This is a genomic window from Desulfoluna sp. HI9BLuna (genome assembly GCF_056829775.1).
Map to the genome: position 1 here is coordinate 6,165,242 of NZ_CP186555.1, position 115,343 is coordinate 6,280,584.

The window sequence follows — 115,343 nt, forward strand, 5'->3', positions numbered from 1 at the left end:
CATCTATAGTGACACATATAAATCGATTATCCGGCGAGCGCCTCGGCGTATCCATGATACTTGCATTCATGTCAGTAAAAATCTGTTCCTTGGAGAGCACGCGGCGTAAATCAGTCCCGTCGGTTTTCACACTCCAAATCGTATCGTTCTTGTATGTTTCAGGATTCATATGAAGAAACTGAATCCTCGGGCTATCAAAAATATCCGGGTCGCCGTAGACCTCTTCTTTGATCTCAAATGATCCGTTGGGCGCTACCTCATATAAGGACGGTGGTTGGACAGACTCTTTTTTCGCAACGGTTTTGGTGTTGCTCGCCTCTGCCCGCCGTTGGTCGTCCTCGTCCCCTCCGGAAAGCAAAAAGACAAGGCATGCGACAACAAGGGCCACCATCGCGATTTTCTTCAGGACATCCACCTTGCCATTTTCCATGTTTTTCTCCTCTCTCAATCAAGTCGATTCAACGCAGTATAATTATACAGGCTACATTCAATGTTAAATCAATTAGGTTTTCGTGACGTTCGATGGGCACGGCGCAAAAGGTGTCGCCACCCCGGTGGATGCGGCTTGGCCTTTGCCCATCCTACAGGGTTTCGGGTTATCGCCGCGGGCAATGGGTGGCGGACCGTAGGATGGGCAAAGCGGAGCGTGCCCATCTTTGTTGCGAGGGCCCATGGGCACGGCGCAAAAGATGTCGCCACTCCAATGGATACGGCTTGGCCTTTGCCCATCCTACAGGGTTTCGGGTTATCACCGCGGGCGATGGGTGGCGGACCGTAGGATGGGCAAAGCGGAGCGTACCCATCTTTGTTGCGAGGGCCCATGGGCACGGCGCAAAAGGTGTCGCCCCCCGATGGATGCGGCTTGGCCTTTGCCCATCCTACGGGTTTCGGGTTATCGCCGCGGGGCGTTGGGTGGCGGACCGTAGGATGGGCAAAGCGGAGCGTGCCCATCTTGGCTGCTAGGGCCGATGGGCACGGCGCCAAGGGTGTCACCACCCCAATGGATGAGGCTTGCCTTTGCCCATCCTACAGGGTCTCGGGTTATCGCCGCCGGGCGTTGGGTGGCGGCAAAACGTAATAATGTCTTTTATGGAGACCACCCATGCAGAGGATATCTTATTGTCGCAAGTAAAGTATGGCCCTGTTTCGCAGCAATTCATGACGATTTTCAATCGCGAATCATTGCTCAGATAACTACAAGCAAACTTGAATGTCAAGAATTATAGCAGCAAGATATTATGACACAAAAAGGAGTCGGCAATTTAGGCGGTTATGCCGACATGCACGCACAGACAAAAGAGCAATAGGCTATAAACCAACGGGGCATGACACGTGGCGGAGTGCTTCAGGATAGGCGCAATCAAAAAAGCCGCCCCCGACATAATCGGGAGCGGCTGAGAAGCAAAGAATACTGGTTATGGAGGTCGGACGCATTCTTTCTGAGCGATCCGGGTCAACACACCTGCATGACGGGCACCTCATCGGGGATGATCAGGTCGGCATCGGTGTGTGCCACCACGTCGTCTACGGTGAGGCCCGGGGCAACCTCTTTCAGGACCAGCCCCGCATCGGTCACCTCCATCACTGCCATGTCCGTAACGATAAGGTTTGCCTGGCCCACTGCGGTGAGTGGAAGGGTGCAGCGCTTGAGGATCTTGGACGATCCGTTTTTGTTCACATGGTCGGTGGCAATGATCACGCGCTTGGCACCGGTGCAGAGGTCCATGGCGCCCCCCATGCCCGGAACCATCTTGCCGGGGATGATGTAGTTGGCGATGTTGCCCTCCTGGTCCACCTCAAGGGTTCCCAGGACCGTGGCGTCCACGTGGCCGCCGCGGATGATGCCGAAGGAGGTGGCGCTGTCGAAAAAGCAGCCGCCCTGCTTGATGGTCACCGGCTTGTTCCCGGCGTTGATGAGGTCGGGATCCTCCTGGCCTTCGGGCGGACAGGGGCCCATGCCGATGAAACCGTTTTCGGACTGGAGAAAAATCTCCACATCGGCGGGGACGTGGTCGGCCACCATGGTGGGCATGCCGATGCCCAGGTTCACCACGTCGCCGTCCTTGAACTCCCTTGCGATTCGCTTGACGATCATCTCGCGCTTGCTGATTTTCTCTGCCATGTTGTCTACCCTCCTACCACTGCGTCGACAAAAATACCCGGCAGCATCACGTGGTCCGGGTCAATGGCCCCCACGTCCTCCAGGAATTCCGCTTCCACAATCACATAATCACAGGCCATGGCCATGAGCGGGTTGAAGTTCTGGGCCGATTTGCGGAACACAAGGTTGCCCTGCCTGTCCGCTTTAAATGCCTTGATGAGGGCCACATCTCCCTTGATGGGCGGCTCCAGGAGAAATTCGCGGCCGTCCACGGTGATCTTTTCTTTGCCCTCTTCCACGTGGGTTCCCACCCCGGTGGGGGTAAGGATTCCGCCGAGCCCCACGCCTGCGGCACGGATCCGTTCGGCCAGGGTGCCCTGGGGAACCAGGACCGCGTCGATTTTCTCCTCGGACATCAGCTTGCCGAACTCGGGATTGAGCCCCACATGGGACGCATAAAAACAGGAAGCCATGTCGTTTCGGATCAGCTTTCCGGCACCTTTGCCCGGGACCCCGGCATCGTTGCAGACCACGGTGAGGTCCGTCACCCCTTTTTCGACAACGGCATCCACCAGAGCTTCGGGGGTGCCCACCGTCATAAACCCGCCGATCATTACGGTCATCCCGCTTTCGATCCGCGCCACAGCGTCCTTCATTGTCGTGATTTTGTTCATCCTGCCAAATCCTTAATAGTCGCGACCGCGTCATGGTATACGCCCCGGAAACCCAGGAACATGCCGGCTGTCACCCTTGGGAGCCTGCCGGGCTTGAGAAGGATGGTTTCGTGATCAGGGCTGCATCAAACGGATTTCGGATCTCCTTGAAAACCGATAGAAGATCCCGGGCAAAACCACCGGGGATACCCCGCACATGGCCTGCCACGTTTACCTAACAAGCGTTAGGTAGATGGATATATAATCTCGCCACAACAATATTGTCAAGAGTCTTAAAATGATAGAGCCATAGCGTCACAGAAGAAACAACACAGTAGTTACGAGCTATACTTCGCAAGATCCCAATCCCGACCTAACCCGTTCAAGACAAGGCCACGCCAGGCCATCATTTTAAACGGTCGTAAAAACTGTGTAATCACAAGCTAAAAACATGCCAAAACAACCATTTTTCGAGCAATAATATATTTCGTAATTCCCTGCTCTTTTTTCCTTGACTTTGGCCGATCCATGAAACTAACCTAACAAACGTTAGGTTTTGTATCGGCAACTCGCCGCCCGTATGATCTGCAACCAGAAGAACAAGGATCGCCGGCCATGAGCACCACGACCATCTCCACACGCAAGACCATCATCTTCCGCGAAGCCGCCCATCTCTTCCGAGAAAAAGGCTACAGCGGTTCCACCCTCCGGGAACTGGCCAAGCGTGCCGGCGTCAAGGGCGGCAGCATCTACCACCACTTCAATTCCAAGCAAGAGATCCTCTTCATGATCATGGAGTACACCATGACCAACCTCATCACCAAAGTCTCCAGTGAGATCGAAGGTGTGGAGAGCCCCCTTGCCAAGCTGCGCAAAGCCATCCGCGTTCACGTGGAATACCACACCGTGGATTCCGACGAGACCTACGTGGCAGATGCCGAGCTCCGCAGCCTGGAAGTCCCCAACTACAAGAAAATCGTCAAAATGCGAGACCGCTACGAGCGGCTGTACAAAGATATGCTTCAGGAAGGAATAGATAAGGGGGAGCTGGCCATGGACAACGTCACCATCTCCTCCCGGGCCCTGCTCCAGATGTGTACCGGCATCTCATACTGGTACAACCCGGAAGGCCCCCTCTCCATCAAGGAGATTGCCGACAGCTATGTGGACCTCTTTTTTCACGGGGTCTGCGGCAATGTGGCCAACTGAGCGGCCACCGACACCGGCTCAAACTGTCGTACCCCATATTCTGGGGACCATACCGCAGCTATTCAATAATGTAAGGAGTGTGTTACCATGTCTTTGGAAGTGATCAAGAACGGCAACCCCTTCGGCGCCCACAGGGTGGTGGAACCCAAGGGTGTCCTTCCCCAGCCCGCCCGGAAAATCGACAACAATTTAAACCGCATCTGGGACAACGAACTCCTCATCGACGTCCAGTTCCTCAACATCGACTCTGCCAGCTTTACCCAGATCAAAACCGAGGTGGGGGCCGACGACGACAAGATCAAGGCAAAAATCCTTGAAATCGTGGGTGATCGAGGCAAGATGCACAACCCCGTCACCGGCTCCGGCGGCATGCTCATCGGCACTGTCCAGGCCGTCGGAGGAAAGCTCAAAGAGACCTGCCCCCTTAAAGAAGGAGACCGCATTGTCAGCCTCGTCTCCCTGTCCCTGACGCCCCTTGCCATCGAGGAGATCCTGGAGGTGAAGAAAGAGACCGACCAGGTCAAGGTAAAGGCCAAGGCCGTCCTCTTTGAAAACTCCCTCTACGCCAAGCTACCCGAAGACATGCCCGAGACCCTGGCCCTGGCCGTTCTCGATGTCTGCGGCGCCCCCGCCCAGACCGCCCGCCTCGTCAAGCAGGGCGACACCACCGTCATCATCGGTGCCGGCGGAAAATCCGGCATCCTCTGCGCCTGGGAAGCCAAGCGCCGTGCAGGCGTCACCGGCCGTATCATCGGTGTGGAATACTCCGATGCAGGGGTGGCCTCACTTGAAGCCCTGGGCATCTGCGACGACGTCGTCAAACTCGACGCCTCGGACGCCCTCACCTGCTACGACACCATCAGCACCCTCACCGACGGCAAACTGGCCGACGTCATCATCAACTGCGTCAACATAGAAAACACCGAACTGGCCTCCATCATGATGTGCCGGGACAAGGGCGTGGTCTACTTTTTCAGCATGGCCACCTCCTTTACCAAGGCCGCCCTCGGCGCCGAAGGCATCGGCAAAGACGTGGACATGATCATTGGCAACGGCTACACCGCAGGCCACGCTGAGATCGCCTTGAATGTCGTTAGAGAATCAAGCGATATCAGAGAGATGTACGAAAAGCTTTACGTATAAGACAAATTAAAACACGCCAAGGGACCCGCTCTTCTTCCTGCTGCTTCTCCTCCCACTCTCCTTCTCCCTCACGCACTCCCCTCCGGCGTCGGCATAGAATCGTCACTGTCAGCTCAACAGCACACAAGAGGGTTTTCACCGCATGAAAGAGTACAAGCGTCACGACTACAGGGAAATCGAACTTTACAAGGACGTTCCCGAAGAGGATTGGACCAACTGGAAGTGGCAGCTACGAAACGTTGTCACCGACATCCCCACCCTGAAAAAGATCATGCCCATCGACAAATCCATGGAGCAGGATCTCGAAAAGTGCCTTGAAAAATTCACCATGGCCATCACCCCCTACTATGCCTCCATCATGGAGAAGGACTACCACCGCGGCGTCATCCGCCTTCAGGCCGTCCCCTCCATCAACGAACTCCACGTGGCCCCCGATGACCAGGACGACCCCCTGCACGAAGATGTGGACTCCCCGGTTCCCGGCCTCACCCACCGCTACCCCGACCGCGTGCTGCTGCTGGTCACCCACATCTGCTCCATGAACTGCCGCCACTGCACCCGGCGCCGCATGGTGGGCGACCACGACACCCACCTCTCCCGAGCCTCCATCGACAAATGCATCGACTACATCCGCGAGCACAAAGAGGTTCGTGACGTGCTCATCTCCGGCGGGGATCCCTTTACCCTCACGGACGACTCCCTGGAATACGTCCTTAAAAAGGTCCGCGCCATCGACCACGTGGAGATCATCCGCATCGGATCCCGCACCCCGGTGGTCATGCCCCAGCGCATCACCGACGACCTGTGCAACATGCTGAAAAAGTACCACCCCCTCTACGTGAACACCCACTTCAACCACCCGGACGAGATCACCGCAGACTCCAAGGAGGCCTGTGAGCGCCTGGCCAACGCCGGGATCCAGATGGGCAACCAGACCGTGCTCTTAAGGGACGTCAACGACTGCCCCAACATCATGAAAAAACTCATGCACGAGCTGCTTCGCATCCGCGTAAAGCCCTACTACATCTACCAATGCGATCTCTCCATGGGCATTTCCCACTTCCGCACCTCCATCACCAAGGGCATGGAGATCATCGAAAACCTGCGCGGCCACACATCCGGCATGGCGGTGCCCACCTTTGTTGTGGATGCCCCCGGGGGCGGCGGCAAGATCCCTGTGATGCCCAACTACCTGCTCTCCCAGTCCGACCGGCGCTTTGCCCTGCGGAACTACGAAGGGGTCATCACCACCTACACCCAGCCCGAAGAGGTCTTCTCTAACTGCGGGCGCTGCAACATCTGCAAGGAAAACGAGAAGCAGTACAAACCCCTGGACGGCGTGGCCAAGCTCCTCTCAGGCGAGAAACTCTACCTGGAGCCCGCCAACCTCCAACGCCGCAAACGGGACTGATCGTTAAAAAAACGCCTCCGGCGGCCCTGCCGGGGGCCAACCTTTTAAAAAGGTTGCCAAACAGGATTTTGATTGTTTCAGCGATTAACTTCGCGCTTGCTCTTGCCCCGAGGAACGAGGGGCAAGAGTAAGCGCAACCTGGGGTCTAGGGGATCATCCCCTGGCCGCCGGAGGCATCGTCCCTTCATGAAAACGTACTGTTTCATCGGAACCGATAAAAACGCCGGAAAGACCACGGCTTTCAACGCCGTGTATGCCGAACGGGTGCGCAGGGGGCAGACCCTGCTCCTCACCTCCATCGGCATCAACGGCGAGACCACCGATGAATTCGACGGGGGGATCAAGCCCGGTATCCGGGTGATGCCCGGTTCTTTTTTCGTGACGGCCGGAGAGCACCTCACCGGCCACACCGGCAAATACGACACCTGGGCCACCTTTGTGCCACCGCGTTTTGCAAAGCCCCTGGTGCTGGGTCGGTGCACCCTGGCCTTTGACATCCTTCTGGAAGGACCCAACACTGGAACGGAGCTGTCCCTATTAAAAGGTGAACTCGCAAGACTCATCCCTTCGGAGTCCATCCTCCTTGTGGACGGTTCCATCGACCGGCAGTTCCTGGCGAGCCCCGAGCTCTGCGACGCCTTTTACTTCTCGGTGCTTTTTTCCAAGAGGGAGCCCCAGAGGCGCAAGGCCGAGGCCTTTCTCTCCGCTCTCTCCTTCCAGGGCTGCAGCGGCAACGTGGCCCGGATGATAGACGAAGAGAAAGAAGAATCCACCCGCGCCATTCTTTTTGATGAAGACGGCTCGGTCATTCATCACGGAGAGCTTATGCCCTTTGCGGACAAAGCCCTCCACGACAAACTGGGCAAGCTGGGGACGCGGCCTGCCGTGCTCTACTTAAACGGCGCCCTCACCCTGACCCTGGCCGAGTACCTGGCGCCCCTTAAGGGGCTCACCCTGGTCCTCGACAACATGACCCTCTACCAGAACGTCTCCGCAGGCCCGAGAAAAGCCCTTCTCTTCAAGCCGGAAGTTCGCCTCCTTCACACGGTGAAGGTCAAGCGGATCTTCATCCGGGAAGAGGCCCCCTTTGATCGCAGCCTGCTTCCGGCTAACGCAGAAGTTTACAACCTCTTCAGGGACGGTACCCATGGCATTGGAATTTAGACAGGACCTCATACCCCGCGCTCTTAACGAGGAGCTGGCCTTTGACGCCTACCTTGCCCTCTTCGATCTGGGCCTGCCCCTGATCCCTGCAACCATCCTGGAGCCCATGGGAAAAACAGAAGGGGCGGCGCACTTTGAGGCCCTCGGAAGGATCGAGTCAGCCTTCTCCCCGGAGACCCTTTCCGAACTCATCAAGATAAGCGCAAGGCTTCCCCGCCTGGAGTCTCTGCTCCCCCATTTTGAGGGGGCGGGCCTCCAGCAGTTCCATCTCTTTGAGTTGAACAGGTTCCTCTCCGTCACGGCAGAGCTCACCGCCCTTGAGCACACCCTGCCCACGGCGTTGGAATCCCACGGGGCCTTGAATGGCATGCGCGAGGTCCTCTCCCGCCATACGGAGCGGGAAGGCGCAGCCCTTTCCGTCAACGAGGCCACGGCACGAATCAGAAAAAAACTGGAAGAGGTTGAAAAAAGCCTGACCGAAGAGATCATCGCCCACGAAGAGGCGGTGGAAAAGGCCATGGGCCTTCGCATGATCTACCCCTTTCCCCGGGAGATTGAAGGGAGCGATCCGCTCCTTGAAAAGGCCCTGAGCTGCCCGCTTCTGCAGGTCACCGAAACCGGGGAGACCCTCCGCCTGGACCATCGCCCCGGGGCCTCCCTCTTGGAAAAAGTCGCGGCCAAAGAGGCCCTCACCGCAGAGCTGGAAGTCTGCACCGAAGGTCTTCTGGCGGAGATCAACGTTGAGATGGTCCCTTTTTTCAACGCGTTTTACACCCTGTACGAAGAACGGAAAAAACGCTGCCTTCTCTACACCCTCGTGTTTGTAAAGCAGCGGGAGGGGCTTGCCTTCCCCAAATTTGTGGACGGGTGCCGGTTTCACCTTGAAGAGGGGCTCTCCTTTGCCCTTGCCCTAAAGAAAGGCAGGGGCTGCGTTCCCCTCTCCATCGATCTGGCTCCGGGCTCCAATGTGCTCTACGGAGCCAACATGAGCGGCAAGACCACGGTCCTCAAGACTCTCTACTTCCTGCTCACCGCCATCCGCACGGGCCTTCCGGTACCGGCTGATGCCATCACCCTACACTACCCGGAGTCGGTGCGGCTGCTCCTCAAATCGTCCGGGGACATGGGCAAGGACCTCTCCTCCTTCGGGGAAGAGCTCCAGTTCTTCGCCCGGGAGCCCGAAGAGGGAGCCTTTATCCTGGCCGATGAGCTCTTTCTCTCCACCGACCCGGTAAACGGTGCGGAGCTCTCCCGCATCTTCATCGACAATTACGGCAAGCGCCCCTTGATCTTCTTCTGCACCACCCACTACCCCAGGGTGCTGGAGATGAACACCCCCCGTCTTTTCCGCATGCTCGACGTGGAGTTTGCAGATGAGGCAGGGCAAGCCATGGATCTCTCCAACCTGGCGTCCCTGATGCCCTACAGGCTGGAGCACATCTCGTCTGAACATGCCGCGTCTGCGGTGCGCGCCAACCGCAAGCCCCTGGAGCTTGCCCTCTGCTTTCCCCTGCCCGAAAGCATCAAGGCGCGCATCAGGGAAACGGTTGAAGGCACGAAATAACCCGAAGCCGGGGATGTCACACACGCACCTCTCCGGCGGACCCATGAATCAGGATATGCACTATGGCAACAATTGATTTAAATCACGAGCAGATCGACCGACTGAAGTCCAAGGCAAAAACCATTGCCGATCAGGTCCAATCCATGATCGACCGCTACTCCTCGGTCTCTGTTGAACGTGCCGTGCTGAGGTTGTACGGCGTGGACGGCGTCAACGAAGAGGGCACGCCCCTTCCCAACCGGCTGGTGGAGATCCTCCAGGAAAAGGGCCGCCTTGACGACGGCGTCTCCGGTCACTTTGCAGCCGCCGTCCTGGACTCCGGCCGGGATCCGGTCACCACCGCCGAGCTCATCGAACAGGGCCGCATCGACTTCGGGAACCTCACCCGGTTCTCCCAGGACGAGGTGGCCCTTAAAGAGAAGCAGCTCTGCGCCGCCGCCATCAGCCGCCTGGATGCCACCCGCAGGGCCAAGGCCGAAAAGCTGAAGAAATACCCCGAGGGGCCCCAGCCCTGGAAGTACCTTATCGTGGCCACGGGCAACATCTACGAAGACCGCCTCCAGGCCAAGGCAGCTGCGGGCTCAGGCGCCGACATCATCGCGGTGATCCGCTCCACGGCCCAGTCCCTTCTGGACTACGTGCCGTACGGCCCCACCACCGAAGGGTTCGGCGGCACCTTTGCCACCCAGGCCAACTTCAAGATCATGCGCGAAGCCCTGGACGAGGCCTGCCAAGAGAACGACCGCTACATCCGCCTGGTGAACTACGCCTCGGGCCTATGCATGGCCGAGATCGCCGCCTGCGCAGCCATGGAAGACCTCGACATGCTCTTGAACGACTCCATGTACGGCATCCTCTTTCGGGACATCAACTTAAAGCGTACCTTCATCGACCAGCACTTCTCGCGGCTCATCTGCTCCCGGGCCAAGATCATCATCAACACCGGCGAGGACAACTACCTCACCACCTCCGATGCCGTGGAGAACGCCTACACCGTCACCGCCTCCCAGCTCATCAACGAGGCCATGGGCAAGAATTCCCTTTTGACCGACGACCTGCTGGGGTTGGGACATGCCTTTGAGATCAACCCTTCCATTGAAAACGGCTTTCTCTATGAGCTGGCCCACGCCCAGATCGCGCGGCAGCTCTTTCCCAACGCACCTTTAAAGTACATGCCGCCCACCAAGTACAAGAGCACCGACATCTTCTTCTCCCACTGCATGGACACCATGTTCAACCTGGCCTCGGTCACCACCGGCCAGGGCATCCACCTGGCGGGCATCCTCACCGAGGCCATCCACACACCGCTCCTGCAGGACCGCTACCAGGCCATCGACTCCATCAACTACGTCTTCAACAACGCCCGGGGCCTGGGGGACGAAATCGAGTTCAAAAAAGACGGCATCATCGCCAGGCGGGCCCAGGAGGTCCTCGACCAGGTGGAGCACTTCCTCACCGAGGTGTGCCAGAAGGGCCTCACCGTTGCCATCAACGAAGGCCGGTTTGCCGACATCAAACGTGCCGACGACGGCGGAAAAGGGCTTGAAGGGGTCTTTGCCAAGGGTCCCTCCTACAAGAACCCCATCCTGGAACAGCTTGAGAAAGAAGGAGTCATCAATGAGTAAGGAGATGATCAAGCCCTATGGCGACACACTGAACGACGGCATTGTCCAGCTGGCCTTCACCCTTCCGGTCAAAGACGGGGCCCGGGCCAAAAAAGCCGCGGAGCTCTACGCCGGAAAACTCGGTCTCACCGATGTCTCCGTCTCCTTTTCCAAGGAGATAGCCGAGGGCTTTACCTATTTCGTGATCTTCGGCAAGGCCCAGCCCGAGCTGGACTTCTCCCAGGTCCACGCCTCCGAGGCCAAGGTGGAGCGCCTGGATTTCTACGAGATCAACAACCTCATCAAAACCAGCCTCAACCGCAAAGTGGCCGTGGTGGGGGCTTCCATCGGCACCGATGCCCACACCGTGGGCATCGACGCCATCATGAATATGAAGGGCTACAACCAGGACTACGGCCTGGAACGTTACCCGGAGATGGACGCCTGCAACTTAGGAGCCCAGGTCCCCTGCGAAGAGCTCCTCAAAAAAGCCGTTGAGATGGACGCCGACGCCATCCTCGTCAGCCAGACCGTCACCCAGAAGGACGCCCACATCCGGAACTTCACCGAGATGATCGAGCTTCTCGAAGCGGAGAACATGCGGGACCGGTTTGTCCTGCTGGCAGGGGGCCCCCGGGTCACCAACGACCTGGCCGTGGAACTGGGCTACGACGCGGGCTTCGGTCCGGGCACCGTGCCCTCCCACGTGGGATCCTACATCGCCACCCAGCTGGTGAAACGCAAAGGCAGAAGCTAATGCTTCGTGAAAGCAGAAAAAATCAGATGCACGAAACACACCCGGTTCATCTATTGCGATGACGACGTTAATTCAGGAGACAACATGAACACACTGGTAGAATCACTGATCCGAATCAGAATAAGCGCACACGACGCACATTACGCGGGGTCGCTTGTGGACGGAGCGCGCATGCTCAATCTCTTCGGAGACGTGGCAACAGAGCTGCTCATCAAGTACGACGGCGACGAGGGGCTCTTCCGCGCCTACGACAGCGTGGAGTTCCTCGCCCCGGTGCGGGCTGGGGATTACATCGAGGCCAAGGGCCGCATCGTCAAGGTGGGGGGCACCAGCAGGCGCATGGAATTCGAAGCCTGGAAGGTCATCGCCCCCACCCCCGAACACGGAGAGACCGCAGCGGAGCTGCTTGCCGAGCCTGTTCTTGTGTGCAGGGCAAGCGGCACCTGTGTCACCCCCAAAGAAGCCCAGAGGATTCGCCATGAGTAACACGCCCCTGATCATCTCGGTAGCCATTGTGGGAGCGGAGCTTACCCGGGACACCTACCCCAACCTGCCCCTGACCCCCGACGAGATTGCGGAGGCCGCAGAAAAGGCGGTAGCCGCCGGTGCCAGCATCATCCACCTCCACGTACGCGATGAAAACGGGCTTCCCACCCAGCGCGTCGACGTGTTTGAAGCTGTCACCGAAAAGATCCGCAACCGCTGCGACTGCATCCTGCAGTACTCCACCGGCGGTGCCGTGGGCACCCCCGTTGAGCTGCGCTGCGATCCGGTGTCCTTAAAGCCTGACATGGCCACCCTGTCCATGGGCACCATGAACTTCGGCTCCGAGATCTACGAAAACACCGAGGAGACCATCACCACCATTGCCAGGGCCATCACCGACAACGACGTCATGGCCGAACTGGAGGTGTTTGACTTCGGTCAACTCGAAACCGTCACGCGCATGGTCAGAAAAGGCCTGGTCCCGGAAAGGCACCACATGGATTTTGTCCTGGGGGTCCCGGGGGGCATGGCAGCCACCATCTCCAACCTCGTGATGCTGGTGGACCGCCTCCAAGAGGGCCAGACCTGGGCCGTTGCGGGCTTAGGACGCGGCCAGCTTCCCATGGCCATGCACAGCATCGCCATGGGCGGCCATGTGCGCGTGGGCATCGAGGACAACATCTATTACCGCAAAGGCGAGCTTGCCGTCTCCAACGCCCAGCTCGTGGAACGCGTGGTGAGAATCGCCCGGGAATACGATCGCCCGGCAGCCACCGTGGACCAGGCCCGACAGATCCTCGGGCTGAACGGATAGCAAAAGAACAATGCATCACCCCGCTCTTTGACAAAACACAGGACACAACGCTGCCCAATACATCTGGTCTGTTTCTCTGCGCTGAAGCGGCAGCTCCCACGGATGGTCAATCCATTTCAGGCCGAACGTGCCGTGAAATGAGACGATAGCCCCCCCCAACCACCCAAAGGAAAGAGAAGGAGAAGAAGGTAAAAAAATGAAAGACCGCCCCGTCTGACGCAGTCGTTTTGCAAGGGTCTCCCTTGAAACAACAACACCACGAACCTGAACATGAAGTGACAAACACGCCGGACAACGAGGTTCGGCAGAAACAAAAAACTCCAAGCACAGGTAAGGATGAGATTTATGTTTTCCGGTTTGTTGAAATTAAGTCCTGTTTTTGTCATGGCAGGCCTGATGATATCAGGCTTTGACGCATTGCTCGCAGCCCCCCTTGCGACCATTTACGCAGCCATCGTGGCCTTTGTTACAGAAAAGATGAAGTTCCAGAAAATTGTCGACGCCGCCATCGACAACGTCAAAGAGATGCAGCTTGTCTTTTTTATCCTCATGCTCGCCTATGCCATGGCAGAGGCCTTCATGGCAACGGGTGTCGGCGCATCCATCATCACCATTTCCCTCAACCTCGGCCTCACCGCCAAGACCGTTGCCGTCACCGGGCTGGTGGTCACCGCCATCCTCTCCGTGGCCACAGGCACCTCCTGGGGAACCTTTGCCGCGTGCGCGCCGGTGTTCCTCTGGCTCAACCACATCGTGGGCGGCGACATCGTCCTCACCACCGCAGCCATCGCCGGTGGCGCCTGCTTCGGCGACAACATCGGCCTCATCTCGGACACCACCGTGGTGAGCTCCGGTATCCAGAAGGTGGAGGTCATCGACCGGATCCGCCACCAGGGCATCTGGTCCGTGCTCTGCCTCATGGCCACGGCCGTGGTCTTTTATATGGTCAGCGCCATGATGGGCCTGCCCAGTGAAGTGGGCAACGCCACCGAGGCCATCAGCCAGATTCCCGACACGGTCTGGAGCGCCCTGGCCGAGAAGCGAGCCTCCGCCGTGACCCTGCTTGAGCAGGTACAAAACGGTGTGCCCCTTTACATGTGCATCCCCCTTCTTCTCGTCCTGGTGGTGGCCATCATGGGCCTTCCCACCCTGGTCTGCCTGGGCATCGGCCTGATCTCTTCCCTGCTCTTCGGCCTTGTGGCCGGTACCGTGGAGTCCATCCAGAGCTACCTCGACCTTATGTACAGCGGCTTTGAAGGGGCCGGGTCCTGGGTCATCGTCATGATGATGTGGGTGGGTGCCTTCGGCGGCATCATGGGCAAAATGCATGCCTTCGAGCCCGTCTCCAGGCTCATCACCACCCTTGCGGGCAGCGTGCGCCAGCTCCTCTTCTACAACGGTGTCCTCTCCATCCTGGGCAACGCAGCCCTGGCCGACGAGATGGCCCAGATCGTCACCATCGGTCCCATCATCCGAAACCTCACCGACGAAAACGTGGAAGCACCGGAAGAAGAGATGTACAAACTGCGCCTGCGGAACGCCACCTTCGGCGACGCCCTGGGTGTCTTCGGGTCCCAGCTCATTCCCTGGCATGTCTATGTCGGGTTCTACGTGGGCATTGCAACGGCCGTGTACCCCCTGCACACCTTCGTTCCCATGGACATCATCAAGTTCAACTTCATGGCCATGATCGCCGTGGGTTCCATCCTGATCCTGACCCTCACAGGCCTCGACCGTCTGATCCCCCTCTTCGGGCTTCCTTCAGAGCCCGACGTCAGCCTCAAGGACAAAGAGAAGTATGCCGGTAACCTCGCCCCTGAAAAACTGTAGCGAGCCCGACCCTGCCTTACCGGGAGCCTGAACCCAAAACGCCCCTTCCACGCATGTGAAAGGGGCGTTTTGCCGGGCGGGCCCCATGGAAAGGGCCCTGGCTACAGATGGATCACCTGTATTCCGTGTATTTTTTCGCCTTCCCCCGAACCATGTCTGCCGGGTATTTGGCCTCGTTGAGTGCCATCTTGCGCTCCACGGCCCCTTCAATGTCGATCTTCAACAGGTCGGCCAGTCGGCAGAGGTAGACCTGGACGTCGGCGATCTCCTGGGCCACCGCCTCTTTTTTGTCGGGCTCCAGGTCAAAGGAGGCCTGCTGGGTCAACCACTGGAAATGCTCGAGGAGCTCTCCGGCCTCCACGTTCAGGGCCATGGCGATGTTTTTGGGGGAATGGAACTGCTCCCAGTCACGCTCTTGGGCAAAATGTCTAAGCTTTGCCTGTATGGTATCTATATTCAAAACGGAATATCCTCATTATAAAGTTCGTCATTGGTGCCAACGCCCTTGGAAATACACCCACCGAAGCCCGGTGGCGAGCCCTTTTTCAGGAACCCTGCATTTTTTGACCCCATGGTTCCACCGCCCCCCGGCAGGATGCAGGCGCCTATCCCATGAAATTCGTTATCCATCTCCATCATCCCCTTGGAATCCCTTTTTTGCCTGACAATTTAAATGACAAAAAAACGTGAAAAGCCTTGATTGGCGGGCAAAGCGCTGCTATAAGTCTTTTCACAAATCGCCGAAGTGGTGGAATTGGTAGACGCGCTAGTTTCAGGGACTAGTGAGAGCAATCTCGTGGGAGTTCGAGTCTCCCCTTCGGCACCAGTTAAAAAGCAAAAGCCCTTGCATGATCGTGCCGGGGCTTTTTTGTTTTGAGCGCTCGAAACCCGGAATCAAGACCCAATAAGAGACACCCGAAGCCGGAAGTATCCGCCATTTCACACGTTCCCGGACCGTCCCTTTTCCGGGTGTCAAAAAAATATGTAAAACCCATGAAAAGCCTTGATCCACGGGCAAAGCGCTGCTATAAGTCTTTTCACAAATCGCCGAAGTGGTGGAATTGGTAGACGCGCTAGTTTCAGGGACTAGTGAGAGCAATCTCGTGGGAGTTCGAGTCTCCCCTTCGGCACCAGTTAAAAAGTAAAAGCCCTTGCATGATCATGCAGGGGCTTTTTTGTTTTTTAGCGCCCGAAACCCGGAATCAAGGCTCAAAAAAGGGGCACCGCAGACGGAAGTATCCGCCATAGCACATGTTCCCCGAACCACCCCTTTTCCGGGTGTCAGAAAAATACGAAAAACCCATGAAAAGCCTTGATCCACGGGCAAAGCGCTGCTATAAGTCTTCTCACAAATCGCCGAAGTGGTGGAATTGGTAGACGCGCTAGTTTCAGGGACTAGTGAGAGCAATCTCGTGGGAGTTCGAGTCTCCCCTTCGGCACCAGATAAAAAACAAAAGCCCTTGCATTCACCTGCATGGGCTTTTTTTGTTTTACCCCCCTCACCTCTTTATCTTTATGGTTCTCCGGCTGGCTCAGCCGTGGTAAAGATAACCTGCGTTTCCCGAAAAAGATATCCCCACACATCACAGGAAGGTTTGCATGAACAGATCCCGTTTTTACAGCCTTGCCCTTGTTCTGTTGTTGGGAATCACGCTGCCCCCCGCAACACAGCGCAGCGTTGCCATGGAATCCGACGAACCCAACACAGCCTTTGTGGAACTCGCGGGAAACCGCAACCCAAGCTTTGGCGGAGGCGGCGGCGGACTCTCCCTTTACGGAGATCACACAGCCTTCCTTGCCGGGATCGCAACCTTCGGCTCCTCCTCCTTTGACGACTATTTTGTAGGGTTCACCCTCGGAGCTCGCTTTCATCGGCACAACCCCTTTGAGTCTTCCGTCACCCCCTTCATCGGCGTGGGAAGCTTTCTCGGGTTTACCCAGGAGGAAGAGGAAGCCGAAGACGATGAGATCGACAACAACATGGACGGTGACGTGGACGAAGAGGGTGAAACAAAAACGTCCATCTCAGATACCCTGGCCTCCATCTACCCGGAGGTGGGCCTCCACATAAGGATCCCGGGCTCCGGCCTGCTCACCCTCTCGGCGCGATACAACGTCACAAGCAAGGGCAGCGAACTCGACAGCTGGATATATGCCATAGGGTTTACCATTCCCTTCTATTTTTAAGGAGAACCGAAATGCCTCCGCAGCACCTGGAACTGGCCCCGTTCGAGCCGGAAGATTACACCACCCTGGCCTCCTGGATCACCGATGAACGGACACAGGCCGTCTGGTCGGCCAACACCTTCCCCTACCCCCTGACCCGGAATGACTTCGAAGATTTCCTGAGCATCTGCCGCACAGACACCCCCCACCGGGAGTTCATGAAGGCCACAGACCAAGATTCCGGGGACATGGTGGGGGTCTTCAGCCTGAAGCGCATCGACAGCCTGGGCCGCACCGGCCACCTCAGCCTCATCATGGTTTCCCCCCAAAGCCGGGGCCGGGGAACGGGCTCGGCCATGGTCCGGGCAGCCCTGAAGCGGGGGTTTGAAACCAAAGGATTTCGCCGCATGCAGCTCTACGTCTTCAACTTCAACACCGCAGCAAAAACATGCTACGAAGCCTGCGGCATGACCAATGAAGGAACGGGTAAGCTGAAGATGACGTATAAGGGAGAGAATTGGCAGGTGGAGGTGATGGGGATGGAAAAGCAGGAAAAACAGGTGATAGGTGATAGGTGATAGGTGATAGGTGATAGGCCGAGGCCCCACGGGCCATACCTATCAAGGGGACATGTCCCCTCCCTCTATCCTGTGTATCTCAAGGGTGTAGTCGCTCACGGGGTGGGCGGAGAGTTCGATGGTGATCAGGGCGTCCAGGGAGAGAACCTCAACGATGCAGGTGTCGTCGTCCCGGGTTGAGGTCAGCCTGGCGGAGGTGCCGGGATCAACGCTCATGTAGAGATCTTCTCCTCGGCCGGTGATGAGATACCTCTCCCCTTCAAAACCCAGGATGCGGTACCGTGTGATGTGCTCGCCCCCCACGATATCGCTCACCACAAAAGGTTTTTTTGCCTCTTCCACACGGATCCAGGTGGTATCCCGGGAGACGCTTTCGTGGGTATGAATCACATGGTTGACGCAGCCCGGGGCAAGCAGGAGAGACGCCATCAGAATCACAGCCACCATCGTTGGTTGTTTCATGAAGAATCCTTTGCAAGGTGGAACCACACCAGCAGACCGGATAACCAAGAGCCCTGGTTATCCGGCTGTGTCTTTAACCGAACGACTCTTTCGATCAATCCTCTTTGATAACGATGCGCTCCAGGCCGTGGGCCTCGAACTCGGTGTCGTATTTGGCGCTCATCTCCCCGAGTTTCTCCATGAGGACCTCTGAGCCCATCTCCTTGAGCTTCTCTTCGTCTTCCTCTTCCTCAAAAAGATCACGCATGCCCAGGCGCTGGGAAAGCTGTGCCCAGAACTCGTTTTCCACGAAGTTTTCCATGATGGCCATGTGACGGCTCTCGGCCAGGGAGTCTTCGGTCTCAATGTAATCGTTGTGCTTCTCGCTGAAGGTAAAAAGGGACTCCAGGCCCATCTTTTTGTAATGGGAGAAGATCTTCTTGCGCAGCTCGCGGTAATCCGCAGTCTCTTCCGAGGGCTCAAGCTCGTGGGAGTGCATCACGTAATCGGCCACCTGGATCATCTCCACCAGCAGGCGGTATTCTTCTTTGGATATGTTCAACAGCATAGGGTGCTCCTGTGTTTTTGTACGATCTATATTAAGGATTATATTCAAACGCTCCGAAACGGGGCGCTAAAATCATATCAAACGTTAACATGCAACCGGGCCCGGCCCAATGACTGGCATTACAACACCAGCCGATACCGTCTCTCGGGCAGGGGCCGCCCCCACTGGACACCCTCCCACCTCGACTCAAGGACAAACCCGGACGACTCGTAAATTGCGCAGGCAGCTTCAAGGCCTTCAAAGGTCTCCACCACCATCTCACGGGCGCCGGTCTCCCTGGCAAACCCCACGGCCCTTGCCATCAGGGTCTTTCCAAGGCCGTGCCCGTGCAGGGACGGGTGAAGGAAAAACCAGCGGAGCGCCACCTCACCGGGCTTTTCTCGGCCCGAACGGTCCACGGCAAGGGAGCCCATGACGGTATCACAGAGAGGCATGGGGCAGCCCGGACTCTCTGTATACTGCATCACCCGGAAAAAAGCGTCCACCCCGGCCTCATACCGATTGAAAAATTCGGAAAGCCCGGTGGCAATCACCCCTTCGAAACGCCGACCAAGCTGCCAGCGTTCACGGTAAAACGACGCTTCAAGGGAGGTAATCCGACCGATGAGGCCCGTGACGTACCCTTCCTCCACGGCCAGACCGCCCATGGTCGAAGGATATACCGATTCATTTGATGCATGGACCTGCATGGGCCGAGCCTCCTTATTCAGTCAGATTGCAAAAAAACCAAAACATGCCTCCGGCGGCAAGGTGTGCCACCTTGAAAGCAGGTTGCAAATGCGCTTTGATCATCGTTTGGACCGCCAGCCTTTTACATTACCCGCCCGAGACCCCTTGGCCCCTGGAGCGCCGCACTCCTGTGCGGCACGGGTAACGACGGACTAAAAAGCCGCACCGGAGTGCGGCGCTCCGTTTTATTTAGATCGCGGCAGGGCCACCAGAAACAGTTTTAACCGGACGACCGGCTTGAAAGCGCCACACCGGACAGAATAAACCCGGCGCTGGCCAGATGAACCCAGCCGATGGGTTCCCCTAAAAAGATCATGGCCTCCACCCCGCTGAACAGGGGCAGGAGATAATAACAGACAGCGGTACGCCCCGGGCCGATGAGCATGATGGCCCGATTCCACAGGGCAAACGCGGCCACGGCGGCACAGACACCTAAGTAGAGCAGCACCCCCATGGAGGCCAGGGGCATCAGGGGAGCCAGGGAGAGCCCCCGTTCCCAGAGATATGCGGGAACCAGCATGATCAGCCCCAGGCAAAAGGTGGCCCCGAGAAAGGTCATCATGGAAAGGCCCGGGGGCTTTTGTTTCACCAGCAGAGAATAAAAGGCGAAAATCAGGGCCGCCACCACCATCAGAAGATCTCCGCTGTTGAAACGCAGCTCAAGGAGCACACCCGGTGAACCGCCCGTAAGAAGCAACAGCACTCCGAAAAACGCCATCAGGGTACCCGCCACCTTTGCCCCGTGCATTGCCTCCCCCAGAAACAGCCAGGCCAGGATCACGATAAACAATGGGGAGACCATGGCGATCAGGGACAGGTTCAAGGCGGTTGTGGCGTGCCCGGCCACATAAACAAGGGTGTTGAACAGGGTCACCCCTGAAAAAGCGGTGAGAAAAAGATAGCCTGCGTGTGCCTTTATCCGTGCTCTCTCCCTCACAAGATGCGGCAGGGCAAAGGGCAGCAGCACCGCAACGGCGATGACCCAACGCCAGAAGGCCAGGGTCACCGGAGGAAGGCTGTGGTGAAACCCGCGGGCAACGATAAAGTTCCCTGCCCAGAGAGCCGTGGCGCCCAACGCACACATGATCCCAAGCCATCGTGTTTTCCGATCTTCCACACCACGCCCCTTGCCTATATTTGATTGAGACTCCCAGAGGGGCCACCCACCCGCTCCACGGGAAACCGGAGCTGACGCCTCATTTTCAATATCATTTCATCAACAGCTAAAAAAGTAGTGGTTATCCCAATTTCCACGGCAAGGCAAGCCCAGACAGGGACCAGTCCTGTTTTCAACGGGAACACTGCCCGTTACCCTCCCTGCTGTCTAAAACACCTGTTGTTCGGCCCATCAAGACGTGATACTCTGCAAAATGGTCATACGGCCCATTGCCGGTCGTTTTGACCGTTTTTGAACACACTGACACACAAAGGTTTATGAACCATGACCATACTTGACATCGTAACGTACCCGGACAAGAGCCTTGCCCAGCCTTCAGAAAAAATTACCGACATCGACGAGACCCTGAAAACCCTCATCGAAGACATGGCCGATACCATGTTCGAGGCTCCCGGCGCAGGCCTGGCCGCCGTGCAGGTGGGCGTCAGCAAGCAGCTCATCGTCATCAACACCACGGAAGAGGGCCAGGAGAACAGCTACATGGCCCTGATCAACCCCGAAATCGTCGAAGCCGACGGAGAGTTCATCTCCGAGGATGAAGGGTGCCTGTCCGTGCCTGAATTCCGCGCCACGGTCAAACGGTTCAACCGCGTGAAAGTCACGGCCCTGGATGTGGACGGCAACCCCATGGAGCTCAACGAAGAGGGCTTTCCCGCTGTGGTACTTCAGCACGAAATCGATCACCTCAAAGGCGTCCTTTTCATCAACCGCATCAGCGCCCTGAAGCGGGAGATGTACAAGCGCAAAGTCAAAAAATGGATGAAAGGCCGCTAAGACATGAGCAAACCCTCCATCATTTTTATGGGGACCCCCGACTTTGCCGTCAACGCCTTGAAGGCCCTTCACGAAAGCGGACTCTTTGAGATTGCCCTGGTGGTGAGCCAGCCCGACCGGCCCAAAGGCCGAGGCCGAAAGCTGGAGCCCACCCCGGTGAAGGCCTATGCCCAGGCCATGGGATACCGGGTGGAACAGCCGGAGACCGTGAAATCCGACGAATTCATCCGCCTGGCCGAAGAGATCGCTCCGGACTTTTTTGTGGTGGTGGCCTTCGGCCAGATCCTCAACCAGCGCCTCCTGGATGTGCCTAAGGTATGCCCGGTGAACATCCACGGCTCGCTGCTGCCCAGATACAGGGGATCCGCCCCCATTCAGCGGGCCGTCATGAACGGTGATGCCGTCACCGGCGTCACCACCATGGTCATGGACCGCGGCATGGACACCGGCGACATGCTCCTCACCGTGGAGACTCCCATCGGCCCCGAGGACACGGCAGCCACCCTCCACGACCGTCTCTCCGAGCTGGGGGGCGAGCTTATCGTCAAGACCCTTCCCGGCCTTCTGGACGGCAGTGTGGTGCCCGTGCCCCAGGACAACGAGGCAGCCACCCACGCCGCCATGCTCTCCAAAGCCGAAGGGGAGATCGACTGGAACGCCCCGGCCCGTATCATCGACTGCCGCCTGCGCGGCATGACCCCCTGGCCCGGCGCCTTCACCTTTCTGGATGAAAAGCGGTTGCGTATCCACAAAACCCAGCCCCTGGAGACGACCGCCACCGCCGTACCCGGCACCGTGGTGACCAGCGGCTCCGAACTGGTGGTGTCCACCGGCGAAGGGCTCCTGCGCATCGTGGAACTCCAGGGAGCCAACGGCAAGCGCATGCCAGCCGAAGCCTTCCTCCGCGGCAACCCCATTGAACCGGGTGCCCGCATGGGGCGCTGAAAAGCGCATATCCATATTGCGTCAGTATACATCAAGCGCCGCCGATGGAATCATGGGCGGCGTTTTTGATGGGCTGAAAACCAAGGTATGCCACCGTTCCAGTGAGCCAGCCCGTAGGGTGCACTCGGTGCACCCTGTTCGGGTCACCCCAAAAAAACATATTTTTTTCAATCACTTTTAAAAGCAGGACAATCCATGACCCAAGACGCCCGAAGCCTGGCCTTTGAGATACTCACCACCTTTGATAAAAACGCCGACGCCACCTTAGACTCTGTGATGGACCGCATCACCGGCAAGGTCGAGCTGGACCGGCGGGAAATGGGCCTTGCCAACGCCCTTGTTTACGGGGTGCTTCGACACAGGGGGCAGCTGGACTACACCATCGACCACTTTGCGACCAAGGGCATCGCCAGGATCGATAAAAAAATCCTCACCATCCTGCGCATCGCCCTGTTCCAGCTCCGGTTCATGGACAGGATCCCTGAATCCGCAGCCGTGAACACCGCCGTGGAGATGGCCAAGGTCCACGCGTCTGAATCGTCCGGAGGGTTTGTCAACGCCCTGCTGCGCACCTGCCTCAGAAACCCGGACGAACCGTCCCTGGAGGAACTCGCCCCGGAAAAGAAACTGGCCGTCACCACCTCCATGCCCCAGTGGCTGGTGGAAAAATGGATTGCCCGCATGGGCCTTGAAGAGACAGCAGCCCTATGCCGGGCCTCCAACGACATTGCCCCCATCACCGTGCGCACCAACACCCTCAAAACAACCCGGGAGGAGCTCTCCGAGCGCCTTGCCCCCCAGGTGGAGACCCTTTCCCCCACCCCGGCATCCCCTTTGGGCCTCTCCTTTACCTCGCCCAAAACACCCATCTTTGAGATGGACGCATTCAAGGAGGGGCTTTTCCAGGTCCAGGACGAAGCCGCACAGCTCATCGCCCTGATGGTGAACCCAAAGCCCGGCTCACGGGTTCTGGATGTCTGTGCGGGGGTGGGCGGTAAATCCGGCCACCTGGCCCAGGTGATGGAAAACCAGGGGGAGCTGGTCTCCATGGATGTGGAGGCCTACAAACTCAAAAGCCTGGCCCGTGAGATGGCACGCCTCGGTATCACCAACATCACCACCCACGCCTGCGACCTCACCCGCGAGAGCCCCGATATCATCGGAGGCGGATTTGACGCCGTCCTCGTGGACGCCCCCTGCTCCGGCCTCGGGGTCATCCGTCGAAACCCGGACACCAAATGGAAATACTTCAAGCGCAACGCCACCCGGCACACAAAAAAGCAAAAAGCCATTCTCTCGGCAGCGGCCCGGTGCGTGCGCCCAGGCGGTACCCTGGTTTACGCGGTCTGCTCCATGGAACCCGAAGAAAACGGGGCCGTGGTGGAGGCCTTCCTTGAAAAACACACGGATTTTCGTATGATGAAACCCTTTGACGCCGCCCCCCAAGGGGCCGAGGCCTTCATCACCCCCGAAGGGTATGTGGCCCCCCTGCCCCACAAAAACGGTATGGACGGCTTCTTTGCGGCTCGCATGGTGCGGGAAGAAAAGTAATATTTTAAAAGCAGTATCTTTTTGCCGGCACCTCACATGCCGGATACACATCGGGGAATCATCATGTTCAAGGGTCTTCTCAAGTTCTTCTCTCTCTTCATTCTCTTTGTCGCAGCCGCCGGGATCACCTCCTTTGTGACCCTGACCTACATCATCGGAAACGAAAAGAGCGTGGTGGTCCCCGACCTGGTGGGGCGTGACGTTATCTACGTCCTGGAGACCCTCTCCACCATGGAACTCAACACCAAGGTCAAGGGTTCGGAATTTTCCCCCCGCATCCCCAGAAACCGCGTCATATTCCAGGACCCGGAGCCCGGTACCCGCATCAAACGGGGCCGGGACGTGCGGATCGTCTTCTCCAAGGGCCCGCAACTGGTGGCCATGCCCTCCTTCAAACACCTTGCCCTAGCCGAGGCCAGGATCCAGCTTACGGCAATGGGTCTTGAGTTCGGAGCCACCTCCACCCTCTACCACCCGGAGGTGGAAAAAGGGGCGGTCATCGCCCACGTGCCGGCTCCCGGTGCCCTGGTGACCCGGGGAGACAAGGTGGACCTTTTGCTGAGCAACGGCAAAGAGCCCAAGGCCATGATGATGGCAGACCTCACCGCCAGCCCCCTGGATGTTGCTTTGGAGCGCATCGAGACCATGGACCTCAAAGTGGGCACCATCACCTCCACGCCGTCGGACACCGCCGAACGCAACAGCGTTCTCGACCAATTCCCGAAGCCAGGTTTCAAGGTGACCCGGGGCCAAACCGTAGACATCACCATCAACCGGTCCCCGCGTCCCGATGATGAATCCATCAGAACAGGCGCCACAGGCTCCCGCCTCTTTACCTGGCGCATGGACGAAGGGTTCCTGAAAAAACGGGTCAAGATCCAGCTGGTTGGGGACCGTCACACCGACACCATCCTGGACCGGGAGGCCCTTCCCGGAGAAGAGCTCTGGGTCCTTGTGCCCACCTTTGAACGCGCAACCCTCTTCCTGTATGAGAACGGCCATCTCAAAGAGACACGTTTTTTTGATTAAGGCGATTGATTTTCAAGGCTGTTCGGGATAAAAAAGCAACAATTCTTTATTTTATCAACCCCATGAAATATCAGGATGTTATTCATGTCCATCATTGCACCTTCCATATTGTCGGCAGACTTTTCAAAACTCGGAGACGAAATCAAGGCGGTTGAGGCTGCCGGAGCCGGCTGGATCCACATCGACGTCATGGACGGCCACTTCGTGCCCAACCTCACCTACGGCCCCATCATTGTGGAGGCCTCAAAAAAAGTGACGGACCTTCCTCTGGACGTCCACCTCATGATCGAAAAGCCGGACCTTCTCATCCCTGACTTCGTCAAGGCAGGTGCCGACTGGATCTCCGTCCACGCCGAGGCGTGCACCCACCTGAACCGCTCCATCCAGCTCATCAAGTCCCTGGGTGCCAAAGCAGGGGTGGCCCTGAACCCGGCCACACCGGTGAGCGCCATCAAGTGGGTATTAGACGAGCTCGATTTTGTCCTGGTCATGAGCGTGAACCCCGGGTTCGGCGGCCAGTCCTTCATCGAGAACAGCCTCGATAAGGTTCGGGAGATCAAAAAAATGATCAAAGACCGGGGCCTGTCCACCCTCATCCAGATCGACGGCGGGGTAAACAAGAAAACTGTCCGCGCCATCGCAGAGGCCGGTGTGGACTCCTTTGTGGCGGGCTCCGCCATCTTCGGCAGCGAAAGCTACGAAGAGACCATCTCCTTTCTCGAAAAAGAGATCGATGAAGCATCCAACTAAAGGCACCGCCCCGCGGCGGTCTGCCCGAACCACACAACGTGCGGCGGCTTCGGCCGTCGCCATCCAAAAGGGAGGCCCCTTGTGAAGCCCATGGTCATCGACGTCATCCACGGCCCCAACCTCAACATGCTGGGACGAAGAGAACCTGAGATCTACGGCACCACCACCCTTGCCGACATCGACCGGGAACTCAACACCCTGGGTGCCTCACTCGGGGCGGACGTGGAGAGCTTTCAGTCCAACGCCGAAGGGGAGATCGTGGACCGCATCCAGGAGGCTTACGGGCGCGTCAGCGGGCTCATCATCAACCCGGCGGCCTACACCCATACCAGCGTGGCCATCCGGGACGCCCTGGCCATGCTCTCCTGCCCCATTGTGGAGATCCACCTCTCCAACATCCACAAGCGGGAACCCTTCCGCCACCACTCCTACGTCTCGGGAGTGGCAGACGGGATCATCGCCGGTTTCGGCGCCAGGGGATACACCATGGCCTTAAAAGCCGTCCTGGACATGATCCGGGACAAGAAGTGACAAGGCATACCTGAATGGAACCCAACCAGACCTTCCTGAACCTGCCCGATGAAAAAAAACGCCGCATCGAAGATGCAGCCGCCGATGAATTTTCCGACAACGGATACCGAAGCGCGAGCATCAACGCCATCGTCTCCAGGGTCGGCATTGCCAAGGGCTCCATCTTCCAATATTTCGGAGATAAAAAAGGACTTTTCCTTTTTATTTTCGGGCAGTCCGTGGAAAAGGTGAAGAGCTACTTAAAGGACGTCCGGGACGCCACCGCCGACGCGCCCTTAAGAATTCGCCTGGAAGAAACCTTAAAGGCCGGGGTCGGGTTCACCCGAAAACACCCGGTGATCTACCGACTCTATGTGAGAACCCTGGCTGAAAAAGAGATCCCCTTCCGCTCCGAGATCCTCACCTCCATCCGGCGCTACAGCCTGGAGTACCTCCGCTCTCTCCTCGAAACAGCCCGGGACAAAGGCGAACTCCGGGACGGAGTGAACATCGAGGCCGCCTGTTTTATCATGGACGCGGCCATGGACCGATTCCTCCAGGCCCTGACCCTGCCCCACATGGACGGCGGCCTGGGCATTCACGACGCCGATGACACCGAGCTGGAGCAGCGGATCCAAACCCTGTGCGCCAGCCTCCTTACCGGGGTGACACCATGAATACCGTCCTTGTCCTCTCCGCTGTCCGCGCAGAACTCGCCCCCATGCTGGCCCGCCTCGACAATCCGAACCGCATGGAGATTGCCGGTCGCACCGCCATGGCTGCTACCGTGGGCACAAAAAAACTCATTGCCCTTGAGGCAGGCCCCGGGGCCGTGAACACCGCCCAGGGCCTAACCGCCGCCATAGAACGCCTCTCTCCCTCCCTCATTGTCCAGGTGGGATGCGCCGGAGGGTTTGCCAGCGCGGGAATCTCGGTGGGGGATGTGGCCGTGGCCACCGAAGAGATCGACGTCCACATGGGCCTGGAACCCAACACCGAGGAAAAAAGCGTGCACATCTCTCCCCTGCCCTTTCCCCTCATGGAAATAAACGGCAAAGAGTACAGGCACCGCTTCCTCCTCGACCGGGAACTCGCCGGGGATGCCATGGCCGCCATACGCACACAGGGAATTTCGGGCTTTCAGCTCCACAAAGGCTCCTTTGTGAGCGCTTCCACCATCACGACCACCGCCTCACGGGCCAAGGGCCTGTTTGAACTCTACTGCCCGGTCATGGAATCCATGGAGGGAGCCGCAGCCGCCCACGTGGCCCTGCACTACGGCATCCCCTTCCTCGAAATCAGGGGGGCCAGCAATCTGGTGGGTCCGCGAAATCGAAACGCCTGGAACCTGCCCCTGGCCTTTGAAAACAGCTGCGCGTGCCTGATGGCGGTGTTGCAGGAAACCATGTAACGACTCAGCTCAAAAACGCCTCCGGCGGGCAGGGGATAAATCCCCTAAATGCTCCGTCCCTTCGTTCCTCAGGGACCTCACATTTGCTGACGGGTCGTACCCGTGGCTGAGGAGCTCCCTTTTTTGTAACTATTCAGCTTATGCCTCCGGCGGCCCTGCCGGGGGGTAAACCTTTGCCTGATTTTATAAAGGCGGGTTTAACAAACAGGTTTTAAAAAATCTTTTTGGGTGAGTTTTGCTTTAAAGGCGGATGTGATTTGACCCGAGGAACGAGGGGCAAAACGCATCCGCAACCTGCTTTCAAGGTGGCACACCTTGCCGCCGGAGGCTGTTTTTTTAGCTGATAAGCTACCTTTTTTTTTAAAATAATAGAGACCTGTCTGAGGCGATTTTCATAAAGCTGATCACGGAATCACGCCATAGAACACAAACGACATTCAGACCCACAGGCACATGCAATGAATCGAACCTTGGCATACTCCACCTGCCCCAACGACACGTTCATTTTCCATGCCCTTGTCCACGGACTTGTAAAGGCCGGAGACACAACCTTTGAGACGCACCTCCACGATGTGGAGGCCTTGAACGGCTTTGCCACAGAGAGAACCTTTGACATCACCAAGCTCTCCTTTGCGGCATTGGGCCACCTGCGCCACCGCTACGCCCTCCTGCGCAGCGGCGCTGCCCTTGGCAGGGGCTGCGGCCCCCTCATCGTGGCAAGGCCCGGGTTCGATCCCAAGCGCTTAAGGGAAATTCCCATCGCGGTGCCGGGCCTCATGACCACGGCCCACCTCCTGCTGGGCCTCTACCTCGGCCAAACGCCCAACGCCATCCCCATGGTCTTTGACACCATCATGCCCAAGGTGGCCTCAGGAGAGTTCGAAGCGGGCCTTATCATCCACGAAAGCCGCTTTACCTACGCCGACCACGGCCTTGCCTGTGTGGACGATTTAGGAGCCTTCTGGGAGCGGGAAACCGATCTCCCCATCCCCCTGGGCGGCATTGCCGCAGCCCGGGACCTCCCCAAAGACGAGATCACCCGCATCGAAACCGCCATTTCCCAAAGCGTCACCTACGCCTTTGCCCACCCCGACGCCTCCCGCGACTACATCCGCAACCACGCCGTGGAGCTATCCGACGAAGTCACCCAGAACCACATCGACCTCTACGTCAATAATTTCTCCATTGATCTTGGGGATGAAGGCGTGGCCGCCGTGGAAGTCCTTATGGACCGGGCAGAAAAAAGCGGGCTCATTCCCCGGTCCGACATGCCCTTGTTCATATAGGGAACGCCACGCCCTTGGCATCGCAGGCACCCATAATTTCGCAATGATTCCAAGGGTCGAAGCGATAACGGTGCGCACGGCGCACCCTACCATACCAAACGTAGGGTGCGGCCCCCGCACCGCCTAACGCAACGAGGACCACCACCGCAGCACAACCCCCATGGCATCACAGATATCCGCAATTTCGAAATGATTCCGAGGGTTGAAGCGATAACGGTGCGCACGGCGCACCCTACCATACCAAAACGTAGGGTGCGGCCCCCGCACCGACTGACGCAACGTGAACCACCACCGCAGCACAACACCCCATGGCATCACAGATATCCGTAATTTCGCAATGATTCCGGGGGTCGAAGCGATAACGGTGCGCACGGCGCACCCTACCATACCAAACGTAGGGTGCGGCCCCCGCACCGACTGACGCAACGTGAACCACCACCGCAGCACAACACCCATGGCATCACAGATATCCGCAATTTCGAAATGATTCCGAGGGTTGAAGCGATAACGGTGCGCACGGCGCACCCTACCATACCAAACGTAGGGTGCGGCCCCCGCACCGACTGACGCAACGAGAACCACCACCGCAGCACAACCCCTTGGCATCACAGATATCCGTAATTTCGCAATGATTCCGAGGGGCGCACCGCCATTCAATCACACCGCAAAGGCGCGATGGTGGGGCATGGAATGGGGAAATTCCCTTGAAGGCAGGGTTTCAAATGAAGAGGCAAAGGCAGGAACGACTTTCTTGGGAAGAAGTCCGTATCGGTAGAGTTGCTCAAAATAGAGGGAGAGACCTTTGATCTCCTGATCCCCCAGGCTCACCACCAGGTGGTTGAAGTAACGTGTCAGGGTCTCCCTGGAAAGGCCTGTTTTTGCATGAGCATCCGTTACAATACCATGCAAATCTGAGAGACCGGCTGCACGGGATCGGTGAAACAATTCCACAAGACGGTCCACCACGGCCGGAGCCATGGTACAGAAATCCTTTCGTATGGCCCACACTGCAAAAACAAAGGGCAGGCCTGTCATCTGTTTCCACTCCATTCCCAGGTCATAGACGTATGGAAACCGCCCGTGCCAGTCGGCAAGAAGGGCTGAATCCCCTATGACCAGGGCTCCTTTCACGCCTTCGGGAAGGTCTGAAGGGTCATGAACCCTTCCCGGTTCGATGACCGGACAGCCCCCTTTCTTCCGAAGGAGAATGCGCAACAGCTCCACCGAGGTGGCCGACTCCTCGGTCACCATCACACGGTCCCCGTCCAGGGACTCCATGGGCTTATCCGACACAAACAACACGCTCAGAACCTTGCCGTCACATGCAATGGAAAGATCAGGCAACAAAAGCCACTGGTCTGCGTTGCGCGCATAGGCCACGGAGGAGACCGGGCTCATCACCACCTCCCCGTCCCTGAGCATGGCGTTGAGGGTCGCCGGGGGCTCGGTCACCATGGAGAGCCACGCCGGGCAGTCCCCATGGTCGATGCCATGGTAAACCGGGGATACATTGATATAGCTGATACGTCCAATGGGAATCTTGCTCATGACGCTGCCTTCTCTGGTTAAAATCTTAAAAAACGGAAACTATTCCGTTGCCTCCGGCGGGTCGCTTTTTGAAAAAAGCGCCGCAAAAACGTTCCGCTTGGGTTTCATTCCAGAACCCGCACAGCCACGTCCTCGTCTAAAAACCAGCCGTACGAAAAAGGTTGCGGCGTTGATACCCGGGTCACTTCAAGGCACCGGGCCGAGCAGCCGGGGGCAAGACGCCCGAAGCGCCCCGTTAAGCCCAGGGCTTTGGCCCCGTGCTCTGTTGCCATGCGGAAAATCTCGGCCGGGGCAAGCCCCGGTGCCTCGGCGGCGACGGCACGCATCTCATCCAGGATGGAGAGGCTATCGCAACTGGCCAGGCTGTCGGTGCCCAGGGCCACGGTAAGCCCGGCCCCAACCATGGCCTCCATATCCGGCGTTCGGCCATGGAGAAGATGGTTGCTGCGCACGCAGCAGACAGCTGTGGCACCGGCCTCTGCCAGTTGCCTGAACTGGGGCGCCTTGGTCTGCAGGAGATGAACCACAAGGGTCGATGTATCCACCACCCCCAAATCCAGGAGATAGGAGACCGGGTCGTCTGCGGGCAGAGGCCATGAAGAGAAATCGATGCCCCGCTCCGTGAGAAAATCGGCCCAGGCCCCCTTTCCGGTGGTGAGGAACTCACGCTCGGCGTCGGATTCGTCCAGATGAATGCTCAACGGACGGCCTGCCCGGGCGGTAAGGACCTTCATGGCCTGAATGGCTTTCGGTGCCGTGGTGTGGGGGGCATGGGCGGCAAGGCTCGCCCCGGGCGCCCCCTCAGCCCCCGGGGGCATGGCCAGGGGATTTGGGTTGCCCAGATACTCCTGAAACCAGATGCCCTGGACCCTTCCCTCGTCGAACAGGGGCCTTGTAATGCCCAGCGTCGAGATATCGCCAAAAAGGAGAGTTCCTGCCGCCTCAGCATGACGGACCGCCTGTTGCGCCGCCTCCACCAGCTCACTTCTGGGAATACTCTCCCGAACCGCCAGAAGGTCCCTCACCCAGGGGGCAAACCCGGCGTCGCTTTTCACCCGGCCGGAAAGGGCTGACAGTTCCAGGTGGGTATGGGCGTTGACAAAAGCCGGAACAAGGGCGGCGTCTCCGTGCTCTTCAACCTCAATCCCCTTGGGTCCCTTGCCGGTGCCCACGGAGACAATGGTCCCGTCTTCCACCACCAGGTACCCCTGGGGCAGGACGGTGTCGGCGTCCACCACCACCCACGCTGCCCGGTGCACCCGTCTCATGCACACACCGCAAGGTGGTTGTAAAAACAGTCCCGCTGCACCGGGGTGAACCCGGCGGAGGCCACCACACGGATCAGCTCATCTTTGGGCAGCATGTGATCCACGCCTGCGGCGGAGACCACGTTCTCCTCGATCATGGTGGAGCCCATGTCGTTGGCGCCGAAAAAGAGCGCCACCTGGGCAATTTTCTCGCCCTGGGTGACCCAGGAGGCCTGGATGTTATCCACGTTGTCCAGAAAGATCCGGGAGAGGGCCAGAACGCGCAGGTAGGCGTCGGCCGTGGCTTTCTCCACGTCAAGGGCGGTGTTGGACGGCTGAAAGGTCCAGGGGATAAACGCAGTGAACCCGCCGGTCTCGTCCTGAAGGTCACGAATCCGGGTGAGGTGCTCCACGATCTGGGCCGGAGTCTCCAGGTGGCCGAACATCATGGTGGCCGTGGACCGCATGCCCGCAAGATGGGCCTGCCGCATCACCTCCAGCCAATTGTCCACCCCGCATTTGTTGGGGGAGACTTTTCGGCGCACTTCGTCCACGAGGATCTCTGCCCCGCCACCGGGGATCGATTTGAGACCTGCGTCCTTGAGGGCCTTGACCGTCTCGGCAATGGAGAGCCCGCTCTGGTCCGCGAGCCATGAGATCTCAGGGGGTGAGAATCCGTGGACATGGATGGGAAAGGTGGTGGTGAGCCAGCTGAGGAGGTCCACGTACCAGTCCAGGGTCAGTGCTGGGTTCATGCCGCCCTGGAGAAGGATCTGGGTCCCGCCCAGCTCCAGGGTCTCCTCGATCTTTTGCCGAAACGACTCCCGGCTGAGAACGTACCCGCCGTCTTCACCCACTTTGGAATAAAACGCGCAGAACTTGCACTCTGAGGTGCAGACGTTGGTGTAGTTGATGTTCCGGTCCACCACAAAGGTCACGTCAGGATCGGGGTGCTTGGCCAGGCGCACGGCATGGGCCAGGGCCCCGAGTTCCGGCAGGGTTGCGCGATCATAAAGCTCAAGCAGCTCTTCAGGTCTTACCCGATAACCCGATGATATTTTGTGCGATAGGGCTTCCAAAAGTCGCCTCCCTTAAGAGATATGGTTGTAAAAGGAATCCCGTTCCACGGGCTCGAACCCGGCCCCACGGATCATGGCGGACATCTCTGTCCGGGTGAGGCCCTTGGCAGAGGTGGCACCCGCTGTATGGGTAATCCGCTCTTCGATGATGGTGCCATCCAGGTCATCCGCCCCAAAGGAGAGGGCCACCTGGGCCAGCTTCTCACCGATCATCACCCAATAGGCCTTGATGTGATCGAAGTTGTCGAGCATCAGTCGGGAAACAGCCACGTTCTTCAGGTCATCCACCCCGCCGGTGGGCGGAATGTGGGTGAGCTTGGTGTTCTTGGAATGAAAGGCCAGGGGAATAAAGGAAGAGAACCCGCCGGTACGGTCCTGGAGATCCCGAAGGGTCATCAGGTGAGTCACCCGCTCCTCCAGGGTTTCGATGTGGCCGTAAAGCATGGTGGCGTTGGTGGGGATGCCTGCGGCATGCACCGTCTCCATCACTTCGAGCCAGCGGTCTTTGCCGATCTTCTTGGGGAACAGCTCATCGTGGACCCGCTCGCTCATCACCTCTGCGCCGCCGCCGGGCATCATGGCAAGTCCCGCGGCTTTGAGTTCCGCCACGGTTTCAGCAAGGGAGAGGCCGGAAAGACGGGAAAGGTAATCGATCTCCACCGCCGTAAAGGCCTTGATGGTGGCCTCGGGCCGCACCTCGGCCATGGCCTTGAGCAGGCCGGTAAAATAGTCGAAATCCAGGTTTTCGTTAAGGCCGCCCACCATGTGGATCTCCCGTACGGGCTCATCCATGCGCTCCATGAGGCGGGCCTTGACCTCTTCAACGCTCCACGTGTAGGCGTTGTTGGTTCCTTCGTCCGTGGCAAAGGCGCAGAAGGTGCACCGGTTGGAGCAGACGTTGGTGTAGTTGACGTGCTGGTTGTAGACGTAATAGGCGATGTTGCCGTGGCGCTGCCTGCGCACGTAATCGGCCATGCGCCCCACTGCGGGCAGATCCGGGGACGCATAAAGCGCCATCCCGTCGTCAAAGGACAACCGCTGCCCTGCCTTTACCTTGTCCCATACGGGAGCCAGTGCTGAATCGATAAAATCCATATTCCCCTCTTCCGCGAGGTTTCAGAAGGGCCGAGGTACCACAAGCCCCTGTTTCGATTTACATCCCTGTATATGACCACCCGGTCAGTGACCACGTGGTCATATATACAGAGGTTTTCAGCCCATGGCAAGAAAGATGCGCTGTAGCCAGCAGAAACGGTCTCCATCACGCCTTGACCACGAACCAAAACCGAATTAAAGATGTAACGATTCTATCCGGGCTATGACACGACCAGAGCGTCCGGCGGCAAGGCCCAATTGCCCCCGGCACAGTCCCACAACCAAAGGAGCCACCATGAACTGCACCACCCACCTTGCCATCAACACCGACCTGTGCGGCACGGTCACCGCCCTTGAAGAGGGACGCTGCGTTGTGACCCTCACCACCACCTCAGACATGGCCGCCGACGCACAGCAGCTTGTCCACGGAGGATTTGTCTTCGGCATGGCGGATTACGCGGCCATGTGCGCCGTCAATGATCCGTATGTTGTCCTGGGAGCCGCGGAAACCAGTTTTCTGAAACCTGTCCGGGTCGGGGAGATCCTTACGGCAGAAGCCGTGGTGGAAGAGGTGAAAGGAAAGAAACGTATGGTGCCCGTCACCGTGAGACGGGGCGTGGAGGAGGTCTTTAAAGGGACCTTTACCTGCTTTGTGCTGGAGTCCCATGTGTTGGGGGAGTCCAAAGCGTAACGCTACCATTCAGCTTAAAAAAAGCCTCCGGCGGCCCTGCCGGGGGCCAAACTTTTAAAAAGTTTGACAAACAGGTCTTAAGTCATGATTTCGAGGCCCCGCCGAAGCACGGTCCATTGGAAATGTTTTTGCGGAGCTTTTTTCAAAAAGCGACCCGCCAGCTCAACGATCACAGCATAAACAAACAGCCCCTTTTGCCTTACGGCAAAAGGGGCTGTTTTTGTACCATTCCAGTTGATTACTCCGCATTCTTCATGCAGATCATCACCGGATACTGTTATCTTTTTTTCCGCACCACGCGGCGGACCTTGCGCACACGCCGGGTACCGGCAGGTGCCGCCGCCTTTTCCTGAGGTGCTTCCAGCCCCTCTTGTTTGAAGGAACACACGGACCTCGGGCAGGCAAGGCCGTCCCCGGTATCGTTTTCCACAAGGAACGGGTTCTTGCAGACGGGGCAGGCAAAAGGATAGGGCCGCTTCCAGGTGACAAAGCCGCAGGACCTGTTGTCGCAACGGTAAAAGGTCTTGCCGTGTTCCGTGGAGCGGGTTTCCAGTTTTCCCACCTTGCAGATGGGGCACACCAGAGAGAGGCTCTCTTCAAAACGGGCGATGGCGGCGGCAATGTCTTCGTCGGTTTCACCGTGGGTCATGTGCTCCACGGTCTTTTTCTCTTCGTCGGCCCCTTCAAGCTCTGCCGCGCCCTTTCGCTGCCGTTCCTCCTCAAGGCGTTTTTTTTCGAGAAGGAGTTCGTTCTTCTGGCGTTCCAGCTCCATCTTCTCACGCTGAATGGCCAGAAACGCCTCCCGCTGAATCTCCTCCTGGGAAGGTTTCGGAACCTCGGGTTCGGGAGCTTTGGGCTCTTCCGCAGGCTCTGCCCCACGGGGAGGCGGATCATCTGAAGAGACCACAAGGGTTCTTAAAGCCCCCTTGGCTGCCTGGGGGGTCACCTCCTGAACGTTGAGTGCTTTCCCCTTCTCCTCGGTGAGCCGCTTTCGAATGGAGGCGATTCGCTTGAGGAACCGCTCACGCCGGGCTTCGGCTTCGGCAGGATCTTCCCTGTGCGGCGATTCATCGTCGTCATCAGCGCCACGTCCCATAAGCGTCTGGTCCACCTGGTTCAAGGCTTTGTCAAGATCGTTGCGCCCGTCCAGGAGCTCCTGAAGGATCTGCACAAGAAAGGCGGGAAGAACAATTCCGGGCATCTTGGGGTAGGCGGCATCCAGACCGGCCATAAGAAACCGGGCGGCCTCGCCCACCTCCGGAGCCTCTTCGGAACCGGCAAGGAGACCCTCCTGGCGCAGCAGCTCCACCACCTCCGTGGTCCGGCCTTCGGTGATCAGCCCCAGCTCCACGGCCTCCCCCACCACATCCTGAAGGGAAAACCCGGATCCCTCTTCGGCATGGACCAGTACAAGGACGGCAAAGGCGTCGATGCTGGGCCCGATGCGTTGCCATACAGGGGTGTACCCGTCCACACCGGTCAAGCGTTTCTGGACATGGAATTCAAAGGTATCTTTCAAACCGACATTCATCAATCACACTCACTGCATAAGCTGACGGTATCATGATAGGTGACCGCCCTCGGGTTCCCGGGGAAGTCTCCGCCTCACAAGCCGTTCCGGTTCATTCGGTGTCCTGGGAGGCATCATCCGGGGAGACAACGCCGGCCACCACATCCACACAGCGGCCATCCCGGCCGATCATCAACGAGAGGGTAATGCGAGCCTGAAAATCCATCTGATAGGCAATGCGGTCTTCCTTGACCGTAAGGTGCCCCTCTTTGAACTCGATATCATCCTGAAGTGAGAGCCCGTACTTCTCTTCCAGCAGCTTTTCGATGACATCCCAGTCAAGGCTGCCGGTCACAATGTCCATCAAATCCCGTTCGCCTTTTTGAAAGGCGTCGTCGGGAACCAGCTTTTTCTCTTTTTCTTCTTCGGCCATCGTCTTGCCATCCAAATCGGCCTGGTACATCACATTCTCTCCATCATGGGACTGTCGCCGCTTCCCTCATCTCCCGGGCCAGATCCAGAAACGCTTGGGCCCCGGGGGACATCACATCCACGAGGGCAACGGGAGTATCGGTTGCCATTCCTTTCCGAACGGCATCGCAATCGGGCAGTCGACCTACGAATTGCCTGCCGGCGTCATCCGGGTCCGGATCTGAAGACCCCATCGACACGAACCCAAGGCCTTTCAGGTCCGGGTTCAGACACTTTAGTACTTCATCGACACAATCCTGCGCCTCCTTGAGCTGCGAGTTTTGGTCCCAGCCCGGATACACGGGGACCAGGGCCAGGTCCGAGGCGGCCAGGGCGCTTTTCACATAAAAGCCGTTCCCCGAAGGGGTATCAATGATTACGCGATCATACCCTTCCCCGGGCTTGCGAAGGCTCAAGGCCAGGACCTTCTCTTTTTCCGGATTGAGGGCCAGCCATTTTTCCGCTTCTTTTTCACCGGACAACGCGGGAAGCACGTCCAGATAAGGCGTCCGGCCAGGGACCACAGCCCCCCGCAGCCCCACAATTCCGCTGATCACATCCGCAACGCCCCAGACCGGCCTTTGCTCCTCTTCCATCATCATCCGCGACCCCGCACCGGACGAGGTGCAGTCCACAAAAAGGGTTCGCATCTCAAGGAGAGCGTAAGAAAACGCCAGGTTAACAGCCAGGGTCGTCTTGCCTGAGGCGCCCAGTGGATTAAGCAGTGCGATGGTGTGATACATGGCACGAGCCTTTGCTTTGGATGCGTGGAAACAAGAAAAACAAATAATTAACAGGAATTACCCACGTAGACATAGCATACCTGACCGGCAAAAGAAACCGGCATCGCCATGACCTCCCCCATGGAGCCGCGTTACGCCCGCACCGCCCGGCAGGCAAAACAGGGCCCGCGCACCCTCCAGGCTCCCCGGTATTGTGACCCGCGGCCGATTGGGTTATGGTTCGTCCAGGGATAGGACATGCCGAACAGGACTCATCAGGGAGCAGGAGCAGCGCCGAGACGCACCACATGACTTCAAACGATTTCAACAACGTCACATTTTCATCGGACGCCATGGACGAGGTCATCGACCACCTCGGCTACTCCAGGCACTCCCGGAATATGGCGTACCTCAAGGTTCTCCTCTCCCACGCAGGCCGGGACAACGGGTACAGCTCCGATCCCGTGGACTCCGACCTTCTTGTCCAGGCCATCTGGCAGACCCACGACCCGGCACAGCTCAAGTCCAGGCGAAAAAACCTCAGCACCATCCGAAATTCCGTCAACCGGGATCTCTCCCGCCTCTTCAAGGATGGAAACAACCCCGAAGGGGTCACCATCTCAGCAGACCACGCCCTTGTGGTATCCCAGGAGGCCAAAGAGGCCCTGTACGCCCCCTTTGCCAACCACTTCACCAACGCCAACAGCCCGGATATCGAAAAGGCGAGCGCCCTGCTGGACGCCCTTGCCGAGATGGCTGAAAAAGGCGGCCCCCTCCTGGACGGCACTGAAAACCTTGCGGAAAAATTGAAACGTGCGGTACAGGCCCTTGAAAAGGGCGGCGCCCTGCCCGACTTTGAGGAGGACACCCCGGAGGCCCCCCCGGAAGAGGAGCTTGAAGAGGCCGACGAGGAAGACGACGAAGAGATTGAGGTCCTTGAAGAGGAAGATGACGTCGAGGAGATCCTCGATGAGGATATTGAAGAGCTTGACGAAGCCGAAGAAGAAGAGCTCGATATCCTCGATGATGAAGATGAAGTCGAAGAAATCCTCGACGACGATCTTGAAGAGATCGACGAGACCGAAGAGGAAGAGCTTGATACCCTCGATGGGGAAGATGAGGTCGAAGAACTCCTCGATGAAGATCTCGATGAGGATGTTGAAGAGATTGACGAGTCCGACGACGAAGAGATCGATATCCTCGATGATGACGAGGAGTTGGAAGAGATCCCTGAAGGCGAGCTTGAAGAGGTTGCCGATGAGCAGGACGAAGAACTCGACATCCTCGATGATGACGACACCCTGGAGGAGATCCCTGAAGATGAGATCGAAGAGGTCGATGAAGACGACGCCCTGGAGGAGATCTCCGATGACGACATCGAAGAGGTCGACGAAGACGACGCATTAGAAGAGATCTCCGATGATGAGATCGAAGAAGTCGACGAAGACGACGCATTGGAAGAGATCTCCGATGATGAGATCGAAGAAGTCGATGAAGACGACCCCTTGGAGGAGATCTCTGATGATGACATCGAAGAGGTGGATGAAGATGACGCCTTAGAAGAGATCTCCGATGACGAGGTTGAAGAGGTCGATGAGGACGCGCCCCCATGGGCCGCAGACGAAGATCCCGATGCCATGCAGGAACGCGCCGATCGGTTCGACGCCCTCCTCAACGAATCCGAACGGTACTACAACCGCTACATCCACATCCCGTCCGGCCGCTATCCGGCCCTGGATCCGGTGACCGGCCAGGAGGTCCTGGCCGATCTGGAAGAGTTCCTTGCGGGCAAATACCCAGTCACCAATGCCCTGTTTGAGGTGTTTATCGGTCGCACCGGCTACAAGACCACCGCCGAAGAGCGGGGGTTCGGCGCCGTGTACGAACCGCGCCTCACCCGTCAATCCCGCGGCAGGAGAATCAGCCTCTCCACGAGCAAGGGCTTGCGCCTCATCCGCGGGGCCAACTGGTACAAGCCCTCCGGTGCCCGGTCCTCAGTTCACACCAGCGCCCACCACCCCGTGGTCCAGGTGAGCTACGAAGACGCCATGGCCTTTGCGTCCTGGTCCGGCAAACGGCTCCCCACCCTGGCCCAATGGCTGGCCATGGGGGGAAAATCCGACAGCCCCTACCCCTGGGGAGATGCCTGGGCAAGCCACCTCTGCAACACCGAAGAGGTCGGGGCAGGCGGAACCCTTCCCGTGGACACCTTCCCCAAGGGAGCCAGCCCCTTCGGGGTCTACGACCTCATGGGCAACGCCCTGGAATGGGTCAGCGACCAGATCCCGGAAAAGGGCGGTGAACCCGTCAAAACAGCGGTGGGAGGCAGCTTCCTCTCCGACCGAAGCCTCATCCGCCAACAGCTCCAGAGCTTTGACACCCGGTTTTCATCCAATGTCCTGGGCTTTCGCTGCATCGGCTGGTAGACCTCGACACGGGCCTTCCGGCAGTGGTATGGTTGCATGAATGCAGTTGGCAACACCCACGTACAAGATGCGAAGGAGACCCCAGTGAACGACATCTATCGGAAACGGCTCGATGCGCTGCAAGAGACATTGAGCCAGAATGGCTTCGACGCCTGCCTGATCATGCAGGAAGAGAATCGGAGGTACTTAAGCGGCTTCACCGGAGAGGACAACAGCGTGGACGAATCCGCCGGTGCCCTTCTCATCGGTCCCAAAGGCCTGATCCTGGCCACGGACTCCCGCTTTGAGCTCCATGCCATCCACGAAGCCCCTCTTTTTGACGTCCATGTCTACAAAACCGGCCTGGACAAAGACCTCCCCGAGCTCCTGGACCGCGTGGGCGCCCGCCGCGTCGCCTTTGAAGAGACCCGGGTCTCCGTGGGGCGTTACAACGCCTTTGCAGATGCCCTGAAAAAAAGTGGTTCCTCCGCTGAGCTGGTGGCCCACGAAGACATGACCGCCCCCATGCGCGCCGTCAAGAGCGCCGATGAGATACAGACCATGCGGGAGGCCCTGGCCATCGCGGAAGCCGCCTTTTCTGCGGTGAAGGCAGGCCTGGTCCCGGGCCTCACCGAAAAGGCCATTGCCTGGGAGATGGAAAAAGAGATGAGGAGCCGCGGAGCCGACGGCCTCTCCTTCCCCACCATCGTGGCCTCCGGCCCCAACGCCGCCCTTCCCCATGCCGTGCCCAGCGACCGAAAGGTGGCCCCGGGTGAGCCCCTGCTCATCGACTGGGGATCCCGGTACAACGGATACTGCAGCGACTCCACCCGAACCGTTGTTCTGGGCAGCCCCTGCGATACCTTCAAACGGGTCTTCGACACCCTTTTTGAGGCACAGGCCCTTGCCATCGACGCCATCTGCGACGGAGCCAGCGGCAAGGCCGTGGATGCCGTGGCCCGTGGTTTCATCGAAAAGACCTTCCCCGACGGCTTTGGCCACGGGCTGGGTCACGGGGTGGGACTGGAGATCCATGAAGCCCCCCGCCTGAGCTACCTCAAAGACCATACCCTCAAGGCAGGGATGGTGGTGACGGTGGAGCCCGGCATCTACCTGCCGGACTGGGGCGGCATCCGCCTGGAAAACATGGTCCTTGTCACGGAAAACGGCGCCGAAGTCCTCAACACCCTGGACTATCACGATCACGTGGTGGCCATCTAACCCGGATACCATGTAAAAACACGCACACGCCGGGTCAGTCCTTCCCCTGCCCCGGCTCCCCATCACCCATAACCTGACGTTCCTATGGCCCGATTTTCCCATGCCCTCTCTTCTCAACCACCACATCGACCAGTTCATGACCCACCTCCGCGTGGAACGCGGTCTGGCGGACCTGAGCATCGATGCCTATGCATCGGACCTCACCCGGTATGCCGGCTTCATGGAGGACAACGGGATGGCCGATGTCACCGAAGACGACACCTACGCCATCTTAAAGCACATGATCGGCTTGAGGGACGAAGGCCTGGGCTCCCGGTCGCGGGCCCGGCACCTGGTCTCCATCCGCTCCTTTTACCGGTTCCTTGCCGAGGAAAAAGTCCTTGCCAGCGACCCGTCGAGCCTCATTGAGTTTCCCAAAACAGGCCTCAAGCTGCCCGACACCCTCTCCGTGTCCGACGTCAAAAAGCTCCTGGAGGCACCGGATCCCTCGTCGGCCAGGGGCATGCGGGACGCCGCCATGATTGAGCTGCTCTATGCAGCGGGCCTGAGGGTCTCGGAGCTTATCCACCTCAGCCTCAACGACATCAACCTGGAGGCCGGGTTTGTGCGGGTGTTCGGCAAAGGATCCAAAGAGCGCGTTGTGCCCATGGGCCGCTTCGCCGTGGACAAGCTGCGGGCCTATCTTACAACGGGTCGCCCCCTGCTGTTGAAGCATGTCACAAGCAGCACCCTGTTCGTGGCCCGGGCAGGCAAACCCATGACCCGCCAGGGGTTCTGGAAGCTGCTCAACAAGTACACGGCCCTGGCCGGGCTCTCGGGCAAAATCAGCCCCCACACCCTGCGCCACTCCTTTGCCACGCACCTGCTCATGGGCGGGGCCGACCTGCGGGTGGTGCAGGTGATGCTCGGCCACACCGACATCTCCACCACACAGATTTACACCCATATCACCGGTGACCACCTCCAGGCCATGCACCGAACCTGCCATCCGAGGGGGTAAAAACCTTTACAGACGGAGATGGCCCCTTTATGATGAAATCATGGTTTTGTTGATCAGGGTCAACACCATCGCAGCTGCAACGTCCCTGTCTTGCTCTTCCTGCGATACAATCACCCCAGAGGTGTCCCACATCTGGCCCGACGCAAGCCCCTTGTAACCGGGATGTTTTTTACAAGCACTCCCCCGGCACTTTTTATCAATGGGTCCGGGTGGTTTACCCGAAGCCCCGCATCGGCAATGCTCCGGCGCGGCGGATACGGCGTGAATCCTTCGGCAAGCAATAGATGTGAACGCATGAAAAGCAACAAACGCACCGATTCTCCCGGGGTGATGAAAAGCCTCTTTATGGTTTACCTCATCCTGGGCGGGCATATCCTCCTCATCGTCGCCCTCTGCTTTTTTGTCCTCTTCTTCCGAGGCCTCGTCAATTACCTGCCCTGGATTTTTCTGGGTGGGGTCAGCCTCATCGGCCTGTCCGCTTACCTCATCTACAAGCGCATGAAGACCGAAGGAAAGGCCCTCCGAGAGATTCTTTCCCTGCCCATGCTCCAGGGAAAAACCGTGGAGATAAGTGTCCTCGGCGGCCTGGCATCCGTTCGCGTGGAGGATCCCAACCCCCAGCAGCCCCTGGCCATTGATGCGGGTGCGCCGCCCCGGCCCGCCACCGTCCATGCTTTGCCCCCTTCCAGCCACGTCACCGAGCTCATGGAGCTGGCTCACCTGCTGGACAACAACCTCATCACCCTGGACGAGTACAACAAGGCAAAGAAAAAAATCATCAACTAAACGCCCGTCCATGATTCAGACAACAAAAGCCCCGATCCGCACGGCATGCGAATCGGGGCTTTTTTAATTGGGTGTTACACCTTGTCGGTTATATGGCGTATCCGTCGGGGTTCTGCGATTGCCATCGCCAGGCGTCCCGGCACATGGCCTCCACCCCCTTTTCCGCCCGCCAGCCGATCTCATTCCACGCCTTGTCCGGTGACGCGTAGCACACGGCGATGTCCCCGGGCCTCCGGGGCGCCACCACGTAGGGGACCGCTCTCCCCGAGGCCGCTTCAAAGGCCGCCACCATGTCCAGGACACTGTAGCCCTGGCCGGTGCCCAGGTTGTAGACATGGAGCCCCGGGGCTTCGTCGGTGGGCTTCAGGGCGCACAGATGGCCCTTGGCCAGATCCACCACGTGGATAAAATCCCTCACTCCGGTGCCGTCATGGGTGGGGTAATCGCTCCCGAAGACGCTCAGGCACTCCAGTTTTCCCACGGCGACCTGGGCAATATAGGGCATAAGGTTGTTGGGGATGCCGTTGGGGTCTTCCCCGATGAGCCCGCTCTCATGGGCACCCACGGGGTTGAAATACCGAAGGAGCACAACACGCCAGGAGCTGTCCGCCACCAAAAGGTCTTCGAGCATCTCTTCGACGATGAGTTTCGACCGGCCATAGGGGTTGGTGGCGCTTCGCGGAAAGCTCTCATCCATGGGGACCGTCTCCGGCTCTCCGTACACCGTGGCCGAAGAAGAAAAAATGATGTTCCTGACATCGGCCCTGTCCATGGCGTGGAGCAGGTTCAGGGTACCGGTGAGGTTGTTCTGATAGTAGGCCAGGGGCATCTCCACGGATTCGCCCACGGCCTTGAGCCCGGCAAAGTGGATCACAGCATCAAACCGATGGGAAGAAAACAGGGCATCCAGAACGGCTTCGTCCAGCAGGTCCCCCTCCACGAACTCCAGGGACTTGCCCGTCAAACTCCGGACCCGGTGCAGGGACTCTTCCGAGCTGTTGGACAGGTTGTCCACCACCGTGACCCGGTGGCCGGACTCAAGCAACTCCAAACAGGTGTGGCTGCCGATATACCCGGCACCGCCTGTGACCAGTACATGCATAATCTATCCTCTCTGCCGTTGCCCAAAGGCAAGGGCGTATCCGTATGGTTGATAAAGTAGGCTACAACGCCCTGACAACGGAGGGAGAGCGGCCCTCCACAGGGCAATCTTCCACCACGGCCAGGGGATTCTCCCTGACCAGCCTCAGGGCGGCCTTCTCGCCGATAACCTTGGAGGCCGCCTTCACTCCGTCGCTCATATCCGGGGTCCGGTAATTCTCATCGTGGGCGTCCGAGCCCATGATATCCACCACTCCCTTTTTAAGAAGGTAGCGGGCACACGAAGCGATCTCCCGGCCAAAGGTTCCGGCCACGCTGTCTGCAGTAACCTGCACCAGGGAACCGGTCTCGGCAACCATCTCAAAGAGGCGATTCGGATCCCTGATGATGCTCGGGTTTCGTTCCGGATGGGCGATGATGGGATGAAGCCCCCGGTCAAGGTAGGCCCTTAAAATAGGCACCGCCACCCGGGGAAGATGGCTACTGGGAAACTCCACCAGAAGATACCGCGACCCGTTGATGGTAAAATCCTCCAGGTTGTCCGGCATGAAACCGGCCACCACCTCGGCCCCAGGCACCAGGGTCACCCCGATGCCCTCCTCCCGGAAACGACGGTTGAGCTTGTCGATGAGGGGACGATAGCAAAGGGCATCCAGAAGGTCCACCCCGGCGTGAAAGGTGACGGCAATACAGGAGGTGCCCCCTTTGTCTGCCTGGGCAGCCATCACCAGGGTTTCTGCCATATCATCGGAGCCGTCGTCCACTCCGGGTAGTATATGGCAATGTATATCCGTCCAACGGGTGTGCTGCATTGGGTAATATCCTCGTATCTCAACTGAAATCGCCGGCTGGCGTCAAGGCATGGCTCGGGCTGTCACAATAAATCAACACGAATGCAGGCGTCCCAAGCATCTGCGGTGCGGTCCACATGGCGGGATAGGGTCGTTTTCAAGGGCCGACCGTCGTCACTTCTGTACTGAATCCACCACGATTCAGTGTAACCACAACTTGCGATTACGGCAATACATTTTCTCCGAACAGCCCCGACTTTCGTGGGTTCGAACGACTCCCCCCGGTTCCCGCTCAGCTGTCGCATCGCAATATTTCTCTTTTCATGCCTCATAGTTTCCCTTATAGTCATACGTTGTTCAGGGTAAGGAATTGATGTCATGCCCATCGGACGCGTCCCGACGCAAAACACCGTATCTTTCGGTTCATGACTGAAACATAGTGCTACTCATCTTATCTATATCTTTCGGAGGTTCTTCATGTCTTACGAAACCATTCTTGTGACAGCGGGAAAAAACGTCGCCACCATCACCTTCAACCGCCCCAAGGCCCTGAACGCTTTGAACGACAAACTCCTCACCGAACTCTCCGCCGCCCTCGACGACATCGCCGCCCAGCAGGACATCCATGTGCTCGTGCTCACCGGGGCAGGGAACAAAGCCTTTGTGGCCGGTGCGGACATCACCGAACTCGCCACCCTGGACGCCGCACAGGGCAAGGCCTGCTCTGAAAAAGGCCACAAGGCCATCGGCAAACTCCAGGAGCTGGAAATTCCTGTCATCGCAGCCGTCAACGGGTTTGCCCTGGGCGGAGGCAGTGAAATGGCCCTGGCCTCTGATTTTATTTATGCGTCCGAAGCGGCAAAATTCGGCCTTCCGGAAATCACCCTCGGCCTCATCCCGGGCTACGGCGGCACCCAGAGACTTCCCCGGGCCATCGGCGCCAACCTGGCCAAGGAGATGATCCTCACCGGAAAGATGATCTCTGCAGCAGAGGCCAAAGAGATCGGCATGGTCAACAAGGTCGTGGCCCCCGAGGCCCTCATGGACGAGGTGATGAAGACCGCCGAGGCCATTGCGTCCAAGGGCCGCGTTCCGGTCCGTGCAGCCAAGAAAGCCGTCAACGAGGGGTTGAACGTGGACCTGCCTTCAGGGTGCGCCATTGAAGTGGAGGCCTTTGCCGCCTGCGTTTCCGGCAAAGATGCCAAAGAGGGCACCAGCGCTTTCCTTGAAAAACGCAAGCCTGTGTTCAACGCCTGATCCAACCAGGGCGGCGGGTCCCACGCCCCCGTCGCGTCCTCGCCCGGCGGCCGCTCTCCGGCTGTCGGGCATTCGCCTTCGGGAGCCGGCCTGTTTCTCCCGGCAGCCCGGACAGTTACCCGCCATCACCCTCCGTTGCCGTCCCAGGGAACACCCTTTTCCCCCGTCCTTTAAGAAATACCCTCCATCTCGTTGTATGTGTTCATATTTCGGCCGTCCGATTTTATATTTGAAAAGTTTTTTTAAGTGACATTTGCAGGTGAATCATTTATGACCTGTTAACTGTAACGATATGATTGACACACACGGCCGTGACCCCATGGGACCCCGCCTTCCACACCAGCATCCGTCAGCGTACTTCTTACGGATACCCTGTGTTGTGATCCGGTTTTTTTGACGTCACGGTCACCACCCATACCCACCGTCGGGAGAGGACAGCTCGCATGATTTACGATATTGATTTTGAAACGATGCCGAGGGAAGCCTTGGAAGCGATTCAGCTCAGGCGACTTCAAACCACCCTTGAGAATGTCTACGCAAAGGTTCCCTTTTACCAGAAGCAGTTCAAAGAGGCAGGCATCGTCCCTGCGGATATCCGCTCTCTCAAAGACCTCTCCAAGCTTCCCTTTACCACCAAGCAGGACCTCAGGGACAACTACCCGTACGGGATGTTTGCCGTGCCCATGGAGAGCGTGGTACGCATTCACGCCTCCTCCGGTACCACCGGCGCGCCCACCGTGGTGGGATACACCCGCCGGGACATCGACAACTGGTCCGACCTCATGGCCCGTGCCCTCTGCGCAGGGGGCGCCACCCGAGGCGACATCATCCACAACGCCTACGGTTACGGACTGTTCACAGGCGGCCTGGGGGTCCACTACGGCGCCGAGAAACTCGGGGCATCCGTCATCCCCGTCTCAGGGGGCAACACCAAGCGCCAGATCGTTATCATGAAGGACTTCGGCCCCACCATCCTCACGGCTACGCCCTCCTACACCCTGCACCTGGCCGAAGTGGCCCAGGAGATGGGCTTCTCCTTTTCCGACCTGAACTTCAAGTTCGGCATCTTCGGTGCCGAGCCCTGGAGCGAAAGCATGAGGCGCGAGCTGGAAGAGACCCTGGGCATCGACGCCGTGGACATCTACGGCCTCAGCGAAGTGATGGGCCCCGGTGTTGCCATCGAGTGCCACGAAGCCAAAAACGGGCTCCACATTTTCGAGGACCACTTCATCCCCGAGATCATCGATCCTGTCACCGAAGAGCCCCTGCCATACGGTGAGACCGGGGAGCTGGTGTTCACCTCCATCACCAAGGAGGCCTTCCCCATCATCCGCTACAGGACCCGGGACATCACCTCCCTGCACCCCGAGCCCTGCGTCTGCGGCCGAACGCACATCCGCATGAAGCGGGTCAGCGGCCGAACCGACGACATGCTCATCATCCGAGGGGTCAACGTCTTCCCCTCACAGATTGAAAGCGTTCTCATGAAGAGCTCCGATACCACTCCCCACTATCAGCTGGTCGTGGATCGCGAGAACACCCTCGACACCCTCACGGTGAAAGTGGAGGTGAGCGAAACCCTCTTTGCCGATGAGATCAGAATGCTCCAGACCACGGAGAAAAAAATCGCCAAGGATATCAAAGAATACCTCGGCGTGTCTGCCAAAGTGATGCTGGTGGAACCGAAATCCATTGCCAGGAGTGAAGGAAAAGCGGTAAGAGTTATTGATAACCGGAAGCGATAAACCGATACGGACGGAGATAATCGGAGACCGGCCGACCCGGTATTCGGTTATCCCGGCCACACAGGTTGATCGACATAGCCATCACGTATTTTATTCATTACGATGCTCATGAAAGGAGGCCTTTGATGCGCGTTGAACAGATATCCATTTTCTTAGAGAACACCGGCGGGCGCATTGCCGAAGTGACCACGATTCTTTCTGCCGCCTCTGTGAATATCCGCGCACTTTCCCTTGCGGACACCACAGACTTCGGTGTGCTCAGGCTCATTGTCGACGACAATGAAGCAGCGGAAAAAGCCCTGAAGGAAAGCGGTTTCTCCGTTGGAAAAACCAGCGTGGCAGCCGTGGCTGTCGAGGACAAGCCCGGAGGCCTCAACCGCATCCTGATTCTCCTTGCCGATGCCGACATCAACGTGGAGTACATGTACGCCCTGCAGCAGAGCGGGGACCATGCGGTCATGATCTTCCGTTTCGACAACATCGACGACGCCGTAAAAGTCCTCGAAAAAGAGGGGATCCGCGTCTACAAGGCAAGCGAGGTCGCCTCGCTGTAAGCACGCAGGAGAGACACCCCGCGTTCCATGATTATTAAAAAAAGCGGATCCCCTTGGGGAGCCGCTTTTTTCATTTGGAGTTACCCGCCCCATGGCTGAATCACATTCCCAACAGCCCTCGGCTGACCTTGAGCGCAAACTGCTCCACGGCCTTCACCTGGAGTGGACCTCTGCCCGCGATTGCAACGGAGACCCGGGGATCCTCAGCCTGCTCCCCCCGCTGTTTTCCCTCAACGATGCCAGGGGCACCCTGGCCCACTGGAACGTCAACCGGCGCGAGATCTCCTTCAGCCGCCATTTTATCCTCCACCACCCCTGGGATGCCGTGCGGGAAGTGCTCCTGCATGAAATGGCCCACCAGGCAGCCCATGAACTCTTCCATGCCAGGGAGGAGCCGCCCCATGGCCCGGGGTTCCGCAAGGCCTGCGTGCTCCTCGGAGCCAACCCGAAGGCTTCGGGCACCTACCCCACCCTGCGGGAGCGGCTTGTTGCGGGCCACCCCTCCCCGGAAGAGGCCCTTTCGCGGCGCATCGAAAAGCTCTTTGCCCTGGCCAAAAGCAGCAACCCCCACGAGTCCGAAGCGGCCCTTGCCAAGGCCCAGGCTCTCATGGAAAAGCACCGCATCGACACCCCGGAGGCTGCCGAGCCCCAGGACGGATACACCACCCTCTTCCTGGGCCACCCCGCCCTGCGCCACCACCGGGAGTTCTATGCCCTGGCCAACCTCCTTACCGAGCACTACTTTGTCCGCTGTGTCTGGGCCATGGCCTGTGTGGTGGACAAAGGGAAGATGGGCCGGGTGCTGGAGGTGAGCGGGGCCCGCTCCCACGTGCTCACGGCGGAGTATGTCTACACCTTTATCCTGGACTTCATCGACCGCAGCTGGACAGAGCTCCAGAAAGAGAGGGGGCAAAAACTCGGGCGGCTACGCAAAAGCGACTATGCGGAAGGGGTTGTGGCGGGATTTTCACAAAAACTGGGGGCGGAGAAGATAAAACGGCCCACCTCTCTCCTCCCCGAGGTGGTCAAAGACCCGGTACTCGACGCTTACATCGAACAGCGCTACCCGAGGCTTGCCACCCGAAGCCGGAGGGTCCGACGGGTTGATACAGAGCTCATCGGACGAGGCAGGGAAGCGGGACGCCGCATGACCATCCGCCCGGGACTCAACAAAAAAAGGGCACCCAATGGTGCCCTTCTCACCGACTGATAAGCCGGTGCCGCTGTCTATCCGACGGCGGCACCGCATAAAAGATCAAGCGCGGTCAAACCCTCCCACGAGGTGCAGGTGAAGGTGGAACACCTCCTGGCCGCCGCCCTTCTCCACATTGAAAAACACACGGTATCCGGACTGGGCAGTCCCCTCTTTTTCGGCCAGTCCCCTGGCCACGGTCATCATCCGTCCGATAAGCGCTTCGTCACACGCCTCGATGTCGTTGATGCTCCGGATGTGCTTGCGGGGAATAATGAGAAGGTGCACCGGGGCCTTTGGGTTGATGTCCCGGATGGCGATCATGTCCTCGTCTTCGTAGATAAACTCCGAAGGAATCTCTTTGCCGATAATTTTACAGAAAATGCAGTCAGCAGCCACAGCCTCTCCTTTCTCGTTTCCATTAGGATCATGCCAAGATTAAAAAGTACACATGACGAATTTGAGGCAGAGTTTCGTTATGTATCATTATTCGCAAAAAACGGCCCTGCAGCGCCTGAAGGGCGCCGCCGCGCCGTTATGACAGGTCATCGTTCGTAAAACATATCCGCCCATGACCCGATGAGGTCATCGGCGGTGAGGGCCTCGTCCAGCTCCCTTAAAAAACGACTCCTGGGAATCTCTTCGGCACCGAATCGCAGGAGGTGATCTGTGGTCACCTGGCAGTCCACGAACCGGAACCCCTCCGCCTGCAGGAACCGCACAAGCCGGACAAAACAGACCTTGGACGCGTCTGATTTTCGGGAGAACATGGACTCCCCGAAAAAGCCCCGCCCCAGGGAAACACCGTAGAGCCCGCCCACCAGCTCATCCCCGTCCCAGGCTTCCACGGAATGGGCGTAGCCTTCGCGATGAAGGGCCAGGTAGGCCGCCTGCATCTCGTCAACGATCCAGGTCCCATCCTCATCCCCCCGGGGCACCGACGCGCAATTTGAAATCACCTCGGCAAAGGCACGGTCCATCGTGACCCGGTACCGTCCCCGCTTCAAGGTCTTGCGCAGGGAACGGTTCACCACGAGTTTTTCGGGATAAAGGACCAGCCTGGGGTCGGGAGACCACCAGAGAATGGGTTCACCGGGACAATACCAGGGGAAAATGCCCATGGAATAGGCAAGGATCAGGCGTGGCACCGTCAGGTCACCGTCCAGGGCCAGCAGCCCGTCCTCACGGGAAAACTCAGGGGGTGGAAAGGTCAACTGCTCGGACAATTGAAACAACGGCATGCATCGTCACCTTTACGCGTAGCTGAAGGTGAGCTCATCACGCCGGAACCCGATGGTCACGGTGCCGCCCTTGGACAATTTGCCGAACAGCAGCTCGTCTGCCAGCCGATCCTTGATGGTGGTCTGGATCAGGCGGCCCAGGGGCCTTGCCCCGTAATCGGGGTCATACCCCTTGACGGCGAGCCAGTTCCGCGCCTTGGGCGTCAACTTAAGCTGCACTTTTCGCTCGGCGAGCTGGCCTTTCATCTCGGTCATGAACTTGTCCACGATCATCTCCATCACCCTTTCAGACAAGGGGTTGAAGGTGATGATGGCGTCCAGGCGGTTGCGGAATTCAGGGCTGAAAATACGTTCGATGGCCGAACGCCCCTTGCCCTCGATCTCGCTGTCCGGGCTTCCGAAGCCGATGGTCTTGGTGCTCATCTCCCGGGCCCCTGCGTTGGAGCTCATGAGGATGATCACGTTGCGGAAATCGGCTTTCTTGCCGTTGTTGTCCGTCAGGGTGCCGTGGTCCATGACCTGAAGCAGGATGTTGATGAGGTCCGGATGGGCCTTTTCGATCTCGTCCATAAGCAGCACACAATGGGGGGTCTTGCGGATGCGCTCCGTAAGAAGCCCGCCCTGCTCAAAACCCACATACCCCGGAGGGGCCCCGATGAGCCTCGCCACGGCATGTTTTTCCATGTACTCGCTCATGTCAAAGCGCAAAAACTCCACGCCCAGGTTAAGGGCCAGCTGTTTGGCCACTTCGGTTTTCCCGACGCCGGTGGGGCCGGAAAAGAGAAAGGAGCCGATGGGCTTGTCCGGAATGGAGAGCCCGGCGCGGGAGCGCTTGATGGCGGTGATGAGACCGCCCAGGGCTTCATCCTGACCGAAAATGGCGTGTTTCATGCGTTTGTCGAGGGTCTTGAGGCGATCCCGATCGGATTTGGAGACGCTGCGTGCCGGAATCTTGGCGATAACGGCCACCACCTTCTCCATATCGGAGACACGCACCTTGTGGGTGGCGTCCGCCTCGTCGAGGCGCTTGATCACCCCGGCCTCGTCGATGACGTCGATGGCCTTGTCCGGGAGGTGGCGGTCGTTGATGTGCTTAAAGGAGAGATCGGCTGCAGCTTCAATGGCCGCGGGGGTATACTCCACCTGATGGTGGGCCTCGAACCGATCCTTGAGCCCGTTTAAGATCTCCACGGTCTCGGCCACGCTGGGTTCGCTGATATCGATTTTTTCGAACCGGCGGGACAGGGCCCGGTCTTTTTCAAAGTTGTTCTTGAACTCTTCATAGGTGGTGGAGCCCATGCAGCGCAGCTCTCCGTTGCCCAGGACCGGCTTGAGCATGTTGGAGGCGTCGATGGACCCGCTGCTGGTGGCCCCGGCCCCCACAACGGTGTGGATCTCATCGATATAGAGAATCACATTGGGAATGGCCTTCAGGGCTTCGATGACGCCCTTCATGCGCTTTTCAAAGTCTCCCCGGAACTTGGTGCCGGCAAGGACCGCAGGCAGGTCCAGGGAAAAAATACGCGTATCTTTCAAAGGCTCGGGCACCACACCGGAGGCCACCATCTGGCCGAGGCCTTCGGCAAGGGCGGTCTTTCCGACCCCGGGGTCCCCCACGAAGATGGGGTTGTTTTTCCGCCTGCGCAACAGAACCTGGATGATGCGCTGCATCTCCTTGGTCCGCCCGATGAGGGGGTCCAGGCGCCCGTCAAGGGCCCGCTCCACAAGATCGACGGTGTAGAGCTTCAGGGGATCAGTCTCTTCCTTGTCGTCACGGGCCTCACCGCCTTCGGAACCGGGCTGTCCGTCTCCGGCCGGTGTCTGCTTCTGCTCCTGTTCATGGGAGATATAGCGAAGCACGGAGAGTCGGGTCACCCCTTCGGTTTCCAGAAAATAGCTGGCGTGGGAGTCCCTCTCCTGGAAAATGGAGGCAATGACATCGCCCACCTCCACCTCTTTTTTCTCGGCAGAGCGCACATGGGATACGGCCCTTTGTATCACGCGCTGAAACCCTAAGGTCTGTTGGAGCACATAATCTTCGGAGCCTGCGAGTTTCTCGATCTTCTCCTGAAGGAAGGTGTCCACCTTGCTTTTGAGTTCAATGGTATCGCCGCCACAGCTTTCGATGATATCTATGCCTGTGGGATCATGGAGGATGGCAAACAGCACATGCTCTATGCAGACATATTCATGGCGTCGTTTTTTGGCTTCTCGAACTGCAAAGCCCAAGGTTGCGCTGAGTTCTCTGCTTATCATAGGTCGTTATTCTCCATAACGCTTCGCAAGGGGTAGCCGTTCTCCTCGGCCAGTTCATGGACGGTATCCACCTTGGTTTCAGCTACCTCGTACGTGTAAATACCGCACAATCCCTTGCCCTGGTGATGAACATGAAGCATGATCTCCGTCGCTTGTTCCTGCGATTTACGAAAAACCGTCATCAGGATATCCACCACAAAATCCATGGGAGTATAGTCATCGTTCACAAGGAAGACCCGGTACATGGGAGGCTCATTCAGCCTGGTGTCCCTGTCGACATCCAACTCTTCGTGCAGATCGGGATGATTCTCGGCCATTGGTCACTCATTCCCCCTGAAATCCTATGGTTAAAATTATAACACAGAACAAGGCAAAAAAGCATCGACGATCGCGAGGGCCAGGGGATCGGCTGAAGGGTAAAAATCCCCGCATACCTTTGCCCTTTAAGGGAATCATCGATGCTTCCGTTGAAAAAAACGGTCCAAAGGATCAGGACCTGCCACAGCATTTTTTGTATTTCTTGCCGCTTCCGCAGGGACACGGATCGTTTCGACCCACCTTACTGTCCGCGCTGCGCGCGGGCTGCTTTGCAGCGCCGCTGTCTGTGTGGGAGTACGAAAGGTTGGCCTGGGTCCGCTCCGGATTGACCTCTTCCACCTGCTCGGGTTCGGCGATCTGAATCCGGAAAAGGATGGCCACCACCTCCTCCTGAATCCTGTCGATCATGGCCTGGAACATCTCAAAACCCTCTTTCTTGTAGACGATCAGCGGGTTCTGCTGGGCATAGCCCCTGAGGCCGACGCCCTCCTTGAGGTGGTCCATGGAGAGGAGGTGGTCTTTCCAGTGGTTGTCCACGGTCTGGAGAATCACGTAACGCTCCAGCTGACGGAACTGATCTGTCCCGATGAGGGCCTCTTTGCCGTTCATGATGCCCATGGCATGCGCCAGGACCTCTTCGGCCAGCTTCTCCTTGGTCAGGCCGTTGCCGGAGGCATCCACGGTAAGGGTGGTGTTGAAGTGGCTCCCCATGAGCTGGGCAAAGGTCTCCCAGTCCCAGGATGCGGGAAGGGATTTTTCCACGGCGATGGCCGAGGCAATATCCCAGGAGATCCCCTCCACCATGCGCTCCACATCTTCATGGAGATCTCCGCCCCGCAACGCATCGCGTCGCTGACGGTAAATCACCTCGCGCTGTTTGTTCATCACGTCGTCATATTCGAGGATGTGCTTTCGAATATCGAAGTTATGGCCTTCCACTTTTCTCTGGGCGTTTTCAATGGCCCGGGAGATGAGCCGGTGTTCGATGGGCTCTCCGTCTTCGAGGCCGAGGCGCTCCATGATGGTGGTGATACGCTCCCCGCCGAAAATGCGCAGGAGGTCGTCCTCCAGGGAGAGGAAATAGCGGGAGAGACCCGGATCGCCCTGGCGACCGGAACGGCCCCTGAGCTGGTTGTCGATACGTCGGCTGTCGTGGCGTTCGGTGCCGAGGATATAGAGCCCCCCCAGCTCGGTGACGCCCTCACCGAGGACGATGTCCGTGCCTCGGCCGGCCATGTTGGTGGAGATGGTCACCGCCCCTTTCTGGCCCGCCATGGCAACGATTTCCGCTTCCTTGCCGTGGTGTTTGGCGTTGAGGACCTCGTGCTTGACGCCCTTCTTGCTCAGTTTCTTGCTGAGCTGCTCGGACATGTCGATGGAGATGGTGCCCACCAGAACGGGCTGCCCTTTTCTGTTGACGCTGATGATCTCTTCGATGACCGCATCGAATTTTTCTTTGCGGGTCTTGTAGATCACGTCCGGCATGTCCTTACGGAGCAGGGGTTTGTTGGTGGGAATCACCAGGCACTCGAGGCTGTAGATCTTCATGAACTCTTCGGCCTCGGTCATGGCCGTACCGGTCATGCCGCAGAGGGTGTCGTACATGCGGAAGTAGTTCTGGAAGGTTATGGACGCCAGGGTCTGGTTCTCGTTTTCAATGCGAACCTTCTCCTTGGCCTCCAGGGCCTGGTGAAGGCCTTCGCTGTAGCGACGCCCTTCCATGAGGCGGCCGGTGAACTCATCGACGATGACCACCTTGCCGTTTTTGACGATATAATCGGTGTCGCGCTTAAAGGCCACATGGGCCTTCAGGGCCTGATTCACGTGGTGAAGGATCTCGATGTTGGAGGGATCAAAAAGGTTCTCCACATTGAGCTTCTCTTCCGCCTTCTGAACCCCCTCCTCGGTGAGGGTCACGCTGCGGCTCTTCTCGTCCAGGGTGTAATCCACCTCGTTTTTAAACAGGGGCATGATGCTGTCCACCAGCCCGTAAAGCTGGGTGGACTGCTCGGCAGGGCCCGAAATGATAAGGGGCGTCCTGGCTTCGTCGATGAGGATACTGTCCACCTCATCCACAATGGCAAAATTGAGATCCCGCTGGACCAGCTGTTCCTTGGTGAACTTCATGTTGTCGCGGAGGTAATCAAAGCCGAATTCGTTGTTTGTGCCGTAGGTGATATCGGCGTTGTACGCGGCCTTTCTCTCGGCATCGTCCAGGCCGTGGACGATCTTGCCCACGGTGAGACCCATGAAGCTGTAGAGCTGCCCCATCCACTCGGCGTCTCGGCTGGCCAGGTAGTCGTTGACGGTGACCACGTGGACCCCTTTGCCGGTGAGGGCATTGAGATAGGCCGGAAGGGTGGCCACCAGGGTCTTGCCTTCCCCTGTTTTCATCTCGGCGATCATGCCGTTGTGAAGGGCCATGCCACCGATGAGCTGGCAATCGTAGTGCCGCATTTCGAGGACCCTGCATGAGGCTTCCCTGACGGCGGCAAAGGCTTCGGGAAGAAGATCGTCCAGGGACTCTCCGTCGGCATACCGCTGCTTGAAGGCGGGGGTCAACGCCTTGAGCGCTGCATCATCCAGTGCTTTGTATGTGGCCTCGAAGGCGTTGATCTGCTCAACCACCTGGGCAAGGCGCTTGACCACACGGTCATTCTTTGTTCCAAACAGACGGGTCAGTAATTTTATCAGCATCGGCTGCATTCCTCTCTCAGCGGGAAACCGTTTTCAATTTCACGATCATCAATTGATGGCCTTTCCACACGGACGGTTGCCATGTGTGGGACCGGGGGACGTCATGGGAGGCCCATGACGATGGGGGGACCTTCGGTGGCGGCTCACGTTGATCCTGTCAGCACGAGGGAAGCCCATGGACAGCCGGGATCCGGCATCCGCCACATAGTTGTACAAAACGGGGATAAAATCAAGGGAAAGGCGGTGGGGAACCCGGCAAAAAAAGTGAGCCCGGCGGGGATCTCGGTCAATCGAGGATATATTTCTCGGGATTAACTGGCATGCCGTTGAGATGCACCTCGTAATGCAGGTGGGGACCGGTGCTTCGCCCGGTATTTCCCATAAGGGCGATCTTGTCCCCACGCTTTACATGCTCCCCTTTTTTCTTCAAGGTTTTGGAGAGATGTCCGTAGCGCGTCAGCATGCCATGCCCATGGTCCAGGGAGACCATGATGCCCATGGAGCCGCGGGCCCCGGCGTAGGTCACCACCCCGTCGGCAGGCGCATAAATGGGGGTACCCACATGATTGGCGATGTCGTAGCCTTTGTGAAACCTCTTCTTGCCGGAGAAAGGAGAGACCCGAGGCCCGAACCGCGATGAAATCCAGCCCGTGGTGGGGCTGATGGAAGGCGTGGACTCCAGGATGGAGCGCTTTTCATCCAAAATATCGTACAACGAGGTGAAACGCCCCAGTTCCTCTTCGGCGGCCAGGCTCGTCTCCTGGATCTGCTCGGCCATTTCACGGACCAGGGCCTCGCCCTGTTCATGAATAATCAGGTTTGTATCGATGTCCCGGGGTGTTGCACCACCCACACCAAAAAGGCTGTCCCCCTTGGAGGGGCTGCCCAGGTTGGCGATGACGCGGATTTTTTTCTCGAAGTCGTAGAGAGCCATGAGGTTCCCCTTGAGCCCGTTGATCTCCCGGGCAAGGGCCACAAGCTGCTCTTCTCTGGCCTTGAGCTCGGCGTCCTTGCGCTCCATGGAGAGGGAAAAGGCGTCGACGGATTTCTGGTGGCGAAATGAGGCCCACTGGGAATAAAGGACAACGGAGAGCGTTGAGGAGAGTGCCGTAAGAAGGACGAGAAAGACAAGGATACCCCGTCCGGTCAAGGCAAGCTGGCGGAAGGGTTTCTTTCCGGAACCGACTATATAAAAGGTATAGCTGTGTTTCATAGACTCCACGGTGTCAACAGCCAGAAGCGAAACAAAACGCCCTGGAATAGAGATACTCTGGCAGGCCGAAGCCCTTGCGGCAAGATGTGCAGGGAGAGCGCACACCATTGTTATCAGGCTAATTTGCTACCATGGAGAGGTTCGGCTGTCAAGCATGGCGGACGGAAAAGCCGGACCGAGCCCCCCCTTTCCGTCCGCCGGAACGGCTTGTCCGGGCAAATCGTTTATTTCGTATATCATATGTTTTCAGGAACTTTATCCAAAGGCACCCACCGCAGGCTACCGAAGCAAATCGGGCAGCCACATCACAAGGCCCGGCACAAAGGTAATAAGAAACAATACCGCCAGCTGAATGAGGAGAAAAGGCATCACCGCCCGGGACACAAACACCAGACCCCGGTTTGCAATGGAACCGGTGATAAAAAGGCTCACCCCCATGGGTGGCGTGCAGTACCCGATGGCCAGATTCACGGTAAGAATCAGGCCGAAGTGCATGGGGTCCACCCCAAAATGCGGAAGCATGGGAATCAGGACCGGCCCCAGGATCAGGGTGGCAGAGATGATATCCATGAACATCCCGGTCACCAGCAGAAGCAGGTTCATCAACAGGAGAAATCCCCACCCCGATGAGACCGTCATCATCACCCCTTCTGTGATGCGTCCCGGTATGTTTTCAAAGGTGAGATAACGCCCGAAGCAGGTGGCCCCGGCCACAATGATCAGCAGGGTTGCCGAGGTCACGGCAGAACTGACGGTGATCTGCTTCAGCTCAGCAAGGTTCATGGACCGGTGAATGAAAAGCTCCACGGAAAATGCGTAGACACAGGCCACCACCGCCGCTTCATTGGCCGTGAAGATCCCGGAAAAGATACCGCCGAATATGATCACCGGAAGCATAAGGGCCCAGAAGCCCTCCCTGAGCGCACCCAGCACCTCCCTGGTATGGGGAACGGCACGCCGCTCCACCCGCCCGCCGCGACGGTGCAGGATCCCGGTGTAGAGACAGATCCCCCCCACAATAAGTACCCCGGGGACAAAGCCTGTGAGAAACAAGCCTTCCAGGGAGACATTGCTGATCATGCTGTACAAGATCATCCCGATACTCGGAGGGATAATCACCCCAAGATTGGGAGAGGTGGCCATGAGCCCCACCGTGTACGACTCATCGTAGCCGTGATCCATGAGGGCCGGAACCATGAAACCACCGATGGCCACCACCGTCGCCACCGTGGAACCCGAGATGGCCCCAAACAAAGCGCAGGCCACCACCCCGGCCATGCCGAGCCCTCCCGGAAGCCAGCCCACCAGCACATCGGCCACCCGGATCAGCTTGGAGACAATGCTTCCGGCCGTCATGATGTTTCCGCAGAGAATAAAAAAAAGGACCACCACCAGGGCAAAGTTGTCCAGGCTTTTAAAGAGGGTCTGCACAAGAAGGAGCACGGGCAGGTCTGTGAACAGGAGAAACCCTGCCGCCGCTGTAAAAAAGAGCGAAATTGCCACGGGAATATATGCAGCCATGCACCCCAGGAGAACAGAGAGGATGATCAGTTCGTTACTCCCCATGGTCACCTCCGGTCTCCCCTTCCCGGGGTCCCTTGAAAAGAGTCAGGGCCTGGGCGCAGGCACGAAGCCCCATGAGCCCGCCGGAAAGGGGAAGGATCCCGTAAAGCCAGGCCATGGGGATCTGCATGATAATGGTTTTCTGTCCGGTTCGGGCCTGAAGCCCCACCATCTTGGCCCCGTGCACAATAAGCACCCCGGCAAACACGAGGACGGCTGCGTATGAAAAGAGCAACAACGGTTTCTTAATCCGGGGAAAAAACTGAACAAGGGCGTCGATGCGTACCATGGCCCCGTTTTTCACGGCCCGGCTGCACCCAACAAAGGTGGTGTAAACGATGACCAGCCTGACCAGCTCTTCGGACCAGGCCAGGGAGTGGTTGAAACCATAGCGCAGGAACACGCTTGCAAAAAGCGCCCAAAGGGCCGCCATAACGGTAAGAAAGAGGGTCCACTCCTCAAAGGAGGTTACCACGCGGTCGATTTTATTCCACAAGGCAGTCATTACATATCCAAGCAAAGGGCTTAAGGGCTAAGGGCTAAGGGCTAAGGGCTAAGGGCTAAGGGCTAAGGGCTAAGGGCTAAGGGCTAAGGGCTAAGGGAAAAAACCAAAGCCCTGAGACCGGGTCAAGGGTTAGTTGGTGGTGTAGCCCAGGTGGTTTCGGACCTCGGAGAGGTAATCCTCCGAACGATAGGTATCCCCGTCGCCCAGGCGGTTGATCTCCTCTTTCCATGCCTGGTGCACGGAATCGCCCTTCTTCTGGAGAAGCGCCATCTCCGCTTCAGGCAAGGTATAAAACGTCACCCCCTTTGCCCTGGCATCGGCAATCTGAGCTTCTTCCTGGGCACGGGTCTCTTCCCGGATCTCAGCGCACACCTCGTGAACCACTTCGATGAAGGTGGCGCGGAGGTCCTCGGGCAGGCTCTCCAGCCAGGCGGAGTTGAACACCCAGATAAACAGCCCCTGGGCGTAATTGACCTGGGTATAGTGCTTGGCCACCTCGAATTTTTTAGTGATATTGCACACCATGGGGGTATGGTCCAGCCCGGTGATCACCCCCTGCTTGAGGGACACGGGCACATCCGGCCAGGGCATCACCACAGGGTTCAGGCCCCAGGCGTCGTACAGGGATTTGTTCACGCCGGCTTCGGCGATGCGAAACTTCACCTTTCCGGCCTCGGCAAGCTGCGTCACGGGGGTGGTGGTGGCCCAGCCGTAGCTTCCGTAGCCGGTGATGTCCAGCCCCGTGATGCCCTGATGGGCCATGGCACGCATGAAATGATCAAAGAGGGGCCCGCTTTTGATGAACCGGTCCAGCTTGTCAAAGCTGTTCACCAAAAAAGGAAGGTTGACCAGCCCGAACCGCGGCCCTAAGTTTGTGGCGGCCACCGAACTCACGGCCATTCCCTGGATGGCGCCCATCTGAAGCTGCCCCAGGACCTCTACCTCCCCCCCCAGAACCGAAAGGGGCCGGTAGTCGAAGTAGATCTTTCCCCCGGTCCGCTCCCACAGGGCGTCACGAATGGCAAACCCGGCGTAGACGCCCTTCATGACGGGATGGGAGACATTGGATACAATGCAGCGGTATGTGGCCGTGGACGGGTCGAACCCGGGCTTCCATTGCTCCAGGGGCGAAGCTGCCTTGGTTGCCGCAGCCTTTTCCGGGACAGCCTTCTTCCCGCCCCCGTTGTCCCCACTGCACCCCACCAGCACAAGCACCCCAAAGAGTGCTGCCATTACCGTCCACCCCAGATCCATTGCCTTCATTCTCTTCCCCACGCTCATTCTCCTTCGCTTTCCTGTATCGTGATTGCGCCCAAACAGGCTCATGACCACCGTCCACTTTATGACCGCCGGTCATTCACAGGCACAAAAAAGACAGGCGTTGCCGGCAAAAGGATCAAATCCCTCTGCCCCGCCTGTCTCGTTTTATGGATTGTCGATGTGCAGCACCAGCGTACGGATGGCCGTGCGCAGATCCTCTTTGTCGATGCTGTTGGAGCCCAACAGGATCTGGATGAGGAACCCTTCAAAAAGGGCGGTAACAATGCCGCCCAGTTTCTTCGACGGGTAAACAGGCGCCCTGCGATGGGGGGCCACGATATCTGCAAACAGATCGCTGGAGAGGCGGTAAAAACTCTTGTTGAGCTCTTTTCTCACCTCTTCGTTGCCCGATGCGTGGATGGTGAACTCAAGGAAAACCCGTGCCCATTTGCCGTCGTCAAGGATCTGTTCAAGAAAATCGATGATGACCCCGATGACATCGTCCATGCTGGACGCCTGGTTCAGGGAATCCACGCGGCGTGACCTGTAGAGCCGGTACTTCTCTTCCATGATACTCAGGAAGAGATCGTCTTTGCTCTTCCAGTACCTGTAAAAGTTCCCCTTGGCATAGCCCGCGTGCTCGGTGATTTCAGAGATGGTGGTCGTGTTGAACCCCTTTTCCCCGAAAAAATGAATCGCCGAGGCCCTGAGCTCGTCATGGGTCTCCATGGATTTTTCCTGCTGTCGTCGCGCCATCTCACCACCTGTCCGTTCTTCTGGAAAACCGGCACACAAAATCGGTTCATTTTCTGACCGCCGGTCACATTTCGCTGATTATGAAAGACAGCTACCTGCCTGTCAACGAAAAAGAGGACAATCCGGCGCATCGCCCTTGGAATCGAGGGCCGCCACGCTACAGAAGCCCGGCCCGTTCATCCAGGCCAGCCATGATGTTCATATTCTGAACGGCCTGCCCGGACGCCCCCTTGAGGAGGTTGTCGATGGCAGACATGACCACCAGGCGACCGCCGCGGGCATCGGATGCAAGGCCGATATCGCAGAAGTTCGTGTGCTGAACATGAAGGATATCGGGCACCCTGCCCTTCTCGCGCAGCCGGACAAAAGGACTCGCCTCGTAGGTTTCGGCAAGGACCTTTCGGGCATCCTCTTCGGTTTTGCCGTCTTCAAGGGTGCAGTAGATGGTGGACAGCATGCCCCGGGTGGCGGGGATCAGGTGCGGGATAAAGGTGATCTCCACCTCGTCCCCGTGTGCTGCGGAAAGCACCTCTTCGATTTCAGGCCTGTGGCGGTGTCCGTCAACCTTGTAAGCTTTGAACGATTCGTTGGCCTCGCAGAAATGGGACCCGAGGGAGAGGCCCCGGCCCGCCCCGCTCACCCCGGACTTGGAATCGGAAATGATCCCTTCGGCGCGGATGATACCGGCTTTCAGCAGCGGCACAAGGGCCAGCAGAATCGTTGTGGGGTAGCACCCGGGGTTTCCCACAACACGCGCGTCACGGATCTGATCCCGGTAGAGTTCGCACAGGCCGTAGACCGCCTGCTCGGAGAGTTCGGGGGCAGTATGGGGCTGGTACCAGGCTTCGTAATCCGCCACATTGCGGAACCTGAAGTCTGCGGAGAGGTCCACCACGCGAACCCCGCCCTCCAGGAGACCGGGCACGATGTCCATGGAAATTTTATGGGGAAGCGCGGTAAAGGCGATGTCCACCCGGTCGCAGAAGGTTTCGAGGTCAAACGCTTCACAAACCAGCTCGCACCGCCCGGAAAGGGAGGGGTATACGTCGCTGATGGGACTTCCTTCGTATTGACGTGACGTAATAACGGTGAGCTCCACATCCGGGTGAGCCGAAAGCATACGCACCAGCTCGGCTCCGGTGTATCCCGTGGCCCCGATAATTCCTGCCTTTATCATAAAAATCGCCTCCAAACTGTCGGTAATGGGTATCCCTGTCGTTTTATTTCGTGTTCCTTATACCCCCTGCCCCGCATTTTTTCAACAGACCGTTTGGTCTTGATATGGCTTCTCCTGAAGCCTTGAACGCGCCTGGAAAACCCATTTTACAGGGATGAATCGCTCGTGGGCATTTCCATCATATCGTGTTGACAATACATCCTTTTACCTATATCATTTGTCACTAAAGCTTGATACTGCACGTGATCTCCGCAAGTCACCGGGTCTTCACCGCACCATGATCCGGTACTCAACAGTATTCCACTTCAGCTCAACTCGTTATATCTCTGACTTACGATGTTTTTCAGCCGGTATTGGTACGGCTTGTCGTTTTCAAGGACCCTAAATTTGGTGGCATCGCAAAAGGTTATTCCCTAACCGAAAGAACGCTACACGACAAGAGCCGCCTTTCCGAGATACCGTGGGGTTTGCCACAAAAGGCGCTTTCGGCAATACCTTTTTACGATTACATCATCGTTGCGCATACCAAACATCCCGCGTGTGCCTGATTACCTGATCGACACCGATCGTCGGACATCGGGCCATTCCGGTATCAGGTGCGTATCACCCCAAATCACTTCAACGCATGCCCCGCCCTCAAGGAGGAACCCATGAACCAGGCTTTTACCGACATGATGAAAGGCTTTGACGTATGGAAGAGTTGGGATATGTCAAAGAACATGGAGATGTTCAACACGTCCGATGCCGCACGCATGGGAGTCCGATTCATTGACTTCCAGAAAAGTGCATTCAACACCACCTTCGACACCATGCTGAAGATGCAGGAACAGTCGCAGAAGGTCACCACGGCGTTCATGGCGGGTAACAAGGGAATCCCCGATTCCGGTCGCGCTTTCCTGGATGAGTGGCAGGCCCAGCTCACCAGCAACCAGAACGAGTTCCGAAAGTACGTCACCGATCACTACGATCGGCTCATCGACATGTTGCAGCCCAAAGATGAAAAGTAACGACTTGGAGGCCATGTTTTCAAGCTTTTCACAGACTCAAAGGCGCTACCGAACCGGCAGCGCCTTTTGTGTTTTCCAACGGTCACCCGATACTTGCGCACAACGCCAACCCCACAACCAAAGGATCCTCCCATGAACCCTCTGAACCTGATGCAGCAGATCATCCAGTTCCAGAAAACCCTGACAGACAACAGTTTCCGATCCATGAACCTTCTTATAGAACACGGCGAGCGGCTCCAGTACGCCTGGCTCAACAGCGTCTCCGTACTGCACGGCCCCGCACAGGAGACGGCAGCCCTCTGGCTGGATGCGAGCAAAACCTCCCGGGCCTGTTGGCATTCGGCCGCCAACGCCGTCTTTGCGCCCTTCAGCCCGTGGGAAATCTCCTGAAGCTTTCCTTTGCGTTATCCGCCTGATAAGGCTACACTCTCCATTTTCAGACAAACGACCCCACGATTCACGAGGCCACCATGACATGCCGTCCACACGTTAGCGCTCTCATCCTCCTGCTGATCTGCATTTTGTGCCTACCCGCACCGGCCGTTGCGGAACGGGCCGGGCTCACGATCACAGCGGTGGGTGACATCATGCCGTCGAGTTCGTTTCCGGGCCCCAAATACCTCTCCACGATCCCCGACGAGGTCTTCGCCACCACCTTTGCCCGGATCCTGGGGGATGCGGATGTCCGCTTCGGAAACCTCGAAGGCACCATGGCCGGGGACGCGCCCTGCCTCAAGGCCTGTAAAAACTCAACCACGTGTTACGCCTTCAACATTCCCTTCGGGTATGCCGACATACTGAAGCGCGGAGGGTTCAACCTGTTCAGCCTTGCCAACAACCACATCAGCGATTTCGGGGAGCCGGGCCGCAGGCGCACGGTTGCGCGGCTCGGGGAAAGCGGGATTGCCTGTGCCGGAACCCTGGAAAAGCCCTGGGACATTCTCTACGCCAACGGACTGTACATCGGCTTTGCAGCCTTTGCCCCCCACAAAGGGGTGGCGGACCTTCTGGACAAAGATGCCGCGGTCAGGCGCGTCCGAACCCTCAGCAGCATCTGTGACATGGTCATTGTCTCCATGCATGGCGGGGCCGAGGGAAAGGGAGCAGAGCATGTGCCCCGCACGGCGGAGACCTACCTCGGGGAAAACCGGGGTGATCTCCATGGATTTGCCCATGACGTGGTGGACGCGGGCGCCGATCTCGTCATCGGCCACGGGCCCCATGTGGTCCGCGGCATGGAGATCTACAAAGGGCGTCTCATCGCCTACAGCCTCGGGAATTTTTTTACCTGGGCACGCTTTAATCTGGAAGGCCCCAAGGGCCTGGCCCCTGTCCTCAATGTCTCCCTCGCGCCCGATGGCCGGTTTGTGGAAGGTCGCATCCACTCCCTGCGACAGCCTTACAAAAGCCTGCCCGTTAACGACCCATCCCACGGGGCGGCCAGGGAGGCGGCACGCCTCTCCCTGGAAGATTTTCCGGAAAGCCCCCTTCACATCTCGGATCAAGGCGTCTTGTCGGTACGTGACAAGGGCTGAAAAACAAAAAACGGCAGCCCTTACAAACCAGGGCTGCCGTCAGTTATCTGTATCATGCCTTCCCCATGCCTTGCGGGCTCGGGGCACGGCCCGCATTAGTGATGGTCGCAGGCATCTCCGTGACCGCCACACACATCAATGGGCATGAACTCTTTGAGTTCTCCCTTCTCCAGCTTGGCGAGGTTCTCCCGCACCGTCCCCTCCACGGCTTTATAAACAGGTACCGCCTTGTGCTTCAGTTTTCCGAGGGCGCTGCCACCGATGCCCCCCACCACCACCGCATCCACGGAACGCCCGCCCAGGGCCTTCAGGGGCTGGCACTTGCCGTGCTGATGGTCCAGGTCCTGGTTCAGCACCTTTTCACAGGTTTCGGTCTCCGTATCAACAATCACGAAAAAATTTGCTGATCCGAAATGGTTGTATACAGGGCTCTCAAGTTCGTCGAATTTTTCTGTCGGGAACGCGATCTTCATGGGAACAAACTCTCCTTTGACGTCTGTGGTCGGGCTCAAAAACGATGAATGCAACGGCTGGCGTTGCGTCAAAGCGGCGCTGAAGCGTTTGGTGCCTGTGGCGCCCCATCATAAAACAGTCAAAGAAATATAGGGATCGAATCTGCCGTTGTCAACGGGAAGGGAACACAGTGAGAAAGGAGGGACCGGGCTCCCTACGCCGCGGAGAGCAGCGTTAATGCCAGGGAGCCCGAGGGTGAAAAATAGTCTCTTGATCATGTAAGGTCTGACATCGGGAATTATCGATTTCTTGTGAGGTGGGATAGGGTTCCTGGATTCGCCTTGTCAGATGAGGCGTCCGAACCGAAGGTAACACAATCTTTAGCAGATTCATCGGGAATGTGTTAACCGTAAAAACACGGTAAAAATACGGTAATCCATACCGTGTTGATCACATCTGCATTAGATAAACCTTCAAGTTCACCCCGCTTTTCTTAAGCCCCAATTTTTCCCGAATACTGTCCCGGTAGGCATCGATGGTTCTGGGGGAGAGGTTGAGCAGGTCGGCGATCTCCTTTGTGGTCTTTCCGCTGCGCACAAGCTGGGCGGTCTGGATTTCGGCCGGGGTCAACCGAAAATAGCCGGCATTGATGTTCCGCGCAAAGGGAGAAAGGATGTCCTCGATGTTCTTCCCCAGCATCTCCACAAGGTTCTCTTGGGCCTTTGTCAGATGGGTCCCTTTGAGCCTTTCGATGTAGGGTAAAATCAAGTCATCCACATTTCTCATCATGTTTTCCTGGATCTCACTCATGTTTTCATCGCTCTTGCTCAACATCTGTTTCAAGGAAATGTTGGCCTCGGACAGCTTTTCACCGGACTCTTTGAGTTCCCTCTCCTTCTCTTTGAGTGCCGCTTCCTTGGCCCTGCGGTCCGTCACCTCGTTTTTCAGCACCCGGTTCACCATCTGGAGTTTTTCGGCCTGGTCCTTCAGGCTTTCATACAGCCGGGTGTTCTCCATGGCCCCGGCCATCTGAGAGGCAAGGGTTTTTAAGACGCGCAGGCGCCGCCCGTCAAAAAGGTGGTCCAGGGTCCGGTTTTCAAGGTAGAGGATACCGCATTGCCGGGATTGAACCATGGACGGAATGCAGATGGCACTGCCGCACCCAAAGTCATCAAAGTAGGGATCATAAACCACGGGGGTCTCACCGTGGTTGTACTGAATCAGGCTGCCGGTCCGGGCCACGTAATGGATCATCGCCACCGGCAACCGGGTCTCCTCGGAAAGAACGGAAGACCCGCAAAGGGAGACCTCCTCCGCACCAAACCCCTTCCACGCCTCCAGCCGAACCTGGCCGTCATCCGTGCGGCAAACCGCCCCGGCCTCGGCCCCGCCGTACTCAAGGGCTGTGTCAACAAGCTTTCTGACGAGCCGGTCGTAATTTCGTTCCGTGGACAGGGCCTCAAAGGCCCTGGAGAGCCCCTCCAGATCGAGAACCCCCTCACTTGAACAGCACGCCTCGCCGGAATACCCCCTGCGGGGCAACCACCGATTCTTCCCGGCCATGGAGGGGAGGCGCCAGAGCACCTGCTCGTAGTCTGTCTCCAGTTTGCGGGCTTTGGCCTCGGCCCCCCAGAACCGCCAGAGGTTCACCGCATCGGTGAGGCACACTCTTGCCAGGCGCTTCCTCCCCATTTGCAGATAGCAGGCACCGGCCCTTTCCGAGGCATACGCCTCGTGGAACGTGAAGTTGTTTTTCTTGGCCTTTTCAGCGGCCAGTTCAAAATGAAAAACCGCCTTCTGGACATTCTTCCGGGCCAGGAATCGTTCTCCCCGCACCATGTCATGGAGATGAGCGAAGTTACACGGCGCATCCACCGCCGCTTTGCCCAGTTTTTTCTCGATATCCCGGACCAGTTTCATCCATCCGTTCTGCCGGAATGGGAGCCCCCCTCCGCCGTGCCGCGCGCAGATCGCCGCGGCAAAGGCCGAAAAGACCGGAATGGTGTACGTGCTGGTCACCATGTCGATGAGGGCTGCATACCGACCCACATGATGCAGGGCCAGGGCGTCGTCCCCAAAGAGAAAAGCCAGGAGGCCTTTGGTGATATGGTAGTTCAGTGCGGCGATATGGTCGTTGGGCATGTCACCCCCGCGGGGGCGTTCATCATCGGTAAAGAAAGGCCCGGAAAATGATACGGGCTGGGCTTTGGCATCCGTGAGATTGGCCACGGTCTGCTGAAGGTTACGGACGGTCCCTGTAAAGGGAAGCCTGAGGCGCTCCATCTCCTCCCCGTAGGTCACCATGTCCCGTGCCAGCTGGTGCAGGTCGTCGGAGCCGAAAAAGCGGGTGTAAAACCATGCGGAGACAGCCCCTCCCGCATACTCTGTGTCCCCTTCGGCCAAAGACTGCTCATAGGCACGCAGGTACACCGGAAACAGGTCCTGAATGGGCTCTTTCCAGTGCTGGACAAGGCAGACCGTCAGGGACAGGGTCTTGCCCCGGACCCCGGATCGCTCCTCTTTTTCCAGGAGCGAAAGGGCGTTGTAGGCATGGGCCGTTCCCTTCTCCACCTTGTTGTCGACCCGAAGGCAGATAAACCCGTAGGCGGCCAGGAGAAACGGCGTGTGTTTGGAACGGCCGTGCTTCAAGCTGTAGCGCAGGGCCGTGAAGATAATCAGCGGAGACAGCTCGCTTCCGGAGAGATAGGCAGCCATGGTGGCCGAAAAGAAAAGCTCCATGATGGAAAGATGCTCGGCATCCGTCATCACAGGAACCTGTTCGAGCCCCTTTCGCCCCAGTCGCGCCAGGGAACTGCGAATGCGCAGGAGCCCGGCCAGCTGGTGCAGCCGGGAGGCCCTCTCGGGCAAGCGAAAGCCGAACCGGCCCAACGCTTCCCTTGAAAAGGCAATGGCACCCGTCAGGTCGTTGGCGGCAATGGCTCCGCGTATTCGCATGCGCCAGACATTCACGCAGTCCCAGTCGTTTCTCGCCTCTTTCTCCACGGTGGCCACATGGGCCTCCATGACCGCATACTCCCCCAGGGCATACGCGGCTTCGGCAGCGGCCGAGGTCATCTCCAGGCTCAGGGAGTACTCCCGCTCCCACCCGTCTTCCCCCAGGAACCTGAGCCCGCACCGAAAGCACTCCAGGGCCTGGCCGAAAGAGGAGGTCTCCATGGCCTGCTTGCCGGCATCGAGGTTCAACAGGACCAGCTCCTTGCGGTAGCTCTCCCGTATTGGCACCGACCCCGAGGCATTGAACTGGTAGACAATATCGAAAAGGTAGGGACCGGGACGATGCTTGAGCCCCTCATAGATATGCATTCCGGCGCTGAAGTGGGCCAGTTCCCGCTGACCTTGCGTCATGCGCTCATAGGCGGCTTTTTGCACCAGGTCGTGGGCAAAACAGTATCCCTCCCGGGTACGCACCAGGATTTTTTTATCGCAAAGGAGCTCAAGGCCTTGCCTGACCTTCTCTTCCGAGCGCTGAACCACCATGGCAAGGAGTTCGGGAACGACCTTGTGCCCCAGCAGGGAGGCCGACTCCACAAGCCGCCTCATCTGCATGTCCAGGCCGTCCACCCTCTCGGATATCCACTGGGCCGCCGAGGTACACATGGGAAGGGCCTCGAGCTTTTGCTGGTTCCAGTGCCAGGTCTCCCCCTCGGGACCGTGGGCCCTGACCAGCTCGCCGCCGGAAAGAATCCGTTCGAGAAAGGCGTTCACATGATAAGGAATGCCGCCGGTCTTGGCATACACCAGCTCGGCCAAAGGGGCGATCCTCTTTCTGTCCTCGCCGAGGCACATGGAAAGAAAGGTCTCCACAGCAAGGCTGTCCAGCCCCTGGATGGGCATCACATCCACGATGCCCTCTTTCTTCATGGTCGAAGCCTGGAAAAACGATTCCACCAGAACGCTTTTGCTCTCACTGGTTCGAAAGGCGGCAAGCAGCCCCACCTTCTCCCCGGAGATACCTGTCAGCAGGTTGAGAAAGAGGCGGGAGTCTTCATCGGCCCACTGGATATCATCGATGAACAGGATAAGGGGGCGTCCCATCTGCCTGAACACCCGGAAAAAGTTGGCCATGGCCATGTGGATGACGTTGGCCTTGGCCGATGATTCCAGGTCCAAGGTGGCGTCGCCCTGTTCCGTATCCAGAAGCAGGGAGAAATCGGGCACCATGGACAACAGGACAGCCACCCCGTCCCCCATGAGGCGCTTGATGACCTTTCGCCACTCCCGAAGCTTGGCGTCCGGCTCCCCCAGCAGGGTGCTCACCACCTGCTGCAGTGCACCGACAAAGGCGGCACCGGGCCTCTCCACACTCTGATCAAATTTGCCGGAGGCCACGATCACTTCGGGGTGATGCTGGCGGGCATACCGGCAAAGCCACTCGGCCAGGGCTGTTTTACCGCATCCAGCCGCCCCGGAGAGCACCATCACCCCGGGCCGTTCAAAGGCAGCGGCACCGGCTTCGGCGATGCCCTTGACCCATTGCGCCAGCTCCCGCTTCTCGTCATCCCTGCCGCAGAGCACCGCCTCACCATGGGGCAGAGAGGGCCGCAGGCTGAGGTAGTCGGCCGACTCACCGGTTCGCATGCCCGCCTCTATGGCCTCGATAAGGGCCTCGGCAGAGGGAACACGCCCTTCCGGGTTTCGATTCATCAGGCTCATGATGATTTCATCGAGCCACCGGGGAATCTCAAAGCAGAGCGTGCAGGGCCGCGCGGGTGTCAGGGCCACCCGGGAATGAATCATCCCCCCCACGGTCTCCATGTCAAAGGGAAGGCGACCGGTGAAGGCCTCGTACATCACCACGCCCAGAGAGTAAAGATCGCTGCGGTGATCCGGTTCCCCTTCCCTGGCGACGGTAAGTTCAGGGGCACTGTACGCAAGGGCCGTGAGCAGGTGATCCACCTCCTGGAACTCGTCGTCCCGGATCACCCCGGGCTCGTTGTTGAACCCGCCCAGCTGAACCCGACCCGTATCCTGGTTAACGATGATGTGTGAAGGGCTGATGTGACCGTGAACCACGCCTGCCTGATGACAGTATGCAAGGGTTCGTGAGAAGTCGAGGAACCAAGAGATGAGAACCTCACGACCTGGAAGTCCCGTGTCGTAAAGTTTTCTGAGGGGCTCGCCGTCGATGTCTTCCAGGATAAGGGTCAGCCCAAGGGACGTCTGCTTCAGTCCAAAGGTCTTGATGATCCCGGGGTGAGACAATTCCCTCAGCATGGCGTATTCATGCTTGACCATCTCCACCTCGGACTCCCCGGGGCGTTCACGCTTCAACACCTTTAAAATGACTTTTCGGCTGTGCGCCGTGCTCCATGCCCTGTAGTACCCGGACACCCGATCCTGAAAAACCAACTCCGGCTGAACAAATTCGTCGATAACAGCCATGCGCCCCCTCCATCTCCGCGGCAGCCTGAGAACCCGCCAACGGACGCGCACCAACCCACCAGTCATCGTCTTCCCCGGCATCGTCTCCACAAGGCATGCCGAGCACCTCCCTGAAAGGCCATCGACACCCCCACCCACGTTCGCAAACGATATCATCGGCGATTGAACGTTTTATCCACCGGTATCATCGTCGGTTCTACCCATCACATCGCCGGAAGTCAATACAGATCACAAGGAACGGCAAGGAGGAAAAAGGGAAGGCAACGGGCTGCAGCCCATCGCCATGGCGGAGGGAAAAAGGCCCGGTATCCTGGCGACACCGGGCCCGCAATGGGGTGGGGATCAGCCGGCCACCGTGGGTCGTCCGGCAAAGAGCTGCTCCACGGCCGCTTCATAGGCTGCAAGATCGGTGAGGCGGCGCAAGGGTTTGAAGAGACGATCGCCGTTTTCAAAGGCGTCCTTGAAATAGACCCAGAAGGCTTTCATGACGTTGGTCACATGCCCGGGCCCGTCGAGCCGTTCCACCTGGCGGGCGTAGATGGCGTCATGGAATGTCTTGAGCAGGCTCAGTTTCGTTTCGTCATCAAACCGCTCGCCCTTGATCTCAGCCGGGAGAAAGGGATTGGAGATCACCCAGCGCCCGATCATCCAGTCCGAGATGGTGGGAAATCGCTTTGACAGCGCCGTGAACCGATCAAGGGACCACAGGTCTCCGTTGTAGATCACGCGATGCCTGATCTCGGGGAGCACGGACTCGAAGAAATCAAGATCCGGGTCCCCCTTGTACATCTGCACACCGGTGCGGGGATGGACCGTGAGGTCTTCCAGGGGATACCGGTTGTAAATTTCGATGAGGGTGTGGAACTCGTCCCGGGTGTGACGCCCCAGCCGGGTCTTGACGGAGAGGCGCCCTTTCATGCCGCTCACCAAACGCTCCAGCAGGGCATCCAGTTCATCAGGAAAACAGAGGATCCCCGAACCCTTTTTCTTTTTGGCCACCATTTTATAGGGGCACCCGAGGTTCAGGTTCACAACGGGATGGCCAAGGTCGTAGAGACGGTTGGCAAGCAGCACGATATCATCGGCCACACTGCCCATTACCTGGGGGATCACGGGCATCTTTGTGTTGAGTTCCGGCAAGACGTCGTTCCACTCCCGGTCCTTGGCGCGCCCTTCGGGAAGCGCAGAGATAAAGGGAGAGACGGCAACGTCGATGCCGGAAAAAATCTCGGCATACACGTCCCGGAAGAGCAGCTCGGTGTAGCCCTGCATGGGGGCCAGCCAAAGTCGATGTGTCATGATCTCACCATAAAAAAAGTGACCGTTGCTGCATAGAGCGCGGTCACGAGATATGTGTTGCCGATGCGGGCCAGGGGCCCGCAGCCGGATATGGAATACATCTGTTCTTTTTTGTAACTATTCAGCTCAAACAAGCCTCCGGCGGCCCTGCCGGGGGCCAAACGTTTAAAACGTTTGACAAACAGCTCTTAAGCAAGCCGTTCCAGGCTCCGCCGAAATAATGTCCACTTTTTCACATTAGAAACGTTTTTTGCGGAGCTTTTTTTCAAAAAAGCGACCCGCCGGAGGCAAGCTGAATAGTTACTGTTTTTTCCTACCTGATATGCACATGCATGGTGGTGGCCGCGGTAAAAATCCCCAACAGGATACTTACTGCGGTCACACTCCCGCACAGAAGGGCCAGGAACTTGTCTCTCTGGGACTCCCACTTGCGCTCAAGGTAGCCAAGGGCCCAGGCCAGGCCCGCCCCTGCGATAATGCCGCCGCCGTGGGCCCAGTTGTTGATCCCCGGCACGATAAACCCGAAAAGGGCAAGGCTCACCACCCACCCGCTCACCTGGCGGTAGACGGCGTTGCCGTAGGCCCCTCCCCGGTTCTTGCCAAAGTAAAGAGCCGCCCCCACCAGGGCACAGACAGCCCCTGAAGCCCCGATGGTCAAATCCACCCCGGCCAGATACGACACGAGATAGCTCAGGGTCCCGCCCAGCGTAAAAATGATCACCAGACGATAGGTGCCGAACTCACGCATGACAAAGGGCGCAAGGTTCCGAAAGGCGAGCATGTTGAACACAATGTGCAAAATGCTGCCATGGAGCCAGTTGGCCGCCACAAGGGACCACCAGTACCCAAGTCCGTTGATGGGTGCCACCCCCGAGGCCCCCAGAAACAGCAGGGTTTCATTGGACGGAGAAAAAAAGCTCAAGGGGTTGCCCGTCAAGCCCACGCTCTCCCCCCTCAACACGCTGACCACAAGGGAGGCCACATACATCACGACATTAATCCCGATGATTACCTTAAAGATAAGGTCTGGATCGGACATACCGCGGACCATGGCGTTGTTCTTGAGCCCCGAACCGGGCTTGCGGATTCCGCAGTAAGGACACGACGGCTCGTCGTTGCTGATCAGGCGCCTGCAGTTCGGACAAAGCAGGGATGTTCGGGAAGGTTTTCTGGTCATGGGGCCTCATTGGATAAATGGATACGAAAGAGAACACGCCAACCGACGTGGAGGGACGGCTACGGAAGCTCAGGAACACAGCTACGGAAGATTTCCGTGGGCTTGTGCTTGCACGGCACCCATCATAAAAGATCCGCGCCTCAGCTTCAATAAAAACCGAAACGGGCCATGGCAAAGGACCGCAGGGACCGGAGCCCCGTTATGAACCGGTCAAAAAAAAGCCGCCCGGAACACCGGATGCGCATCCGACACGCCTCCAGACGGCTTGGAAACAATTCACTTCCTGAAGGTAAGGACCGGATCCGCGGGCAGGGCCAGCCCGACACTCACTTCAAGGGTCTTGAGGATGGCTGCGGGCACGGGACAGGAGACATGGGGAAGATGCGCCGTACAGAGGGTAATCACCTTGGATTGTCCTTTGGCAAACAACTCGTTCATGACATCCAGGGGCTCGTCCCCCAGGGCCTCGGCCACCTTTTTCAGATTCGGACACCCTGTTTCAAGGGTACAGACCGCCTTGTATTTATCCGTCGGGTCGGCCGTGATTACCGTCTTGAACCCACACACACCTGCAAACACTTCCATTTCCGTCATGAGACACCCTTTCTAACAAGGGGGACGCCTCGAAAGGCTCCCCAAAAAACATAATACGCCAGACAAAAACAAGCCCATGGCACCCCCATGGCCGCCCCTTACCATAAAGACAGGCAGCCGGAGCCCATATCAAACGCCAAGAGTATAGGACGATTCACAATCAAACACAAACCAGAAAAAATCGAGCAACCCAACCCCGCGCAGCCCCCTTGCTTCCCCCGCTTACACAGGCCCCTCATTGACACGCGGAAGAGCGTTACTGTATAAACGTCCTTTGCCCATGCCACGCCTTACTGGGTTCGATGGTAAAAGCAATCTGTGCCACCGCACATATGGGGCCGGGGTACCCGATGTTATTTAGGTATCCGGCCTCTTTTTTTGGGCCTTTTCGCCCGCAATGTAGATTTGGAGAATGCGAAGGTATGCAACAGAAAGGAAAGAGGGACCAGTTCGGAAGCCGACTGGGATTTATTCTGGCGTCCGCAGGGTCCGCCGTAGGGCTTGGAAACATCTGGCGATTCCCCTATGTCACGGGTGAAAACGGAGGGGCTGCCTTTGTTTTTATCTATCTTCTGATGGTTTTTTCCTTAGGATTTACCGTCATGCTGGCTGAGTTCACCCTGGGGCGCAACACCCAGCGCAACAACGTGGGCGCCCTCATGCGACTGGGGGGCAAGGCCTGGTCCATGGTGGGATGGCTGGGCATCATCGCCTCAATCATTATTCTTTCATTTTACGGCGTCATCGGCGGCTGGACCATCAAGTACGTTGTGTCGGTGTTCCAGGGACTGCCCACAGGAGCAGATGCAGCGGCCCAGGCAGGCCAGGCCTTTGAAGGGTTCATCACCAACTCTCCGTCTGTCATCTTCTATCAGGCCCTGTTCATGGGGGCCACCATCTGGGTGGTCTCAAAAGGGATCGGCCAGGGCATCGAGCGGTTCTGCAAGGTCCTCATGCCCGCCCTGTTTCTCATCATGGTGGTCCTTGTGGTGCGTTCCCTGACCCTGGACGGAGCCATGGCAGGCATTTCCTTTTATCTGAAACCCGATTTTTCCAAGGTAACCGGGGGCATGTGCCTGGCCGCCATGGGGCAGGCCTTCTTCTCCTTGAGCCTCGGCAACGGCGGCATGCTCACCTACGGAAGCTACCTGAAAAAAGAGGAGCCCCTCCCCTCCTCGGCCTTCCAGATCTGTATCCTGGACAGCCTGGTGGCCTTCCTCTCCGGCCTCATCATCTTTCCGGCGGTTTTTGCCTTCGGGTTTGAACCGGCCTCCGGGGCGGGCCTCTCCTTCGTGACCCTGCCCGCGGTCTTTTCCCAGATGTTCGGCGGTGTTTTCTGGGCGGGTCTCTTTTTCCTCCTGCTCGTCATCGCCTCCCTCACCTCGTCGGTGAACATGCTGGAAGTGGTCTGCGCCCATTTTATCGACGAAAAGGGATGGTCCAGAAACAAGGCGCCCTGGGCCATCGGCTTCGGCATTTTCCTGCTGGGCGTGCCGTCGGCCATCTCCCTTGCAGGCGGCCTCAACGTGTGCGGAAAAAGTTTTCTGGACACCATGGACTTCATCGCCTCCAACCTCATGATGCCCCTGGGCGGGTTGTTCATTGTCCTGTTTACCGGCTGGGTCATTGCGGATATCGCCAAAAACGAGGTCACCAACGGCGGCGACGTCTCCTTTTCCCTCCTGCCCGTATGGCAGGTGGCCTGCAAGGTGGTGGCCCCCCTTGCCGTGGGATACATTTTCTTTCAGGGACTCACCTGGTAACAGCGAACGCCGGATCCCCCGGCCAGTATGCCGGGGGATAAACCGCGCAACGCGCCGGACACTCAACGCGAGGGTATCATGAGCGACTACTCTATTTTCATCGGCCTTCTGGCCCTCTACATCGGCAGCCTCATCGGCATCGGCATTTATTACAACAAGAAACAGAAAACCAGCGTAGACTTTTTCCTGGCGGGCCGGGAACTCAACGCCCTGTCCATCGGTTTTTCCGCCGCGGCCTCCTGGCTCACCGCAGGGGCCCTGCTGGCCGTCACCGGCTTTTTCATGCTACTGGGCATGGGGTCTGTCTGGGGCTTTGTGGCCCCCAACATCATCGCCCTGGTGGTCATTGCCCTTTTTGTCAAAAAGCTGAAACGCCTTCCGGCCATTACCCAGCCGGAGCTCCTTGAGATGCGATACGGCGACTCCCTCAGGGGGCCGGTGGCCATCATCATCACCATCGTCATGATCCTTTTTGCCGTCTCGGACATCAAAGGATTCTCCATGGTGCTGGAGATTTTCTACGGCTTGGATTCCCTCTACTCCGTGCTTATCGTGGGGGCTGCCGTGGCTCTTTATGTCAACTTAGGGGGCTTTTCCGCGGTGGTTTTCACCGACCGCATCCAGTTTACCCTTCTCTTTCTCTTTGTCATGGCCATGGCCGTCATGACCACGGGAGCAGCCACCAACGCAGATACCACCTTGAGCTTTTCCAAGATGATGGGCGATGTCTCGGGGGCATGGTACAACCCCTTTTCCGTCGGGCTTCCCATGGTCCTGATCTTTACCCTCTCCATCGTTCCCGGCTGGATCACCGAGCAGGACCCCTGGCAGAAGGTGTGGGCGGCAAAGGACGACAAAGCCGCACAAACCGGGATGATCATCGGGGCAGTACTGGTCACTCTGGTGTTCGGCGGATGCGCCGTCATCGCCATCGCCCTCAACCGCCTCTACCCGGAGATCGCCGCGGCAGGCTTTCCCGCAGGCATGGCCAAGGCAGAGCCTGCTCTGCTCGTCTTCATCACGGAAAGCGGCTTCTCCAAGTTCGGCCTGGCCCTCTGCGCCATCGGCCTTGCCACCGCCGCCATGTCCTGTGCCGACACCTTTGCCACCTCCGGAGCCTCGTGCATCTCCCGGGACATTTACCAGAGGTACATCAACCCCGATGCGGATGAAAAGAGCATCATGCGCATCAACCGCCTCTCCGTCCTTTTCATCATCGGTGCGGCCACCCTCTGTTCTTACTTCATCCACAACATCATCGAGGCGATTCACATCGCCACGTTTATCGCCAGCGCCTCCTACTTTTTTCCCCTCATGGGTGGCCTCTTCTGGAAACGGGCCACCCGCAAGGGTGCTGTGGCGGGCCTTGTCTTCGGGGCCACAACACAGATCGCCCTTGTGGCCATCGACCTGGTAAAAACCCCGCCCATGGCACCCGGATACCTGGAGTCCCTCTCCCCGATGCTCTCCGGCCACGGCGTCATCGCCGGGATGCTCATCAGCGGCATCGCTTTTGTGGCAGGCTCTTATATGGATAAGCCCGTGGACCAGAAACGACTCGATCTCTTTTTTACCCCATAAGCTTTTGTATCCATCTAAAAAACAGGGACGCTCTTGCAAAAAGAGCGTCCCTTACCGGCCCAATACCAAACCCACATTCCTTCCCCAAAAGATCTTACTCTCCCTTTTTGCCTGCTTCGAAAATACCTCTCTCGCCAACACCACGGAACAGAATATCTCTTTTATTCCTGGACCATCTTTCCATGGTTTTAGGCTCACCGTTCGGTGACATGGAGCCCTTTCCATCTCCATTGACAAACCATTTGCAGTACATTAATATACTTGCCCATATTTCACGACAATCCATGATCCGCCTATTCTGATTTCCTGCGTGCCTTCCCTTTGCGTAAATCAACCGAACAGAGATCGTATCCCCAAACGTACATCGCAATACCGGATCATGCACCGCCCGTGGCGTCCCCTCACCCCCGGTTTTTCACCACCACGCAACGGGCAGACAACCCCACGTACCGTATCCACCCCAACAAAAAGGAAGGACACCATGACATCACGCAACGTGCAAACCACGTTTCGCTGCATCTGTTTTTCCCTGGGCATCGCCCTGCTCATCGCGGCCTACGCCCACGCATCCGCATCGGCTCCACCCATAACGGCATCACGGGGCACCCTGCCCGATGCCGTGGAGCTTCACTGGCAACCCGTCAGCTGGGCAACGGGGTACCACATCCTTCGCTCCGGCAACTTCAATGGGCCCTATTTTCCCGTGGGATGGGCGGACGACGGAAACGAGACATATCGAGACGAAAAAGCGGAAGGCGGGGTGTACTACTGGTATAAAGTCAAACCCCAGTTCGGCATCATTGCCGGACGGTCCACCCCGAGGGCACAAGGCTGGGTCACCCCCAGGGAGCCCGGTGGCATGGTGGATACCACCGAAAGAATCCCCGGGCTTCTCAAGCAGGTCCCCCATTTTCACAACGTCAGGAACCTGGCGAGAAAAAGGGAAAAATCACTGCCGGTACCGACGCTGACAGACGGATTCATCCCCTCCAACGAGGAGATATACGATTGGGTGGAGGGAATCTGCGCCACAGAACACCGCCGCATCGGCTCACCGGAGTCCCGGGTCGCCATTGCCACCCTGACCGGGTGGCTGGAAGAGCTCATCGGGCCCAAGGGTACCGTCCACGATGAGCCCTTTGCCCTGGAGGCCGTGTACACCGCAACGGACTGGGGCCTGGACATCGACAGGGGCAACGGCTTCAAGCCCTTTGACGCCTTTTACGCCGTGAACACGGGCATGACCCTGGACAACCCCAACGGCTCCATGGTCACAGGCCCCATGGTGTGGGCCGGGGACGGCAGCCCCGAGTCCTTTGACAAACTTGGCAATATCCAGGGCAAGGTGGTGGTGGCCGAATGCGAGTTCTCCAACCTGCCCCTGGGGTTCATCGACATGCTCTACAACGGAGGCTACGCCAAATCTGACCCGGAGAACTGGATCAACCTGTTCACCTCCCTTCCCATGACCTTTACCCGCTCCAATTTTCCGGCGGAGTACCTGGACGAGGATCATTACGATGAGGCGGTCTACTGGCAGGCCTTCGACAGGGGCGCAGCCGGGCTGGTCCTCATCATGAAAAACCACCCCGGTGACCTCAATACGCACTGGGGGCCCTACGACGGCCGCATGCGACCCATGCCCTGCATGTGGGTAAGCAGCCACAAGGGAGAGGAGATCAAAGAAATCGCCGAATCCGGCGCCACGGCCAGGGTCCATATCACAGGGGAGGTCAAACCCGGAGAGGGCCACAATATCTACGCGGTGCTCCCGGCCACCGAGCCCGTGGACGGAACGCTCTCCGATGAGATCATCCTCATCAGCACCCACCACGACTCCTGCTTCAAAGGGGCCACTGAAGACGGCACAGGCGTGGCCATGGTCCTTGCCCAGGCCGCCTACTGGAGCCGGGTGGAAAAGCGGGAGAAAAACATCGTCTTCATCTTCACGGACGGACACCACTACCGGGGCCTGGGCGCCGAACTCTTTGCCCATGACCACCTGCACGACATCATGGAACACACCATCATCAACATCAACCTGGAACACCTCGCGGCAAGCGGGGTAAAGGAAAACAAGGAAGGAAAACTCATTGTCCAGGGCCACGGGGCCCTGACCACCATCTTTATCAATGAAAACCCCACGGCCATTGCGGCCACAGCCCGCATGCTCGAAGCCGCACAGCCCGACCGCACCGTGGCCATCCACTCCACCCTTTTAGGCAACGTGCCGCCTGGGGAATCAGGCCACTTCCACGTGGTGGCGGGCATCGACTTCATCCACTGGATCGGCTACCCGGTCTACCTGCTCACCTCGGAAGACACCCTGGACAAGGTGGACCGAACCATCCTCAATCCCCTGGCCCGTGCCGCCACCGAGCTTACTGCCACCTTCATGATGCTCCCGGACGGGTACTCGGACTACGCTGAGTAATGTAAGGTATATCGTAACTATTCAGCTCCCAAAAAAGCCTCCGGCAACTCTGCCGGAGGTTTTTCGTTTTATTCAGATTGCCTCCGGCGGCGAGGTGAGCCACCTCGAAAGCTGATTGCCCTTGCGCTTTGCCCCTCGTTCCTCGGGCCAAAGCGCAAAGGCCTTCGACTCGGGCTTCGCCCGACACAAACGCTAATGGTATGTGCGTGCTGGATCACACGCTTCGACGTAACAGGATACGTTATCGCTACTTGCCCATTATGGCTTTAATCGCACTGCCTCCGGAGGCTTCTTTTTTCTGTCACCTGCAAGGCTCCGCCTTGCAGGTATGAACCATAGAGGGTGTAGCGACCTCAAACGTGAAGGCCGAGCCCTATCAGGCTGTCTGCTCGCGATGGTGAAACAGGAATTTTTTCTGCTTTCGGCACTCGCCCCAGAACATGTTGGAGCCCTGAAGCGCGGGCTCTTTGGGAATGGGCTGGGCGACTGCCGCGGCCATGGTCTCCTCGCTGATCTTGCCGTCCTTGACGAATTCCCTGCCGGCCTGCCTGATGGCCTCATGGATGGCGGGCACCTCTTTGGGAAGGAGTTCTTCCATGGCCAGCACATAGGAGTTGGGACGCAGGAGTTCCCCTGCGTACTCGGCCTGGAAGTTCTTGCAGATTCGCTTGACGTGATCCACCAGCCCGTCGAAGTTGTCCATCTCCCAGAACCCGCAGACGCTCATGAGAAAAAGGCTCGGAATGTTTGAAATGCGGGACTTGTGGCGATAATGACCGTCCACCATTTCAAACTCGGGCTCCACCAGGGGAATGATCCGGTCGGTGAAGGTCTTCATCTGGGCTGTCATCCCGTCCACATACAAAGGCGTTGCCAGAATAAGCACGTCCGCTGCCGCCACCTGATCCAGAATGGCCGGCATGTCGTCTTTATGGATGCACTCCCCGGGGGTGCGGACCCAGCAGTTGAAGCATCCGTCGCAATACCTGATCTTCTTGTCCACCACATTGAACCGTTCCACCTCTGCCCCCGCCTCGGCAGCCCCTTCCAGAAACAGGTTCAACATCAGGTGGGTCATCCCTTTTTTCGTTGTCGGGCTTCCGTTTACAGCCAGAATCTTCATGCTCGCTCTCTCCTTATCAAAGCAATGGGATTGAAAATCCTGTCATCCGCAAACATCACCAGCAAAGGCACAATCAACGGAAAAGACAGGGTTTATGCCTGTCAGGCTGCCACAAACCCTGCCAAATAGCAAAGAGATGTCCCTTAAAAAACAGCAATACGTAAAGAGACATTCAGCTCTTTCGCCTGCACACCATGCGGGTTTCAGCCCAGCCCATGCGCGAGTAAAAGCCCAAGGCGTTTCGGTTGGTCTTGTCCGCAAGGAGCTGGAGCCTAGATGCGCCGAGTCCACGGGCCCAGGATTCCACCCCAGCAAGGAGCATGGCCCCTAGACCATGCCCCCTGTGGACCTCTTCCACCACCAGGTCCTCCACCAGGGCGGAGAGCCCGCCTTCGGCCGTGGAAACCAGGCACTGGGCGCTGCACATGGCCACAACGCGGCCCCCGGCTTCCACGCACAGAACCACCGAGTCGTCCCGGGACAAAAGCATGCGCAGCCCCCGTGCCTGTTTCTCCGGATCAATGGCAAAATCCGCTTCCAGGGCGAACAGCACCGCAAGAAGTGACACCAGTCCCTGGATATCCTCCTGCCCTGCCCGCCGGAGGACGTAGGCGCCATCAGTCATCACCTCAGGCCTCCACGGCCGTCAGGAGATACGCTTCGGCTGCGGTGCCGTCTTCGATGGCGTCGAGGACCGCGTCCACAGCCTCTTCGGAGTCGATGCCCCCGTACCAGTGATTTTCCGGGTACACCACCACCACGGGCCCCCGCTCGCACTGCTTGAGGCACCCGGTGCTGGAGAGCAGGACATCGCTCATGCCCCGATCCAGGATCTCCTCTTCAAAGTACTGGAGAAGGGAGGCCGACCCTTTTTTATGACAGATCCCCTGGGGTTCCCCGGAGACACGGTAACTTGCGCATACAAAAATATGATGTTTCGGACATTCCATGATCTGCTCCTTATTCTCTTAAGATCGCTTTAGATTCAGTCCAATCTGCATCGGAATGCCAGAATGGCTTTTACAGCTTGTCATGTGACATCCCGTAGGGTGTGCTTGCGCCCCATTGGTTCTTTCTGAAATAATAATCTATTGCTTTGGGTTGGTCGTTTTCTCATAAATTTTCAAGGCCATGCTGCGTGAACGTCACCCGACCATGGGGTTTCATAACCGCTACGGGTCTCCGATGGTGCGCACGCACACCCCAAAGCCACGCGTCAGGCTTCGCTATTTAGCCGCACCCCATGCCCATGCCGGAGCACATTTCGCCCCGCCGCCTGGCCGGCCTTTTTGCCATGGCGTCCAGGCTTCGGCCCTCGAACACCGCCCCCAGGGCTTCGTCGATGAGCCCTTCGATGACGTGCACATCCACCCCGCTCTCTGCCATGGCTTTGAGGGGCGCGTCCCCAATGCCGCTCACAAGCAGGGTCGAGCAATCGGCCAAGCGCTCTGCGAGCTCCCGCCACCTCTCGGCCCCGGTACCCGCTGCCGGTGTGGGCCGGGTCTCCAGGTGCAGGAATTGGCCCTTTTTCTTGCCGAAAATCTTCAACTCCATGGCCTCGCCAAGGTGCTGGTTCACCAGCAGGCCTTCCATGGAGGCCACGGCCACAAAGGGCCGCTCACTGTGGGTGGTCCGGCAGCTCTCTTCGGGAGACTCCCAGACGGAATCGGGCACTTCGGGCATGAGCTCGCACGCCTTGAGCTTGGCCATGAGGCCCTTATCCTGGGCATCGCCCAGGCACCCCACGGCATCGGCACGGCACCGGGCACAATGGGTCATCTGCCGGATATACACCCCGGCCTCTTTCCTGACGGCGTTGACGTCAGCCGCCGACGGCTCCGGGATATGGGCAAAGGCAGAGCCCTTGTTTTCATGGAAGGGCAGGCAGTTGAAGATATCCACCCCCAGGCCTGCCACGGTCTTTGCGATCTCCACGATGTGGTGATCGTTGATCCCCGGGATCATGATGGCGTTGACCTTCACCATGATCCCCGCCTGCTTCAGGGCCCTGATGGCGGCAAGCTGGCGCTCCATAAGAAGGGCGGCCCCTGCCTGGGAGCCGATGACCCGCTTGCCGTCCCGAACCCAGGCATACACCTCCGCGCCAACAGCCGGATCCACGGCGGTGACCGTAACGGTCACATGGCCTGTGTCCAGTGCGGCCAGATCATCGATGAAGGGGGCAATGCCCAATCCGTTGGTGGCCAGGCAGAGGATCACATCGGGATAGGCCTGCCGGACCAGGCGCAGGGTCTCCATGGTCTGGGACGGGTTGGCAAAGGGGTCTCCGGGTCCGGCAATGCCCACCACCGAAATATTCTTCTTGGCCTCGAACACATGCTCCAGGTACACCAGGGCCTGATAGGGCGAGAGCACACCGCTGGTAACCCCCGGGCGGCTCTCGTTTACGCAGTCGAATTTCCGGTCACAGAATCGGCACTGGATGTTGCAGCGGGGGGCCACGGGCAGATGGACCCGCCCGAAGCGCTTGCGGGCATTGACGTTAAAACAGGGATGATTGACGCTGTTGATATCCTTATCTGGTTTCATTGGCTCTCTCCTGAAAATAGCTGTAAACATCCCGCCTGGAGCAAGATGATCCGCCGTGGGCACATGTGCGAATGACGAGCCGTTCACACATCGTTTAATGTCACTATTCAGCTTATATCTCCGGTTGCCGAACGTTTTCCCGATGTCATGAAAGCAGACCTAACAAACAGACACTCTTCGTTTTTCTTAAATAATGCCTGGACCTTGGTGATCGTTTGGTCACGACCTTCGAAAAAAACGGGAAACATGGACCGAAACGGAGCGCCGCACTGTTACCGAGCCGCACCGGAGTGCGGCGCTCCGGGGACTTGAAAGGCGGATGTGGTTTGCCCCGAGGAACGAGGGGCAAAACACATTCGCAATCTGCTTTCAAGGTGGCACACCCTGCCGCCGGAGGCAGCGTTTTAAGAGCTGAATAGTTGGCTTTTTTTACATGACCAGCTCGAAGCTCTCCTCTGAGGAGTCGCGATCCTTTCGGTCGAGGAGGGCGCTGAGTATCTGCTCCAAAAGCCTCAAGCCGCCCCGGTAACCCACTGTGGGAAAATAGGAGTGCCCCACCCTGTCCAGGATGGGAAACCCGTGCCGCACAAAGGGAATGTCCTCGTCCCGTGCGATGTATTTGCCGTAGGTGTTGCCCATCAGAAGGTCCACGGGCTCGTTTTTGATCCACTGGTGCAGTTGAAACATGTCCCCGTGGGACTTGATGTTGACGGGCACGGGGGAGTCTTTGGTGAGTTCGGCGATGGTGGCCTCGAACTCCTTGCCCGGGGTGCCGGTGACGATGTGCACGGGCACCATGTCCAGGGTCACCAGAAACTCGGTGAGGGCGATGAGCTGATCCGGGTCTCCGAACAGGGCCACCTTTTTCCCGTAGAGGTACTGCTGCATGTCCGTCATGACGTCCACGAGCTGGCCGCGCTCAAAGGTCAGGGAGTCCGGCACGGTCACCCCGGCGAATTTCCGCAGGGTGTCGATGTAACGGTCCGTGGCCACAAGCCCGATGGGCAGGGGCAGCACCCGGCACGGCACCTTGAACTTGGTATCCAGGAACTTGGCGGCAAGGGAGGATGCAAAGGAGCCCAGGGCCAGGGTTCCCATGCTGTCCCCCGTGGACGTGAGCTCCTCCACGGTGGTGCCCCCTTTGGGGAACATATGGTACCTGCCGGTCTGGGGGCCGTTGAGCACCCCGGAGGTATCGGGAAACAGCACGGTTTTAACCCCCATCTCCTCTGCCAGGCGCTTGACCTCGGCCATGTCCGACGGCTCCACAAAGCCCGGGATGATGTTCATCTGGTTTTTCTGCTCACCGGTCTTTTCGGCAAAGCCGCTGACGATGCCCTTGCACATGTTGGAAAAGCCCGTCACATGGGAGCCCACGTAGCTGGGGGTCGGGGCGTAGATCACGTGCTTTCCCTCGGGTACCTTGCCGTCGTCGTAGGCTTTCTTCACGATCTGGGTCAAATCGTCCCCTATGGTTTCCGACAGGCATGTGGTATGAACGGAGATAATGTCAGGCTCGTACACGGTAAAGATATTATCGATAGCCTGAAGCATGTTGGACTGACCGCCGAACACCGACGACCCTTCGGTAAAGGAACTGGTGGCCGCCACCACCGGCTCCTTGTAATGCCGGGTCAGGGTGCTTCGATGGTAAGCGCAACACCCCTGGGATCCGTGGCTGTGGGGCATACAGCCATGGATCCCCAGGGACGCGTACATGGCCCCGATGGGCTGACAGGTTTTGGCCGGGTTGATCATCAGGGCCTTTCTGTCCGTAATCTCTGTGGGTGTGTGTCTCAGTAGCATGATGTGTCCTTTTTTGTCTGGTTGATTCCGTCACCGCGCCTCACGCCGCTGCATAGGTCGCCGTCAGCTCCGGCTCTTTCTCCCAGGGCGCCTTCACATACGACCACACCTTGCTGTTGGTCATCCGCGCGATCTCCCGGTAAAAGTTGATGGCTCCCTTGAACCCCGCGTAGGGACCGCCGTAGTCATAGGAATGGAGCTGCTTCATGGGCACCCCGCTCTTCTGGATGATGTACTTCTCCTTGATTCCCGCGCAGAAAACGTCGGGCTTGATGGCCTCGATGAGCTTTTCCGTCTCGTACTGGCTGATGTCGTCGATGACAAAGGTGTTGGGCTTCATGTCCGCGATGAGGCCGTCGTACTCGCGGTAGATCTGGCCCGTGGACGAGAGCTCCTCCTCGGTCTTTCGCAGCCGGTATTTGTCCGGGTCCTGCTCCACGGAGAGTTCCTCGATGTTCCTCGAATCCGCGTCCACCTTGATGGAGGAGAGGACTTGTCTTCCCTCGTAGTCGTCCCGGTGGGCAAACTCATAGCCGGCGGCCATGGTCTTCATGCCGAGCTCGCTGAAGAGTTCCTGGTAGTGGTGGGCCCTGGACCCGCCCACAAAGAGCATGGCCAGCTTGCCTTCGCACAAGGGGCGGTTCGCCTCCATGGCCTCGTTCACAGCAGGCATCTCCCGGGCGATGACCTCTTCCACCCGGGCGGTAAGTGAATCATCTTCAAAGTACTGAGCAATTTTCCTCAACGATTGGGCGGTGGCCCGGGCCCCGATAAAGTTGATCTTGATCCAGGGCATCCCGTACTTCTTCTCCATCATCTCCGCCATGTAGGTAATGGAACGGTGACACATCACCACGTTCAAGTCCGCTGTGTGGGAATTGGCAAACTGCTCCATGGTGGAGTTGCCGCTGAAGGTGGAGATAAGGGAGATCCCGCACTCATCCAGGATCCGTTCGATTTCAAAGGCGTCCCCGCCGATATTGTATTCGCCCAGAAGGTTGATCCTGAACTCCCCGCCCCGGATGGTGTCGTCCAGACCCACTACATGTTGGAAAATGCCGTTGTTGGCGATGTGGTGCCCCGCGGACTGGCTCACCCCTTTGTACCCCTCGCAACTGAAGCCGAAGATATTGATGCCCAGGGTCTCCTTCATCTCCCGGCACACCGAATGGATGTCGTCCCCGATGAGCCCCACCGGGCAGGTGGAAAAGACGCTGATGGTCTGGGGATGAAAGATGTCGTACGCCTCCTGGATGGCCTGCTTGAGTTTCTTTTCTCCGCCGAAGACGATGTTTTCGTCCTGCATGTCCGTGGAAAAGCAATAGGGCATGTAATTCGGGGAGTCATCGGAGGCGGGCCGGGTCTGGTTTCGCCGGGTCAGCCAGGCGTAAAAGCCGCACCCGATGGGGCCGTGGACAATGTTGATCACGTCCCGGGTGGGCCCCAGGATCACCCCTTTACAGCCTGCGTAGCAGCATCCCCTCTGGGTGAGGATACCGGGCACGGTTCGCACGTTGGCCCCGATCTCGGGAATGTCGGTGCCCGCGCCGCCAGGCTTAACAAGGATCTGCTTGGCCCGTTTCCGGGCGACCTTGGTGGGATACTTGGAGAGAATCTCGGACCTGACCTTGTCAAGGTCCACATCGTGGGTGCTCTCGGTTCGGTTGGTATCTGTGACTGGTGCTTCCATGGTTTTCCTCTCTTGATGTTCGTGTGGGTCTTGCAATCACCCTGTGCCGGTTGCCCGGGTTCACAGCTCGTCGAGCACCGCATCGCCATGCTCTCCCGTGCGGATACGGATGGCGTCTTTGGAGGGCAGGACAAAGATCTTGCCGTCCCCGGACTTTCCCGTCTGGTTCACCCGGATCAGGGTCTGCACGGCCGTCTCCACGAGGTTGTCGGGAAGGGAGATGAGAATCAGGCGCTTAGGGATAAGCCGGTCGGTCTGTCCCAGCCGGGACACCGCCTCTTCGTAGCCGTGTTCGGCCCCTTCCAGAAGGTCCAGGTCCACGATGCCCTTTCCCCTGCCCAGCACCTCCCGGGCGGTCATGGAGGAGATCCCGGCGTCCGACAGCGCCCGCTTGGTCTGGTTCATCATGTTCATCCTGATGATGGCGATGACCTCCTTCATACCGGCACCTCCTCAAGCTCCCCGTCAGCGTTCTGGCGAATCCCAGAGCTGATGGTGTAGCTCTCCTCTACAGGGGTGATGAAAATCTTCCCGTCCCCGAAGGCCCCTTTTTCACCGGAGCGGGCCGCCTTGATGATGGTCTTGACCACGTACTCCCGGTCGGACTCCTTCACCACGGTGAAGAGCAGCTCCTTGATGATTTCGTCGTAGGTCACTTCACCGATCTTGATGCCCCGCTGCTTGCCGCGGCCCACCACGGAAAACCGGGTGATGGCGGGAAACCCCGCGGCCATGAGGGACTCCAGGACATGGTTGACTCTTTCAGGACGGACGATGGCGCGTATCATGATCATGGTAACGGTCTCCTTTGCGTACGTTTTCTGTCACTATTCAGTTAATCTGCGTTGAAAATACGTTTACCCACCCAAGCCGTAATCCATCAAAAGGCTTTCGAGTTCTTCAATTTCTATGGGGGTCGGAATCACGTGAAGGGTGTTTTCCGAAATCTTCTTGGCCAGGGTCCGGTATTCATCGGCCTGGGGGTCTTCGGGTTCGTACTCGATGACTGTTTTTTTGTTGATTTCCGCCCGCTGAACCACATTGTCCCTGGGGATAAAGTGGATCATCTGGGTCCCGAGCTTTTTGGCCAGCTCTTCGATCATCTCTTTTTCAAAATCCACGTTTCGCGAGTTGCAGATGAGCCCGCCGAGGCGCACCCCGCCTGACTCCGCAAACTTGACGATGCCCTTGCAGATGTTGTTGGCCGCGTACATGGCCATCATCTCACCGGAGACCACGATGTAGACCTCCTGGGCCTTGCCCTCCCGGATGGGCATGGCAAACCCGCCGCACACCACGTCGCCCAGGACGTCGTAAAACACGTAGTCAAGTTCCTTGGAGTCCGAATAGGCCCCCAGCTGCTCCAGCAGGTTGATGGAGGTGATGATGCCCCGGCCCGCGCACCCCACGCCTGGTTCGGGGCCCCCGGATTCGGTGCAGACAGCGTTCCTGAAGCCTTCCTTCAGCACATCGCTCAGTTCCACGTCTTCGCCCTCTTCACGCAGGGTATCCAGCACCGTCTTCTGGGCCAGCCCTCCCAAGAGGAGCCGCGTGGAGTCGGCCTTGGGGTCGCACCCCACCACCATCACCTTTTCACCGCTCTCCGCCAGGCCAGCCACTGTGTTCTGGGTTGTCGTGGATTTTCCGATGCCGCCTTTCCCATAGATCGCAATTTTTCTCATGGTGTGTCTCCTTAGGTATTGAGTCGTTGGCTTGTTGCGGGGGACCGCTCGTGAACTATCCGGGACAGGCCCCCGATACATGAATGTTGTCACCCGACGATATCCGTGACGAACATGTGACGATATCATGTAGCAACAGGTATGCCATGTTGAGCAATCCACAGCAGAGCCAAAAGACAAACCATTGATAATTAGGCACATAACAACACAACATCAGCGATATCCCACACGAAATCCAGGCCAATCCCCTGCACTATTGCCCCACAAAAACGTAATAACAGGTACACCGGGTTACAATTTTGAAATAACACTGTTCAGCACTTTCATTTTCACCACACCTCAGCCTCCTCTTGAGCCTGGATTTCAGGAACCGCTCCGCCCTCCCCGGCAAGAACGCTCCACACACCCATTTGATTTTCCACACAAATCCTCCTAACATCCATTTTCAAATCCCGCAGCCCATCCCAGTATGTCATCAGATTATCTCAAAAGGTCGGCATCGCGATAACCGCCCCCCGAGCCAGGAAGCCAACCACGTCATGTTTCAACAGCAAGCCGACAAAAATGTTATTCCCAAGGACACCCCGAAACCGGCCCATCGTCTCCGAGGACCCCAAAAAGACCAACATAAGCTGCCATTACAAAGAGTTACCCCAACACCACCCAAAAACCCCGGCCGCTGGCACAGTCATTGCGATGTTATCGCGATGTTGTTCGTCAACCCACCCATCAAAGGAGCCACACCATGACGGAATTGAATATCCTTAAAGAAAGAAAGAACCAAGTCCACAGGAACGATCTAAGCGCCTTTGAAATGGCTTGCGAGACAAAGAGCGCCGCAGGTTCTGTCAGCCAGAGAGCCTGCGTCTTCTGCGGCTCGCGGGTGGTGCTCTACCCCGTGGCCGACGCCCTTCACCTGGTCCACGGCCCCATCGGGTGCGCGGCCTACACCTGGGACATCCGAGGAGCCCTCTCCTCGGGGCCCCAGCTCCATCGCCTAAGTTTTTCCACGGATTTGCGGGAGGAGCAGGTGGTGTTCGGCGGAGAAAAGAAGCTCCACCAGTGCCTGACGGACCTCATCGATCGCCACGCACCGGCCGCGGCCTTTGTCTACGCCACGTGCATCGTGGGCATCATCGGAGACGACGTGGAGGCCGTGTGCAAGGCCGTGGCCAAAGAAAAAGGGATCCCCGTGATTCCCGTTCACTCCGAAGGGTTCAAGGGAACCAAAAAAGACGGGTACAGGGCGGCCTGCAAGGCCCTCTTCCGCCTGCTGGGCACGGGAGACACCACGGGCATCCCGCCCGTGAGCATCAACATCCTGGGGGAATTCAACATCGGCGGGGAAGCGTGGATGATCGAGGAGTACTACCGGAAGATGGGAGTGGAGGTGGTCTCGGTCCTCACCGGGGACAGCCGGGTGGAGAAGATCAAACGAAGCCACGGCGCGGCCCTCAACGTGGTGCAATGCTCGGGCGCCATGCTCCAGCTAGCGGAAATGATGGAAGAGACCTACGGCATCCCCTACATCCGCGTCTCCTACTTCGGCCTGGAGGACACGGCCCAGGCCCTCTACGACGTGGCCGCCCACTTCAGCGACCACCCGGAGGTGATGGAAGCCACCCGGGCCCTGGTAAAAACGGAAATCGAGGCTGTCCACCCGGACCTGTTGGAGTTCAAAAAGGTGCTCCACGGCAAAAAGGCCGCCATCTACGTGGGCGGCGCTTTCAAGGCCTTTTCCCTCATCAAGGCCCTCCGGTACCTGGGCATGACAACGGTCCTGGTCGGGTCCCAGACCGGCAACACCCAGGACTACGATCTGCTCAAAAAAATGTGCGACACGGACACCATCATCGTGGACGACTCCAACCCCCTGGAGCTCTCCACCTACATCACGGAAAAGGAGGCCGACATCTTCATCGGCGGAGTCAAGGAGAGACCCATCGCCTACAAGATGGGCATCGGGTTCTGCGACCACAACCACGAGCGAAAAACGCCCCTGGCGGGATTCAAAGGAATGCACAATTTCGCCAAGGAGGTATACACCACGGTCCGAAGCCCGGTGTGGCAGTTTGCACCAGCACGAAACCGTGTGTATTGAAGGCATTTTTTTAAGACATCCCCCTCCAGCACCGGAGGGACCATTTCCCATTTATCCACCCAAGGAGAGAGACATGGACGTCACCTACAACGACTCGGCCACAACCAACGCCTGCAAACTCTGCACGCCCCTGGGGGCGTCCCTGGTATTCAAAGGAATCCGAGGTTCCGTGCCCCTGATGCACGGGTCCCAGGGATGCGCCACCTATATAAGGAGATACCTCATCAGCCACTTCAGGGAGCCAGTGGACATTGCCTCCTCGAACTTCTCCGAAGACACGGCCATTTTCGGAGGGGGGGACAACCTGAAACAGGCCATCACAAACGTCACCCGCCAGTACAAACCGGAGCTGGTGGGCATCTCCACCACCTGCCTGAGCGAGACCATCGGCGATGACGTGGGCATGATCTTAAAGGAGTTCAAGGCTGAGCAGTCCGGCGGTCGCCTGCCGGAAATCGTCCACGTCTCCACCCCGAGCTACCGGGGCACCCATGTGGACGGCTTCCACGACGCCGTGGCCGCCCTGCTCCACGCCCTTGCGGACAGCCTGGGCGGAAACAACGGGTGCATCAACATCCTGCCCGGCATGGTCTCTCCGGCGGACATGCGGCATATCCGGGAAATTTTGGATGACTTCGACACCGGCTGCTTCATGCTCCCGGATTACTCAGAGACCCTGGACGGCGAGCTGTGGGACAGCTATCAAAAAATCCCCACAGGGGGCATCGGCATCGACGAGATCCGGGAGATGGGCGGGGCCCGCGCCACCATCGACTTGAGCCGCGTCTGCAGCGAAAAACGAAGCGGTGCACAGGTTCTCAAGGCCCGATGCAATATCCCGGTCCATCGCACGGGCCTGCCTCTTGGCATCAAGGCCTGCGATCACTTTTTCGCCACCCTGTCGGCCCTCACGCGTCGTGACGTGCCTGAAAAATACACCCGGCAGAGGGGGCGCCTTCTGGACGCCTTTGTGGACGGCCACAAATACATCTCAGGCAAACGGGCCGTGGTCTACGCAGAAGAGGATCTGGTGGTGGGGCTGGCGGGTTTTCTCTGCGAAATCGGCATCGTCCCCGTGGTCTGCGCCTCAGGGGGCACCAGCGGGCACATGCGGGATATTCTGGAAAAGACCCTGCCGGACAACATGAAAGAAGACGTGACAATCATCGAAGAGGCAGACTTTCAGGACATCGAAGAGGCGGCCCTGAAGGCGTCTCCGGACCTTTTCATCGGCAACAGCAAGGGCTACTCCATCACCCGGAAACTGGGGATTCCCCTGATCCGAGTGGGCTTTCCCATCCACGACCGTTTCGGCGGTCAGCGGACCCTCCACGTCGGCTACCGGGGAACCCAGCGGCTCTACGACAACATCGTCAACGCCGTTCTTGAGGCTAGGCAGACCACCTCGGATGTGGGGTACAGCTACATGTAAGGCTGCAAGAAAGCAGCCTCCGGCGGCAAGGTGTGCCACCTTGAAAGCAAGTTACCGCCGGGCTTTGCCCCTCGTTCCTCGGGTCAAATCCCAGCGGTGTTCCGGCGAACTACTGTGTGATTATTTGTTTCCGACAGCCTAACCCGGATATGTCATGAGTCGCGTGCACCCAAAAGCCGCACAGGAGTACGGCGCTCCTCCTGACACATTGGAAAACTCTTCATATACATATTAAGTGGGATATCAACCATGGACACAAAATATAAGACATCGGGACGCGTCATCCTCTCCGATACCACCTTGCGGGACGGGGAGCAGGCACCGGGCGTGGCGTTCACCAGAAAAGAGAAGATAACCCTTGCTGCGGCCCTTTCGGACGCCGGGGTCGATGAGCTGGAGGTGGGGACCCCGGCCATGGGAGCCGAGGAGAGACACACCATCCGGGAAATGGCGAGATTAAAGCTCAAATCTCCCCTCACCTGCTGGTGCCGGGGAACGGCCGAGGATCTTGAGCTGGCCATGGGCTGTGGAACCCAGGGCGTTCACCTGAGTTTTCCCGTCTCAGACAGGCTCCTTGCGGCAACGGGCAAAGAGTCGGAACAGGTGCTGGAGGCGCTCTGCGCCCTCGTTGCCCGGGTAAAAACAGCCTTTGACACCTGCACCGTGGGCGCCATGGACGCGTCCCGGGCTGAAAAGAAAACCCTCGATGCCTTTGTCCGCTGTACACGGGAGGCAGGGGCAAGCCGGGTGCGCCTGGCAGACACCGTGGGCATCTTCACGCCCCACGCGGTGAGCCGCCTCGTCACCGACCTCAAGGCCTCGGGCATGCCACTGGAATTCCACGGACACAACGACCTGGGAATGGCAACGGCCAACAGCGTGGCCGCCGCCGAATCCGGCATCGATGCCCTCAGTGTCACCGTGGGCGGCCTGGGCGAACGGGCAGGAAACGCAGCCCTGGAAGAGGTTGCAGCAGCCCTTGCCTGGGGCACCCCCCTGTCCACGGGCATGGACCTGACCGCCCTGCCCCGGCTCTGCGCCCTTGCCGAGCAGATCACCGGCATATCCCCCGCCCCCACCAAACCCATCACCGGGTCTGCGGTCTTCACCCATGAGTCGGGCATCCACGCCCACGCCATGCTCAAAGACCCAACAGCCTTCCAGCCCTTTGCCCCAGACGCCGTGGGCCGGGAAGCCCCAACCATCGTGGCGGGCAAGCACTCAGGGACATCCGCCCTGGCCCATATTCTGGCAACAGAAGGGATTCGTATGAGCCGGGAAACACTCGCCGCGTCCATCCCTGCCATCCGCAGGGAAGCCGAAGTAAAAAAGCGGGGGCTCACCCCACGGGAGGTCACAGCCATCTGCCTTGGATAAGGACAAAATAGGTCAAAAAAAAGGCCTCCGGCGGCGAGGTGTGCCACCTCGAAAGCAATTTGCGAATGCTTGCTCCCTGGCTCTGCCTTAGCTGCAAGGAAACCGCGCAGCAAAAAAGGCGACACAAACAGGCCCTTGCATGGGCATAACACGAAGTCGACGGTGTAGGAGTGTGAGGTAGGGTGCGCTTGCGCACCGCCGAAAAATCGTAACGGTCATAAAAATCCATGGTCGGGAAACCGTTTCACAGACAAATGGCAAAAGGTGTTAGTTTTCCAGACACATGGTGCGCAAGCACACCCTACAGGACGTCACATAACAAGCGGCTCAGATCATCCTGACAATCTGAGACATATAGGCATGAGTCACGAGTAGGCGACCTCTGAGAGTCATAAGACAGGCAGGGTCACACCCGCTGTCACGACCCTCTCATCGGCTGTGTTGGGAGGGATCCGTCCGTCTGCGTACCGGATGAAAAAAACCGGGTTCTTCAAAACCGATAGAGTCATGGTGCTGCTGTAGGTCAGGGCGGCGACCAGATAGGAGACCTCGTCCTGGTCTGCCGCCTTGAGTTTGTCGTCCATGTCCCAGGCCCTGTTGTACCGTCCGTCCAGACGAAGCCCAAAGGGCATCAGGGCCTTGTGATCAAACAGCAACTCACCGAAAGCACACTTGAGCGATGCCTCCGCACGGAACCGGCCGTAGGTGTCTTCCTCGATGTCCGATGCCACCCCGTTGACGTACTCCCCAGCAACGATCACTGAAGGGATAAAGGAAAAAAGCCCTTCGGTTCGTATGTTGATGTAACCGGTTTCAAAACCGGCTGCAAGGTTCTGCTCGTCAAAGGATTGGATGGTTTCGTGCCGGGCGTTGAAACCTCCGTAGATGTACCCCCAGTTGCGTTTGTCCTTGCTTGCCCCCACGCCCGCATTAGGGTCCATGCCCGGCGAAAAATCAGGGGAAACCGCCTGACCGCCGAGGAGGGAAAACCCTGCGATCACCTGAGACACAAGGGCCTCGTTATTCAGGTCCTTGTCTTCAAGGACCGTGCCCTTAAGCTGAAGCTGAACAAAGGACTCTGCTTCGCCCAATTGATGAGATTGCAAATCGGACCACGGGTAATTCACATCGTAGGAAAGGCCCAGGGTCCAGTCGCTGGAACTTTCATCGGTGGCTATTTTCGGTGAAATCTCCACAAAACGGTCCCTGGGTGAGGCATAAACAAAACCGGATACAGACATCACAAGCAAACAGGCAAGCACATATTTTTTCATCACAGATCAGCTCCTGTCGGTTATCGGGTTGTGCGCGGGCTTGAACATCAGGCCCCTTCGGTTGAAAAGTTGTAGAGTTCATCGCAAAGGGAGGCCAAATCAACAAAGACGTTCCCCTCATCGGCAAGGGCAGCAATCAGCTTCTGTACGGCCATGGCGCGGTTCGCCTTCTCTTCATACGTGGCCTTGCTCTCCCGAAAGTACCGATCCATGCCTTTTGCCAGCGCTTCACATTTTCGGTAGAAAATCGCCGATGATTCAAACCCCTTGTTCCAGTACTGCAATCGGGTAACGGAAAAATAGGCGTCGGTGTAAAAATCAGCGGACGACCTGTCTTTCTTACCCATCTGATTGTCCCTGAGATACCAGAAAAGCCGGACATGGGCCTCATTGTTGGCATTCCATCGGGCGTTGGGTGTTGTGGTCGTCCAGTTCACATCGGTACCTTGCGCCTGCAGTTCGTCTTTGATCCAGTTTGCTGCGGACACAGGATTCATGGTCCCACGGTGGTCCTTAATGAACTGGACGTAATGGCGCATGTTCTCCCCCCCTGTGCCGGGGGCATCGCCAAACCCGAGAAAACCACGTGGGTTGGTTGTTGTGAGCTGCCTGAACAAGCCCTCGTCATCCAGGACCTTCTCGAAGTACTCCCAGTGACTTGCCTCGGACAGTGCTGTACGGACCAGCCAGAAATCCGTGCCGAAGAGTATCCTGCTGCCGAGGACCGGATCATGGAGGAGCTCTTTGAGGTGACCGATGTAATGCGTCTGGCCGTTTCCCCCTTCCATGGGCTCGGTGTGAAAGGAGATGTCCGCATACACGCCCGTGTTGTCGGGATCGCGCATCAAAGACAAAATCTGGGAGGTCCAGGAGTCGGTTGGGATCTTGGCACCGCAGAGGTTTTCACCGCCGCCGAAGTGACCGAAACAGACCTTGAGCCCCTTATACTTCTTCAGGATAGGCTCCCACAATCGGGGCTCGCTGTTTCCCTGAAACGACTCCTTGGCGTAGAAGCCTCCGGGGGTACAGTGCATAAGGATCGGGATGCCGCGAGGATGACAAAAATCATACACCGCGTGCATCTCAGGAGAATCCACATCATAGCCCAATGATGGGTAGAGCTTAACCCCCACAAACCCTCGGGAGAGCAAAGCCCGCTCCATAATATGCCGATGGCCGTCCCGCAGGGGGTTCACGGCGATAAAGGGAAGGACCCGGCCCGGATACCTCAACACCTGGTCCGAGGTATCCTGTACCTGGCGCTCAAACAGCTCCACATCGTTGCTCCCTCCGCTGGTGATATCCATCATCAGAGCAACGATGAGGTCGTCTTCGTCTAATTGCTCCATGATGTGGGCCGTCACAGCGGAGATGCCGGGCTTCAGGCCGATAAGAACAAAATCAAGGAGATCCCCGATGGTATTGTGGCGCCCGGCATCATCCCTTGAGAGGGCTTTTTTCAGTTTTTCAACAACGGCCAGGGCCCCTGCCTTGGCTATCTCATCCGCACCGAGGAACTCAAGGGCCACGCTGTTCCCTGAATCCAGGGCCTTGAGTCGCTCTGCAAGGGCCGCCTTTTTCACAAAGGCATCCACCAGGGACTCCACCTCGGCATACTCTCCGGCCTTTGTCAGAGTTTCTTCCAGGAGGCTGCGCAGGTCGTTTTTAAACACCTCGGGAACATCCACCTCCGTTACCCGCCGCAAAAGGATCTCCAACGTCTCGCTTGAGAAAACCGATGCGAGATTGAAAATGTGGGTGTGTGAATTGATTCTCACGGTGTCTCCTTCGTTAAGTATTCACTTTGTACCCAGACAGATGGCATAGGGAAATGATTCACATTGGGAACGACAAGGCAGCCCACCTTCTCTTATAAAACAACAACGCTGCATTCATCTTGAATTTTGAGTATGCCATTCACCCAAACCATGAAGCTATCGCGCTTCATCATCAAGGAATGAAGATTTCAACAAGGCTTTACTCGTAGAAAACATTTTCTTACATCGTAAGCTTGTCGTCCGCAAGAAAACAAACAAAAAAACATCTGATTCAGCAACCATAAGAGCCACGGCCTGAATTCATAAACAAGCCATAATTGCAACTTCTTCATAATCTAAAGACGTCTCCGCTCCATAACCCCAAATCGTCCAATGCTACCCCCATAAAAAACAAGTTCAAAGTGCTATACAGAATCATCTGCAACAACAGATTGCTGAATGGTGTCTGAACGGCTCCCTTCACCGGCTCGTACGAAGAGTAAGAAAAGTGACCTGAAAACGATGAATGACATTTTGCATTTTTCGAATACCTACACCCTTTCCAAGTAACACATTATAATAATGAATCATTTACCAAAGCTCGCCGTTTCTTCATGAAATATCCGGGATCAATAGTTAAGGTAGAACCTGTACCTTGGTACATTTTTTTCTCCCGCAAAATGAAATACAACCGGTATACCTGCAAAAGGCTAAGTCCGGCGCAGGGCAGATGAGTAAAAAAAGCGCTACTGCGTATTCATATTTGTGTTTGGAGGACAACATGGCTCAAGTCGGTATCATCGCATCCCTTTCCGGAACCGCTACGGCAAAGACACCCCAGGGAGACACACGTATCCTGGCACCCGGGGACACCCTGCATGAAAATGAGGTCATTGAGACCTCCGAAGGCGCTGTGCTGTCCATTCGCCAGAACGACGGAACCCTTCTGGAGCTTTCTGAAAACTCAACCCTGGTTCTGGATGAGACCGTCACAGAGGCCGTTGACCCTCTGGATGCCGTCATCAGCGAAGCCGAGGCCATGCAACAGGCCCTTGAAAGCGGCGACGAGATCGATGACATCGAGCAGGACACCGCCGCGGGTGAAGAGATCCCCGACACCCATGATTTTGAACTGGCATCCCTGGATGGTGACCAGTCCAGTGGAGAGATCGGGAGTTATCTCATCGACTCCGCCACCGACACAAACGCTGCAGCAACCACCTACGACCCGTTCAATGTCGACGATGAGAACCTGCCGCCCCTCGTTGCCCCGACATTGAGCCTGTCCGCCGACATCACAGCCGACGACGTCATCAACGCCTCCGAGGCAGCCTCCACCCTGACCATCACAGGCACCGTGGTCGGTGATTTCCCCGCCGGAGCCACCGTGACCCTCACCGTCAACGGAACCGACTACCAGGGAACGGTCCATGCCGACGGCACCTTTGCCGTGGATGTGGCAGGCTCCGACCTCGTCCAGGACCCGGACCACACCATCGACGCAAAAATCACGGTAACGGATTCGGCGGGGAATACGGCGACTGCGACGGCGAGTGAGGGGTATGGGGTTGATATTGTAGCCGACGCTTCCTCGGTCACCATAGCCGACTCCGGGGCCGACGGCGTCATCAGCTCCACGGACGATCTGGGCCACACCCAGCTCTCAGGTTCCATCGAAGCCGGCGGCCGTATCACCGGGCTCACCATCTCCGACGGTGACACCACCATCACCCTGCACGAGGGCGACTACACCCTTCTGCCCGACGGCACCTGGACCGCCAACGTGGATGTCTCCTCGTTCAACGACGGCACCCTGACCGTGACCCTCGATGCCGAAGACGCAAACGGCAACACCGCCGCACAGGTCACCGACACCATTCTCAAAGACACCGCAGCTGAGCCCTCCGAGGTCCACATCGCCGACTCCGGCGCAGACGGCGTGATCAGCTCCACGGACGACGAGGCCCAGACCGAACTCTCCGGCACCATTGAAGCCGGGGGGACATCACCGGGCTCACCATCACCAGCGGCATCGAGACCATCACCGTCTCCAGAGACGACATCGCTCTCGACAACGACGGCAACTGGCACGTCACCGTGGACACCTCTTCTTTGCCCGATGGCGACCTCACCGTGACCCTTGATGCCGTGGACGCCCACGGCAACGTGGCTGACCAAGTCACCGACACCATTCTCAAAGACACCGCAGCTGAGCCCTCCGAGGTCCACATCGCCGACTCCGGTACTGACGGCGTGATCAGCTCCACGGACGACGAGGCCCAGACCGAGCTCTCCGGCACCATTGAAGCCGGGGGGGACATCACCGGGCTCACCATCACCAGCGGCACCGAGACCATCACCGTCTCCAGAGACGACATCGCTCTCGACAACGACGGCAACTGGCACGTCACCGTGGACACCTCTTCTTTGCCCGATGGCGACCTCACCGTGGCCCTTGATGCCGTGGACGCCCACGGCAACGTGGCTGACCAGGTCACCGACACCATTCTCAAAGACACCGCAGCCGACGCATCCGAGGTCCACATCGCCGACTCCGGTACTGACGGCGTGATCAGCTCCACGGACGACGAGGCCCAGACCGAACTCTCCGGCACCATTGAAGCCGGGGGGACATCACCGGGCTCACCATCACCAGCGGCACCGAGACCATCACCGTCTCCAGAGACGACATCGCTCTCGACAACGACGGCAACTGGCACGTCACCGTGGACACCTCTTCTTTGCCCGATGGCGAGCTTAGCGTGTCCCTTGATGCCGTGGACGCCCACGGCAACGTGGCTGACCAGGTCACCGACACCATTCTCAAAGACACCGCAGCCGACGCATCTGAGGTCCACATCGCCGACTCCGGTGCTGACGGCGTGATCAGCTCCACGGACGACGAGGCCCAGACCGAGCTCTCCGGCACCATTGAAGCCGGGGGCGACATCACCGGGCTCACCATCACCAGCGGCACCGAGACCATCACCGTCTCCAGAGACGACATCGCTCTCGACAACGACGGCAACTGGCACGTCACCGTGGACACCTCTTCTTTGCCCGATGGCGAGCTTAGCGTGTCCCTTGATGCCGTGGACGCCCACGGCAACGTGGCTGACCAGGTCACCGACACCATTCTCAAAGACACCGCAGCCGACGCATCCGAGGTCCACATCGCCGACTCCGGTGCTGACGGCGTGATCAGCTCCACGGACGACGAGGCCCAGACCGAGCTCTCCGGCACCATTGAAGCCGGGGGCGACATCACCGGGCTCACCATCACCAGCGGCACCGAGACCATCACCGTCTCCAGAGACGACATCGCTCTCGACAACGACGGCAACTGGCACGTCACCGTGGACACCTCTTCTTTGCCCGATGGCGACCTCACCGTGGCCCTTGATGCCGTGGACGCCCACGGCAACGTGGCTGACCAGGTCACCGACACCATTCTCAAAGACACCGCAGCCGACGCATCTGAGGTCCACATCGCCGACTCCGGCGCAGACGGCGTGATCAGCTCCACGGACGACGAGGCCCAGACCGAGCTCTCCGGCACCATTGAAGCCGGGGGCGACATCACCGGGCTCACCATCACCAGCGGCACCGAGACCATTACCATCAGTAGAGACGACATCGCTCTCGACAACGACGGCAACTGGCACGTCACCGTGGACACCTCTTCTTTGCCCGATGGCGACCTCACCGTGGCCCTTGATGCCGTGGACGCCCACGGCAACGTGGCTGACCAGGTCACCGACACCATTCTCAAAGACACCGCAGCTGAGCGCCTCCGAGGTCCACATCGCCGACTCCGGTGCTGACGGCGTGATCAGCTCCACGGACGACGAGGCCCAGACCGAGCTCTCCGGCACCATTGAAGCCGGGGGCGACATCACCGGGCTCACCATCACCAGCGGCACCGAGACCATCACCGTCTCCAGAGACGACATCGCTCTCGACAACGACGGCAACTGGCACGTCACCGTGGACACCTCTTCTTTGCCCGATGGCGACCTCACCGTGGCCCTTGATGCCGTGGACGCCCACGGCAACGTGGCTGACCAGGTCACCGACACCATTCTCAAAGACACCGCAGCCGACGCACTCCGAGGTCCACATCGCCGACTCCGGTGCTGACGGCGTGATCAGCTCCACGGACGACGAGGCCCAGACCGAGCTCTCCGGCACCATTGAAGCCGGGGGCGACATCACCGGGCTCACCATCACCAGCGGCACCGAGACCATTACCATCAGTAGAGACGACATCGCTCTCGACAACGACGGCAACTGGCACGTCACCGTGGACACCTCTTCTTTGCCCGATGGCGAGCTCACCGTGGCCCTTGATGCCGTGGACGCCCACGGCAACGTGGCTGACCAGGTCACCGACACCATTCTCAAGGACACCGCAGCCGACGCATCCGAGGTCCACATCGCCGACTCCGGCGCAGACGGCGTGATCAGCTCCACGGACGACGAGGCCCTGACCGAGCTCTCCGGCACCATTGAAGCCGGGGGGACATCACCGGGCTCACCATCACCAGCGGCACCGAGACCATCACCGTCTCCAGAGACGACATCGCTCTCGACAACGACGGCAACTGGCACGTCACCGTGGACACCTCTTCTTTGCCCGATGGCGACCTCACCGTGGCCCTTGATGCCGTGGACGCCCACGGCAACGTGGCTGACCAGGTCACCGACACCATTCTCAAGGACACCGCAGCCGACGCATCCGAGGTCCACATCGCCGACTCCGGCGCAGACGGCGTGATCAGCTCCACGGACGACGAGGCCCAGACCGAGCTCTCCGGCACCATTGAAGCCGGGGGGGACATCACCGGGCTCACCATCACCAGCGGCACCGAGACCATCACCGTCTCCAGAGACGACATCGCTCTCGACAACGACGGCAACTGGCACGTCACCGTGGACACCTCTTCTTTGCCCGACGGCGACCTCACCGTGGCCCTTGATGCCGTGGACGCCCACGGCAACGTGGCTGACCAGGTCACCGACACCATTCTCAAAGACACCGCAGCCGACGCATCCGAGGTCCACATCGCCGACTCCGGTGCTGACGGCGTGATCAGCTCCACGGACGACGAGGCCCAGACCGAGCTCTCCGGCACCATTGAAGCCGGGGGCGACATCACCGGGCTCACCATCACCAGCGGCACCGAGACCATTACCATCAGTAGAGACGACATCGCTCTCGACAACGACGGCAACTGGCACGTCACCGTGGACACCTCTTCTTTGCCCGATGGCGACCTCACCGTGGCCCTTGATGCCGTGGACGCCCACGGCAACGTGGCTGACCAGGTCACCGACACCATTCTCAAAGACACCGCAGCCGACGCATCCGAGGTCCACATCGCCGACTCCGGTACTGACGGCGTGATCAGCTCCACGGACGACGAGGCCCAGACCGAACTCTCCGGCACCATTGAAGCCGGGGGGGACATCACCGGGCTCACCATCACCAGCGGCACCGAGACCATCACCGTCTCCAGAGACGACATCGCTCTCGACAACGACGGCAACTGGCACGTCACCGTGGACACCTCTTCTTTGCCCGATGGCGACCTCACCGTGGCCCTTGATGCCGTGGACGCCCACGGCAACGTGGCTGACCAGGTCACCGACACCATTCTCAAAGACACCGCAGCCGACGCATCCGAGGTCCACATCGCCGACTCCGGCGCAGACGGCGTGATCAGCTCCACGGACGACGAGGCCCAGACCGAGCTCTCCGGCACCATTGAAGCCGGGGGGGACATCACCGGGCTCACCATCACCAGCGGCACCGAGACCATCACCGTCTCCAGAGACGACATCGCTCTCGACAACGACGGCAACTGGCACGTCACCGTGGACACCTCTTCTTTGCCCGACGGCGACCTCACCGTGGCCCTTGATGCCGTGGACGCCCACGGCAACGTGGCTGACCAGGTCACCGACACCATTCTCAAAGACACCGCAGCTGAGCCCTCCGAGGTCCACATCGCCGACTCCGGTGCTGACGGCGTGATCAGCTCCACGGACGACGAGGCCCAGACCGAGCTCTCCGGCACCATTGAAGCCGGGGGCGACATCACCGGGCTCACCATCACCAGCGGCACCGAGACCATTACCATCAGTAGAGACGACATCGCTCTCGACAACGACGGCAACTGGCACGTCACCGTGGACACCTCTTCTTTGCTCGATGGCGACCTCACCGTGGCCCTTGATGCCGTGGACGCCCACGGCAACGTGGCTGACCAGGTCACCGACACCATTCTCAAAGACACCGCAGCTGAGCCCTCCGAGGTCCACATCGCCGACTCCGGTGCTGACGGCGTGATCAGCTCCACGGACGACGAGGCCCAGACCGAGCTCTCCGGCACCATTGAAGCCGGGGGCGACATCACCGGGCTCACCATCACCAGCGGCACCGAGACCATTACCATCAGTAGAGACGACATCGCTCTCGACAACGACGGCAACTGGCACGTCACCGTGGACACCTCTTCTTTGCCCGATGGCGACCTCACCGTGGCCCTTGATGCCGTGGACGCCCACGGCAACGTGGCTGACCAGGTCACCGACACCATTCTCAAGGACACCGCAGCCGACGCATCCGAGGTCCACATCGCCGACTCCGGCGCAGACGGCGTGATCAGCTCCACGGACGACGAGGCCCAGACCGAGCTCTCCGGCACCATTGAAGCCGGGGGCGACATCACCGGGCTCACCATCACCAGCGGCACCGAGACCATCACCGTCTCCAGAGACGACATCGCTCTCGACAACGACGGCAACTGGCACGTCACCGTGGACACCTCTTCTTTGCCCGACGGCGACCTCACCGTGGCCCTTGATGCCGTGGACGCCCACGGCAACGTGGCTGACCAGGTCACCGACACCATTCTCAAAGACACCGCAGCTAAGGCCCAAATTTCAATAGACCCCATCACTAACGACGATGTCATCAACGCTTTGGAAATGGAAAGCACCATCGAAGTTACCGGCACCGTCGGTGGAGACGCCGCCGAAGGCGATGTGGTCACCTTTACCGTTAACGGCAACGACTACCGGGGCACGGTGAACGCTGACGGCACCTTCACCGTAAACGTGGCAGGTACTGACCTGGCCGCGGATACTGAGTTCACCGTAACGGTCACCGGTACCGATGACGCAGGTAATCTCTTTACCGCCTCTACTGAATCCACCCACACCGTGGACATAACGGCAAGCGCACCGTCCGTGGAGACAACCGATGTCACAGGCAATGAGGACGCAGAGATTCCTCTGGACATCTCTGCCGCCCTCACCGACACCGACGGCAGCGAGACCTTGTCGGACATCACCATCGGCGGCGTGCCTGAAGGGGCAACTCTCAGCGCAGGCACCAACAACGGCGACGGCACATGGACCCTGACTCAGGACCAGCTTGACGGCCTCACCATCAAGCCGCCGGCCGACAGCGATGTGGATATTGACCTGACGGTTACAGCTACGGCCACGGAAATCGGAGGCGATACAGAAACTGTCACGAAATCTCTCCATGTTACAGTAACGCCTGTTGCGGATGCGCCTGTGATCGATTTTCAGGTCAGCAGCGACAATGTGGTGAGTGACGGACTGGTGGGACATTGGGTCTTTGAAGAAAATGGTGCCCCCGGAGGAACAACCCACGACCTTGTGAATGACCAGGAAGGCACCTTGATCGGTGGTGCGCATTCTGCAGGATCGGACCACAACAACGGTGCCCTGGTTCTGGACGGTGACGGGGACTACGTGGATGTCTCCGGGGATTACACCGAGCCGCTTTCCGGCACGGCGACTCTTTCTGTCTGGGTCAAGCTCCCGGACGGGTATACGGGAGGAGACGGGACCAACACCATTGGGTGGAACTCTCCGAGCATCATCGGCTCCGAGAAACACGGGGGGACAGACGACATCCAATGGGGATGGATCGACGACGACGGGCAGATCAACATGGGGGTTGGGGACAGCACCGGAGCCGGATCCACCACGGCCGTAAACGACGGGCAGTGGCACCATGTGGTCATGACACGGGACCATGAAACCGGTGAAACCAAGATGTACGTTGACGGTAAGCTTGAGGACACCAGAGTAACAGAGCCCGGCATCAGGGATGGCATGGATCTCAGCGGATTCGGTGCGACCTTCGGATCCGACGGCAACCACACCTACCTGGAAGGCCAGCTCGATGACATCCGTGTCTACGACAGGGTATTGACGGATGAAGAGATCTCCCAGATCCACACCTATGAGTCCAATCAATCTCAGTATGACCTGATCGGTATGGAAGGAGACCCGGTTTCCATTACCCTTGGTGCCCATCCGACAGACACGGACGGATCGGAGTCCATCACCTCCATCGTGCTCTCGGGTATCCCCACGGGTGCGGTTCTCACCGACGGGACCCACACCTTTACCGCTACGGATGCCCTCCACGAAATGGATGTCACCGACTGGGACCTGTCCAACCTGACCATCACCGCCTATGCCAACTCAGGAGGTTTCGGTGAATCCTATACGTTGACCGCAACGGCAACATCCACCGAAGCCGACGGGGGAGCCTCGGCATCAACCTCCTCATCCCTGGAAATTTACGTCATGGACTCTGCACCCGTTGCCGTGGATGACACGGACAGTGTCGGCTTCAGGGGCACAGCCACCGGTAATGTCATCCTGGGTGAAGGGGGCGAGGACATGGGTGCCGACGATGTCGATGCCGATGACGTGACTCTCACGTCCATCACCTACAGAGGGGAAACCTATACCTTTGCCGAAGACGGTACCCTGATGCAGGGATCCCACGAGATTCCGGACAACACCATCTCCGGCCGACACGGCGACCTGCAAATCCATCAGGACGGAAGCTACACCTACACGTCCTCAGAACACTGGCATCCCCACTGGTGGAACCTCGAAGACAGCTTTGACTACACCATCACTGACTCGGACGGCGACAGCTCCACGGCTTCCGTCACCATCCGCCATGATAACCTGTCTACGGTCGCCGACAGCGCCGTTGCCCACGAGGCAGGCCTGCCCGAAGGAACCGAGGCAGCCACCGATTCGGAGACTGTTACCGGCAACCTGTTGGACAACGACATGGGTGTGGACGGCGATGCCTTCATCTCAAGCATCACCAGCGGAGCCCACAGCGACACGGAGGCATCCAGCGGCCAGCTGAGTATTCAGACGGACTACGGTACCATCACGGTATACACCGAATCCGACGGCCTTCACCGAGCAGGGGATTACGAGTACACCCTGGAGCATCCGTCCCAGGGTGACGATGTGGTGGACACCATAAGCTACACAATCTCGGATTCCGACGGAGAACAACTGACCGGCTCCCTTACGGTAAACATCCAGGATGACGCCCCGACAGGTGAGACTGTAACGGCAGATATCCATGAAGACGCGGCGGACGTAAAAACCACCAACCTTATTATAGTGCTGGACCGATCCGGCAGCATGGCTTTCGATATGGATGGAAATGAATCTTGGGAGCATGACTTTGATCCGAACAACGTCCGAATGGATGTTGCCAAGGAAGCTCTTTCCGCCATGTTCGATTCCTACGACAACCTCGGCAACGTCAACATTCAGTTTGTCCGATTCGAGAACTCTGCCGTGAAATCAGAGTGGTTCATGGACGATAAAAACGGGGCCAACACATATCTGAACAATATCCACGCCTGGGGCGGAACCGACTATGACGGTGCGCTGGACACGGTCAGGGAGGATTTCGATCCTCCTAAGGCAGACAGCACACTGCTTTACTTCATCTCTGACGGAGAACCCAACCAAGGCGATGAGTGCGACCAAACCGAATGGGAGACCTTTCTCAAGGGCGAAGGAAGCAGCATCGACACAGTCTTTGGAATCGGCATCACCGAGTCTTCAGACCTCGAAGAACTGAAACCCATCGCCTGGCCCAACCCTGCAAACTCGAACGACCCCGACCCACACGTTGTTCAGGTCCACAACGCCTTTGACCTGAAGCAGACCCTGCTTGAAACGGTCTCAGAAGGGATCGTAAAGGGCGATGCCACCCTCCTGGCAACCGAAGGAGACGACGGAATCCATCTGGGCGCGGACGGCGGTCACATCCAGTCCATCCTGGTGGACGGTGAGCTCCACACCTACGATCCGAACGGGTCTGCCACGGAAAGCATCTCCACGGCCCGTGGGGGAACCCTCGACATAAACTATGAAACAGGGGAATATTTCTACACCATCAACCCCAAAGACACCATCTCCGGAGAGCAGGAGTCCTTTGTCCTCACAGCCGTTGACGGCGACGGCGACACCACGTCTGTGGACCTCATCATCAATCTGGACTACGTGGCCGCCATTGATGCCAACCACGACACCATCATCACCAACGCGGCCCTGGGGGATGACCTGGCCATCGACTTTTCCGCCCTTCTGGCAAACGACTCCGGGGCAAACAGCATTGATGACGGAAGCATCCATGCCCAAGGCAGTACCCAGCTGACCCAGTCATCCGATCAGGTGACCCTGCACGATCTTTCCGACGGTGATGCCTTCACCTACGACATCTCTTCGGGGGACGTCTCGGACACGGCCAAGGCCGAGGTTGTGGTGGAGGATAGTGCAAATCTTTCCGGCACCATCGGCGACGATATCCTTGTGAACACAAGGTCCAATTCCGGTACGTTTTCTATCCAGGCTGATGTCGAAAAGGGCTGGACCGGCAATTCAGACAATCAAATGGGCATCCAGTTTACGAGCAATACGTCCCTGTCCATCCTGGCTGTGACTATCGACCTGCGCGCCGGAGGCGATTTGAATGCGGTGTTTGATCCATCCGACTACTATGATTTCGATAGTTACGGTCCGTTTATTGGAGATGAGACCAGGGGGATCTCCTCCAGCGATGTGAACTTTTCGCTATCCGATGATCACTCAAAAATGACCATCACCTTCGAACCGGGGACCTTTACTTCGCAGGACCAATTCCGGTTTGGTATCGACACAGATTTTCTAAGTAGTAACCAATTTGATAAAGGCAATGCTTTCGGCAAGCAGGATGTCGGCATCACGGTCTCTTTGAGTGACGGCAGCGAAGTCTCCGGTACCTATGACCATCATGGCAAAACGAGCAGCGTCACCCTGGAAGGCACCACCGACAACGCCCCTGTCCATCTCTACGGCAACGAAGGAGATGATGTGCTGATCGGGAACGACGCCGATGAAATCTTCGACGGCGGCCAGGGCCACGATACCATCCACGCAGGCGGAGGGGACGATACCATTGTCTTTGATGCCCAGGACGCCCATGTGGACGGAGGGGAAGGCACCGATACCCTGAGGATCTCCCAGCAGGTCCTGGACTTCAGCGCCCTGGACAAGGACGCTGTCACCAACATCGAAGCCCTGGATCTTACCTCGGACAGTGCCCAGACCGTCTCCCTGACCTTGGAGGATGTGCTGGACATGACCGGACCGGAGAACGTGCTGCACGTCTCGGGTGGTGACGGTGACCAGATCACCGTAGACCTCTCCAACTCCGGCGACGGGTGGACCCACGACGGCAACGGGCTCTTCTCCAACACCGACGGCACCCAGGTTCAGATCGTCTCAGTGGACGATGCGGACAAGCACATCCCCATCTTCACCGACGACGGCACGGCCATCCAATAAAGCCGTACCTGTCCAACGTGTCTCCGGTGGGTCGTTTTGTCAAAAGCGGCTCACCGGAGTCAAAACCTCCCGTCGAACGGGAGGCTTGAATGTTAAGCCTGTCTCTGCGCCTAAAGGCCCCATACCCCACTACCGGTTAGGTTTCTTTTTGACCTTGGTCATCGTTTCGACCATCGGCGTGTTTTCATCACCATTTAGACCCCCTTGATCCCGGGAACGCCGCACTCCGGTGCGGCATAGGTAACAACGGGCCAAAAAGCCCCACAGCAGTGCGGTGCTCCGTTTCAGTGCGTCTCGCTTAGCCCGGATATTTCACGGGCCGAAGGGTGAGAAAATCGAGCAGAAAACCGTAAATTACATTTTATTTTTTTAATACATCTAACTTTCTATCAATAAGAACTTGTAATAATTCATCATTGTCACACCCAGCCCGTTTTCTCATGAAAGATCCGGGTTAGTGTGATGAATCGTTCATATTTATGAAAAGTTATCTACTTTTATCTGGTGGGGCTGTCGAACTTGGGGAGCCCCCCTGCCCCCTCTTGTGACATCATGACCACACATGCTCAACGTGCCTTTCGGTATAACGGATGCCCCGGGCCCCTCAACATTGACCTGCCGCCAGCCCCTATAGTATTGTGGTGCTTTTGAAAACACAAAGCAGCGACAGGATGACGATGAATAAACCAGAGGTTATTAAGAAACGAACGCGCACGGCTCAAAAGAAAAGCAAGGGACAGGTGGAGGCTGAAATAAGCAGTGCGCTGCTCACGTTTGAAAAAGAGCATATGGGACGCGGTCCGGTGGATGTAAGAAGCCATATCATCGAGGACATGGTGCTGATTCGTCTGAAAGGCGTATTGACACCGGCTGAGCGACATCTTGCAACGGATGACGCCGGTACGCAGCTCATCAAGCAGGTCCGGGCAAAACTTCTGGAAAATTCCTGCGACATTCTGGGGGATGTCATCACCGGCATTACCGGCATCAATGTGGTCAGCTTTCATACAGACATCAGCACCAAAGCGGGAGAGCGGATTATTGTCATTACCTTTGAGCAGGATGTGGAAGAAAAGTTTTCTTACAGCTGATGGTGGCAGTATATAAATAAAAAAACTGCGATGAAAGGCGCCCACTGACGCAACTCATGTGTACTAAGGGTCCATGCGGCCTCCGGCCATGCAGATAAATAATAATTGACACCTGAATTAATCTTCCATATGCTCGGGGTCAATAAAAATTAAAGGTAGTTTGGTAGACAAAAAGAGGATCGTGCCTTCTTTAAAGGGGATCAGCTTCGAATAGGCCAACAGTGTAATCGCTGTTGGCCTTTTTTTATGCGTAAACCAAAGGCCTTTACTTTACCGGAGGGGCTTGCGAAAGCCTCAAATATATTGAATAATTGACAATAAACAAATCCAAGAACGTAGAAGCAGGATAATTTCCCTGCCCCCTTTGGACATAAACCGGTTGGCCCTGATGTACGGGGAAAACCCTTGCGCACCTTGGCCCTTTGAATACATGGATCCCCAGCCCGGATATTTCACGAGTCGAGTGCGCCCATATTCAAGGCATCAGAGCTGCAGATGTCGTTGTTTACCTCAAAGCTCTGATAACGCAGAAGATGGGTGCACTCGGCTCGCCCGAAGGGTGTGAAAATCGGGCAGAAAACCGTGAATTACATTTTGTATTTTACAAATGCTTTAATTTTTCACAGTAACCACCTGCAATAACGCTTTATTGCTTTAGCTCAATCGTTTTCGCATGAAATATTCGGGATAGACGAAACGGGAAGGTTAACCAATGGCCGATACAATTTTGTGGGGCACCGGCATAGAGGATGTTGCCGAAGGCATCGGCCCCGGTCAATTGCGGGACATGTCCCGTGTCTGCGGGCCGGATGTTGAATCCCCCTTGCACTGGAGCCCGGCATGCCTCGTTTCGGAAGGCCCCGGAAGCAGATGCTGGGTCTCAGGAAAAAGCGAAAACCTGCCTGTGTTTGTGACCGGCCCCTGTGCCTCCAGCATGCAGCTGGCCTGGTGTTTCCACAGAAAGAACCTGTTGCCTGAATGGGGATCGGTACTGGCAGCAAGCCAGTGGGCCGGTAAGGGGCAGCTGGGAAGGCAGTGGCATTCACCGACGGGAAATATCTACGGCACAATACGCCTGCCTTCATCGGCCTTGCTGGAGGTAGACTGCCTCCCGCTGCTTGTGGGGTATGCGCTGGTCACAGCCCTTGGAGCCATTGGCGTAACAGTGAAGCTGAAATGGCCCAACGACCTGGTCATGGGCAACAAAAAAGTAGGGGGAATCCTCATCGAAGAAAAGGGGGGCGTGAGGATGGTGGGCGTCGGTATCAACCTCACCTCAAGCCCGCCCGAAGAGAGGCTTCGCAGCGACAACGCCCTTGCCGCTGCGTGCTTGAAGGACGTTGGCCATAAGGGCCTGTCCCCCCTTTCCCTCTGGCGACACCTCGTGACAACGACACGGGATAGTTTACGTACGTTCACTTCATCCGCTCTGCCGGAACTTATGGCAAAGATCCAGCCACATCTGGCATTTGCGGGAAACAAGGTGCGGGTTGAAGACTACGCAAACCTGCCTTATGAAGCGAAGATACTCGGTTTATCATCCAACGGCGGATTAAAGCTGCTTACACGCAGCGGAACAACCGTCGTCCGGTCAGCAAGCATCTACCCTCTTTGTATGTTTGACGCAGAAAAGGAGAATCACGTTGAAAGAAACGACATTTAAGCAGGTTGTCCAAGATTTGAAAGGCATGAAAATATTGGTGGCAAACCGGGGAATCACGGCCAGGCGCATCGCGCGCTCCATACGGGAGCTCGGAGCCATCCCGGTGGTAACGGCTACGGATGTGGATAAGACCGCCCCCTTTACCGCCGGCGCCCAAGAACTCATTTTGTTGGGTGAAAACCCCAGGGCCTACCTCAATATCGACCAGATCATCGCGGAAGCCAAAGCCAGAGACATCACCGCGATTCACCCAGGCTGGGGCTTTGCCTCTGAAGATGACATCTTTCCCAAAAAATGCGCCCAAGCGGGCATCCTTTTTATCGGCCCGGAAACCGATGCCATGCGCCTTCTCGGCAACAAGGTGGCGGTGCGGAAACTCGCCCGGGAACTGGGGGTTCCCATTGTGCCCGGCTCCGACGGTGCCGTGACCATCGAAGAGGCAAAAAGCATTGTCAAACAAATCGGGCTGCCCGTCATGCTCAAGGCAGAAGGCGGCGGAGGGGGCCGGGGGATCTATGAAATCACCCGTGAGGACCAGCTTGACAGCGCCTTTGAAAAGGCCACTGCCCTTGCCCACGCCACCTTTGGAAACCCCCGCCTGTTTGTAGAAAAAATGTTGACCCAAGTGCGCCATATCGAGATCCAGGTGATCGCGGACAAATACGGAAACGTGTTCGCCTTTGACGAGCGGGACTGCACGGTCCAGCGAAATCACCAGAAGCTCATCGAGATCACCCCCTCCCCCTGGGCCGGGATGACCCCTGAAATTCGAAGCCAGCTCAAAGAGTACGCCCGAAAGCTGGTCCGGGAAATCGGGTATCACTCACTGGCAACGGTGGAGTTCCTGCTGGATGCCGACGGCACCCCCCACCTCATTGAGGTCAACACCCGCCTTCAGGTGGAGCACGGGATCACCGAGTGCAGGTACGGGGTCGACCTGGTGGAAGAGCAGATCGCCGTGGCCTTCGGGGCCCCCTTGCGCTTGAATAATGAGACCTGCAAACCCAACAATTACGCCATGCAGCTTCGGGTCAACTGCGAGGATCCCCAGGATAACTTTGCGCCCAACGCCGGAAAGATCACCCGGTACATCTCCCCGGGGGGCCCGTCCATCCGCCTGGACTCCTGCATCTCTTCCGGCTATGAGTTTCCTTCCCAGTATGACTCTGCGGCGGCACTGCTCATCGCCTACGGCCAGAGCTGGCCCAAGACCCTGGAGGTGATGAACCGCGCCCTCACCGAGTATATTGTGGGCGGATTGAAAACCACCCTGCCCTTCCACGCCAACATCATCAACCATCCCACGTTCAAGGCCGGAGAGTGTGACACCAAATTTGTGTTGAACACGCCGGAACTGCTTCACTACAAAGACAATGAGCAGGAATCTGTCAGGCTGAGCCGACTTGTGGCAGAAATTTCAGCCTTCGGGCACAACCCCTTTGTCGAGTTGGGAGACTACAGGGGGCGCGAAGACAAACGCCTCGGGAGCTTCACACCGGTGTTGCCGGAGGTCAGGCCCGGCAATGCCCCCTCCCCCTATCCGCGGTGTGACCGAAAGGCCCTGCTGGATTACGTCAGGGACACCGATCATGTTCACTTCACGGACACAACGGCCCGAGACATCACCCAGTCCAACAGCGGCAACCGGTTCCGCCTTGCCGAAGACATGATCATGGGCCCCTATCTTGACGAGTGCGGTTTCTTCTCACTGGAGAACGGAGGCGGCGCCCACTTCCACGTCGCCATGCTGGCCAACATGACCTACCCGTTCAATGAGGCCCGGGAGTGGAACCGCTTTGCCCCCAAGACCCCCAAGCAGATCCTGGTCCGGTCCACGAACCTCCTCGGGTACAAGCCCCAGCCCCCCAAACTCATGCGGCTGACAGGCGAAATGATTTGCGAGGACTTTGATGTGGTGCGCTGCTTTGACTTCCTGAACCATGTGGAGAACATGCGCCCCATTGCCGAGGTGGTCATGAACTCCCCGGGCAACGTCTTCGAGCCCGCCATCTCCCTCTCCTGGGCCAAAGGATTCGACGTTCCCCACTACATGAACGTCCTTGAAGAGATCATCGCCATGGTCTCCTCCGTCAGCGGCCTGACCAAGGCCCAGGCGGTGAGGAGCTTCATCATCGGCTTAAAGGACATGGCCGGTGTGTGCCCGCCCAGGTTCATGCGGCAACTCGTTACAACCATCAAAGAGCGGTACCCCGAGCTGGTGATCCATTACCACAGACACTGCACCGACGGCCTGTTTGTCCCCTCCGTGGGCGAGGCAGCCCTTGCCGGAGCCCATATCGTCGACACCGGCATCGGCGCCGCAGTGCGGTGGTACGGCCAGGGCGAGGTCCTGTCCACGGCCGCCTACATGGAAGGCGAGCTGGGCCTGAAAACCAATCTTAACAAAGAGATGATCCGTGACACCGGCTTTGTCCTCAAACAGATCATGCCGTATTATGACCGCTACACCGCCCCCTACTTCCAGGGCATCGACCATGATGTCGTCTCCCACGCCATGCCGGGCGGTGCCACCTCCTCCTCCCAGGAAGGGGCCAGACAGCAGGGCTACATCCACCTTCTGCCCTACATGCTTCGTTTCCTTGCAGGAACCCGCAAGATCGTGCGCTACCACGACGTGACGCCGGGGTCTCAGATCACATGGAACACCTCCTTCCTGGCAGTGACCGCCGCGTTCAAACGGGGTGGCGAAGCCGAAGTGAGGCATCTCATCGATATCATGGATGCCGTGGCAGGCGTCCCCGAAGAGGAGATCGACGAAGTCTACAAAAAAGAACGCCTGATGCTCTACAGGGAAAGCAACGATGCCTTCCGCAACCTCTTGTCCGGAGGCTTTGGCCGCCTGCCCCTGGGGTTCCCGCCGGACTGGGTGTATGAAAGCGCCTTCGGTGCGGGCTTCAAGGACGCCCTGGAGCAACGCACCGAAGACTCCCCCCTGGCGTCCATTTCGGACATCGATATTGAGGAAGAGACCCGGCAGCTAAAGGCCCACCTGAAGCGAAACCCCTCCAGGGATGAGCTGGTCATGTACCTCAACCACCCCGGAGACGCCCTGAAAACCATGCGGTTCCGGCAACAGTTCGGCAACCCCAACAGGCTCCCCCTGGACATCTGGTTTGAGGGCCTCAAGGTGGGTTCAGAGCTGAACTTCAAAGACAGCGACGGCAAACCCCATCAGATGTCCGTCATCGACATCTCCGAGCCCGATGACCAGGGCCTGAGTTTTGTGCGCTACACCCTGGATGCCGAAACCTACAGCTATCCGGTGAAGGTCGGTGAAGCCGTCAACGGCAAGGCAGGCGCCGTGGAGATGGCCGACAAAGCCAACCCGGCCCAGGTGGCCTCCCCCACCAACGGAGACTTGTGGATCGTCTACGTCCTCCCCGGAGACATCGTCAAAAAAGGGGAAGAGCTCTTCAACATCACCATCATGAAACAGGAAAAGGCGGTTCTCTCCCCCATGGACGGCGTGGTCAAACGAATCGTCAAATACGCCGACTACAAAGAGGACAAAAAAATGGTGCCGGTACGGGAGGGAGAACTCATCGTCGAGCTTGGCCCCGTGCAAAGTACCTGCCCCAACTGTTCGGAACCCGTGACCGGAGACGGATTCAAATTCTGTCCTGCATGCGGGAATAAGTTGAGCTGATTCACCCTGACCCGGGTATGTCAAAAATAGAAAATGCAGGCCTCCGGCGGCAAGGTGAGCCACCTCGAAAGCTTATTGCCATTGCGCTTTGCCCTTCGTTCCTCAGACCAAAGCGCAATGGCCTTCGGCTCGGGCTGCGCCCGACATAAACGCTGATGGTTTATGCGGGCTGGCTCACAAGCTTCGAAATCACAGGGTACGTTGTTGCTACTTGCCCATTGTAGATTTAACCGCACGGCCTCCGGCGGCAAGGGTGGCGAAGCCACAGTAACGAAAACACCTTGAAAGCAGATTGCGAATGCGCTTTGCCCCCATGTCACGGCGTAGCCGCAGGCGAAGACGGATTGCCTGTAGCGCCGTAGCCCATTGATGATGGTCGAATGGGGACGCATCGACATGGGCGTAGGCGGATTCCTCGGGTGAAAGCGCATCCGCCTTTCAAGCAAACGTCGACCTTGGTCATCGTGAGGCCACAGGTCTGTTCACATTCCCCCAAGCACCCTTGCCCTCTAGAGCGCCGCACTCCGGTGCGGCTCGGGTAGCGACGGACTAAAAAGCCGTCCCATGGATTCATGGGACGGCTTTTGTTCTTTTTAGCGGCCTTAATCATCGTTTGGGCCGCGACCTGCAAAGAGTCGATTCATCGGCATTCGCAGTGGAAAATCCACTGATTCCTGAACAGCCTGTGCGTATTTCTTATGAATTGATGGAGTGGAGCGACACCTCCGTCAGCACGGTTAGCTGTTGCGCCACTTTTTATCTGAAAGGCTTTAATATCAGATACAAATTTGATTTCAAGCACATTGTTGTAGCAAAACGCCAGGCCTCACAAATACCTTCTTGCAATTATAAGATCTAAAGAGTAAGAATTTAACAGCTTGGCTATATACGGACAGTCGTCTTTGTGTTCAGCATACAGCTGAATGCCCGAAAAAATGATGTGTGAATTTAAAAGTAACACTATTAATAACAACAAACACCGATGACATCCTGTAAGGATGTCTAAAAAAGCCAGAAATATAAGAATATGCGACAAATCAGTCCCGTATTCCGGCATATGGTGGATTATGGGACAGATCGGTTCCCAATAAATGGAATACGGGACATGCTGGTCCCATATTCCCGAGGCTCT

Annotated in this window: 93 protein-coding genes and 3 tRNA genes (1 of these 96 cut by a window edge); 51 read left to right on the forward strand and 45 right to left on the reverse strand. The window is 58.0% G+C overall.

All coding sequences use genetic code 11. The features are described from left to right. The 3 genes from ACOYW0_RS25045 to ACOYW0_RS25055 form a co-directional block, all read right to left on the reverse strand. Window positions 1-430 carry the start of a hypothetical protein gene (locus ACOYW0_RS25045; RefSeq protein WP_482416428.1) on the reverse strand. It extends 677 nt beyond the left edge of the window, so the window shows 430 of its 1,107 coding nt (coding positions 1-430); it begins with the start codon at window positions 428-430; the stop codon falls past the left edge of the window. 1,023 nt (window positions 431-1,453) lie between these two features. Next, the gene (locus ACOYW0_RS25050; RefSeq protein ID WP_482416429.1) at window positions 1,454-2,122 is read right to left on the reverse strand and encodes a 3-oxoacid CoA-transferase subunit B; all 669 of its coding nucleotides are present in this window, start codon (window positions 2,120-2,122) and stop codon (window positions 1,454-1,456) included. 5 nt (window positions 2,123-2,127) lie between these two features. Then, window positions 2,128-2,775 carry a CoA transferase subunit A gene (locus tag ACOYW0_RS25055; protein WP_180146580.1) on the reverse strand — a complete coding sequence of 216 codons (648 nt, stop codon included), beginning with the start codon at window positions 2,773-2,775 and terminating at the stop codon, window positions 2,128-2,130. Between the two features lie 594 nt (window positions 2,776-3,369). Between ACOYW0_RS25055 and ACOYW0_RS25060 the strand changes: the two genes are divergently transcribed. From ACOYW0_RS25060 to ACOYW0_RS25105, 10 genes are all read left to right on the forward strand, one after another. Further along, complete coding sequence (locus ACOYW0_RS25060; protein WP_180146577.1) at window positions 3,370-3,963, forward strand: TetR/AcrR family transcriptional regulator; 594 nt, start codon at window positions 3,370-3,372, stop codon at window positions 3,961-3,963. A gap of 87 nt (window positions 3,964-4,050) precedes the next feature. Further along, on the forward strand, window positions 4,051-5,106 hold the full coding sequence (kdd, locus tag ACOYW0_RS25065; protein WP_482416430.1) for an L-erythro-3,5-diaminohexanoate dehydrogenase: 1,056 nt from the start codon (window positions 4,051-4,053) through the stop codon (window positions 5,104-5,106). A gap of 142 nt (window positions 5,107-5,248) precedes the next feature. Continuing rightward, window positions 5,249-6,517 (forward strand): lysine 2,3-aminomutase, encoded by a 1,269-nt coding sequence (gene kamA, locus ACOYW0_RS25070; RefSeq protein WP_482416431.1) that lies wholly within the window; start codon window positions 5,249-5,251, stop codon window positions 6,515-6,517. Window positions 6,518-6,703: 186 nt separating this feature from the next. Further along, complete coding sequence (locus ACOYW0_RS25075; RefSeq protein WP_482416432.1) at window positions 6,704-7,681, forward strand: hypothetical protein; 978 nt, start codon at window positions 6,704-6,706, stop codon at window positions 7,679-7,681. After that, the gene (locus ACOYW0_RS25080; RefSeq protein ID WP_482416433.1) at window positions 7,665-9,245 is read left to right on the forward strand and encodes a P-loop NTPase family protein; all 1,581 of its coding nucleotides are present in this window, start codon (window positions 7,665-7,667) and stop codon (window positions 9,243-9,245) included. Before ACOYW0_RS25075 ends, ACOYW0_RS25080 begins: the two co-directional genes overlap by 17 nt. Window positions 9,246-9,307: 62 nt before the next feature. Further along, on the forward strand, window positions 9,308-10,870 hold the full coding sequence (gene kamD, locus ACOYW0_RS25085) for a lysine 5,6-aminomutase subunit alpha (protein ID WP_482416434.1): 1,563 nt from the start codon (window positions 9,308-9,310) through the stop codon (window positions 10,868-10,870). Next, the gene (gene kamE, locus ACOYW0_RS25090; RefSeq protein WP_180146563.1) at window positions 10,863-11,606 is read left to right on the forward strand and encodes a lysine 5,6-aminomutase subunit beta; all 744 of its coding nucleotides are present in this window, start codon (window positions 10,863-10,865) and stop codon (window positions 11,604-11,606) included. The genes kamD and kamE overlap by 8 nt, the downstream gene beginning before the upstream one ends. Before the next feature lie 84 nt (window positions 11,607-11,690). Continuing rightward, window positions 11,691-12,092 (forward strand): 3-aminobutyryl-CoA ammonia lyase, encoded by a 402-nt coding sequence (gene kal / locus ACOYW0_RS25095; protein ID WP_482416435.1) that lies wholly within the window; start codon window positions 11,691-11,693, stop codon window positions 12,090-12,092. Continuing rightward, window positions 12,085-12,906 carry a 3-keto-5-aminohexanoate cleavage enzyme gene (gene kce, locus ACOYW0_RS25100; protein WP_482416436.1) on the forward strand — a complete coding sequence of 274 codons (822 nt, stop codon included), beginning with the start codon at window positions 12,085-12,087 and terminating at the stop codon, window positions 12,904-12,906. Before kal ends, kce begins: the two co-directional genes overlap by 8 nt. Window positions 12,907-13,251: 345 nt before the next feature. Then, entirely contained in the window at window positions 13,252-14,736 is a 1,485-nt protein-coding gene (locus ACOYW0_RS25105; protein ID WP_482416437.1) for a Na+/H+ antiporter NhaC family protein, read from the forward strand. Between the two features lie 112 nt (window positions 14,737-14,848). On the opposite strand, the gene ACOYW0_RS25110 is transcribed toward ACOYW0_RS25105, so the two are convergent. After that, the gene (locus ACOYW0_RS25110) at window positions 14,849-15,196 is read right to left on the reverse strand and encodes a nucleotide pyrophosphohydrolase (RefSeq protein ID WP_482416438.1); all 348 of its coding nucleotides are present in this window, start codon (window positions 15,194-15,196) and stop codon (window positions 14,849-14,851) included. Then, on the reverse strand, window positions 15,193-15,366 hold the full coding sequence (locus ACOYW0_RS25115) for a hypothetical protein (RefSeq protein WP_180146551.1): 174 nt from the start codon (window positions 15,364-15,366) through the stop codon (window positions 15,193-15,195). The genes ACOYW0_RS25110 and ACOYW0_RS25115 overlap by 4 nt, the downstream gene beginning before the upstream one ends. Window positions 15,367-15,475: 109 nt before the next feature. On the opposite strand from ACOYW0_RS25115, the gene ACOYW0_RS25120 reads away from it, so the two are divergent. The 5 genes from ACOYW0_RS25120 (at window position 15,476) to ACOYW0_RS25140 (ending at window position 17,480) form a co-directional block, all read left to right on the forward strand. Continuing rightward, window positions 15,476-15,562, forward strand: a tRNA-Leu gene (locus ACOYW0_RS25120). Between the two features lie 220 nt (window positions 15,563-15,782). Then, window positions 15,783-15,869, forward strand: a tRNA-Leu gene (locus ACOYW0_RS25125). A gap of 222 nt (window positions 15,870-16,091) precedes the next feature. Continuing rightward, window positions 16,092-16,178: transfer RNA gene (locus ACOYW0_RS25130), tRNA-Leu, on the forward strand. Between the two features lie 157 nt (window positions 16,179-16,335). After that, window positions 16,336-16,923, forward strand: a complete 588-nt coding sequence (locus tag ACOYW0_RS25135) for a hypothetical protein (protein ID WP_482416439.1) — start codon at window positions 16,336-16,338, stop codon at window positions 16,921-16,923. 11 nt (window positions 16,924-16,934) lie between these two features. After that, on the forward strand, window positions 16,935-17,480 hold the full coding sequence (locus tag ACOYW0_RS25140; protein WP_482416440.1) for a GNAT family N-acetyltransferase: 546 nt from the start codon (window positions 16,935-16,937) through the stop codon (window positions 17,478-17,480). A 42-nt stretch (window positions 17,481-17,522) separates the two neighbouring features. Here ACOYW0_RS25140 and ACOYW0_RS25145 read toward each other — a convergent pair whose 3' ends face one another. The 4 genes from ACOYW0_RS25145 to ACOYW0_RS25160 all read right to left on the reverse strand — a co-directional run bounded on the left by ACOYW0_RS25145 (window position 17,523) and on the right by ACOYW0_RS25160 (window position 20,335). Next, window positions 17,523-17,942, reverse strand: a complete 420-nt coding sequence (locus ACOYW0_RS25145) for a hypothetical protein (RefSeq protein ID WP_482416441.1) — start codon at window positions 17,940-17,942, stop codon at window positions 17,523-17,525. Between the two features lie 94 nt (window positions 17,943-18,036). After that, on the reverse strand, window positions 18,037-18,489 hold the full coding sequence (locus tag ACOYW0_RS25150; protein ID WP_482416442.1) for a hypothetical protein: 453 nt from the start codon (window positions 18,487-18,489) through the stop codon (window positions 18,037-18,039). A 119-nt stretch (window positions 18,490-18,608) separates the two neighbouring features. Beyond that, entirely contained in the window at window positions 18,609-19,178 is a 570-nt protein-coding gene (locus ACOYW0_RS25155; protein ID WP_482416443.1) for a GNAT family N-acetyltransferase, read from the reverse strand. Between the two features lie 260 nt (window positions 19,179-19,438). Next, window positions 19,439-20,335 (reverse strand): DMT family transporter, encoded by an 897-nt coding sequence (locus ACOYW0_RS25160; protein ID WP_482416444.1) that lies wholly within the window; start codon window positions 20,333-20,335, stop codon window positions 19,439-19,441. 324 nt (window positions 20,336-20,659) lie between these two features. Between ACOYW0_RS25160 and def the strand changes: the two genes are divergently transcribed. The 9 genes from def (at window position 20,660) to ACOYW0_RS25205 (ending at window position 28,651) form a co-directional block, all read left to right on the forward strand. Beyond that, window positions 20,660-21,169 (forward strand): peptide deformylase, encoded by a 510-nt coding sequence (def, locus tag ACOYW0_RS25165; RefSeq protein ID WP_180146533.1) that lies wholly within the window; start codon window positions 20,660-20,662, stop codon window positions 21,167-21,169. Window positions 21,170-21,172: 3 nt separating this feature from the next. Then, window positions 21,173-22,114, forward strand: coding sequence for a methionyl-tRNA formyltransferase (gene fmt, locus ACOYW0_RS25170; RefSeq protein WP_482416445.1), 942 nt, complete (start codon window positions 21,173-21,175; stop codon window positions 22,112-22,114). Between the two features lie 195 nt (window positions 22,115-22,309). Beyond that, complete coding sequence (gene rsmB, locus ACOYW0_RS25175; protein WP_482416446.1) at window positions 22,310-23,665, forward strand: 16S rRNA (cytosine(967)-C(5))-methyltransferase RsmB; 1,356 nt, start codon at window positions 22,310-22,312, stop codon at window positions 23,663-23,665. A gap of 63 nt (window positions 23,666-23,728) precedes the next feature. Continuing rightward, entirely contained in the window at window positions 23,729-24,694 is a 966-nt protein-coding gene (locus tag ACOYW0_RS25180) for a PASTA domain-containing protein (RefSeq protein ID WP_180146524.1), read from the forward strand. 84 nt (window positions 24,695-24,778) lie between these two features. Continuing rightward, complete coding sequence (gene rpe, locus ACOYW0_RS25185; protein WP_482416447.1) at window positions 24,779-25,444, forward strand: ribulose-phosphate 3-epimerase; 666 nt, start codon at window positions 24,779-24,781, stop codon at window positions 25,442-25,444. Window positions 25,445-25,534: 90 nt separating this feature from the next. Further along, window positions 25,535-25,975 carry a type II 3-dehydroquinate dehydratase gene (gene aroQ / locus ACOYW0_RS25190; RefSeq protein ID WP_482418863.1) on the forward strand — a complete coding sequence of 147 codons (441 nt, stop codon included), beginning with the start codon at window positions 25,535-25,537 and terminating at the stop codon, window positions 25,973-25,975. 14 nt (window positions 25,976-25,989) lie between these two features. Continuing rightward, window positions 25,990-26,631: a TetR/AcrR family transcriptional regulator gene (locus ACOYW0_RS25195; RefSeq protein WP_180146518.1), complete on the forward strand. Its 642-nt coding sequence runs from the start codon at window positions 25,990-25,992 to the stop codon at window positions 26,629-26,631. Then, complete coding sequence (gene mqnB, locus ACOYW0_RS25200) at window positions 26,628-27,365, forward strand: futalosine hydrolase (protein WP_482416448.1); 738 nt, start codon at window positions 26,628-26,630, stop codon at window positions 27,363-27,365. The genes ACOYW0_RS25195 and mqnB overlap by 4 nt, the downstream gene beginning before the upstream one ends. A 458-nt stretch (window positions 27,366-27,823) precedes the next feature. Next, window positions 27,824-28,651 carry a 1,4-dihydroxy-6-naphtoate synthase gene (locus ACOYW0_RS25205; RefSeq protein WP_482416449.1) on the forward strand — a complete coding sequence of 276 codons (828 nt, stop codon included), beginning with the start codon at window positions 27,824-27,826 and terminating at the stop codon, window positions 28,649-28,651. A gap of 657 nt (window positions 28,652-29,308) precedes the next feature. Here the strand turns inward: ACOYW0_RS25205 and ACOYW0_RS25210 are convergent. The 4 genes from ACOYW0_RS25210 to mqnE all read right to left on the reverse strand — a co-directional run bounded on the left by ACOYW0_RS25210 (window position 29,309) and on the right by mqnE (window position 33,620). Beyond that, window positions 29,309-30,199 (reverse strand): menaquinone biosynthetic enzyme MqnA/MqnD family protein, encoded by an 891-nt coding sequence (locus ACOYW0_RS25210; RefSeq protein WP_482416450.1) that lies wholly within the window; start codon window positions 30,197-30,199, stop codon window positions 29,309-29,311. 104 nt (window positions 30,200-30,303) lie between these two features. Next, the gene (locus tag ACOYW0_RS25215; RefSeq protein WP_482416451.1) at window positions 30,304-31,467 is read right to left on the reverse strand and encodes an amidohydrolase family protein; all 1,164 of its coding nucleotides are present in this window, start codon (window positions 31,465-31,467) and stop codon (window positions 30,304-30,306) included. After that, window positions 31,464-32,525, reverse strand: a complete 1,062-nt coding sequence (gene mqnC / locus ACOYW0_RS25220) for a cyclic dehypoxanthinyl futalosine synthase (protein WP_482416452.1) — start codon at window positions 32,523-32,525, stop codon at window positions 31,464-31,466. The genes ACOYW0_RS25215 and mqnC overlap by 4 nt, the downstream gene beginning before the upstream one ends. Window positions 32,526-32,537: 12 nt before the next feature. Continuing rightward, on the reverse strand, window positions 32,538-33,620 hold the full coding sequence (gene mqnE, locus ACOYW0_RS25225) for an aminofutalosine synthase MqnE (protein ID WP_180146500.1): 1,083 nt from the start codon (window positions 33,618-33,620) through the stop codon (window positions 32,538-32,540). A 295-nt stretch (window positions 33,621-33,915) separates the two neighbouring features. Between mqnE and ACOYW0_RS25230 the strand changes: the two genes are divergently transcribed. Further along, entirely contained in the window at window positions 33,916-34,311 is a 396-nt protein-coding gene (locus ACOYW0_RS25230) for a hotdog domain-containing protein (RefSeq protein ID WP_482416453.1), read from the forward strand. Window positions 34,312-34,588: 277 nt separating this feature from the next. Here ACOYW0_RS25230 and ACOYW0_RS25235 read toward each other — a convergent pair whose 3' ends face one another. The 3 genes from ACOYW0_RS25235 to ACOYW0_RS25245 all read right to left on the reverse strand — a co-directional run bounded on the left by ACOYW0_RS25235 (window position 34,589) and on the right by ACOYW0_RS25245 (window position 37,035). Continuing rightward, window positions 34,589-35,842, reverse strand: a complete 1,254-nt coding sequence (locus tag ACOYW0_RS25235; protein ID WP_482416454.1) for a hypothetical protein — start codon at window positions 35,840-35,842, stop codon at window positions 34,589-34,591. A gap of 91 nt (window positions 35,843-35,933) precedes the next feature. Beyond that, window positions 35,934-36,284 carry a hypothetical protein gene (locus ACOYW0_RS25240; protein ID WP_482416455.1) on the reverse strand — a complete coding sequence of 117 codons (351 nt, stop codon included), beginning with the start codon at window positions 36,282-36,284 and terminating at the stop codon, window positions 35,934-35,936. Window positions 36,285-36,297: 13 nt separating this feature from the next. After that, window positions 36,298-37,035 (reverse strand): ParA family protein, encoded by a 738-nt coding sequence (locus tag ACOYW0_RS25245; RefSeq protein ID WP_482416456.1) that lies wholly within the window; start codon window positions 37,033-37,035, stop codon window positions 36,298-36,300. 287 nt (window positions 37,036-37,322) lie between these two features. Between ACOYW0_RS25245 and ACOYW0_RS25250 the strand changes: the two genes are divergently transcribed. The 4 genes from ACOYW0_RS25250 to ACOYW0_RS25265 all read left to right on the forward strand — a co-directional run bounded on the left by ACOYW0_RS25250 (window position 37,323) and on the right by ACOYW0_RS25265 (window position 42,426). Next, the gene (locus tag ACOYW0_RS25250; protein WP_482416457.1) at window positions 37,323-39,440 is read left to right on the forward strand and encodes an SUMF1/EgtB/PvdO family nonheme iron enzyme; all 2,118 of its coding nucleotides are present in this window, start codon (window positions 37,323-37,325) and stop codon (window positions 39,438-39,440) included. Between the two features lie 84 nt (window positions 39,441-39,524). After that, window positions 39,525-40,640, forward strand: a complete 1,116-nt coding sequence (locus tag ACOYW0_RS25255) for a M24 family metallopeptidase (protein WP_180146482.1) — start codon at window positions 39,525-39,527, stop codon at window positions 40,638-40,640. 100 nt (window positions 40,641-40,740) lie between these two features. Then, window positions 40,741-41,640 carry a site-specific tyrosine recombinase XerD gene (gene xerD, locus ACOYW0_RS25260; protein WP_482416458.1) on the forward strand — a complete coding sequence of 300 codons (900 nt, stop codon included), beginning with the start codon at window positions 40,741-40,743 and terminating at the stop codon, window positions 41,638-41,640. Window positions 41,641-41,934: 294 nt separating this feature from the next. Next, window positions 41,935-42,426, forward strand: a complete 492-nt coding sequence (locus tag ACOYW0_RS25265; RefSeq protein WP_482416459.1) for an SHOCT domain-containing protein — start codon at window positions 41,935-41,937, stop codon at window positions 42,424-42,426. An 88-nt stretch (window positions 42,427-42,514) separates the two neighbouring features. On the opposite strand, the gene galE is transcribed toward ACOYW0_RS25265, so the two are convergent. Beyond that, the gene (gene galE, locus ACOYW0_RS25270; RefSeq protein WP_482416460.1) at window positions 42,515-43,528 is read right to left on the reverse strand and encodes a UDP-glucose 4-epimerase GalE; all 1,014 of its coding nucleotides are present in this window, start codon (window positions 43,526-43,528) and stop codon (window positions 42,515-42,517) included. 61 nt (window positions 43,529-43,589) lie between these two features. Further along, a complete protein-coding gene (locus ACOYW0_RS25275) occupies window positions 43,590-44,339 on the reverse strand; it encodes a tyrosine-protein phosphatase (RefSeq protein WP_482416461.1) in 750 nt (249 codons plus the stop codon). 456 nt (window positions 44,340-44,795) lie between these two features. Here ACOYW0_RS25275 and ACOYW0_RS25280 point away from each other — a divergent pair, with 456 nt between their 5' ends. The 4 genes from ACOYW0_RS25280 to ACOYW0_RS25295 all read left to right on the forward strand — a co-directional run bounded on the left by ACOYW0_RS25280 (window position 44,796) and on the right by ACOYW0_RS25295 (window position 49,084). Continuing rightward, on the forward strand, window positions 44,796-45,575 hold the full coding sequence (locus tag ACOYW0_RS25280) for an enoyl-CoA hydratase/isomerase family protein (RefSeq protein ID WP_482416462.1): 780 nt from the start codon (window positions 44,796-44,798) through the stop codon (window positions 45,573-45,575). Between the two features lie 443 nt (window positions 45,576-46,018). Then, on the forward strand, window positions 46,019-47,320 hold the full coding sequence (locus tag ACOYW0_RS25285) for a phenylacetate--CoA ligase family protein (protein ID WP_482416463.1): 1,302 nt from the start codon (window positions 46,019-46,021) through the stop codon (window positions 47,318-47,320). A gap of 125 nt (window positions 47,321-47,445) precedes the next feature. Further along, entirely contained in the window at window positions 47,446-47,874 is a 429-nt protein-coding gene (locus ACOYW0_RS25290; RefSeq protein ID WP_482416464.1) for an ACT domain-containing protein, read from the forward strand. 91 nt (window positions 47,875-47,965) lie between these two features. Continuing rightward, window positions 47,966-49,084 carry a SprT-like domain-containing protein gene (locus tag ACOYW0_RS25295; protein WP_482416465.1) on the forward strand — a complete coding sequence of 373 codons (1,119 nt, stop codon included), beginning with the start codon at window positions 47,966-47,968 and terminating at the stop codon, window positions 49,082-49,084. Window positions 49,085-49,129: 45 nt separating this feature from the next. Here the strand turns inward: ACOYW0_RS25295 and ACOYW0_RS25300 are convergent, their stop codons facing one another. The 11 genes from ACOYW0_RS25300 to argC form a co-directional block, all read right to left on the reverse strand. Then, the gene (locus ACOYW0_RS25300) at window positions 49,130-49,465 is read right to left on the reverse strand and encodes a histidine triad nucleotide-binding protein (protein ID WP_482416466.1); all 336 of its coding nucleotides are present in this window, start codon (window positions 49,463-49,465) and stop codon (window positions 49,130-49,132) included. A 146-nt stretch (window positions 49,466-49,611) separates the two neighbouring features. After that, window positions 49,612-50,307: a leucyl/phenylalanyl-tRNA--protein transferase gene (aat, locus tag ACOYW0_RS25305; protein ID WP_482416467.1), complete on the reverse strand. Its 696-nt coding sequence runs from the start codon at window positions 50,305-50,307 to the stop codon at window positions 49,612-49,614. Between the two features lie 12 nt (window positions 50,308-50,319). Then, the gene (gene clpA / locus ACOYW0_RS25310) at window positions 50,320-52,563 is read right to left on the reverse strand and encodes an ATP-dependent Clp protease ATP-binding subunit ClpA (RefSeq protein ID WP_482416468.1); all 2,244 of its coding nucleotides are present in this window, start codon (window positions 52,561-52,563) and stop codon (window positions 50,320-50,322) included. Then, window positions 52,560-52,880 (reverse strand): ATP-dependent Clp protease adapter ClpS, encoded by a 321-nt coding sequence (gene clpS, locus ACOYW0_RS25315; RefSeq protein WP_180146447.1) that lies wholly within the window; start codon window positions 52,878-52,880, stop codon window positions 52,560-52,562. The genes clpA and clpS overlap by 4 nt, the downstream gene beginning before the upstream one ends. 172 nt (window positions 52,881-53,052) lie before the next feature. Then, window positions 53,053-55,578, reverse strand: coding sequence for a preprotein translocase subunit SecA (gene secA / locus ACOYW0_RS25320; protein WP_482416469.1), 2,526 nt, complete (start codon window positions 55,576-55,578; stop codon window positions 53,053-53,055). Between the two features lie 286 nt (window positions 55,579-55,864). Next, the gene (locus tag ACOYW0_RS25325) at window positions 55,865-56,791 is read right to left on the reverse strand and encodes a M23 family metallopeptidase (protein WP_482416470.1); all 927 of its coding nucleotides are present in this window, start codon (window positions 56,789-56,791) and stop codon (window positions 55,865-55,867) included. Between the two features lie 279 nt (window positions 56,792-57,070). Beyond that, window positions 57,071-58,357 carry a TRAP transporter large permease gene (locus ACOYW0_RS25330; RefSeq protein WP_482416471.1) on the reverse strand — a complete coding sequence of 429 codons (1,287 nt, stop codon included), beginning with the start codon at window positions 58,355-58,357 and terminating at the stop codon, window positions 57,071-57,073. Continuing rightward, window positions 58,347-58,859 (reverse strand): TRAP transporter small permease, encoded by a 513-nt coding sequence (locus ACOYW0_RS25335; RefSeq protein WP_482416472.1) that lies wholly within the window; start codon window positions 58,857-58,859, stop codon window positions 58,347-58,349. The genes ACOYW0_RS25330 and ACOYW0_RS25335 overlap by 11 nt, the downstream gene beginning before the upstream one ends. 129 nt (window positions 58,860-58,988) lie before the next feature. Next, window positions 58,989-60,122, reverse strand: a complete 1,134-nt coding sequence (locus tag ACOYW0_RS25340) for a TRAP transporter substrate-binding protein (RefSeq protein WP_482416473.1) — start codon at window positions 60,120-60,122, stop codon at window positions 58,989-58,991. Window positions 60,123-60,284: 162 nt separating this feature from the next. Continuing rightward, a complete protein-coding gene (locus ACOYW0_RS25345) occupies window positions 60,285-60,875 on the reverse strand; it encodes a TetR/AcrR family transcriptional regulator (protein WP_482416474.1) in 591 nt (196 codons plus the stop codon). 157 nt (window positions 60,876-61,032) lie between these two features. Then, entirely contained in the window at window positions 61,033-62,052 is a 1,020-nt protein-coding gene (gene argC / locus ACOYW0_RS25350) for an N-acetyl-gamma-glutamyl-phosphate reductase (protein WP_482416475.1), read from the reverse strand. Window positions 62,053-62,702: 650 nt separating this feature from the next. Here argC and ACOYW0_RS25355 point away from each other — a divergent pair. The 3 genes from ACOYW0_RS25355 to ACOYW0_RS25365 all read left to right on the forward strand — a co-directional run bounded on the left by ACOYW0_RS25355 (window position 62,703) and on the right by ACOYW0_RS25365 (window position 64,594). After that, window positions 62,703-63,059: a hypothetical protein gene (locus ACOYW0_RS25355; protein ID WP_180146430.1), complete on the forward strand. Its 357-nt coding sequence runs from the start codon at window positions 62,703-62,705 to the stop codon at window positions 63,057-63,059. Window positions 63,060-63,191: 132 nt separating this feature from the next. Then, window positions 63,192-63,449: a hypothetical protein gene (locus ACOYW0_RS25360; protein WP_482416476.1), complete on the forward strand. Its 258-nt coding sequence runs from the start codon at window positions 63,192-63,194 to the stop codon at window positions 63,447-63,449. Window positions 63,450-63,529: 80 nt separating this feature from the next. Further along, window positions 63,530-64,594, forward strand: a complete 1,065-nt coding sequence (locus ACOYW0_RS25365; RefSeq protein ID WP_482416477.1) for a CapA family protein — start codon at window positions 63,530-63,532, stop codon at window positions 64,592-64,594. A gap of 95 nt (window positions 64,595-64,689) precedes the next feature. Here ACOYW0_RS25365 and ACOYW0_RS25370 read toward each other — a convergent pair whose 3' ends face one another. From ACOYW0_RS25370 to ACOYW0_RS25390, 5 genes are all read right to left on the reverse strand, one after another. Further along, window positions 64,690-65,067: a NifB/NifX family molybdenum-iron cluster-binding protein gene (locus ACOYW0_RS25370; protein WP_482416478.1), complete on the reverse strand. Its 378-nt coding sequence runs from the start codon at window positions 65,065-65,067 to the stop codon at window positions 64,690-64,692. A gap of 430 nt (window positions 65,068-65,497) precedes the next feature. Next, entirely contained in the window at window positions 65,498-70,450 is a 4,953-nt protein-coding gene (locus tag ACOYW0_RS25375; protein WP_482416479.1) for a protein kinase domain-containing protein, read from the reverse strand. 342 nt (window positions 70,451-70,792) lie between these two features. Next, the gene (locus ACOYW0_RS25380) at window positions 70,793-71,749 is read right to left on the reverse strand and encodes a tRNA dihydrouridine synthase (protein WP_482416480.1); all 957 of its coding nucleotides are present in this window, start codon (window positions 71,747-71,749) and stop codon (window positions 70,793-70,795) included. A 313-nt stretch (window positions 71,750-72,062) separates the two neighbouring features. Further along, window positions 72,063-72,926 carry a rhomboid family intramembrane serine protease gene (locus ACOYW0_RS25385; protein ID WP_482416481.1) on the reverse strand — a complete coding sequence of 288 codons (864 nt, stop codon included), beginning with the start codon at window positions 72,924-72,926 and terminating at the stop codon, window positions 72,063-72,065. 276 nt (window positions 72,927-73,202) lie between these two features. Then, on the reverse strand, window positions 73,203-73,520 hold the full coding sequence (locus ACOYW0_RS25390) for a DUF6951 family protein (RefSeq protein ID WP_482416482.1): 318 nt from the start codon (window positions 73,518-73,520) through the stop codon (window positions 73,203-73,205). 422 nt (window positions 73,521-73,942) lie between these two features. Between ACOYW0_RS25390 and ACOYW0_RS25395 the strand changes: the two genes are divergently transcribed. From ACOYW0_RS25395 to ACOYW0_RS25405, 3 genes are all read left to right on the forward strand, one after another. Beyond that, on the forward strand, window positions 73,943-75,283 hold the full coding sequence (locus ACOYW0_RS25395; protein ID WP_482416483.1) for a sodium-dependent transporter: 1,341 nt from the start codon (window positions 73,943-73,945) through the stop codon (window positions 75,281-75,283). A gap of 78 nt (window positions 75,284-75,361) precedes the next feature. Next, window positions 75,362-76,864: a sodium:solute symporter family protein gene (locus ACOYW0_RS25400; RefSeq protein WP_482416484.1), complete on the forward strand. Its 1,503-nt coding sequence runs from the start codon at window positions 75,362-75,364 to the stop codon at window positions 76,862-76,864. Between the two features lie 481 nt (window positions 76,865-77,345). Next, the gene (locus tag ACOYW0_RS25405) at window positions 77,346-79,298 is read left to right on the forward strand and encodes a M28 family peptidase (protein ID WP_482416485.1); all 1,953 of its coding nucleotides are present in this window, start codon (window positions 77,346-77,348) and stop codon (window positions 79,296-79,298) included. Window positions 79,299-79,674: 376 nt separating this feature from the next. Here the strand turns inward: ACOYW0_RS25405 and ACOYW0_RS25410 are convergent, their stop codons facing one another. From ACOYW0_RS25410 to nifH, 9 genes are all read right to left on the reverse strand, one after another. Beyond that, entirely contained in the window at window positions 79,675-80,421 is a 747-nt protein-coding gene (locus ACOYW0_RS25410; protein WP_482416486.1) for a flavodoxin family protein, read from the reverse strand. 172 nt (window positions 80,422-80,593) lie between these two features. Next, window positions 80,594-81,046 carry a GNAT family N-acetyltransferase gene (locus ACOYW0_RS25415; RefSeq protein WP_482418864.1) on the reverse strand — a complete coding sequence of 151 codons (453 nt, stop codon included), beginning with the start codon at window positions 81,044-81,046 and terminating at the stop codon, window positions 80,594-80,596. 4 nt (window positions 81,047-81,050) lie between these two features. Further along, window positions 81,051-81,371: a (2Fe-2S) ferredoxin domain-containing protein gene (locus tag ACOYW0_RS25420; protein ID WP_482416487.1), complete on the reverse strand. Its 321-nt coding sequence runs from the start codon at window positions 81,369-81,371 to the stop codon at window positions 81,051-81,053. A gap of 280 nt (window positions 81,372-81,651) precedes the next feature. Next, entirely contained in the window at window positions 81,652-82,971 is a 1,320-nt protein-coding gene (gene nifB / locus ACOYW0_RS25425; protein ID WP_482416488.1) for a nitrogenase cofactor biosynthesis protein NifB, read from the reverse strand. Window positions 82,972-83,400: 429 nt separating this feature from the next. After that, window positions 83,401-84,777 carry a nitrogenase molybdenum-iron protein subunit beta gene (gene nifK, locus ACOYW0_RS25430; RefSeq protein ID WP_482416489.1) on the reverse strand — a complete coding sequence of 459 codons (1,377 nt, stop codon included), beginning with the start codon at window positions 84,775-84,777 and terminating at the stop codon, window positions 83,401-83,403. A 40-nt stretch (window positions 84,778-84,817) separates the two neighbouring features. Beyond that, window positions 84,818-86,467: a nitrogenase molybdenum-iron protein alpha chain gene (gene nifD, locus ACOYW0_RS25435; RefSeq protein ID WP_482416490.1), complete on the reverse strand. Its 1,650-nt coding sequence runs from the start codon at window positions 86,465-86,467 to the stop codon at window positions 84,818-84,820. Between the two features lie 60 nt (window positions 86,468-86,527). Then, a complete protein-coding gene (locus tag ACOYW0_RS25440) occupies window positions 86,528-86,908 on the reverse strand; it encodes a P-II family nitrogen regulator (protein ID WP_180146375.1) in 381 nt (126 codons plus the stop codon). Beyond that, window positions 86,905-87,261, reverse strand: coding sequence for a P-II family nitrogen regulator (locus ACOYW0_RS25445; protein ID WP_482416491.1), 357 nt, complete (start codon window positions 87,259-87,261; stop codon window positions 86,905-86,907). Before ACOYW0_RS25445 ends, ACOYW0_RS25440 begins: the two co-directional genes overlap by 4 nt. Window positions 87,262-87,324: 63 nt before the next feature. Beyond that, window positions 87,325-88,149 carry a nitrogenase iron protein gene (nifH, locus tag ACOYW0_RS25450; protein WP_180146372.1) on the reverse strand — a complete coding sequence of 275 codons (825 nt, stop codon included), beginning with the start codon at window positions 88,147-88,149 and terminating at the stop codon, window positions 87,325-87,327. 745 nt (window positions 88,150-88,894) lie between these two features. Here nifH and nifE point away from each other — a divergent pair. From nifE to ACOYW0_RS25465, 3 genes are all read left to right on the forward strand, one after another. Next, on the forward strand, window positions 88,895-90,250 hold the full coding sequence (nifE, locus tag ACOYW0_RS25455) for a nitrogenase iron-molybdenum cofactor biosynthesis protein NifE (RefSeq protein ID WP_482416492.1): 1,356 nt from the start codon (window positions 88,895-88,897) through the stop codon (window positions 90,248-90,250). A 73-nt stretch (window positions 90,251-90,323) separates the two neighbouring features. After that, window positions 90,324-91,682 (forward strand): nitrogenase component 1, encoded by a 1,359-nt coding sequence (locus tag ACOYW0_RS25460; protein WP_482416493.1) that lies wholly within the window; start codon window positions 90,324-90,326, stop codon window positions 91,680-91,682. A 249-nt stretch (window positions 91,683-91,931) separates the two neighbouring features. Beyond that, entirely contained in the window at window positions 91,932-93,059 is a 1,128-nt protein-coding gene (locus ACOYW0_RS25465; protein ID WP_482416494.1) for a homocitrate synthase/isopropylmalate synthase family protein, read from the forward strand. A 389-nt stretch (window positions 93,060-93,448) separates the two neighbouring features. On the opposite strand, the gene ACOYW0_RS25470 is transcribed toward ACOYW0_RS25465, so the two are convergent. Next, on the reverse strand, window positions 93,449-94,333 hold the full coding sequence (locus ACOYW0_RS25470; RefSeq protein WP_482416495.1) for a hypothetical protein: 885 nt from the start codon (window positions 94,331-94,333) through the stop codon (window positions 93,449-93,451). A gap of 47 nt (window positions 94,334-94,380) precedes the next feature. Beyond that, window positions 94,381-96,111 (reverse strand): amidohydrolase family protein, encoded by a 1,731-nt coding sequence (locus tag ACOYW0_RS25475; RefSeq protein WP_482416496.1) that lies wholly within the window; start codon window positions 96,109-96,111, stop codon window positions 94,381-94,383. Between the two features lie 760 nt (window positions 96,112-96,871). On the opposite strand from ACOYW0_RS25475, the gene ACOYW0_RS25480 reads away from it, so the two are divergent. The 9 genes from ACOYW0_RS25480 (at window position 96,872) to ACOYW0_RS25520 (ending at window position 114,211) form a co-directional block, all read left to right on the forward strand. Continuing rightward, the gene (locus ACOYW0_RS25480) at window positions 96,872-98,227 is read left to right on the forward strand and encodes a retention module-containing protein (RefSeq protein ID WP_482416497.1); all 1,356 of its coding nucleotides are present in this window, start codon (window positions 96,872-96,874) and stop codon (window positions 98,225-98,227) included. Then, window positions 98,203-98,976, forward strand: coding sequence for a hypothetical protein (locus tag ACOYW0_RS25485; RefSeq protein WP_482416498.1), 774 nt, complete (start codon window positions 98,203-98,205; stop codon window positions 98,974-98,976). Before ACOYW0_RS25480 ends, ACOYW0_RS25485 begins: the two co-directional genes overlap by 25 nt. Then, on the forward strand, window positions 98,973-99,914 hold the full coding sequence (locus tag ACOYW0_RS25490; RefSeq protein ID WP_482418865.1) for an Ig-like domain-containing protein: 942 nt from the start codon (window positions 98,973-98,975) through the stop codon (window positions 99,912-99,914). The genes ACOYW0_RS25485 and ACOYW0_RS25490 overlap by 4 nt, the downstream gene beginning before the upstream one ends. A 4-nt stretch (window positions 99,915-99,918) precedes the next feature. Next, window positions 99,919-100,230, forward strand: coding sequence for a hypothetical protein (locus tag ACOYW0_RS25495; RefSeq protein ID WP_482416499.1), 312 nt, complete (start codon window positions 99,919-99,921; stop codon window positions 100,228-100,230). Window positions 100,231-100,234: 4 nt separating this feature from the next. Beyond that, on the forward strand, window positions 100,235-100,867 hold the full coding sequence (locus ACOYW0_RS25500) for a hypothetical protein (RefSeq protein ID WP_482416500.1): 633 nt from the start codon (window positions 100,235-100,237) through the stop codon (window positions 100,865-100,867). Then, entirely contained in the window at window positions 100,864-107,790 is a 6,927-nt protein-coding gene (locus ACOYW0_RS25505; protein WP_482418866.1) for an Ig-like domain-containing protein, read from the forward strand. Before ACOYW0_RS25500 ends, ACOYW0_RS25505 begins: the two co-directional genes overlap by 4 nt. A 677-nt stretch (window positions 107,791-108,467) precedes the next feature. Beyond that, the gene (locus ACOYW0_RS25510; protein WP_092214495.1) at window positions 108,468-108,881 is read left to right on the forward strand and encodes a Na-translocating system protein MpsC family protein; all 414 of its coding nucleotides are present in this window, start codon (window positions 108,468-108,470) and stop codon (window positions 108,879-108,881) included. A gap of 712 nt (window positions 108,882-109,593) precedes the next feature. Then, a complete protein-coding gene (locus tag ACOYW0_RS25515) occupies window positions 109,594-110,544 on the forward strand; it encodes a biotin--[acetyl-CoA-carboxylase] ligase (protein WP_482416501.1) in 951 nt (316 codons plus the stop codon). A 25-nt stretch (window positions 110,545-110,569) separates the two neighbouring features. Continuing rightward, complete coding sequence (locus ACOYW0_RS25520; RefSeq protein ID WP_482416502.1) at window positions 110,570-114,211, forward strand: pyruvate carboxylase; 3,642 nt, start codon at window positions 110,570-110,572, stop codon at window positions 114,209-114,211. The last annotated feature ends 1,132 nt before the right edge of the window (window positions 114,212-115,343 follow it).

Excerpts from the sequence above, each read along its gene's own strand:
- ACOYW0_RS25385 (WP_482416481.1), bottom strand. The coding sequence starts at position 72,926 with ATGACCAGAAAACCTTCCCGAACATCCCTGCTTTGTCCGAACTGCAGG.
- kce (WP_482416436.1), top strand. The coding sequence starts at position 12,085 with ATGAGTAACACGCCCCTGATCATCTCGGTAGCCATTGTGGGAGCGGAG.
- ACOYW0_RS25520 (WP_482416502.1), top strand. The coding sequence starts at position 110,570 with ATGAAAATATTGGTGGCAAACCGGGGAATCACGGCCAGGCGCATCGCG.
- kamE (WP_180146563.1), top strand. The coding sequence starts at position 10,863 with ATGAGTAAGGAGATGATCAAGCCCTATGGCGACACACTGAACGACGGC.
- ACOYW0_RS25365 (WP_482416477.1), top strand. The coding sequence starts at position 63,530 with ATGACATGCCGTCCACACGTTAGCGCTCTCATCCTCCTGCTGATCTGC.
- ACOYW0_RS25280 (WP_482416462.1), top strand. The coding sequence starts at position 44,796 with ATGTCTTACGAAACCATTCTTGTGACAGCGGGAAAAAACGTCGCCACC.
- def (WP_180146533.1), top strand. The coding sequence starts at position 20,660 with ATGACCATACTTGACATCGTAACGTACCCGGACAAGAGCCTTGCCCAG.
- ACOYW0_RS25460 (WP_482416493.1), top strand. The coding sequence starts at position 90,324 with ATGGACGTCACCTACAACGACTCGGCCACAACCAACGCCTGCAAACTC.
- ACOYW0_RS25195 (WP_180146518.1), top strand. The coding sequence starts at position 25,990 with ATGGAACCCAACCAGACCTTCCTGAACCTGCCCGATGAAAAAAAACGC.
- ACOYW0_RS25060 (WP_180146577.1), top strand. The coding sequence starts at position 3,370 with ATGAGCACCACGACCATCTCCACACGCAAGACCATCATCTTCCGCGAA.
- ACOYW0_RS25400 (WP_482416484.1), top strand. The coding sequence starts at position 75,362 with ATGAGCGACTACTCTATTTTCATCGGCCTTCTGGCCCTCTACATCGGC.
- ACOYW0_RS25325 (WP_482416470.1), bottom strand. The coding sequence starts at position 56,791 with ATGAAACACAGCTATACCTTTTATATAGTCGGTTCCGGAAAGAAACCC.
- kdd (WP_482416430.1), top strand. The coding sequence starts at position 4,051 with ATGTCTTTGGAAGTGATCAAGAACGGCAACCCCTTCGGCGCCCACAGG.
- ACOYW0_RS25050 (WP_482416429.1), bottom strand. The coding sequence starts at position 2,122 with ATGGCAGAGAAAATCAGCAAGCGCGAGATGATCGTCAAGCGAATCGCA.
- ACOYW0_RS25395 (WP_482416483.1), top strand. The coding sequence starts at position 73,943 with ATGCAACAGAAAGGAAAGAGGGACCAGTTCGGAAGCCGACTGGGATTT.
- ACOYW0_RS25510 (WP_092214495.1), top strand. The coding sequence starts at position 108,468 with ATGAATAAACCAGAGGTTATTAAGAAACGAACGCGCACGGCTCAAAAG.
- ACOYW0_RS25370 (WP_482416478.1), bottom strand. The coding sequence starts at position 65,067 with ATGAAGATCGCGTTCCCGACAGAAAAATTCGACGAACTTGAGAGCCCT.
- ACOYW0_RS25210 (WP_482416450.1), bottom strand. The coding sequence starts at position 30,199 with ATGAGCAAGATTCCCATTGGACGTATCAGCTATATCAATGTATCCCCG.
- mqnB (WP_482416448.1), top strand. The coding sequence starts at position 26,628 with ATGAATACCGTCCTTGTCCTCTCCGCTGTCCGCGCAGAACTCGCCCCC.
- ACOYW0_RS25375 (WP_482416479.1), bottom strand. The coding sequence starts at position 70,450 with ATGGCTGTTATCGACGAATTTGTTCAGCCGGAGTTGGTTTTTCAGGAT.
- nifE (WP_482416492.1), top strand. The coding sequence starts at position 88,895 with ATGACGGAATTGAATATCCTTAAAGAAAGAAAGAACCAAGTCCACAGG.
- nifK (WP_482416489.1), bottom strand. The coding sequence starts at position 84,777 with ATGCTACTGAGACACACACCCACAGAGATTACGGACAGAAAGGCCCTG.
- mqnE (WP_180146500.1), bottom strand. The coding sequence starts at position 33,620 with ATGGATTTTATCGATTCAGCACTGGCTCCCGTATGGGACAAGGTAAAG.
- ACOYW0_RS25390 (WP_482416482.1), bottom strand. The coding sequence starts at position 73,520 with ATGACGGAAATGGAAGTGTTTGCAGGTGTGTGTGGGTTCAAGACGGTA.
- ACOYW0_RS25250 (WP_482416457.1), top strand. The coding sequence starts at position 37,323 with ATGACTTCAAACGATTTCAACAACGTCACATTTTCATCGGACGCCATG.
- galE (WP_482416460.1), bottom strand. The coding sequence starts at position 43,528 with ATGCATGTACTGGTCACAGGCGGTGCCGGGTATATCGGCAGCCACACC.
- ACOYW0_RS25405 (WP_482416485.1), top strand. The coding sequence starts at position 77,346 with ATGACATCACGCAACGTGCAAACCACGTTTCGCTGCATCTGTTTTTCC.
- ACOYW0_RS25285 (WP_482416463.1), top strand. The coding sequence starts at position 46,019 with ATGATTTACGATATTGATTTTGAAACGATGCCGAGGGAAGCCTTGGAA.
- ACOYW0_RS25245 (WP_482416456.1), bottom strand. The coding sequence starts at position 37,035 with ATGTATCACACCATCGCACTGCTTAATCCACTGGGCGCCTCAGGCAAG.
- ACOYW0_RS25105 (WP_482416437.1), top strand. The coding sequence starts at position 13,252 with ATGTTTTCCGGTTTGTTGAAATTAAGTCCTGTTTTTGTCATGGCAGGC.
- ACOYW0_RS25230 (WP_482416453.1), top strand. The coding sequence starts at position 33,916 with ATGAACTGCACCACCCACCTTGCCATCAACACCGACCTGTGCGGCACG.
- argC (WP_482416475.1), bottom strand. The coding sequence starts at position 62,052 with ATGATAAAGGCAGGAATTATCGGGGCCACGGGATACACCGGAGCCGAG.
- ACOYW0_RS25410 (WP_482416486.1), bottom strand. The coding sequence starts at position 80,421 with ATGAAGATTCTGGCTGTAAACGGAAGCCCGACAACGAAAAAAGGGATG.
- ACOYW0_RS25380 (WP_482416480.1), bottom strand. The coding sequence starts at position 71,749 with ATGACACATCGACTTTGGCTGGCCCCCATGCAGGGCTACACCGAGCTG.
- rsmB (WP_482416446.1), top strand. The coding sequence starts at position 22,310 with ATGACCCAAGACGCCCGAAGCCTGGCCTTTGAGATACTCACCACCTTT.
- ACOYW0_RS25140 (WP_482416440.1), top strand. The coding sequence starts at position 16,935 with ATGCCTCCGCAGCACCTGGAACTGGCCCCGTTCGAGCCGGAAGATTAC.
- ACOYW0_RS25265 (WP_482416459.1), top strand. The coding sequence starts at position 41,935 with ATGAAAAGCAACAAACGCACCGATTCTCCCGGGGTGATGAAAAGCCTC.
- ACOYW0_RS25215 (WP_482416451.1), bottom strand. The coding sequence starts at position 31,467 with ATGAGACGGGTGCACCGGGCAGCGTGGGTGGTGGTGGACGCCGACACC.
- nifD (WP_482416490.1), bottom strand. The coding sequence starts at position 86,467 with ATGGAAGCACCAGTCACAGATACCAACCGAACCGAGAGCACCCACGAT.
- ACOYW0_RS25145 (WP_482416441.1), bottom strand. The coding sequence starts at position 17,942 with ATGAAACAACCAACGATGGTGGCTGTGATTCTGATGGCGTCTCTCCTG.
- clpS (WP_180146447.1), bottom strand. The coding sequence starts at position 52,880 with ATGGCCGAGAATCATCCCGATCTGCACGAAGAGTTGGATGTCGACAGG.
- ACOYW0_RS25345 (WP_482416474.1), bottom strand. The coding sequence starts at position 60,875 with ATGGCGCGACGACAGCAGGAAAAATCCATGGAGACCCATGACGAGCTC.
- ACOYW0_RS25155 (WP_482416443.1), bottom strand. The coding sequence starts at position 19,178 with ATGCAGGTCCATGCATCAAATGAATCGGTATATCCTTCGACCATGGGC.
- fmt (WP_482416445.1), top strand. The coding sequence starts at position 21,173 with ATGAGCAAACCCTCCATCATTTTTATGGGGACCCCCGACTTTGCCGTC.
- nifH (WP_180146372.1), bottom strand. The coding sequence starts at position 88,149 with ATGAGAAAAATTGCGATCTATGGGAAAGGCGGCATCGGAAAATCCACG.
- xerD (WP_482416458.1), top strand. The coding sequence starts at position 40,741 with ATGCCCTCTCTTCTCAACCACCACATCGACCAGTTCATGACCCACCTC.
- ACOYW0_RS25150 (WP_482416442.1), bottom strand. The coding sequence starts at position 18,489 with ATGCTGTTGAACATATCCAAAGAAGAATACCGCCTGCTGGTGGAGATG.
- ACOYW0_RS25465 (WP_482416494.1), top strand. The coding sequence starts at position 91,932 with ATGGACACAAAATATAAGACATCGGGACGCGTCATCCTCTCCGATACC.
- ACOYW0_RS25355 (WP_180146430.1), top strand. The coding sequence starts at position 62,703 with ATGAACCAGGCTTTTACCGACATGATGAAAGGCTTTGACGTATGGAAG.
- ACOYW0_RS25330 (WP_482416471.1), bottom strand. The coding sequence starts at position 58,357 with ATGGGGAGTAACGAACTGATCATCCTCTCTGTTCTCCTGGGGTGCATG.
- aroQ (WP_482418863.1), top strand. The coding sequence starts at position 25,535 with ATGGTCATCGACGTCATCCACGGCCCCAACCTCAACATGCTGGGACGA.
- ACOYW0_RS25290 (WP_482416464.1), top strand. The coding sequence starts at position 47,446 with ATGCGCGTTGAACAGATATCCATTTTCTTAGAGAACACCGGCGGGCGC.
- ACOYW0_RS25240 (WP_482416455.1), bottom strand. The coding sequence starts at position 36,284 with ATGTACCAGGCCGATTTGGATGGCAAGACGATGGCCGAAGAAGAAAAA.
- kamD (WP_482416434.1), top strand. The coding sequence starts at position 9,308 with ATGGCAACAATTGATTTAAATCACGAGCAGATCGACCGACTGAAGTCC.
- ACOYW0_RS25055 (WP_180146580.1), bottom strand. The coding sequence starts at position 2,775 with ATGAACAAAATCACGACAATGAAGGACGCTGTGGCGCGGATCGAAAGC.
- secA (WP_482416469.1), bottom strand. The coding sequence starts at position 55,578 with ATGCTGATAAAATTACTGACCCGTCTGTTTGGAACAAAGAATGACCGT.
- ACOYW0_RS25415 (WP_482418864.1), bottom strand. The coding sequence starts at position 81,046 with ATGACTGATGGCGCCTACGTCCTCCGGCGGGCAGGGCAGGAGGATATC.
- kal (WP_482416435.1), top strand. The coding sequence starts at position 11,691 with ATGAACACACTGGTAGAATCACTGATCCGAATCAGAATAAGCGCACAC.
- ACOYW0_RS25445 (WP_482416491.1), bottom strand. The coding sequence starts at position 87,261 with ATGATCATGATACGCGCCATCGTCCGTCCTGAAAGAGTCAACCATGTC.
- ACOYW0_RS25515 (WP_482416501.1), top strand. The coding sequence starts at position 109,594 with ATGGCCGATACAATTTTGTGGGGCACCGGCATAGAGGATGTTGCCGAA.
- ACOYW0_RS25440 (WP_180146375.1), bottom strand. The coding sequence starts at position 86,908 with ATGAAGGAGGTCATCGCCATCATCAGGATGAACATGATGAACCAGACC.
- ACOYW0_RS25180 (WP_180146524.1), top strand. The coding sequence starts at position 23,729 with ATGTTCAAGGGTCTTCTCAAGTTCTTCTCTCTCTTCATTCTCTTTGTC.
- kamA (WP_482416431.1), top strand. The coding sequence starts at position 5,249 with ATGAAAGAGTACAAGCGTCACGACTACAGGGAAATCGAACTTTACAAG.
- ACOYW0_RS25135 (WP_482416439.1), top strand. The coding sequence starts at position 16,336 with ATGAACAGATCCCGTTTTTACAGCCTTGCCCTTGTTCTGTTGTTGGGA.
- ACOYW0_RS25115 (WP_180146551.1), bottom strand. The coding sequence starts at position 15,366 with ATGGATAACGAATTTCATGGGATAGGCGCCTGCATCCTGCCGGGGGGC.
- clpA (WP_482416468.1), bottom strand. The coding sequence starts at position 52,563 with ATGATAAGCAGAGAACTCAGCGCAACCTTGGGCTTTGCAGTTCGAGAA.
- ACOYW0_RS25295 (WP_482416465.1), top strand. The coding sequence starts at position 47,966 with ATGGCTGAATCACATTCCCAACAGCCCTCGGCTGACCTTGAGCGCAAA.
- ACOYW0_RS25335 (WP_482416472.1), bottom strand. The coding sequence starts at position 58,859 with ATGACTGCCTTGTGGAATAAAATCGACCGCGTGGTAACCTCCTTTGAG.
- ACOYW0_RS25075 (WP_482416432.1), top strand. The coding sequence starts at position 6,704 with ATGAAAACGTACTGTTTCATCGGAACCGATAAAAACGCCGGAAAGACC.
- ACOYW0_RS25340 (WP_482416473.1), bottom strand. The coding sequence starts at position 60,122 with ATGAAGGCAATGGATCTGGGGTGGACGGTAATGGCAGCACTCTTTGGG.
- aat (WP_482416467.1), bottom strand. The coding sequence starts at position 50,307 with ATGCCGTTGTTTCAATTGTCCGAGCAGTTGACCTTTCCACCCCCTGAG.
- ACOYW0_RS25080 (WP_482416433.1), top strand. The coding sequence starts at position 7,665 with ATGGCATTGGAATTTAGACAGGACCTCATACCCCGCGCTCTTAACGAG.
- nifB (WP_482416488.1), bottom strand. The coding sequence starts at position 82,971 with ATGAAACCAGATAAGGATATCAACAGCGTCAATCATCCCTGTTTTAAC.
- ACOYW0_RS25360 (WP_482416476.1), top strand. The coding sequence starts at position 63,192 with ATGAACCCTCTGAACCTGATGCAGCAGATCATCCAGTTCCAGAAAACC.
- rpe (WP_482416447.1), top strand. The coding sequence starts at position 24,779 with ATGTCCATCATTGCACCTTCCATATTGTCGGCAGACTTTTCAAAACTC.
- ACOYW0_RS25235 (WP_482416454.1), bottom strand. The coding sequence starts at position 35,842 with ATGAATGTCGGTTTGAAAGATACCTTTGAATTCCATGTCCAGAAACGC.
- ACOYW0_RS25420 (WP_482416487.1), bottom strand. The coding sequence starts at position 81,371 with ATGGAATGTCCGAAACATCATATTTTTGTATGCGCAAGTTACCGTGTC.
- ACOYW0_RS25470 (WP_482416495.1), bottom strand. The coding sequence starts at position 94,333 with ATGAAAAAATATGTGCTTGCCTGTTTGCTTGTGATGTCTGTATCCGGT.
- ACOYW0_RS25480 (WP_482416497.1), top strand. The coding sequence starts at position 96,872 with ATGGCTCAAGTCGGTATCATCGCATCCCTTTCCGGAACCGCTACGGCA.
- ACOYW0_RS25275 (WP_482416461.1), bottom strand. The coding sequence starts at position 44,339 with ATGCAGCACACCCGTTGGACGGATATACATTGCCATATACTACCCGGA.
- ACOYW0_RS25205 (WP_482416449.1), top strand. The coding sequence starts at position 27,824 with ATGAATCGAACCTTGGCATACTCCACCTGCCCCAACGACACGTTCATT.